The organism is Streptomyces collinus Tu 365 (assembly GCF_000444875.1).
GTDB classification, from domain to species: domain Bacteria; phylum Actinomycetota; class Actinomycetes; order Streptomycetales; family Streptomycetaceae; genus Streptomyces; species Streptomyces collinus_A.
In genome coordinates, this window is the sequence record NC_021985.1 from 6,527,849 (window position 1) to 6,643,191 (window position 115,343).

The window sequence follows — 115,343 nt, forward strand, 5'->3', positions numbered from 1 at the left end:
GCCGTACTGCGCCTCGGCCGCAACAACGGCGTCTTCGAGGTCAAGACGACCTCGCAGGAGGAGATCATCTCCGCCATCACCGGCGCCACCGACAACGCCGTGACCCGCCGTGCGGCGCGCACGACCGGGGAGGTTTCCAAGTGAGCATCGACAAGACCTCCGCGAACGTGGACGAGACCCCGGACGCGCCCGTCGTGAACCCGGAGGCCGCGTCCGCCGCGGTCACCGCCGTGGACCCGCGCCTGCTGGTCCGCGAGCAGGGCCTGCTGGGCTACTGGACCGAGTTCAAGCGGAAGATGAAGGCCGGTGAGCTGGGCTCCCTCCCGGTCGTCCTCGGCCTCGCGGCCATCTGCGTCATCTTCCAGGTGCTGAACTCCGAGTTCCTCTCGGCGCAGAACATCAGCAACATCACGGTCACGATGGTCGGCACGGGAATGATCTCCGTCGGCATCGTCTTCGTGCTGCTGCTCGGTGAGATCGACCTGTCGGTCGGCTCGGTCAGCGGCGCGGCCAGCGCCCTCGCGGCCGTCCTCACCGTGAACCAGGGCTGGCCCGAGTGGCTGGCCGTGCTCGTGGCGATCGCCGTCGGTGCCGCCATCGGCGCCCTGCACGGCTTCTTCTTCGCGGTGCTCGGCGCCCCCGCCTTCGCCGTGACCCTGGCCGGCCTGCTGTTCTGGCTCGGCTTCATGCTGAAGGTGCTGGGCGAGGACGGCACGATCAACCTCGACAGCGAGGGCCTGATCGGCAAGCTGACCACCTACACCTTCACCGACACCGGCGCCGCCTACGGCCTGGCCGTCGTCGTGGTCGCCGCGTTCTTCGCCAGCTCCTTCCTGGGCAACCGCCGCCGCGAGGCCGCGGGCGTCCCGTCCCGGCCGCTGAGCGACACGATCCTGCGCACCGCGCTGCTCGCCGTGGTCTCCTTCGCCGGCGCCTACATGTACAACCAGTACAAGGGCCTGCCGCTGGCCACGGTGATCTTCCTCGCCTTCCTGGTCGCGACCGACTTCCTGCTGCGCCGCACCCCGTACGGCCGCAAGATCTTCGCGCTCGGCGGCAGCGTCGAGGCGTCCCGCCGCGCGGGCATCAACGTCACCGCGGTGCGCATCTCCGTGTTCGCCATCTCCGGTGGCTTCGCGGCGATCGGCGGTCTGTTCCTGGCCTCGAAGATCGCCTCCGCCAACCAGAGCGCCGGTACCGGTGACCTGCTGATGAACGCGATCGCCGCGGCCGTCATCGGTGGTACCTCGCTCTTCGGCGGCCGTGGCCGCACCTGGAACGCGCTGCTCGGTGTGCTGGTCATCGTGTCGATCCAGTACGGCCTGCAGCTGGAGTCCATCGCCGAGCCGGTGAAGTACATGATCACCGCGGCGGTGCTGCTGACCACCGTGGTCATCGACTCCATCACCCGCAAGACCCAGAAGACCGCCGGTCGCGCCTAGCGATCCCGCGGCAGCGACAGTGCCCGGCGCCCGAAAGGTGCCGGGCACTGTCGTGTCCCGCAAACACGGAACATTAGACTCGACAAGCCCGGCAACAGCTCGATCAGCTCTACTGCAAGGAGGCACGGGTGCCGCTGCTGACCCGCATCAGGGGACCGCGCGATCTGGACCGGCTCAGCCTGGAGGAGCTGGACCAGCTGGCAGGGGAGATCCGGACCTTCCTCGTCGACGCCGTCTCCAAGACCGGTGGCCACCTCGGTCCCAACCTGGGCGTGGTCGAGCTCACCATCGCCCTGCACCGCGTCTTCGAGTCCCCCCGGGACAAGGTGCTCTTCGACACCGGTCACCAGTCCTACGTGCACAAGCTGCTCACCGGCCGCCAGGACTTCTCCCGGCTGAAGATGAAGGGCGGCCTGTCCGGCTACCCCTCGCAGGCCGAGTCCGAGCACGACGTCATCGAGAACAGCCACGCCTCCACGGTCCTCGGCTGGGCCGACGGCATCGCCAAGGCCAACCAGCTCAAGGAGCGGGACAGCCACGTCGTCGCCGTCATCGGTGACGGCGCGCTGACCGGCGGCATGGCCTGGGAGGCGCTGAACAACATCGCCGAGGCCAAGGACCGCCCGCTCGTCATCGTCGTCAACGACAACGAGCGCTCCTACGCCCCGACCATCGGCGGCCTGGCCAACCATCTGGCCACCCTGCGCACGACCGACGGCTACGAGCGCTTCCTGACCCGGACCAAGGAGATCCTCGACCGCACCCCGGTCGTGGGCAAGCCGCTGTACGAGACCCTGCACGGCGCCAAGAAGGGGCTCAAGGACTTCATCGCCCCGCAGGGCATGTTCGAGGACCTCGGCCTGAAGTACGTCGGCCCGATCGACGGGCACGACATCGAGGCCCTGGAGTCGGCGCTGGCCCGGGCCAAACGGTTCGGCGGCCCGGTCATCGTGCACTGCCTGACCGAGAAGGGCCGCGGCTACCAGCCCGCCCTGCAGGACGAGGCCGACCGCTTCCACGCCGTCGGCAAGATCCACCCCGACACCGGTCTGCCGATCGCCTCCTCCGGCGCCGACTGGACCTCCGTCTTCGGCGACGAGATGGTCAAGCTGGGCGAGGAGCGCGACGACGTCGTCGCCATCACCGCGGCCATGCTCCAGCCGGTCGGCCTCGACCGGTTCGCCAAGCGCTTCCCCGACCGCGTCTACGACGTCGGCATCGCCGAGCAGCACGGCGCCGTCTCCGCGGCGGGCCTCGCCCACGCCGGCGTCCACCCCGTCTTCGCCGTGTACGCCACCTTCCTCAACCGCGCCTTCGACCAGGTGCTGATGGACGTGGCCCTGCACAAGTGCGGGGTGACCTTCGTGCTGGACCGGGCCGGTGTCACCGGCACCGACGGCGCCTCCCACAACGGCATGTGGGACATGTCCATCCTCCAGGTCGTGCCCGGACTGCGGCTCGCCGCCCCGCGCGACGCCGACCAGGTGCGGGCCCAGCTGCGCGAGGCCGTCGCCGTCGAGGACGCGCCGACCGTGGTCCGGTTCTCCAAGGGCGCCGTGGGCCCCGCCGTCCCCGCCGTGGGCCGCGTCGGCGGCATGGACGTGCTGCGCGAGCCCGGCACCGGCAAGCCGGACGTGCTGCTGGTCTCGGTGGGCGCCCTCGCCCCGATGTGCCTGGAGATCGCCGGCCTGCTCGACCGCCAGGGCATCTCGACCACCGTCGTCGACCCGCGCTGGGTCAAGCCCGTCGACGAGGCGATGGCCCCGCTGGCCGAGCGGCACCGCGTCGTCGTCACGGTCGAGGACAACAGCCGCGTCGGCGGTGTCGGCTCCGCGATCGCCCAGGCCCTGCGGGACGCGGGCGTGGACGTGCCGCTGCGCGACTTCGGCATCCCGCCGCGCTTCCTCGACCACGCCTCGCGCGCCGAGGTCATGGCCGAGATCGGGCTGACCGCCCCCGACATCGCCCGCCAGGTCACCGGACTGGTCTCCAAGCTGGACGGCCGGTTCGACCGTACGGCCGACACGGTCGACTCCGTGGAGCCCGCCCGCGACTAGCCGAAACACCGACCTGCGGGCCGGTTCCGCCCCGTTCTGCGGTGGCGGAACCGGCCCGCCTGCGTGAACCTGCCATTGCCGGGGCATACGCAACCCCGGCCCTCTCGATCATGTCGAGGACGACAAGCGTGGGAGGTAGGCACGTGAGCACGCTCTTCAGGACGAAGAACGTCGAGCAGTCCATCCGGGACACCGAGGAACCCGAGCACTCGCTCAAGAAGTCCCTCTCCGCCCTCGACCTGACCGTCTTCGGCGTCGGCGTCATCATCGGCACCGGCATCTTCGTCCTCACCGGACAGGTGGCCAAGAACAACGCCGGACCGGCGGTGTCCCTGGCCTTCGTGGTGGCCGGCGTGGTCTGCGCGCTCGCCGCCCTGTGCTACGCCGAGTTCGCCTCCACGGTCCCCGTGGCCGGCTCGGCGTACACCTTCTCCTACGCCTCGCTCGGCGAGATGCCCGCCTGGATCATCGGCTGGGACCTGGTCCTGGAGTTCGCGCTGGGCACGGCGGTGGTCGCGGTCGGCTGGTCCGGCTACATCCGCTCCCTGCTCGACAACGCCGGCTGGCACCTGCCCGACTACCTCGCGGGACGGGACGGGGCGCACGGCTTCGGCTTCGACATCCTCGCCGCCGGTCTGGTGCTGGTGCTCACCGTGATCCTCGTCCTCGGCATGAAGCTGTCCGCCCGGATCACCTCGATCGTCGTCGCCATCAAGGTGGCCGTCGTCCTCATCGTGATCATCGCGGGCGCCTTCTTCGTCCACGGCGAGAACTACAAGCCGTTCATCCCGAACCCGCAGCCGGTACCGGCGGGCGGCAGCCTCAAGGCACCGCTCGTCCAGCTCATGTTCGGCTGGGCACCCGCCAACTACGGCGTCATGGGCATCTTCACCGCGGCCTCGGTGGTGTTCTTCGCGTTCATCGGCTTCGACATCGTCGCCACGGCCGCCGAGGAGACCCGCAACCCCCAGCGGGACATGCCCCGCGGCATCCTCGGCTCGCTGGTCATCTGCACCGTGCTCTACGTCGCCGTCTCGATCGTCGTCACCGGCATGGAGAAGTACACCCGGCTGTCGGTGGAGGCGCCGCTCGCCGACGCCTTCAAGGCCATCGGGCACCCCTGGTACGCGGGCGTGATCAGTTTCGGCGCCGCCGTCGGCCTCACCACGGTGTGCCTGATCCTGCTGCTGGGCCAGACCCGGGTCTTCTTCGCGATGAGCCGCGACGGACTGCTGCCGCGCTTCTTCTCCCGCGTCCACCCCCGGTTCAAGACCCCGCACCGGCCGACCATCCTGCTCGGCGTGGTCATCGCGGTCGTCGCCGGCTTCACCAGCCTGAGCGAGCTGGCCGAGCTGGTGAACATCGGCACCCTGTTCGCCTTCGTCGTGGTCGCGATCAGCGTGATCATCCTGCGCAGGACGCGCCCCGACCTGCCGCGCGCCTTCCGCACCCCCTGGGTGCCCTTCGTGCCCATCGTGTCCGTGTGCGCCACCCTGTGGCTGATGGTGAACCTGCCCGCCGAGACCTGGATCCGGTTCGCCGTCTGGATGCTGATCGGTCTCGTCGTCTACTTCTTCTACGGCCGCACGCACAGCCGCCTCGCGCGGCGGGACGAGGCCCCGGCGGGCGAGGTGCCCGGCCCGCCGCCCGGAAACACGCGCTGACCCTCCGTCCGCCGCTCCGGCCCCGTATGTCCTGCCCCGGGCGGGAACGCGGGGCCGGATAGCGTGCTGACCATGCTCGCCGTCCCGCTCGCCCCCGCACCGGCCCAGGTCACCCGGACGGCGTACTGGTCGCGGCTGCTGCCCGCCCTGGCGGCCCTGGCCTGCGTCACCCGGATCCCGTCCTTCGTCCGGCCCCTGTGGAACCCCGACGAGGGCTACCTCGCCGTCCAGGCGCGGCTGCTCGCCCAGGGCGGCCACCTGTACGAGACCGTCGTGGACCGCAAGCCCCCGCTGGTGCCCTGGCTGTACGAGGGCGTGTTCGCGCTCTGCGGCTCCGGCTCCCTCGCCCCCGTCCGGGTGCTGGCGGTGCTGGCGCAGGCCCTGACGGCCGTGCTGCTGGCCTCGCTGGCCCGGCGCCGCTGGGGCGACACCGCGGGCCGCGCCGCCGGGGTGCTGTACCTGCTGGTCTCGGTCGGGCTCAGCCCGGAGGACGCCCAGGCCGCCACGTTCGAGGTGTTCATACTGCCGTGCACGGCTGCTGCCCTGTGGTGCGCGGACCGCGGCCGCTGGGCGGCCGCGGGAGCGGCCGTCGCCTGCGCCTTCCTCGCCAAGCAGACCGGCGGCGCGGTGCTGCTGCCGGTGGCGTGGCTGCTGTACCGCGCCGGCACCCCGCGCTCCGGCGCGGTACGGCTCGCGGCCGGGTTCGCCCTGCCGGTCGGCTGCGCCGCCCTCGCCACGGACCCGGGCGGCTTCCTGTTCTGGACGGTCACCGGCTCCACCGCCTACGCCTCCTTCACCGGATCCGAACTCCACGTCCTCGGCCGCTGCCTGGGCAACACCGCCATCCTCGCCGTGGCCTGCGCGGGACTGCTCCCGCCGGTGCTGCGGACGCTGCGCACCACCCGGGCGGCGGCGGCCGACCTGTGGCTGTGGTTCGCAGCCTCGGCCGTCGCCGTCGCCGCCGGCTTCCACTTCTTCGGCCACTACTACCTGCAATTCACCCCGCCCGCCGCCCTGCTGGCCACGGCCGCGCTGCGGCACCTGCCCCGGGAGCGGCTGACGGCGGCCGTCCTCACCTCGGCCGGCTGCTGCGCCCTGTTCCTGACCTGGGGCCTGTTCGCGCCGCGCCCCGAACTCGCCCACGCCCAGCGCCTCGCCGCCGCGCTGGCCCAGCGCACCGCGCCCACCGACCGCGTCCTGGTGTGGGGCATGCACCCCGAGACGTACTGGCTGGCCGGCCGCACCCCCGCCACCCGCTACCTCACCGCGGGCCTGCTGACCAACTACAGCGGCGGCCGCGATGGCCCCCAGGTCGGCGAGGCGTTCGCGGTCCGGGGCGCCTGGCCGGTCTTCCGCGCGGAGATGGCCGCGCACGCCCCCACCCTGGTCGTCGACGACTCCCGGGGCCGCCCCTACGCCCCGCCCCACATCCCGACCCTGAACCACCTGCTCGCCTCCCGCTACGAGGAGGTGGCCAGGGTGGACGGCGCCATCCTGTACGCCCGTACGCCGCGCGGCTGAGGGGCAGCGGCCGCGCGGCTGACGGGGCGGCGAGCGTGCGGCAGGCCGAGGCCCGGCCTGTCGGGCGGCGGTGACCGTGCACGCATCTGTCGGGGCCGTCGGGGCCCCGCAGCGGGGGGCCTCTGCGCGCGCCGGCCCGCCGTGCGTCGGACGGAGTGGCGGCCGTTCGGCCGGGGGTGCGGTCCGCTCCGGTTCGGTCCGCCGTGGGGAGAGGGCGGCTGCGCGCGCTCGTTCCGGCTGCCGCCGACCGGGCGACCGGGCGCGGCGGTCCCGCACCCCGTACGGCTGACGGGGCGGCGAGCGTGCGGCCCGGCGCTGTGCCCGGTCCGTGCGCCGTGGACCCGGTTCCGGTGCGCATCCGCCCCTGTCGGTGGTCCGACGGCCCGGCAGGGTGCACGCGGCGGCCCGGGCACCCGCACCCCGCGCGGCTGCCGGGGGAGCGGCCGCTCGGGCGGGAGGCGTGTTCCGTGGCCCGGGGGCCGAGGGCCGCCTATTGGGCAGCGACTGGCGGACGCGCGCCTGTCCCGGTCGTTCGCCCTCGGGCCGGGGCGGTCCGCCGTGCCGGTCGGCCGGGGAGCGTGCGGTGCGGCGGGACCTGTTCGGCGGATGGCCGGAGGCCGGCCTCAGCCGAGGAGCGTGCGCGGGCCCGTGACCTCCGCGCCCAGGGCCGTGACGCGGCCGCGGAGTTCGCGGTCGGCCGTGACGACGAGGCGGGGGCGGGTGGGGCTGCGCGCGGTCAGGTCCACGATGTGGTCGTCTCCGCTGCCGGGCGCCTCCTCCACCCGTACCCCCGGCACGGACGCGACCCCGCGTGCCGCTCCCTCGACGACGAGCACGATCTCCACGGGTCCGGCCCGGCCCGGCAGTCCCTCGGCGGCCAGCCGGTCCCGCAGCCGCTCCGCCGCGCCCCTGCGGTCCCGCCACCAGCCGTCGGGCCGGGACCCGACCACGTTCGCGCCGTCGACGATCACGAGCAGCGGGCCGTCCGCGTCCGGGGTGCCGTAAGGGTCGTCCATGGGTCCAAGGGTCCCACGGCGGCGGCCCGCGGACGGCGGCCGAAGGACGGCGGCTTAGAGTGAACCGGTGAACGGCGACTGGCTCCTGCGCGGCCGCGACGGCCGGCTCAGTGTCTACCACCTCTCGGGCGACGCCGTCCTGTGCCGGTCGGAGCGCGGCCCGGGCGGCCCCTGGACGGACCCGCGCACGGTGGGCGGCGACCAGCGGCTCCATCCCGTGGGCGGCGTCGGCCGGGGCGCCGACGGCTACGCCCACCTGGTCGCCTGGCGGCCCACCAGGAAGGGCGAGTCGGGCCTGGTGCACTCCACCCACTTCCGCCCGCACCTCGCCGCGCTGGACTGGAACCCGATCGGCCACCCGGACAAGAGCGGCGACCGCACCGGCACCCCCGCCGTCGCCGTGGACGCGCAGGGCCGCGCCCACGTCTTCGTCCGCTCGGGCGGCGGCGGGGTGAGCCTGCTCGCGCAGAAGGAGAAGGGCGGCTGGGAGCCCTGGCGGGACCTGAAGGGCGGGGACGTCCGGGACGGTCTCGCGGCGGTGACGGGGGAGTCGGGGCGGGTCGAGCTGTACGCGGCCGCCGAGGGGACCGTCCTGCACTGGCGTCAGGAGGAGCCCGGCGCCGTGCCGGTCCTCCAGGAGGTCCTGGAGACCGGGGTCCGTCCTGGCACCCTGCACGCGCTGGCCACCTCCCCGGACGGCACCACCGTCTTCTACACCGACGGCACGGGCGACCTGTGCGCCTGGCGGCCCGGCGGCAAGCCCGCCACCCTGCTCCCGGCGGCCGGGCCGGGCCCGGTGGCGGCGGTCCGCTGCGAGCTGGACGGCCACGACTGCACGCTGCTGGCCCAGCGTTCGCGCAGCGGCCGGATCGCCTTCGCCGCCTACCCGACCGGACGGGAGTCGGCGGGCGCCTGGTGGGCGGAGTCCGGCCCGCGGCTGCCGGTGGACGCCACGGTGTGCCTGACCGCGGACGAGGACGACCGGGTGGTCGCGGCGACGATGTCACCCTCGACCGGACAACTCCTGCTCACCCGCCGCAAGTCGGAGCCGGGCCTGGCCCTGGAGGCGTGGCGGGAGGTCTGAGTGAGCGATGATGCCGCCGTGGACATCGAGACACTCATCGGCGCCTGGCGGCGCCTCCTCAGCGGATCCGGAAAGTCCTGGGTGCTCTTCGAGCACGGCACCTGTGTGGTGCTGGAGGAGGGCGAGGGCGACCTCGCGGGCCGGGCCACCGGCATCCTGCGCGCGTACGGCCCCGTGAGCGTGGGCGGCCCGGCGGGCGACTTCCGGGTGCTCGAACTCAAGGGCGACGCGGGCTGGCTGGTGACGGGCCATCACCCGGACGTGGTCACCTACGTCGCCGCCGACGAGCCAGAGGAGCCCTCGCACCTGGCCGTCGGCATCCACGGACGCTCCAAGCGCGACCGGGACGGCACCGAACTGCACGTCGTCCACGTCGAGGACGCCCACCGGGCCGCCCCCTGACACGCCGGTGCCCGGCACACCACGAGGTGTGCCGGGCACCGTACGACCGTGCGGAACGGGTTACGCCGGAACGCTCGCCACGCCCGGGGCCAGGAACTTCTTGCCGTTCACGCGCTCCGAGACGCCCTCGCGGTCCAGGTACGGCGTGATGCCGCCCAGGTGGAAGGGCCAGCCGGCGCCCGTGATCAGGCAGAGGTCGATGTCCTGCGCCTCGGCGACGACACCCTCGTCGAGCATGAGCCCGATCTCCTGGGCGACGGCGTCGAGGACACGGTCGCGGACCTGCTCCTCGGTCAGGACGGTGTCGCCCTGCTTCAGCAGCGCGGCGACCTCCGGGTCCAGCTCCGGCTTGCCGCTGTCGTAGACGTAGAAGCCGCGCTTGCCGGCCTTGACGACGGCCGCCAGGTTCGGGGAGACCGTGAAGCGGTCCGGGAAGGCCCGGTTGAGGGTCTCCGAGACGTGCAGGCCGATCGCCGGGCCGACCAGCTCCAGCAGGACCAGCGGGGACATCGGCAGGCCGAGCGGCTCGATCGCCTTCTCGGCGACCTCGACCGGGGTGCCCTCGTCGATCACGTTCTGGATCTCGCCCATGAAGCGGGTCAGGATGCGGTTCACGACGAACGCCGGGGCGTCCTTGGTGAGGACCGCGGTCTTCTTCAGCTTCTTGGCGACGGCGAAGGCCGTGGCCAGCGAGGCGTCGTCGGTCTTCTCGCCGCGGACGATCTCCAGCAGCGGCAGGATCGCGACGGGGTTGAAGAAGTGGAAGCCGACGACCCGCTCGGGGTTCTTCAGCTTCGACGCCATCTCCGTCACCGACAGCGAGGAGGTGTTGGTGGCGAAGATCGCGTGCGCCGGGGCGACCGCCTCGACCTCCGCGAACACCTGCTGCTTGACGCCGATCTCCTCGAAGACCGCCTCGATCACGAAGTCGGCGTCCGCGAAGCCCTCGGCCTTGTCCAGGACACCGGTCACCAGCGCCTTGAGGCGGTTGGCCTTGTCCTGGTTGATCCGGCCCTTGCCGAGCAGCTTGTCGATCTCGGCGTGGACGTAGCCCACACCCTTGTCGACGCGCTCCTGGTCGATGTCGGTCAGGACGACCGGCACCTCGAGGCGGCGCAGGAAGAGCAGCGCGAGCTGGGAGGCCATCAGACCGGCGCCGACGACACCGACCTTGGTGACCGGGCGGGCCAGGTTCTTGTCCGGGGCGCCCGCGGGACGCTTGCCGCGCTTCTGCACCAGGTTGAACGCGTAGATGCCGGAGCGCAGTTCGCCACCCATGATCAGGTCGGCGAGGGCCTGGTCCTCGGCGTCGTACCCCTGCTGCAGGTCGCCGTTCTTGGCGGCCGCGATGATGTCCAGGGCGCGGTAGGCGGCCGGGGCGGCGCCGTGCACCTTGGAGTCCGCGACGAAGCGGCCCTTGGCGACGGCCTGGTCCCAGCCCTCGCCGCGGTCGATGGCCGGACGCTCGACCTTGACGTCGCCGGCCAGGACCTGGGCGGTCCAGATCAGCGACTGCTCCAGGAAGTCGGCGCCCTCGAAGAGCGCGTCGGCGATGCCCAGGTCGAAGACCTGCTGCCCCTTGAGCTGCTTGTTCTGGTTCAGGCTGTTCTCGATGATGACCGAGACGGCCTTCTCGGCGCCGATCAGGTTCGGCAGGATGGTGCAGCCGCCCCAGCCCGGGACCAGACCGAGGAAGACCTCGGGCAGGGAGAACGCCGGGATCGCCTTGGAGACGGTCCGGTAGGTGCAGTGCAGGCCGACCTCGACGCCGCCGCCCATGGCCGCGCCGTTGTAGTACGCGAAGGTCGGGACCGCGAGGCCCGCGAGGCGCTTGAAGACCTCGTGGCCGCCCTTGCCGATGGCCAGCGCGTCCTCGTGCCTCTTCAGCAGCTCGACGCCCTTGAGGTCGGCGCCCACCGCGAAGATGAACGGCTTGCCGGTGACGCCGGCGCCGACGATGGCGCCCTCGGCCGCCTCCTTCTCGACCTGGTCGACGGCGGCGTTGAGGTTCGCCAGCGACTGCGGGCCGAAGGTGGTCGGCTTGGTGTGGTCCAGGCCGTTGTCCAGCGTGATCAGGGCGAACCGCCCGGCACCGAACGGCAGGTCGAGGTGGCGCACGTGCGCCTGCGTGACGACCTCGTCCGGGAACAGCTCGGCCGCGCCCTTCAGGAGTTCAGCGGTGGTGCTCACTTGTCGCCTCCGTCGAAGTGCGGGTTCTCCCAGATGACCGTCGCGCCCATGCCGAAGCCGACGCACATGGTGGTCAGGCCGTAGCGGACCTCCGGCTGCTCCTCGAACTGGCGGGCCAGCTGCGTCATGAGCCGGACGCCGGAGGAGGCCAGCGGGTGACCGTAGGCGATCGCGCCGCCGTACTGGTTGACGCGCGCGTCGTCGTCCGCGATGCCGTAGTGGTCGAGGAACGCGAGGACCTGGATGGCGAAGGCCTCGTTGATCTCGAACAGGCCGATGTCGGAGATGGACAGGCCCGCCTTGGCGAGGGCCTTCTCCGTGGCCGGGATCGGGCCGTAGCCCATGACCTCGGGCTCCACGCCGGCGAAGGCGTAGGAGACCAGGCGCATCTTGACCGGCAGGTTGTTCTCGCGGGCGAAGTCCTCGGAGGCGATGATCGAGGCGGTGGCGCCGTCGTTCAGGCCGGCCGCGTTGCCGGCGGTGACCCGGCCGTGCACGCGGAACGGGGTCTTCAGGCCCGACAGGTTCTCCAGGGTGGTGCCCGGGCGCATCGGCTCGTCGGCCGTGACCAGGCCCCAGCCGGTCTCGCCGGCCTCGGGGTTGGTGCGGCGCACCGAGATCGGCACCAGGTCCTGCTGGATCTTGCCGTTGGCGTACGCCTTGGCGGCCTTCTCCTGCGAGCGCACCGCGTACTCGTCGGCGCGCAGCTTGGTGATGTGCGGGTAGCGGTCGTGCAGGTTCTCCGCCGTCATGCCCATGAACAGGGCGGACTCGTCGACCAGCTTCTCGCTCACGAACCGCGGGTTGGGGTCCACGCCCTCGCCCATCGGGTGGCGGCCCATGTGCTCGACGCCACCGGCGATGACGGCGTCGTAGGCGCCGAAGGCGATCGAGCCGGCGGTGGTGGTCACGGCGGTCAGGGCGCCGGCGCACATGCGGTCGATCGAGTACCCGGGGACGGACTGGGGGAGGCCCGCGAGGATGCCGGCCGTGCGGCCGAGGGTCAGGCCCTGGTCACCGATCTGGGTGGTCGCGGCGATGGCGACCTCGTCGATCTTCTTCGGGTCCAGACCGGGGTTGCGGCGCAGCAGCTCCCGGATCGCCTTCACGACGAGGTCGTCGGCGCGGGTCTCGTGGTAGATGCCCTTCGGGCCCGCCTTGCCGAACGGGGTGCGGACGCCGTCGACGAAGACGACGTCCCTGACGGTACGAGGCACGATGGCTCTCCTCCAGGGTGCGGGATGGCACTGCCGCGCAACGCTGAGCGCGCGCTCAGGTCCCATGCTACTTATGAGTAACGTAGCTGCACAGTCCTGCCGGGGGGAGCGGCGAAGGTCACATCGCGCGGGGCACCCCGGGGCCCGCCGGAAGGGGCCCGGGATCTTGGCGTGATCTCGACGCCCCCGTTCCGCTTCCGCGGACCGCCCGGGGCGGTCCGCTCAGGCGCTCTTCGCGGACAGCGCCGCCGCCAGCACGGGCGTCACCAGCTCGATCTGCCACGGCCGGGCGCCGTAGCCCGCCAGGGCCGCGGCCACGTCGGTGGCCGCGGGCGGCTCCCAGCAGACCCGGCGCACGGTGTCGGGGGAGATCAGGTTCTCCTGCGGCATGCTCAGCCGCTCGGCCAGCGCCGAGACCCCGGCCCGCGCGGCCGACAGCCGGGCCGCCGCCGCGGGGTCCTTGTCCGCCCACGCGCGGGGCGGCGGCGGGCCGGTGACGGGCTGTCCGGGCATGGGCAGCGCGGTGTCGGGCAGGGCCCGCGCCCGGTCGACCGCCGCCTGCCACTGCTCCAGCTGCCGCCGCCCGGTCCGGTGCCCGAACCCGTTCAGCGCCGACAGGGCGTGCACGGTGGACGGCAGCGCGATCGCCGCCTCCACGATCGCCGCGTCGCTCAGCACCTTGCCCGGCGACACGTCGCGGCGCTGCGCGATGCGGTCCCGGGTCTCCCACAGCTCCCGTACGACGGCGAGCTGCCGGCGCCGGCGCACCTTGTGCATGCCGGACGTGCGGCGCCACGGGTCCTTGCGGGGCTCGGCGGGCGGGGCGGACGCGATCGCGTCGAACTCCTGGTGCGCCCACTCCAGCTTGCCCTGCCGGTCCAGCTCCTTCTCCAGGGCGTCCCGCAGGTCGACCAGCAGCTCGACGTCGAGGGCCGCGTAGCGCAGCCACGGCTCGGGCAGCGGCCGGGTGGACCAGTCGACGGCGGAGTGCCCCTTCTCCAGCACGAAGCCGAGGACGCTCTCGACCATGGCGCCGAGACCGACGCGCGGGAAGCCGGCGAGCCGGCCGGCCAGCTCGGTGTCGAACAGGACGTCCGGCACCATGCCTATCTCGCGCAGGCACGGCAGGTCCTGGGTCGCGGCGTGCAGGTCCCACTCGACGCCGGACAGCGCCGCGCCGAGGTCCGACAGGTCGGGGCAGGCGACCGGGTCGATCAGCGCGGTCCCGGCGCCCTCGCGGCGCAGCTGCACGAGATAGGCACGCTGGCCGTAGCGGTAGCCGGAGGCGCGCTCGGCGTCCACGGCGACGGGGCCGCTGCCGGCGGCGAAGGCGGCGACCACCTCGGCGAGGGCGGCGGCGTCGGCGATCACCGGCGGGATGCCCTCGCGGGGTTCGAGCAGGGGAGTCGGCGCCCCGGTCACAGAAGACCCGGCGTCGTCCGGAGGGGTGCCTCCGGGAGTGCGCAGGGAACTGTCTGCTGCGGTGTCTTGGGCGTCGGTCACCTGTCAAGGGTATCCGTGAGTTGACGGCGCCCGTCGACGGAACGTTCCGTCGACGGGCGCCGGGGGGTCGTAAACCAGTCAAGGCGGTGAAACCACGGGTTCACATGAGTGAACCGTTCCTTCCGTCGGCGGCCCGTCCGGTGCGGCCGCTGAGGGGTTCGGTGGGGGGTCGGTGGAGGGCAGGGATCGCGGGAGGGCAAGGATCAGGGAGCGGTCAAAAAGAAGGAAGGCGCAGGTCGGTCGGGGCGGTCAGTGGATGATTCCGGTGCGCAGGGCCACGGCGACCATGCCGGCCCGGTCGCCCGTGCCGAGCTTGCGGGCGATGCGGGCGAGGTGGCTCTTGACGGTCAGGGCCGACAGGCCCATGGAGACGCCGATCGCCTTGTTCGACTGGCCTTCCGCGACCAGCCGCAGCACCTCGACCTCGCGGCCGGACAGCTCCCGGTAGCCGCCCGGGTGGCTCGGGGCACCCGGGGGGCGGCGGTGCATCCGGGCGGCGCCGCCGAGAGGGGTGGCGCCCGGCCGGGCGGGGAGCCCGATGTTGGTCCGGGTGCCGGTGACGACGTAGCCCTTGACTCCGCCCGCGAGGGCGTTGCGCACGGCGCCGATGTCGTCGGCGGCGGAGAGGGCCAGCCCGTTGGGCCAGCCCGCGGCGCGGGTCTCGGACAGCAGGGTCAGTCCGGAACCGTCGGGCAGGTGGACGTCGGCGACGCAGATGTCACGGGGGTTGCCGATGCGGGGACGAGCCTCCGCGACGGACGAGGCCTCGATGACGTCGCGCACACCGAGCGCCCACAGATGGCGGGTGACGGTGGAGCGGACGCGCGGGTCGGCCACGACCACCATGGCGGTGGGCTTGTTCGGGCGGTAGGCGACCAGGCTTGCGGGCTGCTCGAGGAGAACGGACACCAGGCCTCCTGGGGTGGGGGGACGGGGCCGGCTTGTGGGGATGAAGCCGGGACGAACCGTGCTTTGAAGGTCACAGTCGTCTTCGGCAGCAAACCCGTCCTCCTTTAGGGAATGATCACGATCTAGTGAGTAACAATCCGTGCAATTCGGACACGCGATCGATCATCCGAAGATCGAGTCGGTTCGGGCTGATGTCATTCGGGTTCGGAAAGTGGCCGTATCGACAAAGAGATGGTCAACGGGGCATCCGGGAGGATTACCCCGGAACGATCCGGGACCGCGTCACCGGGACTGCGGACCCCTGCGCTGCGGCAGGGTGACCACCGAGGCGTCGCCGGGGCCGGCCGGCGGCAGCCCGCCGACCTGCGCCAGCAGATCGCACCAGGACGCCAGGTGGGCCGCGGTGTCGGGAACCCCGCCCAGACCCTCGCGGGGCGTCCAGGAGGCACGGATCTCGATCTGCGAGGCGGGCGGCCGCTCCGACAGACCGCCGAAGTAGTGCGAACTCGCCCGCGTGACCGTGCCGCTCGGCTCGCCGTACGTCAGCCCGCGCGACTGGAGCGCACCGGTCAGCCACGACCAGCACACCTCGGGCAGCAGCGGATCGGCGGCCATCTCCGGCTCCAGCTCCGCGCGCACCAGCGTCACCAGCCGGAAGGTCCCGTGCCAGGCGTCGTGCCCCGCCGGGTCGTGCAGCAGCACCAGCCGGCCGTCGGCCAGATCCTGGTCGCCGTCGACCACGACGGCCTCCAGGGCGTACGCGAACGGGGCCAGCCGCTGCGGGGCGGGCGTCGGCTCCACCTCGATCTGCGGCCGCAGCCGGCAGCCGCGCAGGGCCTCGACCGCGGCACGGAAGGCCGGCGGACCCGAGGTACTGGAGTGGCGGTCCTCCTCCCCGCTGTCCTTCGCGTCGTCCGATCCGTCAGCGCTGTCCGACATTCGTCCCTGAGCCGCAGCCATGCGGGAAGGGTAAGGGGAAGCGGTGCCCGGTGCTGAGCTAGACACCCCGCGCCGTTTCCCGCCCTGCCCGGGCCGGGCCGAAAGGCGCGCCCCGGCGTCGTGCGAGACTGGCCCCGTGACCGCGAACGACACCCCTACGGGCAAGCAGCCGACAGCGACGTACGACAGCGCCTTCCTCAAGGCGTGCAGGCGCGAGCCCGTGCCGCACACGCCGGTGTGGTTCATGCGCCAGGCCGGCCGTTCGCTCCCGGAGTACCGCAAGGTGCGCGAGGGCGTCCCCATGCTCGAGTCCTGCATGCGGCCCGAACTGGTCACCGAGATCACGCTGCAGCCGGTGCGGCGCCACGACGTGGACGCGGCGATCTACTTCAGCGACATCGTCGTCCCGCTCAAGGCCATCGGCCTCGACCTCGACATCACGCCCGGCGTCGGCCCGGTCGTCGAACAGCCGATCCGCACCCGCGCCGACCTGGCCCGGCTGCGCGACCTCACCCCCGAGGACGTCACCTACGTCACCGAGGCCATCGGCATGCTCACCCGCGAGCTGGGCGCCACCCCGCTGATCGGTTTCGCCGGCGCGCCCTTCACCCTCGCGAGCTACCTCGTCGAGGGCGGCCCGTCCCGCACGTACGAGAACGCCAAGGCGATGATGTACGGCGACCCGGAGCTGTGGGCCGACCTGCTGGACCGCCTCGCCGACATCACGGCCGCCTTCCTGAAGGTGCAGATCGAGGCGGGCGCCTCCGCCGTCCAGCTCTTCGACTCCTGGGTCGGCGCGCTGGCCCCGGCCGACTACCGCCGCTCCGTGATGGCCGCCTCGGCGAAGGTCTTCGACGCGGTCGCCGGCTACGGCGTGCCGCGCATCCACTTCGGCGTCGGCACCGGCGAACTGCTCGGGCTCATGGGCGAGGCCGGCGCGGACGTCGTCGGTGTCGACTGGCGCGTCCCGCTGGACGAGGCGGTGCGCCGCGTCGGTCCCGGCAAGGCGCTCCAGGGCAACCTCGACCCGACCGTCCTGTTCACCGACAAGGACACCGTCGAGGCGCGGGCCCGCGAGGTGCTGGACGCGGCCGCCGGTCTCGAGGGCCACGTGTTCAACCTCGGCCACGGCGTCATGCCGAACACCGACCCCGACGCGCTCACCCGCCTCGTGGACCACGTCCACACCTACAGCGCCCGCTGAGCGCGCCCGCTCACCACACCTGACGGGGCCGGGCCTGCCTGCCGAACAGCAGGCGGCGCGGCTCCGGCGGGGGCGGGGTGCCGGGCTTGAGCGGCCAGGCCAGCAGCATGCCCGCCACGAAGCCCACCACATGGGCCGCGTAGGCCACCGTGCCGGCACCGGAGACACCGTGCCCGGAGGAGTACACCGCCTGGAGCCCGAACCAGAAGCCCAGCACCAGCCAGGCGGGCAGCCGCAGCGGCAGGAACACCAGGAACGGGACGAGCACCCAGACCCTGGCCCTCGGGTACAGCACCAGATAGGCGCCGAGGACGCCGGCGATCGCCCCGGACGCGCCGATCAGCGGGTCGCCGGAGCCGTCGTTGAGCAGCGCGAAGCCGTAACCGGCCGCGTAGCCGCAGACGACGTAGAAGAGGAAGTAGCGGATGTGGCCCATCCGGTCCTCGACGTTGTTGCCGAAGATCAGCAGGAACAGCATGTTGCCCAGCAGGTGCAGCCAGCTCCCGTGCAGGAACATCGCCGTGAAGACGGACAGCACCGGGTTCTTGTGGTAGCCCGGCGGCGCCACCACGCAGCCCGGGCCGTGCGCCCCGACGCCGACGGCGCCGGTCGGCACCAGCCGGGGCAGCTCCTGGTGGATCAGCTCCCTGGGGACCGCCGCGTACCGGTCCACGAAGGCCTGCAGATGGCACAGTTGCGCCAGGTGGTCGCCGCCGGACGCGGACCCGGCCATGCCGGGGGTGGTGAGGAAGACGAGGACGTTGACGGCGATCAGCGCGTACGTCACATAGGGCGTGCGGCGCACCGGGTTCACGTCATGGACGGGGATGACCACACAGGAGTACTGCCCCCGATACGACGGGCGAACCGGTGAACGCGTCCGGTCAGGAGTGCGTATTTCATGTCAACCGACGTGAGGATCAGGCGATGACCGAACGAGTTACTCCTCCGATGCACGCCCTGCCCGACGGCGAGGCGGAGATCTCCCTGGTGGTACGGCTCCCCTGGGAGGACGTCGCCCGGCTCGGCCAGGAGGCGGGCCGGCTGGCCGCCCAGATGCAGCGGCCCGTGACCCTGGACGAGGCCGTGAGCCACCGGCTGCGCTCCGCCCGGCCCGGCGCGGCGTCGCACGCGAGGCCGTCCGGGGAGCAGCCCGCCGCCGTCGCCTCGAGCGCCTCCGGCCCGGGCTCCGGCACCGGCTCCGTGGCCTCCCTGCCGAGGCTCAGCGGCACCGCCTGACCGGCACCCCGCGGGCGGGAGTCCGGCCGGCCGCCCCGCCGCGGCCGGCCCGCCGACGCCCCGCTAGCGCGATCCCGCGCGCACCTTCGCCGCCGCCTTCCGCGCCGCCACCAGGACCGGGTCCCACACGGGTGAGAAGGGCGGGGCGTAGCCCAGGTCGAGCGCCGTCATCTGTTCGACCGTCATGCCCGCCGTCAGCGCCACCGCGGCGATGTCGACGCGCTTGCCCGCCCCCTCCCGGCCGACGATCTGCACGCCCAGCAGACGCCCCGTACGGCGTTCGGCGAGCATCTTGACCGTCATGGGGGACGCGCCCGGGTAGTAACCGGCGCGGCTGGTCGACTCGATGGTGACCGTCTCGTACTGAAGGCCCACCCGCTCCGCGTCCTTCTCGCGCAGCCCCGTGCGGGCGATCTCCAGGTCGCACACCTTGCTCACCGCCGTGCCGACCACCCCCGGGAAGGTGGCGTAACCGCCGCCCACGTTGGTGCCGACGACCTGCCCGTGCTTGTTGGCGTGGGTGCCCAGGGGCACGTACTGCTCCTGGCCCGAGACCAGGTTCAGCACCTCGACGCAGTCGCCGCCCGCCCACACGTTCTCCTGGCCCCGCACCCGCATCCCCAGGTCGGTGAGCAGCCCGCCGTGGGCGCCGAGGGGCAGGCCGGCCGCCCGCGCGAGCCCGGTCGCCGGGCGCACCCCGATGCCGAGGACGACGACGTCCGCGGGGTACTCGGCGTCCTCCGTGGCCACCGCGCGGACCCGGCCTCCCCCAGGCTCTCGGCTTCGCTCGAGCAGGGAGGTGCCCCCATCGCCCGTGAGCACCTTGGTGACCTCGGTGTCGTTCACCATGGTGATGCCCAGGCCCTCCATGGCCCGGTGCACCAGACGGCCCATGTCCGGGTCGAGGGTCGACATGGGCTCCCTGCCGCGGTTGACGACCGTCACCTCGAAGCCGCGTTTGATCAGCGCCTCCGCCATCTCGACGCCGATGTAGCCCGCCCCGACCACCACCGCCCGGCGGCCGCGCGTGGCGGACAGCGTGTCGAGCAGCGCCTGCCCGTCGTCCAGGGTCTGCACGCCGTGCACGCCGGGCGCCTCGACCCCCGGCATGTCGGGACGGACCGGGGCGGCGCCGGTGGCGATGACGAGCTTGTCGTACGACGTCCAGGACTCCTCGCCGGTTTCGACGTCACGCGCGCGTACCCGGCCGCCCGCCAGGTCGATCTCCGTGACCTCGGTCCGCATCCGCAGGTCGATGTCCCGCGCGCGGTGCTCCTCGGGCGTGCGGGCCACCAGGTGGTCCCGCTCGGACACGTCACCGCCGACCCAGTACGGGATCCCGCACGCCGAGTAGGAGGTGAAGTGCCCGCGCTCGAACGCCACGATCTCCAGCTCGTCCGGCCCCCGCATCCGGCGCGCCTGCGACGCCGCGGACATCCCCGCCGCGTCGCCGCCGATCACGACCAGCCGTTCCCTGCCGCCCCGCCCACCGTGGATGCTCATACGAACACGCTACGGGCCGGGCCGCGTTCAGCCCCGTCCGGGCTCGCCGGAGGGGTCCGCCACGGCAGGGCCGGACGGCAGCGGGCCCGGGGCCGCCGGCGCGGGCGCGGACACCGGGCCCCCGCGGCGGTGGCGGTGGGGTCTGAGAGAGTGGGGGGATGAGCGCGAGGGGTACGGGCAGCAGGCATGTCGTCGTGGTCGGAGCGGGGGTCGCCGGGCTGGCGGCCGCTCACCGGCTGCTCGCGCGCGGTGCGCGGGTGACCGTCCTGGAGGCCTCCGGGCGGGTCGGCGGCAAGCTGCTGCCGGGCGAGATCGCGGGCGTACGGGTCGACCTGGGCGCCGAGTCGATGCTCGCCCGCCGCCCCGAGGCCGTGGCCCTCGCCCGTGAGGTGGGTCTGGCGGACCGGCTCCAGCCGCCGGCCACCGCGAGCGCCTCGATCTGGACCCGCGGCGCCCTGCGCCCGATGCCCAAGGGCCATGTGATGGGCGTGCCCGGCACCGCCGCCGCCCTGGCCGGCGTGCTGTCCGACGAGGGCCTGGCCCGTATCGAGCGCGACGCCGACCTGCCCCGCACCGAGGTCGGCGACGACGTGGCGGTCGGCGCCTACGTGGCGGCGCGACTCGGCCGCGAGGTCGTCGACCGCCTGGTGGAACCCCTGCTCGGCGGCGTCTACGCGGGCGACGCCTACCGCATCTCGCTGCGCTCCGCCGTCCCGCAGCTCTACCAGGCGGCGCTGAGGCACGACTCGCTCACCGGGGCGGTCCGCGAGATCCAGGCACGCGCCGCCACGGCCGGCCAGACCGGCCCGGTGTTCATGGGCATCGAGGGCGGCGTCGGCAGCCTGCCGCTCGCCGTGGCCGAGTCGGTCCGGGCCCGGGGCGGCGAGATCGTCACCGGTGCGCCGGTGACGGAGCTGCGCCGCGCGGACGGCGGCACCTGGCGCGTCGTCGCCCAGGACCGCGTACTCGACGCGGACGCCGTGGTCGTCGCCGTGCCCGCCCCGGCCGCCGCCGCGCTGCTGCGCGCCGAGGCCCCCGCCGCCGCGGCCGAGCTCGCCGCCGTGGAGTACGCCTCCATGGCGCTGGTCACCCTCGCCTACCGCCGCGCGCAGACGGCCCTGCCCGAGGGCAGCGGCTTCCTCGTGCCGCCCGTCGACGGGCACACCATCAAGGCGTCGACCTTCGCCTCGCACAAGTGGGGCTGGATCGCCGACGACGACCCCGGCCTGCTCGTCCTGCGCACCTCGGTCGGCCGGTACGGCGAGACGGAGATCCTCCGGCGCGACGACGCCGACCTGGTGGACCTCTCGCGCCACGACCTGCGCGAGGCCACCGGCCTGGCCGCCGAACCCGTCGCGGCCCGCGTCACCCGCTGGACCGACGGCCTGCCCCAGTACCCCGTCGGCCACCACGCGCGCGTGGCCCGCGTCCGCGCGCACGTCGCCGCCGTGCCGGGCCTCGCCCTGTGCGGCGCGCACCTCGACGGCGTCGGCATCCCGGCCTGCGTCGCCAGCGCGTACGCGGCGGCCGACCAGATCCAGGGGGACCTCAGGGGTGTGCAGGAGCTCACCGCACACCCGGTGCAGAGCCTGCACGGCGGAGCGGGAGAATAGGGGACATGAGCGACGACGCCCCCACCACCGAGCCCGGCAGGATCCCGAACAAGGGCAAGCTGGCCAAGGACCTCAACGAGGTCATCCGCTACACGCTGTGGTCCGTCTTCAGGCTGAAGGACGTGCTGCCCGAGGACCGCGCCGGTTACGCCGACGAGGTCCAGGAGCTGTTCGACCAGCTCGCCGCCAAGGACGTGACGATCCGCGGGACTTACGACGTCTCCGGTCTGCGCGCCGACGCCGACCTCATGATCTGGTGGCACGCGGAGACCGCCGACCAGCTCCAGGAGGCGTACAACCTCTTCCGCCGCACCCGGCTCGGCCGCGCGCTGGAGCCGGTCTGGTCGAACATGGCGCTGCACCGCCCGGCCGAGTTCAACCGCTCGCACATCCCGGCGTTCCTCGCCGACGAGACGCCCCGCAACTACGTGAGCGTCTACCCCTTCGTACGCTCCTACGACTGGTACCTCCTGCCCGACGAGGATCGCCGCCGCATGCTCGCCGACCACGGCAAGATGGCCCGCGGCTACCCGGACGTGCGCGCCAACACGGTCGCCTCGTTCTCGCTCGGCGACTACGAGTGGGTCCTGGCCTTCGAGGCCGACGAGCTGTACCGCATCGTCGACCTCATGCGCCACCTGCGCGGCTCCGAGGCCCGCCGGCACGTCCGCGAGGAGGTCCCGTTCTACACCGGCCGCCGCAAGTCGGTCGCGGACCTGGTCGCCGGCCTGGCCTAGCCGCACCGGTCCCCGACGACCTCCCCGGGACCCGCCCCTCAGGACTTGCCCTTCAGGGAGTCCCGTGAGGGGTGTCCCGCGGTGTGGCGGGCCGGGGTCTCGGGCCTCGGCTCCGGGTGCGGCGCGCAGGCAGCGCGCCGGCCCGGGACCCGGCCCTCCAGCAGGTAGGCCTCCATGTGGGCGTTGACGCACGCGTTGGGGCCGCCCCCGAGCCCGTGCGCGCCCGCGTCCCGCTCGGTCACCAGCACCGAGCCGGCCAGCCGCCGGTTCATCTCCAGCGCGCCCGCGTACGGCGTGGCCGCGTCCCGCTCGGCCGCCAGGATCAGCACCGGGGGCAGCTCGCCGGGCCCGGTCCGCACGTCCAGCGGCCGCTGCCGGGGGGCGGGCCAGTAGGCGCACGGCAGGTTCATCCAGACGTTGTCCCAGGTCTCGAAGGGCGCCACGCGCGCCAGCCGGGTGTTGTCGCGGTCCCACACCTTCCAGGCCGTGGGCCAGGCCGCGTCGTTGCACTCGACGGCCGTGTAGACCGCGGTGCCGTTCTCCGCCGCCGCGGCCGTCTCCGGGCCCGGCACGGCAAGCCGGACCAGCGGCTTCGCGTCGCCCTTCAGATAGGCCGCGAGCGCCGCGGCCCGGCTCGGCCAGTAGTCGTCGTAGTACCCGGCGGTGAGGAACACGCCCTGCAGCTGGCCCGGTCCGACCTTCCCGCCCGCCGCTTGGCGGGCCAGCCGGTCGCGCGCGGTGTCGTAACTGCGCTGCACCTGGGCCGCGGTGCGGCCGAGCCGGTAGACGTCGTCGTGCCGGGCGATCCACTCCCGGAAGTCCGCCCAGCGGTCCTCGAACGCGGCCGACTGGTCGAGGTTGTCGCGGTACCAGACCTTCTCCGGGTCCGGGTCCACCGCCGAGTCCAGCACCATCCGCCGTACGTGCGAGGGGAACAGCGTCGCGTAGAGCGCGCCGAAGTAGGTGCCGTACGAGGCCCCGACGAAGGTCAGCCGGTCCTCGCCCAGCGCGGCCCGCAGGACGTCCAGGTCGCGGGCGTTGTTGAGCGAGTTGTAGAAGCGCAGCCCGGCGCCCGAGCGGCGGGCGCAGCCGCGCGCGTACGCCCGGGCCTCGGCGACGCGCTGCTTCTTGTACTCCGCGGAGGGGTGCGTCGGGGACTGGGTGGGGGCCCGGTAGAAACGCCTGGGGTCCACGCAGGACAGCGGCGCCGAGTGCTCCACCCCGCGCGGGGCGTAGCCGATCAGGTCGTAGGCGGCGGCGATCCGCTGCCACCCCGGCAGCGCGCCGATCAGCGGGAAGGCCATGCCGGAGGCGCCCGGGCCGCCCGGGTTGTAGACGAGGGCGCCCTGCCGCGGCACCTTGCGCTTGCTGTTGTGCGGGTCCCGGTGGGTGGCCGGGATCCGGCTGACGGTCAGTCTGATCTGCCGGCCGTCGGGGTGGGCGTAGTCCAGGGGCACGCTCACCGTGCCGCACTTCAGGATGTCGGGCGCGCCCAGGTCGGCGGGGCACGCGCCGAAGTCGACGCCCGCGGCGCGGGCCCGGGCGGCGGCCACGGCCGCCCCGCGCGGCTCGGCGGCGCCCGGCAGTCCGGGGCTGCCGCCCGCCGGGGCCGCGGCCAGGGTGGTCACCAGCAAGGACCCGGCGGCCGTGTACAGGGCGGCAGCTCTCATCGCGTATCCCTTCGGTGCGCGGCGGCGATGGCACTGCTGCCACGGCCCGGCGGTCACAGAAGGGATGTTTCGTTCGGCGCGCGGTGAAGGCAAGCACCGCCCGGCGGGTGTCGCCTCAATGCCCCCTGTGCGCGGGCCGCCGTGCGCCCGGGCGCGGTCTCAGGGCCGCCAGGGCTGGTCGCGGTGGGTGAAGGCGGCGCGCAGTTCCGGCTCGCCGATCGCGCGTATCCCGCGCACGGCGACGGAGGTGAGGAAGGACCGTTCGTCGCCGGAGCGGGGCGCGCGCCGGGGCAGCGCTCCGAGCAGCCGCTGACCGGCGGGCGAGGCCCAGCGCGAGTACGGGTGCGTCTCGACCCGGGCGATGGCCAGGCAGCTCAGGCTCAGGACGAGGGGCAGCGCGAACCACAGGGCGAGCAGCGGGCGCGGCATCCCGCTCTGACCGGGCATCAGCAGCGCGGTGAGGGCGAGCGCGGGCACGGCCAGGGCGGCGGCGCGGACCTGCCGGATGCCGGATGCCACGGTGGACCCCACGCCCTCGGGGACCGCGAGCCCCGCCCGCACCAGACGGTCGGCGAGCCCGCGGACGGCGTCGGCACCGGCCGCGGCGGCCCGTACCGGAGCGATCCGCGACTGGCCCTCGGGGCCGATCGCCCCTATGACCGACTGCTCCATCTCGTCGCGGCCGCGCGGGTCCACGACCGTGGCCCAGCCGGTGTGCGCGAGCAGCAGCCGCCGCTGCCGGGCCATGGACACCATGGTCACGTCGGCGACCCGCGCCGGCCCGCCGGACAGGAACGCGGTCTCGTACAGGGTGAGTTCGTGTCCGCGTTCCACGGCCGGGCCGTCCGTGTCGGCGGCCGCGGAGCGAACGGCGGCCAGGCACAGCCGGGTACACGCGACACCGGCGAACGCCCAGGCCAGTAGCAGCAGAAGGACCCAGAACATGACGTGTTTTCTATGCCAGGGGCCACGAAAACGCCATGCCCTGTTCACCATCCGGACCGAGCGTCGCTCTCCCGTGACGCTCCGCCCCGGCCGCGGCTCAGGACGGCGAGGGCTCGACCGGGACCGCGGAGCCGGGGTCGACGACCGGGGGCGTGGGCACGGCGGACGGGGGCGTGGCGAGGTCCCGGGCCAGTGCGGAGAAGTCGACGTACCCGGTCGCCTCCAGCACCTTGATGTGGTCCAGCACGGTCGCGTTGGCGTCGTCGGCCAGGTCGCGGACCAGCGAGTTCTGGGTACCGGCGCGGACCTGGGCGACGAGCGAGAACACCCGGCCGTGCGCGAGGCGCAGGATGTCCGCGAACCGCCGGTCGAACTCCTGGCCCCTGGCGGCGCGCAACGTGGCGAGCCACTGCCGCTGCTGGTCGTTGGGCTGGTTCGGCAGGGGGATGCCGAGCTGGGAGGCGACGGTGCGGTCGTGCGCGTCGAGGGTGGTGTGCCCGTTCACCAGGTGGTGGCCGGCGTCCCGCACGGCCTGGGTGCTCCCCCTGGTCTCCGCGAGCTCGCCGGCGGGCAGCTCCCACAGGCCGGCCAGCCTGACCTTGGTGACGAAGTCCCGGTCCTGCGCGGACAGCGGGCCGTACGGGGTCGTCACGGTGGGGTCGCTCAGGACGTTCGCGCCGGCCGCGTCCGGCCGGTCGGCGTACGACCAGAGGGGGAAGAGCAGCGCCGCGGCGGTCGCCGCGAGGGCCGCGATGATGAGCCCGGTTCCGTTGAAGATGCCTCGGCCCTTGACGGGGGGTCGCGGTCGCATGGTGCCTCCTGCTCCGCACGCCGGGGGTGCTGACGGGTGCGGGCTTGGCATAGTACTGGGGGCGCCGGCGGTGCCCGGAACGGCACCGGCCGGTTCACGGCCGGCGAGCGGGCGGGCGACGCCCTCCGCACTGCCCCCCGATGCCCTCCGCGCTGCCCCCAATGCCCTCCGCGCTGCCCCCGTTGCCCCCCCGCGGTGCCCCGGGGGTGCTCAGCCCCGCCGCAGCAGCACCCGTGCCCGGGCCGCCAGGCCACGGGGCCGGGGGGCGGGCCCCGAGCGGTCCAGCCACCACCGGCGCAGCTCCCGCCGGGCCCGCGCGTCCGCGGGCCTGCCGACCTTCAGCAGGTGGCCGGCGAAGTCCAGTGCGTCCCGCCGGTACCCGCCGGTCATCGGGCGGACCCGCGCGTAGGCGAGGAACGCCTCCCGGTAGCCCTCGCCGAGGATCACCGGCAGCTCGGGGGCGACCTTCGCCACCACGCCCGCCCGCTTCGCGGTGAGCGCCCGCGCCTGCACCCCGAGGCGCACCCGGTCGAACCCCTCCGGCACCGGTGTCCCGGCCACCAGGGCGGACAGCACGGCCGCCTGGCCGACCCCGAGCCGCTGCCGGGCACCCGCCGCAGCCAGTACGTCGACGGCGCCGGCTCCGGCCCCCGCCGTGACCTCGGCGGCGGTACCGTCGGCGACGGCCGCCCCCACCGCGCACGTGGTCGTGAGCGCCGCGGGAGAGGGGGGCCCGGCGCAGGGCGCGGGTGTGGTCGCCCCGGCGGGGGCCGGCGGCGCGGCCGGGAGTGGCCCGGCCAGGGAGGAGCCCCTCGACACGGCCCCCCGGATCGTCTCCAGCTCCCGCTCCAGCGCCGCCGGTGCGGGGAAGTCGTCGTCGCGCTCCAGCAGGACGCCGGGGGGCGTCACCCGGGCCGCGAGGCCGGTGAGGATGTCGAGGACCGGGCGCGGCACGGGGTGCGCGTGGCTGTCGTGCCAGACGCCGTCACGTTCGACGCCGCCCGCGACATGCACGTAGGCGAGCGCGTCCAGGGGCAGCGCGGCGAGCGCCTCGGCCGGGTCCTCGCCCCGGTTGACGTGGTTGGTGTGCAGGTTGGCCACGTCGATGAGCAGCCGTACGCCCGTCCGCTCGACCAGCTCGGCCAGGAACTGCCCCTCGGTCAGCTCCTCGCCCGGCCAGGAGAACAGGGCGGCGATGTTCTCCAGGGCCAGCGGCACCGGCAGCGCCTCCTGCGCGATCCGCACGTTCTCGCAGAGCACGTCGAGCGCGTCCCGGGTGCGGGGCACGGGCAGCAGGTGGCCCGCCTCCAGGTGCGGGGAGGCGGTGAGCGCGCCGCCCGCCCGTACGAACGCGATGTGCTCGGTGACCAGCGGGGCGCCGAGCGCCTCCGCGCGCTCGGCGAGCGCCGTCAGCCGGTCCTGGTCGGGCCGGTCGGCGCCGCCGAGGCCCAGGGAGACGCCGTGCGGGATCACGGTCACCCCCCGCTCGCGCAGCCGCAGCAGCGGCTCCGGGAGGTGTCCGGGGCAGATGTTCTCCGCGACCACCTCCACCCACTCGACGCCCGGCATGCGCTCCACGGCGTCCGCGATCTCCGGCCGCCAGCCGATCCCCGTGCCCAGTCGCCGCATGACTCCGCCCCCCTCGGTCGAATGACGGGGGTATGGCCCCGGCCGGCGGCCCCGAACCCTCACGGGGCCGCCTTCAGAGCAACATTTGAGGTTGCGGCGTCCTACCGCAGCGCGGGGTGGTCGGCGACCACGGTGCAGGAGCCGGGCGCGATCTCCGTGAAGCCCGCGTCCCGGACCACGGGCAGTCCGCCGCCCGTCAGCCCGGCCCAGTCGGCAGGGTCGGCGGTCCGTACGGCCAGCGGGAAGCCCGCCTCGCGCCAGGCGGTGCGCTGCTCGCCGGACAGCGCCCACCAGGCGAGCTGGGCGCCGTGGCCCGCCTGCGCCATCGCCTTGCCGGCGGACATGTCCAGGTCCGGGTTCAGCCACAGCACGGGCTGTGCCCGGTCGGGCCCGGCGGGCGGTTCGGGGTCGTCCAGCTCGGTGCCCGACACCTGGAGCTTCGCCAGGTCCTTGGGCCAGCCGTCCAGCGGCACCGGCGGGAAGACCCGCACCTCGGCCGACTTCCCGGTCACCGTGATCCCGGGCAGCGCCTCGGCCCGCCGCCACTCGGCGCCCCTGGCCCGCCGCACCACCTTGCGGATCCGGGCGTCCTCCCAGTCCCGCACGGCGGCGGCCCACTCGCCGTCGCCGGCGGCGCGCGCGTCGCCGAGCAGCAGGAGCACGGCCCGGGCGGCCGTCTCCAGCGCGTCGGTACGGGCCGGCGGGGCGCTCCGCTCGATCCGCACCACGAGGGGCAGCACGAACTGCGGCGCCTCGTCGCGGGAGTGGCGCTCGGTCTGGAAGGGGCTGTCGCCCGGGGACGTGGGAACTCGGCTCACAGCAGCCCACCCTAAGGGGCGCCGCGCCCACCGCCCCCGGCCGGTCCGGGAGCGGGCGGGGTCACCCCGAGCACGCGGTGCGCTGCGCCTCCTGCCACTCGCACACCGGGCACAGCGTGATCCCCTTGTACGAGTCCGGGTACTCCGTCGGCTCCCGGCACAGCACGCACGCGGCGTACGGCGGGCCGTCGGCCCTCGAGGGCCGGGTCGTCCCGGCGATCGAGCAGTAGGTCGCGTCGGCCGTCCCGTCGTCGTGGTCGCTCATGCCCCCAAGGGTAGGGCGGTGACGGTCACCGGTGGCCGTTCGTCTCGGCGATCAGCTCGGAGACCTTCACGAAGCGGTAGCCCTGCTTGCGCAGTTCCGGGACGACCGCGCGGACCACCCGCTCGGTGGTCGGGGCGGCGCTGCGGGTGCAGTGCATGACGACGACCGAGCCGGGTTTCACGCCGTCCAGCACCTGCCGCCGGACCGCGTCGGCGTCCGTGGCGAAGGCGTCGCCGCTCACCACGTCCCACTGCACGGCGGTGACGCCGACCGCGCTGAGCGCGCGCAGCGCCTGGCGGTCGTAGCAGCCGCCGGGGAAGCGGAAGTACGGCAGCGGGTGCGGCACGCCCGCCTTGCGCAGGGAGGCGTAGGCGCGTTCGACGTCCTGGCGCATGCGGCCGGCGCCGACGGTCGGCAGGCCGTAGCAGTCGCTGGTGAACGCGTAGTGGCTGTAGGAGTGGTTGGCGACCTCGAACTGCGGGTCGTGGCCGAGGGAGCGGGCCTGCGCCGGGTACTGGTCGGCCCACCGGCCGGTCATGAAGACGGTGGCCGGCACCTTCAGGGTGCGCAGGGTGCCGATGAGGTCCGGGTTGTCGAAGTGCTCGCCCGAGGCGGCCCGTGGGCCCTGGTCGGCGGTCATGTCGGCGTCGAAGGTCAGCGCGACGGTCTTGCCGCGGTCGCGCGGACCGTGCTCGAAGACCGGCGTCAGACCGCCCGGGCCCGGGGTGAGCACCGCGGGGTGCGAGGCGGACGGGGAGGCGGAGGCGGCGGGCCTGGCGTGGGCGGGCCGCGCCGGGCCGGAGGTGCCCGCGCTGCCGCAGGCGGCGAGGGCCGCGCCGAGCGCGCAGACGGCGGTGGCACGGCGTACATGGCGGAGACGGCGTACTGGTGCAATCACCGTACGAAAGTAAGACTTAATTACTGGTTATCGGGCGATATGACCTGTGGCGCGGCGTCATCGTCACTCGCGCGGCGGCTCCTCCTCCAGGTCGTGCCGCTCCAGCGGGTGCACCGCCGGACCCTGGAGCACGCCGCCGTCGACGTCGAAGCGCGACCCGTGGCAGGGGCACTCCCAGGCGCGCTCCGCCCGGTTGAAGGCGACCAGACAGCCGAGGTGGGTGCAGCGGGCCGAGACGGCGTGCAGGACGCCCTCCTCGTCGCGGTGGACGGCGAGCCGCTCGCCCCCGGCACGGACCACCGCGCCCTCACCGGGGCCCAGGTCCGCCACCTGGGCCGGCGGGCGCAGCCGGTCGCCGACGAAGTGCCGGGCCACCTCCGCCTGGGCCTTCAGCAGGGACGGCGCCTCGCGCAGCACCGACTTCACCCGGCGCGGGTCGTACAGCTCCTGCCAGGGGCTGTCCCGGCCGGTGATCAGGGCCGTCAGCAGCAGCCCCGCCATGATCCCGCCGCTCAGGCCCCAGCCGCCGAAGCCGGTGGCCACGTACGTGTGCCGGGCGCCCGGGTGGAAGGGGCCGACCATCGGCACGGTGTCGGTGGAGTCGTTGTCCTGCGTGGCCCACGCGTACGCCGGTTCCCACCCCGGGAAGTGCTCCCCGGCCCAGGCGGTGAGCCGGTCGAAGCCCGCGCCGGGGTCGCCGGTGCCCGGTGTGAAGTGCTCCCCGGTCACCACGAGCAGCCGCCCTCCGTCCTTCCCGTACGGCGCGGTGCGCACCGAGCGGGTGTTCTCCTCGGGCGTGATGTACATGCCCCCGGGTCCGGGCCGTCGCCGAGCGGTCCGGCGACCACCAGTTCCCGGCGCGGCGAGAGGCGGGAGAAGAGCAGGGCGCGGTCGAACACCGGGTAGTGGGTGGCGATCACGACGTCCCGGGCGGTCACCGTGTGCCCCGCCTCGGTGGTCAGCCGGCAGGGCTCGCCGCCCTCCGCGAGACCGACGACCCGGGTGAGCTCGTACACCTGCCCGCCGAGCGCGAGCAGGTCCTGGGTGAGGGCCCGCAGGTACTTGAGCGGGTGGAACTGCGCCTGCCCGCCCACCCGTACCGCCCCCGCCACCGGGAACGGCAGCCCGGTCTCGGTCGTGAACGCGGCCGGCAGTCCCGCGTCCCGCGCGGCCGCGGCCTCCGCCCGCACCTCGTCCACCCGCTCCGGGTCCCGCACGAAGGTGTACGCGTCCCGGGTCTCCCACTCGCAGTCGACGCCCAGCTCGTCCACCAGCGCGGCCGCGTGCTCGATCGCCTCGGACTGGGAGCGGGCGTAGAGCCGCGCGGCCTCGGGGCCGCGGGTGCGGCGCAGCCGGTCGTAGACCAGGGTGTGCAGCGCGGTCAGCTTCGCCGTCGTGTACCCGGTGACGCCGGCCGCCGCCCGTCCCGCCTCCAGCACGGCCACCCGCCGCCCCGCCCGGGCCAGCGCGTGGGCGGTGCTCAGCCCGGCCATGCCGGCGCCGACGACGGCCACGTCCACGGCGAGGTCCTCCGTCAGCACCGGGTGGTCCCGTCCCGGGGCGGTGCGCAGCCAGTACGAATCGGTGACCTGCCGGAACTCACGCATGCGCGCCGGGTACCCCGCCCGGACCGCGTCACGTCTCCCGCAGCAGCCGCTCCCGGCACGCGGCCACGCCCAAGTCGCCCTCCGGGTGCCGCGGGTCCAGCGCCTCCACCTCCATGGCGGTCTCGTACGCCTCCCGGCAGGCGGGCCACGGCGCGCGGTCGGCGATGTCGCCGGGGGCGGACGTCCCGTGCCTGTCGGGCCGGTCAAGGCGGCGCAGCGGCCGGCGGCCGTGCTCGCCGTACGACAGGTGCGGGAAGCACTTGACCGGGCTCATCCCGTCCTCGGCGAGCGACCGCTCGACGTCGGGCCAGGAGCCTGCCGCTGCGCACGCCGTCCGCGAGCGCGGCCTCCTTGCCCCCCCGGGTACGACGGGAGTGGCCCGCGCGTCGTACGCCGTCAGGTCGACGGGCGCGCCGGGCGGCAGCCGAACCCCCGTGGGCGCCGTCGCCTTCGCCGTCCCCGGTCCGGGCGACGTCACCGGTGGCCGTGCGGTCAGCGGCGTCCGTAGCGGCCGGTGAGGGTGCCGGTGGCCAGGGTGTGCCCGGACAGGGCGCGCAGCAGGTCGGCCTCGGTGGCGCCCGGGGCGAGGCGGGGAGCCCGGTTGGCGGCGTACACCGTGAGGACGTAGCGGTGCGGCCGGTCGCCGCGGGGCGGACAGGGGCCGCCGTAGCCCGTCCGCCCGAAGCCGTTGCGGCCCTGCGTCGCCCCCGGCGGCCGCTCGCCGGCGGAGAGCCGGGCGGTCCCCGGGGCGATGTCCCAGGCCAGCCAGTGCGTGAAGGTGCCGTGCGGGGCGTCCGGGTCACGCAGCACGAACGCCAGGGAAGCGGTGCGATCCGGTACGGCGCCCAGGGCGAGCGGCGGGGAGACGTCGTCGCCGTCGCAGGTGAAGCGCCGCGGGACCGTGCCGCCGTCCCGGTAGGCGGAACTCGTCACCGTGAGCCGGTGGGGCGCGGCGGGGGAGCCGGCGGGCCGGGCGGCGGGCGGGGCCGCGGCCGGGCCGCCGTCGTTCCCGCACGCCGTCACGACGGCCGTCGCGGCCAGGGTGATCACGGTGGCCGCCGCGGCCGTCAGGCTCATGCGCATGCCCGGCAGGCTAGCCGTCCGGCGCCTCTTTCCCGGTGAGCGGCGCGGGCTGCTGCGCCCCCCGCTCCAGGAAGTGCAGCAACTCCACCGGGATGGGCAGCACCAGGGTGGAGTTCTTCTCGGCGGACACCGCCATCACCGTCTGCAGCAGCCGCAGTTGCAGCGCGGCGGGCGTACCGGACATCTGCTCCGCAGCCTCGGCGAGCTTCCTGGATGCCTGCAGCTCCGCGTCGGCGTTGATGATCCGGGCCCGGCGCTCCCGGTCGGCCTCGGCCTGCCGGGCCATCGACCGCTTCATCGCGTCCGGCAGGGACACGTCCTTGATCTCCACCCGGTCGACCTGCACACCCCAGCCCACGGCCGGACTGTCGATCATCAGCTCCAGGCCCTGGTTGAGCTTCTCCCGGTTGGAGAGCAGGTCGTCCAGGTCGCTCTTGCCGATGATCGAGCGCAGCGAGGTCTGCGCCATCTGGGAGACCGCGAACTTGTAGTCCTCGACCTTCACCAGCGCGCTCGCCGCGTCGACGACCCGGAAGTAGACGACCGCGTCCACGCGCACGGTGACGTTGTCCCGGGTGATGCCCTCCTGGGCGGGGATCGGCAGCGTCACGATCTGCATGTTGATCTTGTGCAGCCGGTCCACGAACGGGATCACCAGCGTCAGGCCCGGCTGCCGTACCTCGCCCGCGACCCGTCCGAGCCGGAACAGCACGCCCTGCTCGTACTGCTTGACCACCCGCGCCGCCATCGCGAGGTACACGAGACCGACGCAGACGAACGCCACGACCGCTCCCACCACGTCCTGGAGCATGGCGACCTCCTCGCACAGAGGCCTGCTTTGTCTGTTGCTGTAACGATATGCCGGGCTCGGGGCGGAAGCCATGGCCGGGTCCCGGGCCCGCCCGCCGGGAAGACCGGCGAGGCGGGCCCGGGGCTCCGGCCGGTCAGGCGGCCGGGGTGCCCGCCGGGGCGGCGCGTGGCGCCGGAGCCGTGACCTGGACCGGGACGGTGCCCGGTGTGCTGTGGCGTGCCGCCCAGTTCTCCAGGGCCGTGCGGCAGGCGTGGTCCAGGTGGTGCAGCCCCGAGAGGTCGAGCCGGACCGGGCGGTCCTGGGGCAGCGACTCCAGGCTGTCGAGGATCCTCGGCAGCCGCAGGAAGGTCGCGTTCCCCGACAGCCGGGCCTCGATCGGGCCGGCGCCCTTGTCGACCACCTCGAGCCGCAGGTGCGAGGCCTCCCAGGCCGTCTTGACGACCGCGAGCGCCAGTCCGATCAGCACCCCCTCGAACATGCTGACCGCCACGATGGACAGGGCGGTGACCGTCAGGACGACGGCCTCGCCCCGCTGTTCGCGCCACAGCGCGGCCAGCGCCCGGGCCGGGACCAGCTTGGCGCCCGAGTGGATCAGGATGCCCGCGAGCGCCGGGACCGGGATGAGGGCGAGGACGTCCGGCAGCAGGGCGGCGAAGAGGAGCAGCCACACGCCGTGCAGCACCCGGGAGGCCTTGGTGCGGGCGCCCGCCTGGACGTTGGCCGCGCTGCGCACGATCACCGCGGTCATCGGCAGCGCGCCCAGCAGCCCGCACAGCGTGTTGCCCGCGCCCTGCGCGACCAGTTCCTGGTCGTACCGGGTGCGCGGCCCGTCGTGCAGCCGGTCCACCGCCGCCGCGCTGAACAGCGACTCGGCGGACGCGATCAGCGTGAACGCGACGATCGTGCCGAGCAGTCCGGCGCCCGCGAGGCCGCCGAAGGCGCTCAGCGGCGGCGGCTGGACCGAGTCCAGCAGCCCCCGCACCTCCACGGTGGCCACCGGCAGTCCGAGACCCGCCACGGCCGCCGTGGCGAGCCCCACGGCGGCCAGCGGACCGGGCACCGTGCGCACCCGCGCCGGTGCGAGCCGCCACAGCAGCAGCACCGCGACGGTGCCCGCGCACAGCGCGAGGGAGGCCAGGGCGGCGCCGTCGCCGAGGGCGTCGAGGAGCGCCCCCGGCAGCCCCGCCAGCTTGCCGAGACCCGAGTCGGGGGCCTTGGCGGCGAGTGCCGGGTACAGCTGGCCGGCGATCAGGACCAGCCCGATCCCGGCCAGCATGCCCTCGACGACCGAGACCGAGATCGCCCGGAAGTACCGGCCCAGCCGCAGCGCGCCCATGAGGATCTGGAGCAGTCCGCAGGACAGGACGATCACGCCGAGCGACGGCAGCCCGAACTCCTTGACCGCCTCGAAGACGAGGACCGTCAACCCGGCGGCGGGACCGGACACCTGGAGGCTGCTGCCCCGCATCAGCCCGGTGACGATGCCGCCCACGATGCCGGTGACCAGGCCGAGTTCGGCCGGCACCCCCGAGGCGACGGCCACGCCCACGCACAGCGGGAGCGCGACCAGGAAGACGACGAGGGAGGCGGCGAAGTCCCGCCGCAGATGGGGGAGCCGGGATATGAGCCCCGGGGAGGCGGGGGAGTCCGGGGAGCCGGAGGGAGTGGGGGGTGTGGGGGAAGTGGGAGGTGTGGGGGAAGTGGGAGGTGTGCTGTTCATCGGCGCGCTCACAGGGCTTCGAAGGTGTCGGTCCGCGCGCGGTGCGTCCGGACGGCGCCGGTGTGCACCTCGTAGTACCAGCCGTGCAGGCCGAGCCCGCCGCGCGCCAGCCTCCGCTCGATGCACGGGTACGAGCGCAGCCGCAGCAGCTGGGTCAGGACATGGCTCTGGACGGCTTCGGCGACCTCCGGGTCCTCGGCCGCGCCGGCCGGGCGCGGGGTGGCCTGCGCCAGCCAGTCGCGGACGGCGGGCACGGCGGTCAGGTCGTCACCGCGCACCAGCGCGCCGACGGCGCCGCAGTGCGAGTGGCCGCAGACGACGATGTCGCGGACGCCCAGCACCTCCACGGCGTACTCGATGGTGGCGGCCTCGCCGGTGGGGTGCTGCGAGGCGTACGGGGGGACGATGTTGCCCGCGGTGCGCAGCTCGAAGAGCTCGCCCGGGCGGGCGCCGGTGATCAGGGCCGGGACGACCCGGGAATCGGAGCAGGTGATGAACAGGACCTGTGGGGACTGGCCTTCTGCGAGCTCGGCGAACTCCTCAGGGCGCTGTCCGAAGGTACGGGCGTTGTCGATGAGGGGCTGCATGCGTGTGGACTCCTCCTGGCGCGCCGCACCGGCGCGTCGGGCTTGCACGACGTTCGTGGGTGTGGGGGAGGGAGCCGTCCCTCAGCAGCGGAAGACCTGAAGAGCTGCCGTGGAGTGGGCTCTGGAGGATCTCGTGGTCCGGTGATGCGGGGCACCGGCCGCGCCGGCCGGCCGCGGGGCGGCCGACCGCCGGGGTATGAGCGGGCGTTCCGGAGCCGGCCCGCAGGGGCGGCCGCGCCGCCTGTCGTGGGTGTGCGGGACGCCCGTGGGCGCGTGGCCCGGATGGCACACCTGTTCCGCGAAGGGTGCCGCCGCGGCCTTGGCCCTCGCCTCACTGAGGGTGTGAGCGGGTGCGAAGCTTCCGTCGACAGCGAACAGCGGCAGGGCGAGCAGGGTGGCGGCGAAGAGGAAAAGCAGGGCCCGAGCCGTCCTGCCTCGGAACATGCACCCTCCTCCCCGGAGTTCACACCTTTCACGCGCACCAAGCATTGGTCAATGGTTGGTCAAGAAACACGTTAACCCTGCAAAGTCCTTTGCAGGGTCAACTGGGCGCAACGCGCGGAAGAGAGCGTGGAAAAAGCCGGTCGGGTGGCGTGAACCCGTGCTTGTACTACTGGTCGACGAGGCCCTTCGCGTCGCGGGCGAGGGCGGTGAGCCGGGATATCGCGCGGAAGTACTTCTTGCGGTAGCCGCCCTTCAGCATCTCCTCGCTGAACAGCCGGTCGAACGGCTGCCCCGAGGCGAGCACCGGCACCTCGCGGTCGTAGAGCCGGTCCGCCAGCACCACGAGCCGCAGCGCCGTCGACTGGTCGGGCACCGGCCGCACGTCGGTGAGGCACACCGCCGTCAGCCCGTCCGTCAGGGCGCCGTAGCGGCTCGGGTGCACCTTGGCGAGGTGCTCCAGGAGGTGCGGGAAGTCGTCCAGCGAGGCGCCCGGGGTGGCGTACGCCGCCTTGGTCACCTCCTCGTCGGTGAACGGCGCCGGGGCCTCGGGCAGGCCGCGGTGGCGGTAGTCCTCGCCGTCGATGCGCAGCGCGCGGAAGTGCGCGGACAGGCCCTGGATCTCGCGCAGGAAGTCCGCGGCCGCGAACCGGCCCTCGCCGAGCTTGCCCGGCAGCGTGTTGGAGGTCGCGGCGAGCGCCACGCCCGACTCGACCAGCTTGCCGAGCAGCGTGGAGACGAGCACGGTGTCGCCCGGGTCGTCCAGCTCGAACTCGTCGATGCAGAGCAGGCGGTGGCCGCCGAGGGTCTGCACGGTCTTCTGGAAGCCCAGCGCGCCGACCAGGTTGGTCAGCTCCACGAAGGTGCCGAACGCCTTGAGCGCGGGCTCGGCCGGGGTGGCGTGCCACAGGGAGGCGAGCAGGTGGGTCTTGCCGACGCCGTAGCCGCCGTCCAGGTAGACGCCCCGTGGACCGGCCGGGGTCTTCGGTGCCCTGGACCGGCCGAACCCGAAGAGGCCGCGCCGGCCGCCGCCGACGGCGTGCGCCCCGCCGAGTCCGGCCGCGAAGTTCTCGAGGACCGTCACGGCCTCGGTCTGGCTGGGCTGGTTCGGGTCCGGGATGTACGTGGCGAAGCGGACCGCGTCGAAGCGCGGCGGCGGCACCATCTCGGCGACCAGCCGGTCCGCGGGCACGTGCGGCTCGCGGGCGCACAGCGACAGGGGGCCCGCGTCGGTCAGGGGGCCGGAACCGGGGGTGGTGGTGGAGGACGACACGGTTACCCATGCTAAGCGCCGTGTCAGACTGCACGACATGCGACGCCTGTTCCCTGTGACCTATGAAACAGCAGCCCAGGCCCCCGGCACGGGTCCGGAGGGCCGGGAGGGCGGGGAGGTGGGCGCGGCGGCCGGTGCGCGGGCGGCGGTGCCGCCCGGCGGTCCCGCCGGCGCGGGGGCGGGCCGCGACTGGAGCCTCGCCGAGCTGGCCGCCGCCTACGCCTACCCCGAGCCCGGCGCCGCCGTCGGCGGCCCGCGGCCGTGGCTGCGGGCCAACATGGTCTCCACCCTCGACGGCGCGGCCCAGCACGAGGGGCACTCCCAGCCCATCTCCAACGCGGCCGACATGCGGATCTTCGGCACGCTGCGGGCGCTCGCCGATGTGATCGTGGTGGGTGCGGAAACGGTACGGCAGGAGGGCTACCGCCCCGCACGCGCGCGGGCCGAGTTCGCCGCGGCCCGGACGGCCGCGGGGCAGGGCCGGGCCCCCGCGATCGCGATCGTCACCGCCGGCCTGGAGCTGGACTTCTCGCTGCCGCTGTTCACCTCGCCCCTGGTGCCCACCCTGCTGCTGACCGGCGCCGCCGCGGCCCCGGACCGGGTCGCCGCGGCCGAGAAGGCCGGGGCGCGGGTGGTCGTCGCCGGGGAGGGCATGGGGGTCGACCCCGCGCGCGCGGTGCGGGCCCTGGCGGAACTCGGCCACACCCGGCTGCTCACCGAGGGCGGCCCCCGGCTGCTCGGCCAGCTGGTGGCCGCCGACGTGCTCGACGAGCTCTGCCTGACCGTCGCGCCGATGCTGACCGCGGGGGACGCGCAGCGCATCGCCGGGGGGCCGGCCGTCGCGGTCCCGCGCCGCTTCGAACTGGTGTCCCTGCTGGAAGAGGACGGTTTTCTGTTCAGTCGCTACCGTCGGTCCTGACATGAACGGAATCAGCCGTTCCGTTTGTCGTCCGGGCGGGCACACTAGGTCCGGCACTACCCGTGCGATCACGGGGCAGGATGGTTTCCGCAGGGTCTGACCCGGACCCACGGAGGAGAGAGGCGTCTGGTGTTCACAAGCGTTCTGATGATCGAGAAGGCCCTGACGTCCGCCGACGTGGAGTTCGTCACCACCCTGCACGGTGAGGAGCCCGTCGCCTTCCACGTCCTGCTCCAGCCGCGCGGCGACCAGGCCGACCGGCTGCTGCGGGCCATCGACGACATCGCGCTCGGGGAACTGGACGAGGCCCGCCGCGAGGGCGCGACGCCCGAGGGCGAGGAGGCCAGGAGCGTGGGGCGGCAGGCGCTCGACGTGTCCCTGACGGCACTGCGGGCCGCCGGCAGCGCCGCCGAGGGCCGGCTGGTCGAGGACCATCCGCTGGACGCCCTGAAGAGCCTGGTCGCCGAGGTCGGGGCCGACGAGGTCATCGTGCTGACCGATCCGCACTACGTGGAGGAGTTCTTCCACCGCGACTGGGCCTCCCGGGCCCGGCACAAGGTCGGCGTGCCCGTGCTGAAGCTGTTCTCGCACAGCAAGGCGTAGCGGGCCGACCCGGGGCGTGGCTCCGTGCGCCCGTTGCGAGGCGCCCGGTGCCGCACCGCATAGGGTAGGGCTGCCCCCGCTCGTACCGGACCCTACGGAGAACTGCATGGCACCCGGACTTCCCACCGCCATGGACCGACCGCACTTCATCGGCATCGGCGGCGCCGGGATGTCGGGGATCGCCAAGATCCTCGCCCAGCGCGGGGCGAAGGTCGCGGGCAGCGACGCCAAGGAGTCCGCGACCGCCGAGGCGCTGCGGGCGCTGGGCGCCACCGTCCACATCGGGCACGCCGCCGGGCACCTCGCCGACGACGCGAGCTGCGTCGTCGTGTCGTCCGCCATCCGCCCGGACAACCCGGAACTGGTCCGCGCCGCCGAGCTGGGCGTCCCCGTGGTCCACCGCTCCGACGCGCTGGCCGCCCTGATGGAGGGCCTGCGGCCGATCGCCGTGGCCGGCACGCACGGCAAGACCACCACGACCTCGATGCTGGCCGTCTCCCTCACCGAGCTGGGCCTGCGCCCCTCGTACGCCATCGGCGGCGACCTCGACGCCCCCGGCTCGAACGCGCTGCACGGCGACGGCGACATCTTCGTCGCCGAGGCCGACGAGTCCGACCGCAGCTTCCACAAGTACGCGCCCCAGGTCGCCATCGTCCTCAACGTCGAGCTGGACCACCACGCCAACTACGCCTCGATCGACGAGATCTACGAGTCCTTCGAGACCTTCGCCGGGAAGATCGTGCCCGGCGGCACCCTGGTGATCTCCGCCGACCACGAGGGCGCGCGGGAACTGACCCGGCGGCTGCCGGACTCGGTGCGGACCGTGACCTACGGCGAGGCCGCCGACGCCGACGTGCGGGTCCTGGCCATCGTGCCGCAGGGGCTCAGCAGCCGGGTCACCGTGCTGCTGGACGGCCAGGAGCTGACCTTCGGGGTCTCCGTGCCCGGCCGGCACTACGCCCTCAACGCCGTCGCGGCGCTCGCCGCCGGTGCCGCCCTCGGCATCCCGGCCGCCGAGCTGGCGCCCGCGCTGGCCGCCTACACCGGTGTCAAGCGGCGCCTGCAGCTCAAGGGCGAGTCGGCCGGGGTCCAGGTCATCGACTCCTACGCCCACCACCCCACCGAGATGACCGCCGACCTGGAGGCCATGCGGTCCGCCGCGGGCGAGGCCCGGATCCTGGTCGTCTTCCAGCCGCACCTGTTCTCCCGCACCCAGGAGCTCGGCAAGGAGATGGGCCAGTCGCTCGCCCTCGCCGACGCCTCCGTGGTGCTCGACATCTACCCGGCCCGCGAGGACCCGATCCCCGGGGTGACCAGCGAGCTGATCATCGAGGCCGCGCGGGCGGCGGGGGCCGACGTCACGGCCGTGCACGACAAGGCGGAGATCCCGGCGGCGATCGCGGGAATGGCGAAGCCCGGTGATCTCGTTCTCACCATGGGCGCGGGCGACGTGACCGACCTGGGCCCGCGGATCCTGGACCGCCTGTCGCAGCAGTGAAGGGGCTGAGGCTCATGTCGTACGACGTCGAGAAGACGGACGAGGAGTGGCGCGCGGAGCTGACCCCGGCGGAGTACGCGGTACTGCGCCAGGCCGGCACCGAGCCCGCCTTCACCGGTGAGTACACCGACACCAGGACCAAGGGCGTCTACTCCTGTCGCGCCTGCGGTGCCGAACTGTTCACCTCCACCACCAAGTTCGAGTCGCACTGCGGCTGGCCGTCCTTCTACGACCCGAAGGACACCGACGCGGTCGAGCTGATCGAGGACCGCTCCCACGGCATGGTCCGCACCGAGGTCCGCTGCTCCCGCTGCGGCTCCCACCTCGGCCATGTCTTCGCGGGGGAGGGCTATCCCACCCCCACCGACCAGCGGTACTGCATCAACAGCGTCTCGCTGCGGCTCGAACCCGAAGGGGCCTGACACCCGCGGGGCCCAGGGTCCTGCGGGGCCCGGGGCTCCTGGGACCTCAGGGGCGGCCGGGAGACCCGTGGCTGGTGCCCGGCTCGCTCCTGTTTGAGATTCTGTGGACGTGAGGGGTGTCGCACGCTGGATCCAGGCCCGGGCCGGGTCCCTGCCGCCCGTGGGCCGGCACGGACCGGCCGGAGCGGGCGAGCCGCAGGACGAGGCGGCACGCCTGGAGGCGCTGCGCGCCCTCGCCGACGGCATCGGCACCACCCTCGACGAGGGCACGACCTGCGCCGAGCTGACCCGGGCCGCCGTACGGCTGGCGGGCGGCGCGGCCGCGGTGCTGCGCCGCGGCGAGCACGGCGCCACCGGGTACGAGGCGGCCGCCGGGACCACGGACGCGCTGCCCGACGCCCGGTGGGCCGCGGCCGCCGTCCGTGAGGCGCAGCCCCCCACGGCCGGCGGCCCGCCCCGGCCCTGGACCGGCCGGCCGCCCGGCAGCCCCGGCCTCACCGTCCTGTGCGTGGCGCTGACCAGCGGAGCCGACCGGTACGGCGTCCTGGTCGCCGCCCGGCGGGGCAGCCCCTTCACCCGGACCGAGGCCGAACGGCTCGCGCTCCTCGCCGAACGCGCCGCCTCCCACATCCGCCACGCCCGCTCCCACGAGCTGGTCGACCGCACCGCCGGCGACCTGCAGCGCGCGCTGCTGGCGGAGCCCGGCCGCCCGCACCCCAACCTGCACGTCGCCATCCGCTACCTGCCCTCCGGCAGCAGCCGGGTGCTGGTCGGCGGCGACTGGTGCGAGACCGTACGGCTGCACTTCGGCCGCACCCTGCTGGTCGTCGGCGACGTGATGGGCCACGGCCTCGAGGCCGCCGTCGACATGAGCGCCTACCGCTCCGCGCTGCGCTACATCGCCTCCGCCGACCTGCCTCCGCACCGCGTCCTGCGGCAGCTCGACGACATCGCCGCCGGCGAGGGCGGCCGCAGACCGGCCACCTGTCTGCTCGCGCGGGCCGACCCCGGCCGGGGCCGGCTCACGCTGTCCAGCGCGGGCCACCTGCCGCCCCTGCTCATCGACGGGGACGGACGGGCCGCCCTGCTCGGGGTCCCGGTCGGGCCCCCGCTCGGCACCGGCTTCGGCGGCTACGAGTCCGCCACCCACGAGCTGGCACCCGGCCAGACCCTGGTGCTGTTCACCGACGGCCTCGTGGAGCGCCGCGGCGAGGACATCGACAGCTCCCTCGCCCGCCTGGCCGCCCTGCGCTTCACCCCCGGCGACGGCGTCGACCACATCCTGGACACCATCCTCGCCCGCCTCGACGCCCGCCACGCGGAGGACGACGTGGCCGTCCTCGCCGCCCGGCCCCAGCCACGCCACGGGCACCTGCCGGAGGAGGCGGCCGCGGAGCCGACGGCCGGGTGAGCCACCCTTCCGTCGGCACGCGGGCGGGCGGAGAAGGGGAGGCGGCTGACCGGCTCACCGTCCCGGGCGGCTCGCACGGCGCGGTCGGTCACGCCGGGGCAACTGATCGCACAGCAAGGCGACTTGCTCTTCCCGTTTCCCAACTGACGGCCATCAGCCTTGGTTGTCGGATACGTCCGGCCGCCCTTGACTTCCCCGCCGACGTGCTGAAACACATGCCGTCTAGACTCTCCGGGCAACGGCCAAGTCTTCGCCAGAAACCGAAGGGCACGCGGCGTTTTGATACGGATAGAGTCAGTCACCAAGCGGTACCCGGACGGCACGGTGGCCGTCGACCACCTGTCCCTGGAGATACCCGACCGCGCCATCACCGTCCTCGTCGGCCCCTCCGGCTGCGGCAAGACGACCACCCTGCGGATGATCAACCGGATGGTGGAACCCAGCGAGGGCAGCATCCTCCTCGACGGCCGCGACATCCGGCAGCAGCCGGTCGACACCCTGCGCCGGTCCATGGGGTACGTGATCCAGAACGCCGGTCTCTTCCAGCACCGCACCATCGTCGACAACATCGCCACCGTGCCCCGGCTGCTCGGCTGGGGCAAGCAGAAGGCCCGGGCGCGGGCCGCCGAGCTGATGGAGCGGGTCGGCCTCGACAGCGCCCTCGCCAAGCGGTACCCCTACCAGCTCTCCGGCGGCCAGCAGCAGCGCGTCGGCGTGGCCCGGGCGCTCGCCGCCGACCCGCCGGTGCTGCTGATGGACGAGCCGTTCTCCGCCGTCGACCCGGTCGTCCGCAAGGGTCTGCAGGACGAACTGCTGCGGCTGCAGGACGAACTGGGCAAGACGATCGTCTTCGTCACCCACGACATCGACGAGGCCATCAAGCTCGGCACGATGGTCGCCGTGCTGCGCACCGGCGGCAGGCTCGCCCAGTTCGCGCCACCCGCCGAACTGCTCAGCGCGCCCGCCGACCCCTTCGTGGAGGACTTCCTCGGCGCCGACCGTGGCATCCGGCGGCTGTCCTTCTTCCCGTCCGGCGACCTGGAGCTGCAGACCGCCCCCCTCGTCGCCGTCGACGCGGACGCGAAGCGGCTCGCCGCACCCGGCCCGGCCCCCTACCTCCTCGTCACCGACCACGACGGCAAGCCGCTCGGCTGGGGCGCGCCGGACGACCTCACCGCCGGGCGGATCGACCCCGCCCTGCTGCTGCCGTACGGGCGGCCGTTCGTGCCCGGCAAGGACTCCCTGCGCACCGCGCTCGACGGGGCCGTGCTGTCGCCGACCGGCTGGGCCGTGGCCGTCGACGGCGAGGGCCGTGCCGTCGGCGTCGTGTCCCAGCAGGTCATCGGCGAGGCGATCCGGGACGCCCACGGCCGGGTGGCGGACCGCGCCGGCGTCGAGGCCGCGCGATGAGCGGCTTCTTCGACATCCCGAGCGACCTCCAGCACAGCTACGCCGGACTGATCGGACTGCACCTGCGCGAGGCGCTGCTGCCGGTGCTGGCCGGGCTGCTGGTCTCGCTGCCGCTGGCCCAGCTCTGCGTGCGGTTCCGCTGGCTCTACCCGCCCGTGCTCGGCGTGACGACCGTGCTGTACGCCGTCCCGTCGCTGGCCTTCTTCGTCGTGCTCATCGACTACACCGGCCAGACCGAGACCACGGTGATGATCCCGCTCGCCGTGTACAGCCTGGTGGTGCTGGTCCCGGCGATCGTGGACGGCGTCCGCTCGGTCCCGCAGGAGACGCTCGCCGCGGCCACCGCCATGGGCCTGGGGCCGCTGCGCCGTTACCTGCAGGTCCAGTTGCCCATCGCCGTGCCCGCGATCATCGCGGGCCTGCGGGTGGCCACCGTCTCCAGCATCTCGCTGGTCAGCGTCGGCATGCTCATCGGCAATCAGGGCGCCCTCGGCAACCTGCTCAACGACGCCAACATCTACCACCGGCCCGAACTGGCCGTGAACTCCGTGCTGACCACCGCCGTCCTGGCCATCCTCGCCGACGCCGTGCTCATCCTCGTCCGCTTCCTGCTCACCCCCTGGATGCCCAGGAAGGGAGCCACCCGGTGAACGTGCTCCACTTCGTCCAGGCGTTCTTCAGCGACGGCGCCCACTGGCACGGCTACGACGGCATCCCCACCCGGGTCGCCGAGCACATCGGCTACACCCTCGAGGCACTGGCCGTCGCCGCCGCCGTCGGGCTGCCCGTCGGCCTGGTCACCGGCCACACCGGGCGCGGCGGCAACGTGCTCGCGCTGATCGCCACCGCGGGCCGGGCCCTGCCCAGCTTCGGTCTGCTGGTGCTGATGTTCATCTGGATCGGGTTCGGCATGACGGCGGTGATGATCCCGCTGGTGGTGCTCGCCGTACCGCCGATCCTGGTCACCACCTACGAGGCGGTCCGCTCGGTCGACCCGTCTCCGGTGGACGCGGCGCGCGGCATGGGGATGTCGGAGACCCGGGTCCTGTTCCAGGTGGAGCTGCCGGTCGCGCTCCCGCTCATCCTGGGGGGCCTGCTCACCGCCACCGTCCAGATCGTCTCCACCGCCACCATCGCCGCCTACGTGAGCCTCGGCGGCCTCGGCCGGTTCATCATCGACGGCCTCTACCAGCGGAACTACGAGAAGGTCGTCGGCGGCGCCACCCTGGTGGCCGCCATGGCCCTGGCGAGCCTCGCCGTGTTCTGGGCGGTGTCCCGGATCGCGGTCTCGCCGGGGGTCCGCCGCAACGGCTGAGGCGGCGGACGGCTGAGGCGGCCACGGCCGAGGCGGGAAGGGCCGGGGCCGTGACGGCCGGTGGCTCAGCCTTCGGTGCGGGCCAGCGCCTGTTCGAGCACGACGAGCAGCGCGTCCCGCACCGAGCCGCGCTCCCGTGCGTCGAAGACCAGCACGGGGACGCCCTCGGAGACGTCCAGGGCCCAGCGGACGTCCTCCAGGGAGTGCTCCACCTTCCCGTCGAAGGCGTTGACCGCCACCGCGAACGGGATGCCCTTGTGCTCGAAGTAGTCGACGGCCGCGTAGCAGTCGTCCAGGCGACGGGTATCGACGACGACGAGGCCGCCGACCGCGCCCTCCACGATGTCGTCCCACATGAACCCGAACCGCTCCTGCCCGGGCGTGCCGAACAGGTAGAGCTTGAGCGTCGGGTCGATGGTGACGCACCCGAAGTCCATCGCCACCGTGGTGGTGGTCTTGGCGGGGGTGTGCGTGAGGTCGTCCACGCCCGCCGCGACCTCGGTGATGGCCGCCTCGGTGGTCAGCGGCTCGATCTCCGAGATGGAGCCGACGGTGGTGGTCTTGCCCACGCCGAACCCGCCCGCGATCACCATCTTCACCGGCAGCGGCGGCCGTACGGCGGTGGGTGCGGCGGCGGTGGGTGCGGCCGTGACCGGGGTGAGCGGTTCAGTCATGGTCACTCGGTACCCCTCGGGAGTCGGGGACGGCCCGCAGGCCGTCGATAACCCTGCGCAGGACGGAGGCGTCGTGGGCGGCCGCCACGTCGGGCAGGTGCACGGCGAGCTGCCCCGCCTCCTGCAGGTCCTCGGCCAGGACCCGGACCACGTTCAGGTGCAGCCGCAGCCGGGCCGCGACCTCGGCGACCGACTGCGGCAGCCGGCAGGCCGCGACGATGTCGTGCCGCTCGAAGGAGAGCCGGCCGAGCGCCGCGAGACCGGCGGCGGTGGCCACCACCTGGGTCTCCAGCGGCAGCGCCCGGCCGGAGGCGGGGTTCGCCACCCGGCCGGCGGTGACCAGGAACGGCCGTACGGCGGACGCCGGCCCGACCGGTTCGTGGCCCGGGGGCCGGCTGCCGTCCGCCATGGCGACGCGTCCCTCCTCAGCGGGCCGAAGCGGCGCCGACGCTGTTCTTCAGCTCCAGTACCAGCTGCGGACTGAGCGCGGCCCCGGCGCGGTTGGCGAACACCGTCATCTCGTACGCGATGTTGCCGAGCTTGGCGTCCTTGTCGGCGACCACCCCGAGGACGGCGCCGCTGCCGATCGCGGAGACGATGACATGGCCGCCCTCCAGATCGATGATGACCTTGTTGAGGCCGCCCAGGCCGTAGTTGCCGGAGGCCCCGGCGGCCAGGCTGGTGATGCCCGAGACGATCGCGGCGAGCCGCTCGGAGTGGGCGCGCTCGCGCAGCTCCGACACCGCGATCAGCAGGCCGTCGGAGGAGACGGCGATGGCGTCGACGACGCCGGCGGTCTCCGTCGCGAAACGATTCAGCAGCCAGGTGAAGTCGGCCGCGGCGGCCTGCAGGTCGGTGGGCGCGGGGCCGTCCGTCGGGGTGTCACCTGTCGACGTGCTCACTGCTCGGCTCCTTCCGGAAGGTGGATCTGGTCGTGCGCGGGGGGCGTGGGGTGCGCGGCGGGCGGCCGCGCGTGGGTGCCGGTGTCGCTGTCCCGGTGGGCGCGGGCCACCGCCGCCTCGAACTCCTCCAGTTCGCTGCGCTCCGCCTCCGCGTCCCGGGTGGGGGCGGCCTGCGGAACGACCTGCGCCGCCCCGGCGGTGGTACGCAGCGTGGCCCCGCGCACCCTGCGGCGCAGGGTACGGGCGCCGCCGCCGGGCGCGGGCAGCTCGGCCCCGGACCGCGCGGTGCCGGCGGCTGCCGGGCGGGCGGCCCCGGGGGTGGTGGCCTCGGGGGCGGCGGCGGGGGCTTCGGTGCCGACGGCTTCGGTGCCGACGGCTCCGGGGGCGGGGGTCTCCCCCTCGGCGGACCCGGAACCGGCGGTCCCGGAACCGGTGGTCCCGGAACCGGTGGCCCCGTAGCCCGTCGTCCCGGAGCCGGCGGTCGTGCCGGACGCCACGGCGTCAGCTGTGCCGGCGTCAGCGGTCTCGACGCCGGTGACGTCCGCGTCCGCGGTCCCCGCCCCGGCGGTCCCCGCGTCCCGGCGCGGGCGGCGGCGGGGCAGTTCACCGGCCGGTTCGTGCCGTTCGTCTTCCGCGCCGGACGGAATCGGCCCGGAGGCGGCGTCGGCCGGCGCGGGCGCCACGGCGACCGGGGACGGCGGCGCGGCCGTCACCGGAGTGAGCGTGAGCAGCAGCGACGCCGGCAGCGTCACCTCCGCCGTCACACCACCGCCCGGGGTCCGGGTCAGCTCGACCCCGATCTCCCAGCGGCGGGCCAGCGCACCCACCACGAACAGGCCCAGCACCTTCGTCGGCACCAGGTCCAGCCGCTCGCGGCGGATCAGCCGGGCGTTCTCCTCGGCGAGTCGCGCGGAGCTCATACCGAGGCCGTGGTCGGTGACGACGATGTGGGCGCCCTCGGGGCCGGACCTGACGGTCACCTCCACCGGGCTGCCCTCGGGCGAGAACGAGACCGCGTTCTCCAGCAGTTCGGCCGTCATCAGCGTGAGGTCGCCGATGACGTCCGGCTCGACCATCGCGTCCGACGCCGCGTACAGCCGGACCCGCGGGTAGCCCTCGATCTGCCCGAGCGCGGCCCGCACCACGGTGGACAGCGGCAGTGGCTCGCCGTCCAGCGCCGTCTCCCGGATGCCGGCCAGCAGCATCAGACTGTCCGCGTTGCGGCGCAGGCGTACGGCGATGTGGTCGATGGAGTACAGCCGCTCCAGCAGCACCGGATCGGTCTCACCCCGCTCCACGGAGTCCAGCAGCGCGAGCTGGCGCGTGGTCAGGTTGCTCACCCGGCGGCCGACGTTGCCGAACATCTCCGCGGTGTTGCGGCGGCTGACCACCTGACGGGCCAGCAGCGCCGCCGCGGTCGTCTGCACCCGGTTGAACGCCTCCGCCAAGTCGCCGATCTCGTCGCGCGCGGTGACCGGCATGTCCCGCAGCCGGGGCGGCCCGTCGTCCTCGGCGTCGTCGTCGGCGACCCGGGCCAGCTCGCGGCCCGCCACCTCCTCGACCTCGCGCGCGGCCTCGGTGAGCGCCTGCACGGGCCGCACCACCGAGCGGCGCACCAGCACCGAGAAGGCGATCCACAGCGCGAGTCCGAGCAGCGCGCCGTACAGCAGCAGCCCGGCCCGCCACTCGGCGGAGTCCGCGTCGGCGTCGGCGCGGTCGGCGATCTGGCCGATCAGCGAGGTGGTGATCTCCAGCCGGGCGGCGGCCTGGCGGGAGTAGTCCGGGTAGTCGGTCAGCGCGCGCCGCACCCCCTGCCGGATCTCCTCGCGCGACCCGGCCTCCAGCCGGGTGGGGTCGATCTGCAGGTCCGCGTAGGCCTGCGCGATCTTCTGCTGGGCCGCCGAGCGGTCCATGCCGGCCAGTTGCCGCGCCTGCCGCTCGGTGGCGAACCGGCCGAAGCGCTCGCTCTGGTGGCGGTACAGGTCGTTGGAGCCGACCGCGTGCGTGAACTCGAGCAGCGCGTTGGTGTCCCCGGTCGTCGCGGAGAACACGCTGGTCTCGAAGGCGCCGTGGGCGGCGTCCGCGCGCAGCAGGGAGTCGAGCAGGTTGCCGGTGAAGGTCGAGGCGAGGTCGCTGTCGCGGTCCAGCCCGAGACCGTCGATGAGGCCGCCGGCCGCGTCCGTGTAGGCGGGGTCGATGTTGTCGGCGGGCAGATAGCCGCGTTCGACGCTCTGGCGCAGGCTGGACAGGCCGTCGACGTCCTTCAAGGCCTGTGAGCCGGTGCTGGTGAGCCGGTCGCCGAAGGTGGCGCGCACCCGCTTCGCCTGGGCGTCCACCGAGGTCTGCGCACCGCGGTAGGCGGACAGCGAGGGCGTGGCGTAGCCGGACTCGTAGCGCGCCGAGAGCAGGATCGCCTGCTGGTGCTCGGCCTCCAGACGGTCCACCAGCCGGGCGACCTGGGCGCTGTCCCGTACCGTCCGGGCCGCCGACTCGGCGCTGTCCGACTGCCGCATCAGGTCGGTGACGAGGTACCAGAGCAGGACGGCGACGACGGCGAGCGGGATGCCGACGAGCAGGTTGAGCTTGCGACGGAAGGGCCAGCGGTCGGCGAAGCCCCCCATACCGCTGCGCACCGGGCTACGCCGGGCGGGCGCGTCCACCTCGTTCGTGGACACCGGGCCTCCTTCGTGGGACGCCTTACGGCGGAAGCGGGCCCCGTGCACCGCTGTGACCGATATCAACTTCGGTGAGACTACCTGCTCCTTGAAGCCTCAATATGCTCGGTCTTTATCAAGAATCCGTTACAACAAGCTCCCAACTGATCGCAGATTGAAGCCAATCAGTGATCTGAAGGCACTTGACTGACGAAGAAGCGGCTGGATTGGATCAGTAGGTGACTCACACCAACCGCATCAGCAGGACCATCCGGAGGAACCGAGGCGCGGCGGTGGTCGCCCTCGCGGCGGCTACGGCTCTGCTGGCGGGCTGCGGCTCCTCCGACGACAAGGGCAGCGATCCCCTTTCGGACAAGAAGACGAGCGGCGACGGCGTGGTCGTCGGCTCCAACAACTTCGCCGAGAGCATCCTGCTCGCGGACATCTACGGCGAGGCCCTCAAGGCCAAGGGCGTCAAGGTCACCTACAAGCCGAACATCGGCAGCCGCGAGACCACTTACGGCCTGCTCAAGAACGGCTCCATCTCGGTGCTGCCCGAGTACAACGGCGCGCTGCTGGCCTACCTCGACCCGAAGGCGGCGCCGACGACGGCCGAGGAGACCACGTCGGCGATCCTGAAGAAGCTGGACCCGAAACTGACGGTGCCCGCGTACTCGCCTGCGCAGGACAAGGACTCGGTGACCGTCAACGCGAGCACCGCGAAGAAGTACCACCTCACCGAGAAGTCCTCCATCGCCGACCTGAAGCCCGTCGCGAAGGACCTGACCATCGGTGCCTCGCCGGAGTTCCAGACCCGACGGCAGGGCCTGGTCGGCCTGAAGGACGTGTACGGGCTCGAGTTCAAGTCCTTCAAGGCGCTGGACGCGGGCGGCCCGCTCACCCAGACGGCGCTGACCAAGAACGCCGTGCAGGTGGGGGACATCTTCACCACGGACCCGACCATCGCCAAGGAGAAGTTCGTCGTCCTCCAGGACCCGAAGAACCTCTTCGGCTTCGAGAACGTGCAGCCGCTCATCCGCAAGGACGCCCTCGACAAGAAGGGCGTCGCGGCGCTCGACGCGGTCTCCCACAAGCTGGACACGGCGACCCTGCAGGACCTGGCCGGCCAGGTGCAGTCGCAGCACAAGGACCCGCTGGACGTCGCCAGGACCTGGCTGAAGTCCGCCGGTCTCGACTGACCGTCAGCGACGCGGTCACGGCCGCCGCTTCCGCCGGACCGAACCACGCGGGTGCCCCCGGATCTCCGGGGGCACCCGCGTCGTCGTGGGCGTCACGGCACCCTCGCACCGGGGCCCCGGCACGCGCCGGCGACCTAGACTGGACCCCGGACACATTCACACAGGGCGCACGCGCAGCTCACGTACGGCTCACGTACGGCTCACACCCGACGCGTGTACAGCGAGGAGCGGCAGGAGGACGGCGACCATGGGGACGCCCCGCACGGGCCGGCAGGACCCCTCGGCCGAGGTGCTCACCGAGGCGGCCGCGGCCTTCGGACTGCTCGCCTCGCCCGCGCGGCTGCACATGGTGTGGGCGCTGGCCCACGGCGAGAGCGACGTCACCGGACTGGCCGAACGGGTCGGCGGCGCGCTGCCCGCGATCAGCCAGCACCTGACCAAGCTCAAGCTCGCCGGGCTCGTCCGCTCCCGCCGCGAGGGCCGCCGCCAGGTGTACTTCGTGGACCCCCGCGAGCAGGCCCACGTCGTGGACGTCGTACGCCTCCTCGTCGGCCGGCTCGCCGAGCGGGAGACGGCCGATGCCGTCCCGGCCCCGCGCACCGCCCCAGCGGGCGCCCGGCCACGCGATACAGCGGGCGTATGGAGCCACCCGGGAGCATCGGAGCCCTAGGCCGGACACGGCCTGGCCCGTCGGGAAGAACCTGAGAACTGGGAGGGTGCGGTCATGCTCCGCAACGGACTCGAGCCCTGGCACCTGCTGATCCTCGCCGTCGTGCTCGTGGTGCTCTTCGGCTCCAGGAAGCTGCCGGACACCGCCCGTTCCCTCGGCAAGTCCCTGCGCGTCCTCAAGAGCGAGGCGAAGGCGATGAAGGAGGAGACCGGAAAGGACTCTCCTGCCGCCACCGCTCCTGACGCGTAGCCTCCGGCGGCCGCCGCCGGCCGACGGCGGGGCGGATGCCCGGTCCGGGCGGCCGCGCTCGACCGTCCCGGCGGTGGGCTCAGTCCTCGCCGCCCCCGTCCCCTTCCTCCCCTCCGTCCTCGTCGTCGCCTTCGAAGAAGTCCCCGATCTCGTCGACGACCTCGGCGGCCACCAGACCGCCCGCCACGCCGACGGCGAGGCCCGCCGCCCCCGCCGCCACGGCGGTGCCCAGGCCGGGGCCGGAGCGGTGGTGGCCGTGATCGACGACGGACCCGTGGTGGGCAGGGGCGTGGCCGTACGCCGCGTGGGTGTCGTAGGCCTCGCGGTGCTCGGTCAGCCGCCGGATCCAGCCGTCCACTTCGCTGTTCCAGTCCAGGACGGCGGCGTCCTCGTGGCGCACGGTGAAACGGGTCAGCGCGTCATGGCCCGAGGAGAACGGCCCACCGCGCTTGTCCGCCTCCAGGACCACCTCGACGCCGGCGGGGGAGGCGAGGAAGGTCAGCTCGATCTCGTTCACCGCGTGGGCGTACCGCGGGGCCGGCGTCAGCTCGATCTCCTGGTAGAACGGCAGCCGCTGGCCCGTGCCCCCGATGCGGCCGAGTTCCAGGTCGGCGGAGCGGAAGCCGAAGCCCAGCGCGCCCAGCGCCTCCAGGACCGCTTCCTGCACGGGCAGCGGACGGACCGCCAGCGGGTCCAGGTCGCCCTTGTCCCGGGCGCCGGCCACCGCGACCTCGGTGCGCACGCCCAGCACGATGCCGAGGGGCCGGCCGTACAGCTCGGTGACCGGGGTCTCCCACGGCAGCGGCACGCCGAAGCGCAGCTCGCGCTCCTCCTGCTCACCGAGCCGGAAGCCGCCGCCGACGGTGAACCGCTCGAAGACGGCGGTGCCCTCGCTCTCGCCCTCCTCGTGCTCCGCCTCCACACGGGCGATCAGCTCCAGGCCGACGTGCTCGATCTCCACGGCGCTCCCGCCGCCCCGCAGCAGGACCCGGCCCGACAGCGGGGCGCCCGGCCGGACCGCACCGCCGTCCAGCACCGTGTCCACGGAGGGGCCGCCGACCCCGATCGCCCCCAGCAGCCTTTTGAACACCATGACGCCGTAGCTCCTTCGTCCATCGCCTCATTCGCACGGCGGTACACCGCCGTCCGTCCGCACGATGAACTCGCCGCGACGGCAAAGAAGTTCCCAAGTCACCTGTTCGGGGGACGTTCGGGTGGTGGCCGGGCGATGGTCGGGACCGGCCCGGAGCGCCGGTGCGACGCGCCGCCTCAGGGCCGCCGCTTCGTACGCGCCGCTTCGTACGCGCCGCCTCAGGACGGTTCCCCGGCTCCCGCGCCCGCGCCCGCTCCGGTTCCGGCCGCGGCACCAGTACCCGCGTCCACGCCCTGGCCCACGCCCCCGGCCGGGCCCGCGGCAGCACCTTGCGCCGCGGCCCGCGCCTGGGCGCGGCGCTCGCGGCGGTCCACCCGGGGCTCCTGGTCGGGGAGCCAGCCGAAGGCGAGGCAGCTGCCGACGGCGCCGAGCAGGAGGCCGATGAAGAAGCCGCCCAGGTTCGAGGTGAGCCAGGTGCCCAGCGTCACCAGGATGCCGGTGATCGAGTAGAAGAGGCGCTGGCCGGGATTGAAGAGGATGAGCAGGCCCAGCAGCACCATCAGCGTCGGCAGCAGATAGCCGGCCAGGCCCTGCATGCCGATGTGCATCACGACCTTCAGTGAGGCCTTCTCGGTGAGCAGGATCTCACCGCCGCCGAGGGCGAGCAGCAGCCCTCCCCAGAACGGGCGGCGGGCCCGCCATCCCCGGAAGGCGGGCCTCAGTGCCTGACGTGGACGGTCGGGCACGGGATCAGCAACCCGAGTCGCTGAAGCGGAGCTTGAGCCCGGGCAGCTTGAAGACGCCTGCGGTGGTCGCGTAGTTGGTCTGCCGCAGGTTGCCGATGTGGACGGTGTCGGCCTGCTGGCTGAAGACGCCGATCGGGCCCTTCGCGTTCGCCTTGTCCAGCGTGCTGGCGTCGTTGCCGATCTCGATGTTGTCGAACGCCGCGTCACCCGACAGCTCGGTCGAGTCGGTGGTGAGGTCGGTCGCCTTCACCTTCTGCCGGCCGCCGCCCGCGGTGATCAGCAGGTTGGTGCCGCCGAGGTCGACGCTCTGGCACAGCTTGGTCAGCGTGGCGTTCTTGATCGCCGACGTGACGACGAGCACCTGGCCGCCGGTGTCCCCGGCGTTGGGGCTGCCGTCCGCCATGTTGTCGAGCCCGCCGAACTGCTCGAACCCGGTGCCGTTGAGTTCGGTCGCGGTGACCGTGAACGGCATGCCCGAGATGGCGAACTGCACACCGAGCGCCCCCTCCGCGGTCAGGACCGCGAGGCCGGCGGCGACCAGGGTGGCGGGCACCGCCATGACCGCGGCCCGGCGCAGACGCACCCGGCCCCGTCTCCCGCCGGTGGCGGCAGCCCCCGTGGCGGGGGACGCTGTCGCTGGGCAATCGCTTTCGGAGTGCTCGGGTGTGTTGTCGGCGGACGAGAGGTCCGGGGACGAGGCCATGTCTGCTCCCATGGGCATAGATCAATGCGGGTTGGGCTTCAGTGGCGCGGTGTCCTGGCGCGGACAGCGGCTGCCGCGCACGCCTCCTCGCACTCCCGGCGGATGCAAGGGCTTTCTCGTTACGCGGCAGTAGCCTTCGAGGAAGTTACTGCCGGTTACATTGAAGGGTCAAGGGAGTTGTGGAAAAAGGGTGTCGGATGTGCGGGGGCGCCCTCACGCCTGGTCGGGAGGCGGTATCCGGACCGTCCCGGTGAACGTCAACTCGACCTCGCGGCCTTGACGTTGACGGACCATCAGGTCTACAACTCTCCCTGGTCTCACCGGATCCGTGGCGCCGGATCCGTCAAGCGGCTCGAACCGCTCTCCCGGCCTTACTCAGGCAACCCGCACCGCCCCTCACGCGGCACCGGCACGGTCGTTCTTCCTCACGGCCCGTGCCCCGCCGCGCCCTGACCGGCCCGGCCGGAGGCCTACCCCCGAGGCCTTCGGCCGGCGCCCGGCCGGCCGCCGTCGCCGGTCCGCCACGTACGGAGAAGGCGTGACGGACCGGCGACGGCGGCACACACCCCGCGCACCTCGACACCCCCGCACCGCGTACCTCCACCACGCCACGCGCTCCCGCGTCCTGGGCCCTTGGGCGGCGTGCTCCACCCCCACGTCCCACTCCCCCTCGTCCCCCCACCCCGCGTCCCACCCCCCTCAAGCCCACCCCCCACGTCACCCCACAACGCCCCCCACCTCGAAGGAGAGGCATCCGCATGCGTACGCGATCCCTGCTCGCCCTCGCCGGAACCGTCACCGCGCTCACCCTGGCCGCGGCCGTCCCCGCCTCCGCGGACGGAGCCGCCGTGCTGACCACCGGTGCCGTCGGCGGCACCGCGGCCGCCGTCGGCGACACCCTGACCGCGCCGCTGGCCACCGGCACCTCCGCCACGCTGTACTCGAGCCCGACCGGCACCAGCGGGGTCACCTGCACGTCGTCGCAGTTCACCGCCACGGTCGCGGGCAACCCGGCCGCCCCCGGCACGGCCACCGAGACGGTCACCGGGCACTCCTTCAACGCGAGCAGCTGCACCAGCAACGTCACGGGAGTGCTCGGCGTCAGCGCGATCACGGTCGACAACCTGCCCTACACCGCGACGGTCGCGTCCGACGGCACCCTCACCGTGTCGCCGGCCGGCGGCTCCACCGTCCAGACCACGGTCAAGCTGCGCACCCTGCTCGGCACCGTGACCTGCGTCTACCGGGCGCCGGCCCTGACCGGCAAGGCCGACAACGGCGACAGCAGCATCTCCTTCACCAACCAGCAGTTCACCAAGTTCTCCGGCTCGTCGCTGTGTTTCGCCAACGGCTACTTCACCGCCAAGTACGCGCCCGTGACCGACGCGGGTGCCCGGGTCTACGTGAACTGACGCCGGTCCAAAGGTAGTTCAGCGCCGACGCAGGCGCAGGAACAGGGCGGCGCCCCCGGTGAGCACCAGCACCGCGGCGGCGCCGCCCGCCAGCACGGGGGCCGAGGGACCCGTGTCCGCGCGGGTGGCCTCGGCCACCGGCGTGCCGTCGGCGCTCGCGGTCCCCGCGGCCGCCCCCGACGCGCGCTCCTTCGTCCCGGTGGCGACCGGAGTCCCCGTCGACGGGTGCGCGGCCGGACGCGTGCCGGCCGCCCGGGTCGGTCGGGGGCTCGCCGGCGTGTGCGGGGCGGCCGCCGTCCTCGTGGGCCCCGCGGCCCCGCCCGCCCGCGCGAAGTCCACGTCGGAGCAGGAGTAGTACGTGTCCGGCGTACTGCTGTTCTGCCAGATCGTGTACAGCATCTGACGGCCCGTCCGGTCCTTCGGCAGGGTCGCCCGGAGGTGGTAGGCGCCGTTCGTCAGGGGCGGGTCCTTGACCTCGGCCAAGGGCCGCGTGGGCAGGTCGGACCACTTCAGCGGCTTCGCCGGGTCGTACCCGGGCCGGGTCAGGTACAGCCGGAACGTGCCGGCGTGCGCGATCGTCGAGGCGTACGTCATCGTCAGCCGTCCGCCCGGGGTCAGCCGGGTCGCCGGCCAGTCCCGCCGGGCCAGGTCCAGCCCCCGGTAGGCGGGCAGGTTCCCGCTGCACAGCCTGCCGTCCGGGATCACCTGCCGGTCCCGGCCCGCCACCCCCGCCACGCGCAGGTCGTCCCAGGCGGTGAAGGGGGCGCCGTTCGCCGCGACCGCCGCCCGGCAGGCGGCCGACCGGTTCGCGTCGCCACCCTCGGGCGAGCAGGCGTACACCCGGCTCACCGGATCGGTGGGGGCGCCGTGCGCCTGGGCGGGCCCGGCCGTCCAGGGCAGGAGCAGCAGCGGGACCGCCGCGGCGGCCGCCGTGACGCCCAGGCGGGCGGTCGTCCGGGTCGTCCGGGTCGTCCGGGTCATCAGGGACGTCTCCTCGGGAGGCGCGGGAACGGGGTCTGCCGCATCCAGTACGGGTCACGCGCCCCCCGTGTTCACCCGCTCGCCGCCCCGGAACGGGCTGGCGCCGAGCACCCAACCGGTCGGGCGGTTTCTGGCGGCGCTCTCAGGGAAAGCCACATGGACACTCAGGGCGCCCCGAGCGAGATCGATCAAAGCGTCGACGGCCACCGGCACTTGGCGATCGGAAACGGTCATGAGGCGCTTCAACTGGGGTTATTTCCGCAAGTGGTTTGCGAATCCGCAGGTCCTGCACCGCCCCGGCCCGCGCCTCACGTGACCTGCCGACTTCCGGTTCCGACCACTCGACTCCCATCCGCCGTGGGTGAGTTATCGTATGGGTGGGCCAAAACAAACCGCGTGTCCCGTTCGGAAGTGCCGCGAGGAGGGGGTCAGACGATGGCGAGGCAGTTACGAGCTGAGCAGACCCGGGCGACGATCATCACGGCCGCGGCCGACCTGTTCGACCGGCAGGGCTACGAGTCCACCAGCCTGAGCGACATCGTCGGCCACGCACAGGTCACCAAGGGGGCGTTGTACTTCCACTTCGCCGCCAAGGAGGACCTGGCGCACGCCATCCTGGAGCTCCAGTCCAGAGCCGCCCAGCAGGTGGTGGCCGACGTCGAGGGGCGGGGCTACTCGTCCCTGGAGGCCCTGATGCGGGCCACGTTCGCCGTCGCCCGGCTGGCCGTGGACGACCCGGTGCCGCGCGCCGGACTGCGGCTCGCCACCGCCGACGTCGTCGTACGGGCGCCGCTGCGGCACCCGTTCAACGAGTGGCTGGACTTCGCGACCCGCAAGATCAACGGCGCGGTCAAGGAGGCCGACGTACACCCCGAGACCGACGCCGGGATCGTCGCCCACTCCTTGGTCTGCTTCTTCATCGGCACCCGTGTCACCGGCCGCTCCCTCGAACCGGTCGGACGGCTGCCCCGCAGGGTCGCCGAGATGTGGCACCTGGTGATCCGCGGACTGGTGCCGGTCCACCGCCGCCCCCGCTACCTGACACTCGCCACGCAGCTGGAACGGGAGATCAGAACCTGCTGAACAGCGCGGTACGGTGACGGCCATGCCCGACATCCGCACCGCGCCCGTGATCCTCGGCGACGAACCCGGCTCGTTCCCGCACCGTGTGCTGGCCGAGCGGCACCCCGCGATCATCGAGCAGGTCCGGGAGGCCTTCCCGTACGGTCCCGGGCAGCACCGCGCGCTGGACGAGCTGCTGAGCTCCTGCACCGAAGGCGTGATCGAACCGCTGCCCGGGGACGCGGCCGACCTGGAACTCTGGCGCGCCTGGGGCCTGGACGAGTACGCCGGGCGCTCCTGGTTCGACGTGCCGTGGCTGTGGTCGGAGAGCTACTTCTACCGCCGGCTGCTCGAAGCCGTCGGCTACTTCGGACCGGGCGCCTGGCAGGGTGTCGACCCCTTCCGCCCGTTCAAGCGCGCCGAGCTCGACGCCCCCGAGACCGACGAGGAACTGGCCGCGCTCGACGCGCTCCAGGACCGGCCGGAGCGGGAGCGGGCCGACGCCCTGCTGCACGGCTCCCTCTGGGGCAACCGCGCCGACCTCGGCTTCCGCCTGTCCGCCGAGGGCGCCGAGGCAGCGGCACCGGTCCCCGCCCTGGTCGCCGACGACAGCGAGACCCTGTGGTCGCTGCTGCCGCCCTCCGGTACCGGCACGCTCGTCCTGGTCGCGGACAACGCGGGCCGCGAACTCGTCCCCGACCTGCTCCTGATCGCCCACCTCCTGACCGAGGGCCGGATCGGGCGGGCGGTGCTGCACGTCAAGCCGTACCCCCACTACGTCTCCGACGCCACCACCGCCGACGTCGTCGACGCCCTGCGGCGCCTCGTCGCGGCGCCGGGCGCGGCCGCCGGGTACGGGCGCGCCCTGTGGACCGCCATGGCCGACGGCCGCCTCACCACCGCCGCCCACCCCTTCTCCCGTGCCCCGCTGCCGTACGCCGACGCCCCGGACGACCTGCGCGCCGAGTTCGCCGCGGCCACCCTGACCGTCTTCAAGGGCGACCTCAACTACCGCCGCCTGGTCGGCGACCGGCTGTGGCCGCCCACCACCCCGTTCGACGAGGTCACCGCGTACTTCCCCGGCCCGGTCGCCGCCCTGCGCACCCTGAAGTCCGACGTGGTCACGGGACTCACCGCCGCCACCGAGAAAGCCCTGGACGCGGCGGAGGGCCGGCACTGGCGCACCGGAGGCACGCACGCCCTGATCCAGGCCGGCGCCTCACACCACGGACAGCGGCAGTGACTTGAGCCCGTTGATGAAGTTGGAGACCAGCCGCCCGGCGGGCCCGGCGAGCCGCAGGCCGGGCACCGCCCGCAGCACCTCCTCGTACAGCAGCCGCAGCTGGAGCCGGGCGAAGTGGGCGCCCAGGCACACGTGCGGACCGTCCCCGAAGGACACGTGGGGATTGGGAGTGCGGGCGAGGTCGAGCCGGCCCGGCCCGGCGAACACCCGCTCGTCACGGTTGGCCGAGGCGTGGAACACCACGACCTTGTCACCCGCCCGGATCGCGCGTCCCGCCAGCTCGGTGTCCACCGCCGCCGTCCGGCGGAAGCTCAGCACGGGCGGGTGCCAGCGCAGCAGCTCCTCCAGCGCCGGCGCCGGAGCGGCCTTCCCGGCGCGCAGCAGGGCGTACGCCCCGGGGTGCTCGGCGAGGGCCAGCAGACCGCCGGGTGCGGCGCTGCGCACGGTGTCGTTGCCCGCCACGGTGAGCAGGAAGAAGAACATCTCCAGCTCGGCGCCCTCGAGTTCGGGATCGTGGGCGAGAGTCGTCAGGATGTCGTCGGCCGGACACCGTCTTTTGTGTACGGCCAGCTGCCGCGCGTACGCGAACATGTCCCGCAGCATCGCCGGTGACCGGGGGTCGACCGGCCTGCCCGCCCCGTCCAGCACCGGCGCACCGGCCTCGCCCGGGTCCTGGTAGCCGATGACCCGCTGCGTCCAGTGCAGCAGCAGCCCCCGGTCGCTCTCCGGCACCCCCAGCAGGTCGGCCAGGTTGAGCAGGGCGTACTCGTCGGTGACGGCGGCCACCACGTCGACCGTGCCGTCGCCCGACCGCGCCTCCTCCAGTGCCCGCGCGAGCAGCCCCCGGGCCCGCTCGCGCACGGCCGCCGCGAACCGGTCCACCCGCCCCGGCGTGAACGCCCGGCTCACCAGCCGCCGCAGCCGGCCGTGGACCGGCGGGTCCTGATTGAGCATCATCCGCCGGATGAACGGCAGGTCGTCCGGGTCCGGATCACGGATCTGGGTCGCGCCGACGTACGAGGAGAACGTCGCGGAGTCCTTGAGCACACGGACCACGTCGGCGTGCCGGGTCACCGCCCAGAACCCGGGCCCGGCCGGCCAGCCCAGCACCTCCGGCTCGTCCTGCCAGGCCACCGGATGGTGGTCGCGCAGCAGGCGGTAGTCCGCGTACGGCACCCCGGCCGCGTACCGGCGCGGGTCGAAGACGTCCGGCACCGGCGGGGCCTCGCGCAGGCTCACGCCGGCCCGTCCGCGGTGTCCGGCCGCAGGAAGTCCTCCACCGCACGGACCAGCTCCAGCGGCGTCTCGTCCATGGCGTAGTGCCCGGCGCACGGCAGGGAGACCAGGCGGGCGCGCGGGTACCAGGACATCCAGGTCTCGCGCATCAGGGCGGGCGACAGCGCCGGATCGAGCTCACCGGCCACCGCGAGCGCGGGCACCTCCGAGCCCACGACGTCCGCCCGGAAGTCCTCGCCCGCCCAGGAGTCCAGCCAGGCCCGGAACGCCTTCGCGTCGCTGCGCGCCAGCGAGCGGTCCACCATCCGGTCCAGCCAGGCCGCCGGCCGGCGGCCACCGGTGGTGAAGTCGATGATCGCGCGCCGGTTCTCCGGCCGGTGCGCCGCGTCCGCGAAGAGCACGCCCTGCTCGCCGGGCAGCGGCAGCCCCGAGGCCGGCACGGGGGAGACGCCCACGATCCGGCGCAGCCGGTGCGGGGCCACCGACAGCAGCCGCTGCGCCACAGCGCCGCCCATGGAGTGCCCGACCACCGAGAACCGCTCCCAGCCCAGCCGGTCGGCCAGCTCCACCAGGTCCGCGGCCGCCTCGGTCGTGGTGTACGAGCCCACGGCGTCCCGTGCCTCGCCGTAGCCGCGCAGGTCGACCAGCGCGTAGGTGAAGGAGGAGCGGTCGAGGTCGGGCAGGACGGGCGCGTAGGCGGACCGGTCGGCGAACCAGCCGTGCACGGCGAACACCCGGTGGGCGCCGTCGCCGTGCACCTCATGGGGCAGCGCGAAGGAGGTCATGCGCCTACGGTGGCCCGCGCGCGGGAGCTCGGCAAGAGCGCGGACGGGGCGGACGGACCGCACCGGGGACGGCCCGGTGCGATACCGGCGCCCGGTCAACGCCACAGCGGGCGGCGGGAGTTCCCCGTTTCGGGACGGGTTCACGCGATGGTGTGATCACGCGGCGCCCGGTGGATGGCCCGTACGACCCCAGGGTAGGGCCCCGCCATGACGCAGCCGTTCGAACTCCCGCACTTCTACATGCCGTATCCCGCGCGGCTCAACCCCCACGTCGACGAGGCGCGTGCCCACTCGACCGCCTGGGCGCGCGAGATGGGCATGCTGGAGGGCTCCGGGATCTGGGACCAGGACGACCTGGAGGCGCACGACTACGGGCTCCTGTGCGCCTACACCCACCCCGACTGCGACGGACCGGCCCTCTCGCTGATCACCGACTGGTACGTCTGGGTGTTCTTCTTCGACGACCACTTCCTCGACATGTTCAAGCGCACCCCGGACCGGGCCGCCGGCAAGGCCCATCTGGACCGGCTGCCGCTGTTCATGCCGCTGGATCCCGCGACCCCGGTGCCCGAGCCGGAGAACCCGGTCGAGGCCGGCCTCGCCGACCTGTGGGCGCGCACCGTGCCGTCGATGTCCGTCGACTGGCGCCGCCGCTTCTCCGTGGCCACCGAGCACCTGCTCAACGAGTCCATGTGGGAGCTGTCCAACATCAACGAGGGGCGCATCGCCAACCCGGTCGAGTACATCGAGATGCGCCGCAAGGTGGGCGGCGCCCCCTGGTCCGCGGGGCTCGTGGAGTACGCGACCGCCGAGGTGCCCGCCCGCGTGGCGGGGACCCGGCCGCTCAGGGTGCTCATGGAGACGTTCTCCGACGCCGTCCACCTGCGCAACGACCTCTTCTCCTACCAGCGCGAGGTCGAGGACGAGGGGGAGAACAGCAACGGCGTGCTCGTCCTGGAGACCTTCTTCGGCTGCACCACCCAGGAGGCCGCCGACACGGTCAACGACATCCTCACCTCGCGCCTGCACCAGTTCGAGCACACCGCGCTCACCGAAGTGCCCGCCGTCGCCCTGGACCGGGGGCTGCGGCCGGACGAGGTGGCCGCCGTGGCCGCCTACACCAAGGGACTCCAGGACTGGCAGTCCGGTGGCCACGAGTGGCACCTGCGCTCCAGCCGCTACATGAACCAGGGCGCGCGCCCCACCGCGCCCTGGCAGGCGCCGAGCGGGCCCGGCACCTCCGCCGCCGACGTCGGCGCCCTGCTCGCCGCGGCCGCGGCCGAGCGCCTGCGCGCCTACTCCCACCGGCCGTTCCAGAAGGTCGGTCCCTCCCTGCTGCCCGACTTCCACATGCCGTTCGCCCTCTCCCTGAGCCCGCACCTCGACACCGCCCGGCGGAACCTGGTCACCTGGTCGCAGCGCACGGGCCTGCTCCAGGAGGGCGTCTGGGACGAGGACAAGCTGGCCGCCTGCGACCTCGCCCTGTGCGCAGCCGGCCTCGACCCGGACGCCACCGCCGAGGCCCTCGACCTCAGCGCCCAGTGGCTCGCCTGGGGCACCTACGGCGACGACTACTACCCCCTCGTCCACGGCCACCGCCGGGACCTGGCCGCCGCCCGGCTCACCACCGCCCGGCTCTCCGCCTGCATGCCCGTCGAGGGCGACCCGGCCGTCGTCCCCGTCAACGCCATGGAACGCGGACTGCTCGACCTGTGGGCGCGCACGACCGCGGGGATGACGGCCGAGCAGCGGGGCACCCTGAAGAAGGCCGTGGACGACATGACCGAGAGCTGGGTGTGGGAGCTGTCCAACCAGCTCCAGAACCGCGTCCCCGACCCGGTCGACTACCTGGAGATGCGGCGCGCCACCTTCGGCTCCGACCTCACCCTCGGCCTGTGCCGCATGGGCCACGGGCCCGCGATCCCGCCCGAGGTCTACCGCAGCGGCCCGGTGCGCTCCCTGGAGAACGCGGCCGTCGACTACGCCTGCCTGGTCAACGACGTCTTCTCGTACCAGAAGGAGATCGAGTACGAGGGCGAGATCCACAACGCCGTCCTCGTCGTGCAGAACTTCTTCGGCGTGGACTACCCGGCCGCCCTCGGTGTCGTCCACGACCTCATGACGCGGCGCATGCAGCAGTTCGAGCACGTCACCGCCCACGAACTGCCGGTGCTGTACGAGGACTTCCAGCTCTCCGCCGAGGCGCGCGCGGCCATGGAGGGCTATGTCCAGGACCTGCGCAACTGGCTGGCGGGCATCCTGAACTGGCACCGGGAGGCCGACCGCTACAAGGCCGCCCACCTGGCCCGCCGCGCGCACGGCTTCCTGCCCGACCGGGCGCCCGCCGTACCTGCCCTGACCCTGGGCTGACCGGCCCCGCGCACCCCCGGTGTCCCGGGTGCCCCGCGGGCGGCCGGGCCCCGGGGCCCCTCCGGGATGACTACCCGCCGCCCGCCGCCCGGCAGTCTCACTCGTTCGTGTCTCGTCGCGGCCCCGCGCCCCGGGTAGAGCACCAGCCGGAGGCGAGCGAACCATGGAACAGACTGCGTTGCGGCCCAGGCCGATGCCGGGCCGGGAACGAACCGACGGCGGCACCCCCGACGTCCCCAGGCACCCGCCCGCCGCGCCCCGGCGCGGCGGGCGGACGAGGACCCTGCTGCCGGCACTCGTCACCGGCACCGCCCTGCTCCTCACCGGCGTCGGCCTCGGCACGGTCGGCGCCACGGTGATCGGCGCGAGCAGGCTGGCGGAACTCCGGCGCGACGCCCCGCACCCGGCCGCCCCGGCCGGGCCCGCCCGCCCCGCGGCGGACAGCGCGGCCCGGGGCCCCGGGGAGGCCCGTACCGGCGCGACCCTGGGCGTGGAGGCCGTGGACGACGGGACCCCCGGCGCCCTGGTGGTCGGCGTCCACGTGCCCGGACCCGGCTACACGGCCGGTCTGGTCCGCGGCGACGTCCTGCTCCGGTTCGGCGCCGCCCCCGTCGCCACGGCCGCCGACCTCGCCCGGGCCGTCGCCCACGCCCGCCCCGGGACACCGGTCACGCTCACCGTGCGCCACCGCGACGGCGGCAACCAGCAGCTGACGGTCGTACCCGGCGTACTCACCTGACCGGCCGCCCTGTCCGGCCGCCCTGTCCGGCCGCCCTGACCGGCCGCCCTGACCGGCTGTCCCGGCCCGCCGGCCCGGTCTGCCGATGCGGCCCGCCGTCCCGGCCCGCCGGCGTGACCCGCCGGCCAGGCCCGCCAATGCGGCCCGCCGGTACGCCCCGCCGTCCCGGCCCGCCGGCCAGGCCTGCCAATGCGGCCCGCCGGCCCGGCCGCCGTCCCTGCCCCGGACACCCCGGGAAACGTGTCGGTCGTCCGCCGTCCCAGCGGCCACGACGAGTCCGCGCCGGGCAGCGGCCGTGCGGACCGTGCCCGCGAGATCCCGCGACCGGCTCGCGCAGCCCTGTCCGGCCGGGCAGGATGCTGCCCGGGACCGATTCGCCCCGCCACCTCGACCGCGCTCGGAGGCCCGGATGACCGGTAGCACGCCCGCGCCCTTCACCGCCGACGACTACAGGGCCCGCATGGAACGCGCCGCGCGCGACGCCGCCGACGCCGGCCTCGCGGGACTCCTGGTGGCCCCGGGGCCGGACATGGTGTGGCTGACCGGCTACACGCCCACGGCCGTCACCGAACGGCTCACCGTGCTCGTCCTCGCCCCCGGCCGCGACCCGGTGCTCGTCGTGCCCACCCTGGAGGCCCCGGACGCCGAGCACGCCACCGGTGCGGCCGCGCTCACCCTGCGCGACTGGACCGACGGCAAGGACCCCTACGCCGTCGCCGCCGCCCTCCTGGACGACCGCGGCCGCTTCGGCATCAGCGACAACACCTGGGCCATGCACCTGCTGGGCCTCCAGCGCACCCTGCCCGACAGCTCCTACGCCTCCCTCACCGACGCCCTGCCCATGCTGCGCGCCGTCAAGGACGCGGCCGAACTGGAACTCCTGGCGGCCGCCGGAGCCGCCGCCGACGCCACGTTCGAGGAGATCCGCAAGGTCACCTTCGCCGGCCGCCGCGAGTCCGACGTCGGCCACGACCTGGCCGACCTGCTGCGCCGCTTCGGGCACTCCCAGGTCGACTTCACCATCGTCGGCTCCGGCCCCAACGGCGCCAACCCGCACCACGAGGTCGGCGACCGCGTCATCCGGCGCGGTGACATGGTCGTCCTCGACTTCGGCGGCCTCAAGGACGGGTACGGCTCCGACACCACCCGGACCGTCCACGTGGGCGAGCCGACCGAGGAGGAGCGCACCGTCCACGACATCGTGCGCGCCGCCCAGGAAGCGGGCTTCCGGGCCGTCCGCCCCGGCGTCGCCTGCCAGGAGGTCGACCGCGCCGCCCGCGCGGTGATCACCGACGCCGGGTACGGCGAGTACTTCATCCACCGCACCGGGCACGGCATCGGCGTCACCACGCACGAACCGCCGTACATGATCGAGGGCGAGGAACAGCCCCTCGTGCCGGGCATGTGCTTCTCCGTCGAGCCCGGCATCTACCTGCCCGGCCGCTTCGGCGTCCGCATCGAGGACATCGTCACGGTGACCGCCGACGGCGGCCGCCGCCTCAACGACACCACGCGTGAGATGGTCATAGTGGACTGAAGCGGCCAGGAGACACCCTCGACGACACCCCCCGGAACGGCTACGGCGCGACCCATGACCCAGGCTCCGACACCCACCGCGGACATCGTCCGCAGACTGGTCCGTTCACTGCTCGACGAGAGCGGGGACAGCGGAGAGGACACCGACGGCCCGGCCGGCGGGCGCGGCGAGGACGGCACGGACGGACCCGACGTCCGGCCCGTCGCCGAGGGCCACGCCTACACCTGGTGGGTCGGCGCCCGCCACGTGCTGCGCCTCGCCCCCGACCGCGACGCCTCGGCCCGCCGCCGCAGGGAACTGCGCGTACGCGACCTGGTCCGCCCGCACGTGCCCGTCGCCGTCCCCACCAGCGTCGCCCGCGGCGACTGGGCGCCCGGCCTCGCCTACACCCTGGACACCAAGGTGGCCGGCGCCACCGCCGGACGGCACGACGTCTCCGCCGTCGGCGAGGCCGACCTGGCCGGGCTGCTCGGCGGACTGCGCGCGGTGCCCGCCCGGCCGGCCGAGGCGCTCGGCGTACCGCGCACCGCGCCACGCTCCCTGGAGGCGCTGCGCCGCATGGCCGTGCACGCGGCCGAACGACTCGCCGCCGCCGACGAGTTCGACGCCGCCCTGCTGCTCCAGCTCACCCCGCCCGGCGCCGCTCAGCTCGCGGCGCAGACCGGCACCGCCGTGCTCACCCACCACGGCCTGACCGGCGAGCACGTGGTGGTCAGCGCCGACGGGCGGGTCCGCGGCGTCCTCGACTGGACCGAGGCGGCCCTCGGCGACCCGGCCGAGGACATCGCCGGACTCGCCACGGCCGTCGGCTCGCCGGCCGCCGTGCGCGCCGCCACCCTCGCCGGCTACGGCGCCCGCCCCTGCCTGCGCGGTCTCTGGCTCGCCCGCTGCGACACCGTCATCCGCCTCGCCGACCACCTGCAGGGCCGCGCTCCCGGTCCGCTCCCGGCGCTGCGCACCCGGCTGGGGCGCGTCTGGGAGCCGATCATGCTGGAGCGCGTCACCGAGTTCAAGGACGAGGACACCGAGGCGTGACGGCCGCCCCGGCTCAGGGCTGGACCAGCACCACGCAGGACTCGCCGGGCACCTGCAGCAACCCGTCCCGGCCCGGCGCCCGAACCGGCTCCCACGCGGCGAGCACCTGCGCCGGGCGGGTCCCCAGCGGGATCGCCGCCGCCTCCTTGCCCAGGTTCACCGCCACCCGCACGTCCCCGCGCCGGAAGGCCAGCCAGCGCCCCCGCTCGTCGAAGGCCACCTTGGTGTCGGCCAGATCCGGGTCGGTGAGGTCCGGCTGCTCCCGGCGCAGCGCGATCAGCCGCCGGTACCAGTCCAGCACGCGCGCGTGCGGCTCGCGGTCCGGCTCCGCCCAGTCCAGGCAGGACCGCTCCCTGGTCGCCGGGTCCTGCGGGTCGGGTACGTCCTCCTCGGCCCAGCCGTGCTCCACGAACTCCCGCCGCCTGCCCCGCCGTACCGCCTCCGCCAGCTCCGGGTCCGTGTGGTCGGTGAAGAACTGCCAGGGCGTGCCCGCGGCCCACTCCTCGCCCATGAACAGCATCGGCGTGAACGGCGCGGTCAGCGTGAGGGTGGCCGCGCACGCCAGCAGGCCGGGGGAGAGCAGGGCCGAGAGCCGGTCGCCCTGCGCCCGGTTGCCGACTTGGTCGTGGGTCTGGCTGTAACCCAGCAGCCGGTGCCCGCCCACCCGGGCCCGGTCCAGCGGCCGGCCGTGCGCACGGCCGCGGAAGCTCGACGGGGTGCCGTCGTGGAAGTAGCCGCCCGTGAGCGTCTTGGCCAGCGCGGCGAGCGGGGCGCGCGCGAAGTCGGCGTAGTAGCCCTGGGACTCACCGGTCAGTGCGCTGTGCACACAGTGGTGGAAGTCGTCGTTCCACTGCGCGTGCACCCCGAGGCCGTTCTCCGCGCGCGGGGTGATGATCCGCGGGTCGTTCAGGTCGGACTCGGCGATCAGGAACAGCGGGCGGCCGAGTTCGCCCGCGAGGCCGTCGACGGCCGCCGACAGCTCCTCCAGGAAGTGGCACGCGCGCGTGTCGTGCAGCGCGTGCACCGCGTCCAGGCGCAGCCCGTCGATCCGGTAGTCCCGCAGCCAGGCCAGCGCGCTGCCCACCAGGAACGCGCGCACCTCGTCCGAGCCCGGCGCGTCCAGGTTCACCGCGGCGCCCCACGGCGTGTGGTGCGTGTCCGTGAAGTACGGTCCGAACGACGGCAGGTAGTTACCGGACGGGCCCAAGTGGTTGTGCACGACGTCCAGTACGACACCGAGCCCGAGTTCGTGCGCCCGGTCCACGAACCGCTTGAGCGCCTCGGGGCCGCCGTACGGCTCGTGCACGGCCCACAGCGACACCCCCTCGTACCCCCACCCGTGCCGGCCGGGGAACGGGCACAGCGGCATCAACTCCACGTGGGTGATCCCGAGTTCCACCAGATGCGCGAGGCGTGCGGCGGCCGCGTCCAGGGTGCCCTCCCGGGTGAACGTGCCCACGTGCAGCTCGTAGAGCACCGCCCCGGGCAGTTCCCGGCCCGGCCACGAGGCACGCCACGCGTACCGGCCGTGGTCGACGACCGCGCTCAAGCCGTCCGGGCCGTCCGGCTGACGGCGCGAACGCGGGTCCGGCAGCACCGGACCGCCGTCCAGCGCGAACCCGTACCGCGAGCCGTCCCGTGCCTCGGCCTCGCCCGTCCACCAGCCGTCCCGCTCCGCATCGCGCTCCAACGCGACGGTGGCGCCGTCGCAATGGAGCGTCACCCGGTCTGCCTGTGGTGCCCACACCTCGAACTGCACGGACGGTTCCCCTTCGTCTGCTCACCGTGACGTAGCCCGTCCATCGTGCCCCGAAAAGCGATCAGTCCGCTTTCGAATCCGTCCATTGCCGGTGGATGTCGTGCGGCACGCGCGCGCGGGCGCCGTTTTCCCCGATTCTGGACACCGGGGGTTCACAGAGCCGACAATCACGGATGTGACGTCGTCCTTCGAGTTCCCCACGTACCCCGCGCGGCTGTCCGACGCGGAGCGCGACAAGGCGCTTCAGGTGCTGCGAGACGGTGTCGCCATGGGCCGGCTGTCGCACGACACGTTCGTGCGCCGCATGGAACTGGCCCTCGCCGCGCGGGGCGCCGACGAACTCGCCGTGCTCACCGCGGACCTGCCCCGCGAGAACCGCCTCTCCCGTGCCGTCCTCGGCACCGTCGAGGCCGTCTCGGGCTTCACCGTGCGGCTGCGCCGGGCCTGGCAGGCCGAGCGGCTGCCCAAGCTGCTGCTGCCGCACGCGGCGGGCGGCCACCCGCTGCGCATAGGGCGCGACCCGGCGAGCGGGCTGCGGCTGAACCACGAGACCGTCTCCCGCGTGCACGCCGAACTGCGCCGCCAGGGCGGGCTGTGGGTGCTGCGCGACCTCGGCTCCACCAACGGCACCACGGTCAACGGTCGCCGGGTGGTCGGCGCCGTCGTCGTGCGCGAGGGCGACCAGGTCGGCTTCGGGCGGATCTCCTTCCGGCTGGCGGCGCACCGCGACCAGTGACCGGTGCCCCGGCACCGGCGGGCCGTGCACCGCCGGTCCGCACACCCGCGTGATCACCCGTTCGGGTGAGTGAAGTGGGGAAGAGCGGCCACCGTGCCGATGCACCGGGCATGAAGCACCTCACCCGAGTGAAAGCGGCCGCCGCGGCCCTGCTGACCCTCACCGGACTCCTCGTCACGGGCCCGGCCCAGGCGGCGCCCCGTGACGCGTCGCGCGGCACCTGGCTCCACCTGACCGTCAGCCGCGGCGACGGCGCCGACGGCCCCGCCCGGGGCGCCCTGCTGCTGTGCGACCCGCCGCTCGGCCACCCGCACGCGGCCCGGGCCTGTGCCCAACTCGCCGCGGCGGGCGGCGACATCGCCCGCATCCCGTACGCCCACGGCGTGTTCTGCCCGATGATCTACGCCCCGGTGACCGCCCGCGCGCGCGGCCGGTGGCACGGCCGGCCGGTCGCGTTCCGGGAGACGTACTCCAGCGCGTGCGTCCTGCGGGCCCGCACCGGAGCCGTCTTCGCCCTGGACCGCTGAACGCGGCTCCCGCACACGCGGCTCCCGCACACGCGGGGCGCGCGGCGCGCGGAGGTGTCACACCCCCCGCTCGCGCGCCTGCCGGGCCGCCACCAGGACCGTCCGCGACTGGTGCTCCACCTGGTGCTCCAGCGGCACCCAGCGCGCCCGGAAGCGCTGCGCGAAGGCCTCGCACCAGAGGGCCACGAGCTGTTCGAGCCGGGGGGCGGCCCGGTCGTCGGTCTGGCGCAGCACCCGCAGCAGCATCGCCGCCGCCCGCAGCGGCAGCCGCCGCCCGAAGGCGTCCACGCTGCCGACGTACGCCATCGTCGTCCCGGCCGGCTGCGTCTGGATCCAGTCCTGCGCCAGGCCGGGGATCAGCTCCAGCGCCCACCGGGCGGCCCGCAGCAGCGGGCCCTCCGCGCCCGCAAGCCGGGGCAGCGCGTCGGCGAGCACGCCCTCCACCAGCAGCGAGTCCCGCAGCAGCCGCTCGGCCAGCCGCCGCATCGCCGCCGCGGGCGCCGGGTGCGGCGCCGGGTCGTCCACCAGGTCGCTGGCCCACATCGGCACCTCGACCACCGCCGTCAGACCGCCGTAGCGGTGCGCGTGGTACCAGGTGCTGTGCCGTGCGTCGTCCGGCAGGCTCGGGTAGGCCACCCCCGTCTCCGGGCCCGGCATCACATGCACTCCCGGCCCCGACGCGGGCCAGCCGGCGGCGTCCGAGGCACCCGTCTCGACCGGGATGTGCAGCTCGGCCGCCGACTTGGCGAACGGCTCGGCGAGCCCGGGCACGTCCTTGGTCAACTGCACCCAGCTGCCGCCCAGATCGGTGCCGTGCAGCGTCACCTGGAGGTACGGGCGCAGCTCGTCGATCACCCCGGTCAGCGCCCGCGTCTCGGGCGGCAGCCGGTCCGGCGGCAGCACCGCCGGAGACCACTCGGGCTGTTCGGCGCCGGTCGGCCGGTAGAAGCCGAGGTGGTAGTCGAGCAGGCTGCGCGGCGCCGGGGTCACGTGCAGGCTCGCGCCGTCCGGGTCCGCGCACAGCAGGAAGTGCCAGGAGGTGCCGGTGCGCAACTCGCGCTCCGCGAGCACCCGTTCGGCCAGCACCCGGAGGGTGGAGCCGCCCGCGGGTTCGTTGGCGTGGGCGCCCGCCACCACCAGCACGGCCCGCCCGGCGTGCCCCACCGACAGCAGGTGCAGCGGCCGCCCGGCCCGCGAGACCCCCACCTGTCTGAGCGAGCACAGACCGGGCTCCTGGGCCGCCAGCGCCCGCGCGGTGGCGACCAGTTCGGGAACGCTGGGGTAGCGCAGCTCCGGCAGAAGACTCACCCCCGTCTTGTCCACCCGGATTCGCCCTCCCAGTGCCGCACGGCGTGGGTGAACTGTCAAGCATCCGGCGGGGAGGCTCCCGGGGGCGCCCGGACGCACGACAGGGCGACCGCCGCGCGGCCGCCCTGTCGGCTACGAGGTCATTCCGCCGGGGACACGGTCTGCTCCCCGGTCCGCTCCAGCAGCACCACCGGCAGGCGGTCGAAGAGGGCGGCCACGCGTGCGTGGCCCGTGAACTCGCGGCCCGGGGACAGGACGTCCGCCCAGCGCCCCGGCGGCAGCTCCAGCCGGGTGTCCCGCCAGCCGCCCGCCTCCGTCAGGCGCAGCGACAGCCGGGTCACCGCGGTGACCACCTGGCCCGAGCGGGAGAACGCCAGACAGTGCTCGGCCGCCGGCCCGTCCGCGGTGAGCGGTTCGTACGCCGCCGCCGCGCCGAAGGCGCCGGGCCGTCGCGCGCGCAGCCGCAGCGCGGCCGACGTCAGAGCGTCCTTCTCGCCGGGCGCCGCCGCCGGGAACGACACCGGCCGCCGGTTGTCCGGGTCCACCAGCGCCCGGTACTCGCTCTCCGTGCCCTGGTAGACGTCCGGCACCCCCGGCATCGTCAGCTGCACCAGCGCGGTCCCCAGCACGTTCGCCCGGACGTGCGGCTCCAGCGCCTTGCGGAAGGCGGCCACGCGCTCGCCGGCCGGCCCGCACGGACCGGCCGCGACGAACGCCGCCACCGCCTCCTCGTACGGCGGCTCCTGCTCCGTCCAGCTCGTGTACATGCCCGCCTCGCGCACGTGCTTCAGCAGCGCCCCCTGGATGCGCTCCTCCTCCGCCGGCCCCAGCCCGAACACCGTCTGCCAGGCCGCCCAGGCGAGCTGTCCGTCCGGCACGCCCTCCTCGGCCGTCGTCACCTCGGCGAGCAGCCGGGCCCAGTGCGCCGGGCACTCGGTGAGCACGGCCAGGGCCGCGCGCACGTCCGCGCTGCGCTTGGTGTCGTGGGTGGTGACGACCGTGCCGGTGAGCGGCCAGTCGCGCTGCACGCGCGCGCAGTACGCGTGGAACTCCTCCGGCGGCACGCCGGGCGCACCGGGGTCGCCGCCCACCTCGGCCGTCGACAGCAGCGGCACGAAGCGGTAGAACGCCGTGTCCTCGACCGCCTTGGCGCGCAGCGCGGACGCGGTCTGCGCGAACCGGGTCCGGAACTCCACGCGGCCGGCGTGGCCGGGTGCCGACGCGTCGCCGGGCGGCTCGACCAGCAGCCGGCGGACGATGCCGACGGCGTCGGCCTCCTCCCGCACCACGAAGGCCAGCCGTGCCTCCTCGGCGGCCGCCTCGGTGACGACGGCGGACGCGTCCGTGGAGGCGTACGGCCGGTACACCGGAAGCCGGACCAGCAGCTCCTCCAGGGCGGTGCGCAGCGCCCAGGGCGCCCGGTCGCGCAGCGCGAGGTCGGGGGAGGCGGCGCACAGCCGGGCGGCCACCCGGGTGAGCCGGTCGGTCTCGGTGGCCAGCTCGTGCGTGAGCACCTTGTACGCGGCCCGCCGCGCCGTCGCCTCCCAGTTGCCGCCCCGGTCGGTCTGCGGCGCGGCGAACGCCCGGTAGTGGCCGAGGAGTTCGTAGGCGCCCGTGCGGTCCGTGAACACGCCGTCGATCTGCCGCAGGGCGTCGTAGCCCGTGGTGCCGGCGACGGGCCAGGAGGGCGGCAGGTGCTCACCGTCGGCGAGGATCTTCTCCACGACCGTCCAGCGCCCGCCGGTCGCCTCGTTCAGCCGTCCGAGGTAGCCGTCGGGGTCCGCGAGCCCGTCGGGGTGGTCGATGCGCAGGCCGTCGACCACGCCCTCGCGCAGCAGTTCCAGGATCTTGGCGTGGGTGGCGTCGAACACCTCCGGGTCCTCCACCCGCAGGCCGATCAGCTCGGAGATGCTGAAGAACCGCCGGTAGTTCAGCTCGGTGCGGGCCAGCCGCCACCACACCGGGCGGTACCACTGGGCGTCCAGCAGCCGGGGCAGCGGCAGCTCCTCGGTGCCCGCGCGGAGCGGGAAGGCGTGGTCGTGGTAGCGCAGGACGTCGCCGTCGACCCTGAGGTGGTCCAGTTCCGCGCCGACCGGGCCGCCGAGCACGGGCAGCAGCACGCGGCCGTCCTGCGCGTCCCAGTCGATGTCGAACCAGCGCGCGTACGCAGATCCCGGGCCCTCCCGCAGCACCTCCCACAGGGCGTGGTTGTGCCGGGGCGCCATGGCCATGTGGTTCGGCACGATGTCCACCACCAGGCCCAGGCCGTGCTCCCGCGCCGTCCGCGCCAGCGCCCGCAGGCCGTCCTCGCCGCCGAGTTCCTCGCGCACGCGCGCGTGGTCGACGACGTCGTAGCCGTGCGTGGAGCCGGGAACGGCCTCGAGGACGGGGGACAGGTGCAGGTGCGAGACGCCGAGCGAGGCCAGGTACGGTACGGCCGCGGCGGCTGCGGCGAACGGGAACGCGGGCTGGAGTTGCAGCCGGTAGGTGGCCGTGGGCACCTCCGGTGCGGGGCGCGCAGAAGTCATAGAAGGCTACGTACCCAGCCCGCCGTGTTTCGTGTCACCGACCTGTGCACCGCCCCACGCACGCGTGCCTCGCGTGAGGCGATGGGACCAAGGGGAACCAGGGGGCCGCCGTCGGGCGGGCCCGGAGCGGCGCGCCCCGGGCCCGCCCGGCAGCCCGCGCCGGACGGAACCCGGGACCCACCGCACGCTCTCACCGCACGCGCCCGCGTCCCCCGCACGCGCCCGCGCGGTACCCGCTCAGGCGGGCCGCTGGAGCACCGTCAGACTGCGGTCCGGCAGGGTGATGCGGTCGCCGGCCGCCACCTTCGGGCCCGTGCCCGGCGGGACCCCGTCCGGGCGGGCCGTGTCGACGACCACCTGCCACTGCCGGCCGTGGTCGACGGGCACCAGGAAGTCCAGCGGCTCGGGCGAGGCGTTGAACATCAACAGGAAGGAGTCGTCGGCGATCCGCTCCCCGCGCGGGCCGGGCTCGGAGATCGCGTTGCCGTTCAGGAACACGGTCAGCGCGGACGCCTGGGTGGAGTCCCAGTCCCGCTGCTCCATCTCACCGCCCTCGGGGGTGAACCAGGCGATGTCCGACAGCTCGTCGTGGGTGCCCTCCACCGGCCGCCCGTGGAAGAAGCGGCGGCGGCGGAAGACCGGGTGGTCCCGGCGCAGCCACACCATCGCGCGGACGAACTCCAGCAGGTCGCTGCCGTCCTCCGGCCAGTCCAGCCAGGCCAGCTCGTTGTCCTGGCAGTAGGCGTTGTTGTTGCCGCGCTGGGTGCGGGCGAACTCGTCGCCGTGGCTGATCATCGGCACGCCCTGGGACAGCATCAGCGTGGCGAAGAAGTTCCGCATCTGGCGGGCGCGCAGCGCGAGGACGTCCGGGTCGTCGCTCTCGCCCTCCGCACCGCAGTTCCAGGACCGGTTGTGGCTCTCCCCGTCGCGGTTCTCCTCCCCGTTGGCCTGGTTGTGCTTGTCGTTGTACGCGACGAGGTCGTGCAGCGTGAAACCGTCGTGGCAGGTCACGAAGTTGATGGAGGCCAGCGGGCGGCGGCCGTCGTCCTGGTACAGGTCGGAGGAGCCGGTCAGCCGCGAGGCGAACTCCGCGAGCGCCCGCGGCTCGCCCCGCCACAGGTCCCGGACCGTGTCGCGGTACTTGCCGTTCCACTCCGTCCACAGCGGCGGGAAGTTGCCCACCTGGTAGCCGCCCTCGCCCACGTCCCACGGCTCGGCGATCAGCTTCACCTGGGACACCACCGGGTCCTGCTGCACCAGGTCGAAGAACGACGACAGCCGGTCCACCTCGTGGAACTGCCGGGCCAGGGTGGCGGCCAGGTCGAAGCGGAAGCCGTCGACGTGCATGTCGGTGACCCAGTAGCGCAGCGAGTCCATGATCAGCTGGAGGACGTGCGGGGACCGCATGAGCAGCGAGTTCCCGGTGCCGGTGGTGTCCATGTAGTAGCGGGGGTCGTCCGTCAGCCGGTAGTACGACGCGTTGTCGATGCCCTTGAAGGACAGTGTCGGGCCCAGGTGGTTGCCCTCGGCGGTGTGGTTGTAGACGACGTCCAGGATCACCTCTATCCCGGCCTCGTGCAGCGCCCGGACGGCCGACTTGAACTCCAGCACCTGCTGGCCGCGGTCGCCCCAGGAGGCGTACGCGTTGTGCGGGGCGAAGAAGCCGATGGTGTTGTAGCCCCAGTAGTTGTTCAGGCCCATGTCGACCAGGCGGTGGTCGTTCACGAACTGGTGTACCGGCATCAGCTCCAGCGCCGTGACGCCCAGCTTGGTCAGGTGCTCGATGATCGCGGGGTGCGCCAGCGCCGCGTACGTGCCGCGCAGCTCCTCCGGCAGTCCGGGGTGCCGCATGGTCAGGCCCTTCACATGGGCCTCGTAGATCACCGTGTGGTGGTAGTCCGTGCGCGGGGGGCGGTCGTCGCCCCAGTCGAAGTACGGGTTGATCACCACCGAGGTCATGGTGTGCGGCGCCGAGTCCAGGTCGTTGCGCCGCTCCGGGTCGCCGAAGTGGTAGCCGTACACCTCCTCGCCCCACCGTACGGAGCCGCTGACCGCCTTCGCGTACGGGTCGAGCAGCAGCTTCGCCGAGTTGCAGCGCTGCCCGCGCCCGGGGTCGTACGGGCCGTGCACCCGGAACCCGTACCGCTGCCCGGGCATCACGCCCGGCAGGTACGCGTGCCGCACGAACGCGTCGCTCTCGCGGAGTTCCACCGCCGTCTCCGAGCCGTCGTCGTGCAGCAGACACAGCTCTACTCGGTTCGCGGCCTCCGTGAAGACCGCGAAGTTGGTTCCGGCGCCGTCATAGGTGGCGCCGAGCGGATACGCCTCTCCAGGCCAGACCTGCATGGACACGACTCTTTCAGGTGTACCGCCCCGTGGGGGCGAGGTTGGCTTCGAGTCTCCCCGGAAGTGAGGGAACCTCCTGTGACTTACGCCCCTCTTACCGACCGACCAGTGCATACGGCGATAGGTGTACCCGCCGTGTGCCGAACCAGTGGGGCTACACGTACTCCCGGGGACTTTTGGGGGAGTAGGGGGAAGATGTGCGCGAGACAGTGCACCGCCATCTGGGCAAGGTGGTGGCCGGGACGGCCCTGGCGGTGGCCGGGACCGCCGTCATGGTCGCGATCACCCTGCCGGGCACGGCAGGGGCGAACGAGACGGGAGGCACGAACGGCGACGGCACCAGGGCCGCGCAGCAGACGGGACAGGGCCCGGACGCGGTCCGGCCCGGCGTGGTCGAGCAGGCGCCCGCGGCCGTCAAGAAGGGCACGGGCCGCGACCCGCTGACCGACGACGAGATGCAGCGGGTCGAGAAGATCGCGCTGAACAAGCAGCTGCTCACCTCCGGTGAGAACGTCGACGGCGACCACGGCCCGCAGCGGCTGAGCGTCGACCTCGCCGACCCCGAGGCGGACGAGCTGGACGACCCGGCCGCGCCGCGCCGTGCGGACGTGACCTTCTACGACTACCGGACCGACACCCTCGTCACCAAGACGGTCGACGTGGAGTCCGGCAAGGTCGTGCGGACCGGCACCCAGCACGGCGTCCAGCCGCCGCTGAGCCGGGCGGAGAACGCCGAGGCGGCCGAGCTGCTGATCGCCGACCCGCTGGGCGCGGGTCTCAAGGCGGACTACAAGGACGCCACCGGCCGGGAGCTGACCTCGGCGGACCAGCTCCTGCTCAACGGCGCCGTCTACCGCGCCACCCCGGGCGGGCAGCCCGCCGTGCTCGACAAGTGCGGCGAACACCGCTGCGTGCGGCTGTTCCCGAAGGTCAAGAACGGCCCGTGGATCGACGCCCGGTGGCTGGTCGTCGACCTGAGCGCCCGCAAGGTGGCCCGGCTCGCCCACTGAGCGCCGGCCCGCCCGACCTCACCCAGCTCCTTCCCACTCTCCTTCCTGCAAGGGAGCCCACTCCGTCATGCCCGCGAACACCCTCAACCGCGCCCGGACCCGCGCGGCCGTCGGCCTCGGCGTGGCCGCGCTCGCCGCCGGCGTCACGACCGGCGCCGGACCGGCCGCCGCCCAGCCCAAGGCGGCCCCCGCGGCCGCGGCCGCCGCCGACTGCAGCGCTGCCTACAAGATCGAGCAGAAGCTCGCCGGTGGCACCACCTGGCGCATGTGCTGGCGCTACGACAGCAAGGCCGGTCTGGTCCTGGAGAACGTCTCCTACCAGCCCAAGGGCGAACCCGAGCCGATCAAGGTGCTCAACAGCGCCCGGCTCGCCCAGATCGACGTCCCCTACGACGACGGCAGCGTCGAGTACGACGACCTGACCGGCTTCGGCTTCGCCCAGGGCCTGGTGAACCTGGCGCCCGGCGAGTGTCCCGGCGGCACCATCAAGACCATCCACGTCCCCGACGCCTGGGACCCGCAGCACCCCGACGTCAAGGGCCTGTGCACGACCACGCGTTCGCGCGGCCACGCCTACCGCATGCAGGGCGACAGCGCGAACAAGGTCTTCCAGGCCCAGGGCAAGGACCTGCTCGTCTACACGGTCAACCAGGTCGGCTGGTACGAGTACATGACCGAGTGGCGCTTCCAGGACGACGGCACCGTCAACATGAACGTCGGTGCCACCGGCAGCCTGTCCTACGACGACTACGACGCCGGCGACGGCCGCGGCTGGCCCATCGGCAAGGGTGCCAAGGCGTACGCCACCAGCCACAGCCACAACGTCTTCTGGCGGCTGGACTTCGGCCTCGACGGCTCCTCGAAGGGCAGGGTCGAGCAGTACGACTCGGCCGTCACCGCCCCCGCACCCGGCCGCCAGGCGCCCTCCGCCAAGACCACCCGCACCAAGGTCACCAAGGAACTCGCGGGCGACTACAAGACCTACCGCTGGTGGCGGATGGTCAGCGCGACCGGCAAGAACAAGGACGGGCACGCCCGTTCGTACGAGATCGTCCCCGGTCCCACCACGAAGTACCCGGGCCGCAGCTTCACCAAGCACGACGTGTACTTCACCGAGTACAACAAGTGCGAGCAGTTCGCCAGCAACAACCCCGGCGCCTGCCCCGCCGGTTCGGGCAAGTCGGTGGACAAGTGGGTCAACGGGCAGACGCTCACTCACCCGGTCGTCTGGATGAACGTCGGCTTCCACCACATAGCCCGGGACGAGGACCAGCAGCCCATGCCGATCCACTGGCAGGGCTTCGCCATCGCACCCAGGGACGTCACGGCTATGAATCCGCTCACTCCCGACGAGCTGGCATGGCAGAACGGCCACTGGCGACCCCGTAGTTGAGAAAAACCTACCTGTCCATCCGGCTGCACCGCCGACCGCTCCCGGAGTACCCTTCCTTGATCGTTGAGACGGGGAAGTCCCGGGGTGGCGGAAGGCGGTGCACGGGTGGGCTCGGGAGGGCTGGAGCTGCCCCCTGGTGACGAGGGTCACGAGGGAAACTCCACAGACGTCCCGCCCGGCGCGGTGTCCCTGGCCCGTCCGATGGACGCCACGGGGTCCATCGGGCCGGAACTGGACTGGGACGCCGACGCCTGGCTCGAGGTGCGCACCCGCGCCCAGCGGGCGGGCCGCGCCTACATCTGGCTGAACCTCGTCGAACAGCGGCTGCGCGCGGTGGTCGCCGCCGTGCTGCGCCCCATCTACGAGCCCGTCCACGGCGACGACTGGGTGGTGGCCGCGGCCGGCCCCGCCGGACAGGAGTGGGTGCAGCGGGCGGCCGCCGTCCGCGAGGTCAGCCGCCGCAAGGGCTATCTGCTCGACCCGGCCGACGACAACGTGCTCAGCTTCCTCACGCTGCCGCAGCTGCGCGAGCTGGTCGTCCAGCACTGGCCCTGCTTCGAGCCCTACTTCGACGAGCGCCGCGACCTCGAACTCGCCCTGGACGAGCTGGAGGTGACCCGCAACGTCGTCTCCCGCAACCGCGCGCTGTCGGAGGCGGTCCTGAACCAGGCCGAGCGGGCCTCGGCCCGGCTGCTGGAGATGCTCGGCGCAGGCGGCGACGTGCCCTCCGCGCGCCGGCTGCCCGTCGACGCGGTCGAGGACCTGGTGGGGGACCGGTACGCGGACGTGGTGGCCGTCCACGCCGACCGGGTCCGGCTCATGCGCCAGTTCCCGGCCGAGGACCTCTTCGGGGGCGCCCGCCGGCTCGACGCCATCGGCATCGGCCTCAACCTGCTGGTGCAGAACTTCTCCGGCCGCCGGCTGGTCCGGCTGGCGGAGTCCGGCTGCCGGGTGCGCCTGCTCTTCCTCAACCCGGCCTCCAGCGCGGTGAAGCGCCGCGAGCGGGAACTGGGGATGAAACGGGGCGAACTGAGTCGCTCCGTCGAGATGAACATCCTGCACATGCGCCGGGTGCGGTCCCGGCTCCGCGACCCCGGCGCCTTCGAGATCCAGGTCTACGACGAGACGCCCCGCTGCACCGCCTACCTGGTCGACGGGGACGGCGCCGACGGGATCGCCGTGGTGCAGTCCTATCTGCGCGGGGCGCGCGGCATGGAGTCTCCCGTGCTGGTGCTGCGCAACGGCAGCAGGCTGGTCAAGTCGGACGACCTCGGGGAGGTCGGACTCTTCCCGACCTACCGTGAGGAGTTCGAGCAGGCTTGGGCCGATTCGCGCCCGGTGTCCTGAACTGTCCACCCCGGTAAGCGGAACGCGGTCACCGGATTGTCAGTGCCGCGTGCGAGGGTGGAGGCCACTGGGGGAAAGCACCACCGAGAAGGGGGGCCGCCGATGGGCTGGCACCGGGAGCTGCTGATCGGCTTCGACCTGGAGACGACCGGGACCGATCCGTACGAGGCGCGCATCGTCACCGGCGCGGTCATCGAGGTCAGGGCGGGCGAGCCCGTGGGCCGCCGGGAGTGGCTGGCCGATCCGGGCGTGGAGATCCCGGCCGACGCCGTCGCCGTGCACGGCATCACCAACGAACGCGCGGCCGCCGAGGGCCGCCCGGCCGACCAGGTCGCCGACGCCCTGGCCGAGGTGCTGACCGGGTACTGGAAGACGGGAGTGCCGGTCGTCGCCTACAACGCGGCCTTCGACCTCACCCTGCTCTCCGCCGAACTGCGCCGGCACGGCCTGCCGTCGCTCGCCGACCGGCTCGGCGGCCGCGCCCCGGCACCGGTCATCGACCCCTACACGATCGACCGCCGGGTCGACCGCTACCGCCGCGGCAAGCGGAACCTGGAGGCGGTCTGCGCCGAGTACGGCGTCGTCCTGGGCGCCGCCCACAACGCCTCGGCCGACGCCCTCGCGGCGGCCCGGCTCGCCTCCGCCATAGCCGGCCGCCACCCGAAGGTCGCGTCCCTCGGGCCGGCGGAGCTGCACGACCGTCAGATCGAGTGGTACGCCGAATGGGCGGCGGACTTCCAGGCGTTCCTGCGCCGCAAGGGGGAGGCGGACGCGGTGGTGGACGGCGTGTGGCCGGTGCGCGAACCGGCGGACAGCCGGACGGCGTAGCCGCCCGCCGTCAGAACGGGTACCAGCGCACCGTCTCGTCGCCGTCCCGCAGGGACGCCACCCGGCGCCCGAACTCGGCCAGCGCCGCGGGGTTGCTCGGGGCGTGCTGGGCCACCCACGCGCAGCTCGCCGTCTCGCGGGCGCCGCGCAGCACGGCGCAGCCCTCCCACTCCCGCACGTCCCAGCCGTAGGCGTCGGTGAAGGAGTCGTACGCCTCGGCGGGCAGACCGTAACGGTCGCGGGAGAGGGCCATGACCACCAGGTCGTGCTCGCGCAGATCGGCGGAGAAGGTCTCCAGGTCGACGAGGACGGGGCCGTCGGGTCCGATGTGCACGTTGCGGGGCAGCGCGTCGCCGTGGATCGGCCCCGGCGTCAGGCGGGGCGTCAGCGCGGCCGCCGCGGCGGCGAACCCGTCCCGGCGCTCGCGCAGGTAGGCCGCGTCCTCCGGGGCGATCGCCCGGCCCGCGAGCCGCAGCCAGCGCTCCACCCCGCCCAGCAGATCGCGGGGCGGCAGGGGGACCGGGGGCGCGGGCAGCGCGTGCACGATCCGCAGCAGCCGGGCCAGGTCCCGGGGTTCGGCCGGCCGTACCGGATCGGGCAGCCGGTGCCACACCGTCACCGGGTGACCGTCCACCAGCAGCGGCTCCGGCTCCGCCGCCCGCACCGCGGGCACGTCCGCCCCGGCCAGCCAGCCGGCGATGTCCAGTTCGCGGCGGGCCCGGTCGAGCAGTGTGGCGTCCCGGCCGACCTTGACCACCAGGTCGCCCGCGGCGAACACCGCGTTCTCGCCGAGGGCGAGGAGCCGCGCCTCCCGCGCCGGGCCCGGCAGCACCTTCGCCGCGGCCAGTACGTCCCGCGCCCGTGCCTCGTCCATCGTCCGCCTCCGCGCCGTCTTCCCGTGCCGTGTCCTGCCGGTGCCCGGCCAGTCTTTCATTCGCGCAGCTCGGACCGGGTGGGAGGGCGGCGGGATGCGCGCGGTGACGGCCACCGGTGGACGCGGGTGTAAATCATTTGAACGAGACGTCTCGTCTCGCCTAGCCTCGGGGCATGACCGCACCCGTCCGGCCCGCCCACATCGCCATGTTCTCCATCGCCGCCCACGGCCATGTGAACCCCAGCCTGGAGGTGATCCGCGAACTCGTCGCCCGGGGCCACCGGGTCACCTACGCCATCCCGCCCGCCTTCGTCGAGAAGGTGGCCGCCACCGGCGCCCGGCCCGTGCCCTACACCTCCACCCTGCCCGGACCCGACGCCGACCCGGAGGCGTGGGGGAGCACCCTGCTGGACAACGTGGAGCCCTTCCTCGACGACGCGATCCAGGCGCTGCCGCAGCTCGTCCGGGCCTACGAGGGTGACGAACCCGACCTCGTGCTGCACGACATCGCCTCCTACCCGGCCCGCGTCCTCGCCCACCGCTGGGGCGTCAGGGCCGTCTCCCTCTCCCCGAGCCTGGTCGCCTGGGACGGCTACGAGGAGGAGGTCGCCGAGCCGATGTGGGCTGAGCCGAGGAAGACCGAGCGGGGCCGTGCCTACTACGCCCGTTTCGCGGCCTGGCTCGCGCGGAACGGGATCACCGAGCACCCCGACGCGTTCGCCGGCCGCCCCGCCCGCTCCCTGGTCCTCATCCCCAAGGCCCTCCAGCCGCACGCCGACCGGGTGGACGAGCGCGTGTACACCTTCGTCGGCGCCTGCCAGGGCGACCGCGCCGACCAGGGCGGCTGGCAGCGCCCCGACGGCGCCCGGAAGGTGGTCCTGGTCTCCCTCGGCTCCGCCTTCACCCGGCAGCCCGCCTTCTACCGCGCGTGCGTGCGCGCCTTCGCCGACCTGCCCGGCTGGCACCTCGTCCTCCAGATCGGCCGGCACGTCGACCCGGCCGAACTGGGCGACGTGCCCGAGGGCGTGGAGGTGCGCGACTGGGTGCCGCAACTGGCGGTGCTGCGGCAGGCCGACCTGTTCGTCACGCACGCCGGCGCGGGCGGCAGCCAGGAGGGACTGGCCACCGCCACGCCGATGATCGCCGTGCCCCAGGCCGCCGACCAGTTCGGCAACGCCGCCGTCCTGGAGTCCCTGGGGGTCGCCCGCCGCCTGGACACCGGGGAGGCCACCGCCGACCGCCTGCGCGAGGCCGCGCTCGCCCTGGCCGACGACCCGGAGGTGGCCCGGCGCCTGAAGGAGATACAGGCCGGCATGGCGCACGAGGGCGGCACCCACCGGGCGGCGGACCTGATCGAGGCCGAACTGGCCGCGGGCCGCCCCATGTGACGGCCCCCTCCCGCGGCGAGCGGGGGGACGGCAGGGGCCCGCCGGTTCCCGGGGAACCGGCGGGCCCTCGTCGACGGCGGGGTCAGACGGTCAGCCTCTCGTCCGTCGCGCGCGCCGGGGCGGCCGGGCCCGGCTCCGGCGACTCGTCGTGGGTCAGGTCGGGCAGCCGGTGCAGCCACTTCGGCAGGTACCAGTTGCGCTCCCCGAGCAGGGCCATCACCGCGGGCAGCAGCACCCCGCGGATGACCGTCGCGTCGATGAGGACCGCGGCGGCCAGGCCCACGCCCATCTGCTTCATGGACTGCATGGACAGGGTGCCGAAGATCGCGAACACGGCGACCATGATGACGGCGGCGCTGGTGACGACCCCGGCCGTGGTGACCACACCGTGCTGGATCGCGTCCTTGGTGCTCCTGCCGCGCATCCGCGCCTCGCGGATCCGGGAGACCACGAACACGTGGTAGTCCATGGACAGGCCGAACAGGATCACGAACAGGAACAGCGGCAGCCAGGTGACGACCGCGCCGACGCCCTCGGCACCCACCAGCGAGGCCCCCCAGCCGTGCTGGAAGACGGCCACGAGGATGCCGTAGGCGGCGCCCACCGACAGCAGGTTGAGCACGATCGACGTGATCGCGACGGTCAGCGAGCGGAACGACAGCAGCATCAGCAGGAAGGCGAAGACGACCACGAACGCGAAGACCGGTACCACCGAGCCGAGGAGCTGGTCGTTGAAGTCCCTGTTGCCCGCCACCTGCCCGGTGATCGGCGCCTGGAGGCCCTCGACCCGGCCGAGGGTGGCGGGCCTGACCTCGTCGCGCAGCTTGTCGAGGCTCTTGACGGCCCGGTCCATGTCGGAGCCGCCGACCAGCGGTACGGACACCAGGGCGACGTCGCGCCCCTTCTCCAGCCTGATGTCGACGGGACCGCGCGAGGCGCCCGAGGAGATCGCCCGCTCCTTGAAGTCGGCCAGCGCCCGCCGGACCTCGGGCGCGTCGATGTCCTTCGCCCGGACGACCACCTGGGCGGGCTCGGAGCCGCCCGGGAACGCGTCGTTGACCCGGTTGTACGTCTGCACGATCGGCAGCGAACCGCCGAACTCCTGGTCCAGGGTGAGCTGCTGGGTCTTCATGCCGAGCGCGGGCGCGGCCACGGCGAGCAGCGCGCCGGCCGCCACCACGACGGAGACCAGCGGCTTGGCCAGCACACCCCGCAGCACGGCGGTCCAGAAGCGGCTCTCGGCCGGCGCGCCCCGCCTGGGGCGGCGGCGCAGGAACGGGATCCGGCCCTTCTCGACCCGCTCGCCCAGCAGCGACAGCAGCGCGGGCAGCACCGTCACCGAGCCGACCATGGCGACGGCGACCACCATCAGGGAGGCCAGGCCCATCGCCTCGAAGGTGGCGAGACCGGTGAACAGCATGCCCGCCATGGCCACGCACACCGTGACACCGGAGACGATGACCGCCCGGCCGCTGGTGGCGGCGGCGATCCTGAGCGCGGTGCCCGCGTCCCGGCCCGCGTCCCGCTCCTCACGCTCCCGGCGCAGGTAGAACAGGCAGTAGTCGACGCCGACGGCCATACCGACCAGCAGCATCACGGAGTTGGCGGTGTCGCTCATCGGCTGGAGGTGGCTGACGAGCCCCATGAGGCCCATCGTCGCCATGATCGCGGTGACCGCGAGCGCCACCGGCAGCAGCGCCGCCACCAGCGCGCCGAAGGCGATCAGCAGGATGCCGAGCGCCACCGGCACCGCGGAGAGCTCGGCCTGCTTGAAGTCGTCGCCGAAGGCGTCGTCGTACTGCTTCTTCATGCTGGCGCCGCCGATCTCCTCGATCCGCAGCGAGCCGTGCTTCGCCTGCACCCCGGCGACGGCGTCCAGCACCGGTGCGACGCGCTCGGCGGCGGTGTCCGCGTCGCCGCGCATGTCGAACTGCACCAGCGCGCTGCGGCCGTCCCGGGAGATGGTGCGGGTGTCGTAGGGCGAGGTCACGGCGGTGACCTTGCCGGTGGCGCCGACGGCCGCGACGACGTCGGTCACGGCGGCCCGGAACTCGCCGCTCGTGGCCCGTACGTTCCCGCCCTTGGCCTGGATCAGGACGGTCTCGCCGGCCGGCTGCTCGATGCCCGCGTCGGCGATGATCCGCGCGGCCGTGTGCGTCTCGCCCTTGAGCTGGTCGTTCTCGTCGACGTCGACCCGGCCGGCCGCCGAGCCGAGCCCCATGGCCAGGACGACGAACAGCACCCATATGCCGACGGCGGCCCAGCGGTGCCGGGCGCTCCATCCGCCGGCGCGGGCGGCCAGCCCCCGCACCCGCACGTCCGTGTTCCCCATGACGGGTTGTCCCCCTCGTGTGCGGTGCCGGCCCCCTGCCGCCACCTCCTCGCTTGCTCTCGACGGTAGGCGCCGCGCGCGGCGGTCTCGTCGTGCTGTCCGGTGAGCTCCGGGGGACGCGGCTCACCGCTGGGGAGGACGGCGGCCCCTTACATCTATCGCCGGCTCTCGGGGCCGTGCCTCGGGGTGTCCGATCCGCCGACAGAGATCCACTTTGTGATTACGAAAGGTTGTTGAACAAATCACAGCTGCGTGTAGGAGTTGATCCGCACCCTCCGCATCGGCCAGAGTTTCGCGGAGTCCGGCGCATGTCCGGGCCCCGGCCGTCGTGCCCGCCCCCACGGGGCACGGCGGCCGCTCTAAGGTGTCCGGATGACGACCTATGCGGCACTGCTGCGCGGAATCAACGTCGGTGGCAGCAGGAAGGTCCCGATGGCCGACCTGCGCACGCTCATGACCGGTCTCGGGTACGACGGGGTACGGACCCATCTGCAGAGCGGTCAGGCCGTGTTCACCGCCGACGGTGGTGACGAGGAGTCGCTGGCGGCCGAGTTGGCCGGGGCGGTCGGGGAACGGTTCGGCTTCCCGGTCGACGTGATCGTGCGCGACCACGCCTACCTGCGCGCGGTGGTCGCGGGCTGTCCCTTCCCGGCCGACGCACTGGAGCCCAGGCAGCTGCACGTCACCTACTTCTCCGCCCCGGTCACCGCCGAGCGGTTCGCGGAGATCGACCCCGGGGCGTACCTGCCCGAGGAGTTCCGGCTCGGCGACCGCTGCCTGTACCTGTACGCCCCCGACGGCGTCGGCCGCTCCAAGCTCGCCGAGGCGCTGTCCCGGCCGCGGACCGGCAAGGGCCTGATCGCCACCAGCCGCAACTGGAACACCGTCACCAAGCTGGTCGAGCTGACCACGCCCTGAGCCGCCCGCGCCGGGCACGGACCGCACCCTGATTGGACCACTGAGAACGTCCTGGATTGGGCCGGGATCTTGAGCCAACGGCGCACTAGCGTCAGCGTCATGACCGCATCCGAGCACGGCCGTACGACCACCGCCCCCGACCCGGCCCGGGTCGACTTCTTCTTCGACCCCGCCTGCCCCTTCGCCTGGATCACCTCCCGCTGGCTGCTGGAGGTCGAACAGGCCCGCCCGCTCGACCTGCGCTTCCGCGTCATGAGCCTGTACCTGCACAACACGGGCAACGAACTGCCCGACTGGTACCGGGACCTGGTCGACCGGTCGATCGGCCCGGTGCGGGTCGCCGCGGCCGCCGCCGAACGGCAGGGCCCGCAGGTGCTGCGCGACCTGTACACCGCCTTCGGCACCCGCATCCACGAACGCGGGCAGAAGGACTTCGACGCGGTGGTCGCCGAGTCGCTGACCGAACTCGGGCTCCCGGCCGACCTCGCGGCCGCCGCCCACGACCCGTCGTACGACGACGCGGTGCGCCGCAGTCACGAGGCGGGCGCGGAACCGGACTCCGGCGGCTACGTCGGCACGCCCACGCTGCACGTCGACGGCACGGTGTGGTTCGGACCCGTACTGCGGGCCGTCCCGCGCGGCGCCGAGGCGGCCGAACTCTTCGACAGCTTCCGCACGCTGGCCCGCCACCCCGACTTCTTCGAACTCAAGCGCACCCGCACCGGCGGCCTGCGCTTCGACTGAACCGGTGCCCGGGCGGCGCGAGTTGGCCGATAACCGCCCCTCGGGAGCCGTGCCGGCAGCACACCCGTGACACATCCGCCGGAACAGACGCAGAGACAAGAGCCGTCCGTGGTCCGACGTCACAGGGGAACGCCGGACCACGGACGGCCGACGCCCCGGCGTCTCCCGGCGCGGCCCCGCGCCTCCCGCCGTGTCCCGGCTCTGGGAACCCCGGGACAAACGCTCCCCGTTGTCCCTAGGGTGAGGCGCGCGGAGAACGGCCGAGGGGGACGGATGACTGTGACGGGGCGACCATTACCGAAGCTGCCGCAGTACCGCAGGGACTCGGTGACCCGCCGCCTGTGCGCCTCCGCGCACCTCGACGACGCCTTCGCCCGCTACGTCGACCGGGCGCTCACCGGGGACCGCCTCGACGCCCTCGGGCTCAGCCTCGGCATCAACTTCGTCGCCCTCGCCCGCCACGCCCGGGTCGCCGCCCGCCGCCGCGAGGCCCTCGACAGCCGGCTGGCCCGGCTCGCGGTGATCGCGATCCTCTCCTTCCTGACCGGGGTGACGGGGGCGGTCAACGGACACTGGTCCCTCGTATGGGTGGCGATTTTCGGCCCTCTCGGCACGTACGCGGTGGCCTGGACCCTGGTCCACCGCAAGGAGTCCGTGGGCCGGGACACCGCACGCGAGGTGTTCCAGGCCACCGAGAAGCCCGAGCGGACGGCGCCGCCCGTCGAGCCCGAGGCCGAGGCCTGGCTCGGCGAGCTGAAACGCGCCAACGTCCTGCCGTACGCGGACGCGGCCGCCCGGACCAACCCCTTCGTCGGCAGCGGCGCCAAGCTCAAGGAGGTGGTGTGGCAGCCCATCGACGTCAGCAGGCCGGCCGACGCCCCCGGCGGCGGCAAACTCCCGCTGCTCCCCTTCGACGCCGTCGACCTGCACACCTATGTGGCCCGGCACCTGGAATCCATCGCCGGCCTGCCCGGCCTGCGGGCGCAGAACCGGCTCTACGTCCTCGGCAGCAACGCCTGCTTCCTGCCCGAGCTGGTGCCCGACCGCACCCGCAGACCGCACGCCCGGATACCCAGCGAACTGGTGCGCGCCGGCCTGGAGAACCCCGGCGCCGGCATGCGCACCCACCTCTGCCTGGAACGCATCGGCGAGGGCGGCCGCATGATCGTCTCCATGTACCTGCGGGCCATCCTGCAGCCGCCCAGCCTCACCTGGGAGGTTGCCGCGTACGTGATACCCCCGCTGGACGGCCGCTTCCTCCGTGTCGACCGGCTGCCGGTGGCCCCCCGCGAACGCTGGTGGAGCCTCGTCCGGTACGCCACCGCCCACACCGGCCCGTACCTGCGCGGCTCCCTCGGCCGGGTGCGCGACCGCCGCGCCTGGCGGCGCGACCACGCCCGCGTGCTGGCCCGTGAACGCAAGGCGATCGACAAGCAGCACCTCCTGTACGACTACGGCGCCAAGGGCAGCCTGCGCGAGGACCTCGGCGCCTGGGACGCGGCGGGCTACGCCGAGCGGACCGACGCGCAGGACTTCCTCTTCCGGCTCCAGCAGGGCGTGCTGGTCGCCACGGAACGGTTCCTGGAGGACCACCACGTCGACACCAGCTCCTACGACAAGGCCCTTCAGGTCATCAGCACGCAGACCTACAACATCGGTAACGTCAGCGGCCCCAGCATCTTCGGCAACGACGGCACGATCGCCGTGGGCGGTCAGCAGGGCCCCGGACCCCACGGCGGCCCGGGACCCCACGGCGCCCCGGCGGCCGGCCCGGCCGCACCGTGACCCACGGCCCCAGCACCGGCGGCACCCCCCGACCAGGAGTCAGGACAGGACAGTGAGCACGTACAACTTCCACGGGAACATCAACGGCCCCGCCCACATGGGCGACCACGGCCGGATCGAGGTCAACGTCCACGAACCGGCCACCGAGCCGCTCGTCCGGCTCGCCGAAGGGCTCATCGAGGCGCTGCGCGCCGAGTACCCGGTGCTCGTGCCCCACGGCGAGGCCGTCCACGGCGCGCTGATGGAGTCCGTCGGGGACGGCGGCCCGCCCAACCGGGGCCGGATCCGCTCGGCCCTGGAGACCATCAGCATCGGCGCCGCGGCCGGCACCGCCAGCCTCGCCTTCACCCAGCAGTTCATGCAGGTGCTGGGCCTGTGAGCCATCCGGGTCCGTGAGCCGCGGGGGCCCCGTGCGAGCGGGGCCCCGCGGGCGCTCACCCGGCCCGCACCACCGCCCGCACCCCGCCGCCCAGGTCCAGTTCCAGACCCGACCTGAGCGGCACCGTCTGCCCGGGCTCGACCTTCTGCGCGGTGCCGTCCGAGCGGGTGCCCGTCCAGGTCAGCGCCGACCGGTTGGCGAGACCGAACCGCCCCGGCTGCTTGGGGTGTTCGACCAGCTCCGCCACCAGCGCGGCGTCCGAGCAGTCGTGCCGGGCCGGCTCGGGCGGCAGATGGTGCTCCTGCACCCGGGCGCCCCGGCGCAGCCGGATGTGGTGCTCGGTGCGCGGCGGGGGAGTGGTCACCGTCAGCCGCGGCGGCAGCACCAGCGCCGCCCCGCAGCCCCAACAGGCACGCGGCGGCGGGTTCTCGCCAGGCTCGGTCATGTTCTGCCGCCCGCAGGACGCGCACTCCACCACCGAGTCCAGCACCGCCCGCAGCGCGTCGCGCCACTCCGACTCCCGCACCCGGGCCGCCGGATCGCGCAGCCCGACGGTGAACGAGCGCCGGAACAGCTCCTGCAGCCGGCCCGCCGCCGCGTCCCAGGTGGCCAGCACGGTCGCGTGTTCCATCGGGTCCGGCGCGTTGGAGTCGTCCACGGGGTCGAAGACGAACAGCGGGTCGCGGCCGTACAGCTTGCGCTCCGCCGCCTCGTCCAGGCAGTGGATGCCCAGTTCCCGCCTGCCCTTGAGCGGGTGGTGGTTCATCAGCAGCATGAACAGCAGCACGGCCAGGGAGTGCAGGTCGGACTGGACGCCGGGCGACGCGCCCGGATCGCCGCGCACCAGCTCCGGCGCCATGAACTCCATGGTGCCCGAGATCCCGGTCGCGTCCCCCTCCACCACCGCGTTGTCGTTGTCGCAGACCAGCACGTCACCGGTGGCCGGGTCGAAGAAGATGTTGCCCCAGGAGATGTCCCGGTAGGCGATGCCCCGCGAGTGCAGCGCCTGGTACGCCTCCACCGTGTACAGGCAGGCCGTCAGCAGCGCACGCTGACTCGTGCGCAGCTGCCGCCGGAACAGGGCCGGAAGCCCCTTGAAGCGGTCCGGGCGCACCCCCATCAGATAGCCGAACGACCCGCGGTGCTCGGGCACGTACGCCTCGGGCCACAGGAACCGGTCGTCCGCGAAGTCACGCGCCACCAGCTCCCTGACGATCGCCTGCTGCGCACCGGTCGCACAGGTCGGGTAGTACCACTTCAGCGCGCGCTCCCCGTCCGGGGTGCGCACCCGGTACACCTCGCCCTGCCCACCGGCGCCGAGCAGGCCGACGACCTCGACCCCGTCACCGTTCTCCGCCGGCAGGCGCGTCCCGCCGTCGAGCATGCCGCTCATCTACGTCTCCGTCTCCGTCTCCGTCTTGGGTTCGTCCGGCTCCGCGGCACCGGCCGCCACCGCGGTGGACTCCCCGTTCCCGCCGGCCTCGGCCTCGGCCTCGGCCCCGGCCGGTTCCGGGGCGTCCCGCGCGAAACGCAGGGCCGCCGCCAGCGTCGTGTCGTCGCCCGAATGGCGCGCCGCCTCGGCCAGCCACCGGGGCAGCACCTCGCGGACGCCCGCGCCGCCCTCCCCGGCCAGCCGCCCCGCCAGGCCCTCGACGAACGACCGGTAGCCGTCGGCCGAGGCGAAGCTCTTGGACAGCCCGTCCGTGGAGAGCACCACCAGGCGCGGGGTGCGCGCCTCCTCGAACACCGGCGCCCAGTGCATCCGCACCGACCGCCAGGCGTCCCGCCCGCACAGCGACTCCGTCTCGTCGCCCAGGTCCTCCTCGGCGGGCGCCAGCGGCCGGCTCAGCGTGCCGTCGTGCTCCACCACCGCGAGGTCGCCGTCACCGATCTGCCAGGCCACGAACAGCCAGGGCATGAGCACGGCACCGATCAGCGTCGTGCCGTACAGCACCACCTTCTCCTCGGTCCCCGGCTCCCGGGACGCCTCCTCGACGACCGGGCGGTTGCGGTCCCAGTGCCCGAGCGCGGCCTGCCGCCACTCGTGCACCAGAGCGCGCGGGAAGTCGTCCCGGGCGTACGTCATCAGCCGGGACAGCCGACCCGGCCCCTGGCAGTCGGCGGCCGCCCGGCCGAAGTGCTCGGCCAGCCCCATGAACCGGTCCACGGCGAACCGCGCGCCCAGCTCGCTGCGCGCGTGCGCCGCCGAGCCGTGCCCGTCCGCCACCGCGAGGAGCAGCGGGCTCTCACCGGTGCCCGCGCCCCGGCACTCGTACCAGTCCTGGTTGCGCCGCTTGTTGACGCCCTGGACGCTGTCGGCCAGCGTCTCCCACCGTCGCACCCCGAGCGTCACCACACGTCGTCGTCATCGTCGTCGTCCAGCACCGGCGGCGCGTACGGCTGCTTCACCATCGTCGCGGCCGTACCGGAGGCGTCACCCGCGACCGGCTGGGAGGCCGCCTTCACGGCCGCCGTGGAGGCCCACCGGATGGCGGCGGCCAGCTGTTTGGGGCTGTTGGCGTCCAGCGGCTGGAGTTCGGGGTTGCCGAGGAACTCCTGCAGCACTCCGCGGTCCGCGTCCGAGCCGATCGCGATGGCGACCCGCACCGCCTTGCGGCCCCACGGGGTGGCGTCGACGGCCTTCAGGCCCTCCCGCCAGTCGTCGGTGGGCCCCCCGTCGGAGACCAGGGCGAGCACCGGCTTCAGCGCCCGCTGCGGCATCGGCGGGGACTGCAGCTCACGCGCCACCAGGTGCAGCGCCTCACCGAGGTTGGTCATGCCGTCGACCTGCACGTCCTGCCAGGTGAAGTCGTCCACCGGGACCGGTGTCCGGTGGTGCCACTGCGCGGTGGTGGAGAACGTGACGGTGCGCAGCAGCAGTTGTGCGGCCGGGTTGTCGTGGGCCACCGCCCGCATCTCCGGAACGGCCTCCCTGATCGCGTAGTTCAGCCTCGCGATCTTGTCGCCCTGCATCGAGTACGAGCAGTCGAGCAGCCAGATGAAGTGGACCGGCCGGTTGGCCATGGGCCCGCCGGGAATGTCGCTCACGCCGTGGTTCCTTTCCGTGGACAGGTGTCGTGCGGGTGGGGTGCGCGGGTGCGCGCACCCGCGGGGGAGAGCCGGGGGTCAGCGCAGCAGCAGCCACGCGGTGCCGCCGAGGGCCGCCGCCGCCAGGACCATCGCGGTGACGAAGAGGCCCGCCAGCACCCGCCGGGCCCGTGCGACCGATGGGGTCACCTGGTTCATGCCGGGCTGTACCTCCCCTCGTGGCCCTGGTTCGCCCCGTCGGGCCGCCGCCGCGGCCGGCCCGGCCGGCGCCCGCCACCGGCCGGGCCGCTCAGCGGGCCGGTGCGCAGCCCCGAGGCCGCCAGCAGCCACAGCACCGGCTCGGCGGCCCGCCGCTGTTCGCTCTCCAGCGGCCCGGTGCCGGTGGCCGCGTGCGCGCTGACGGCCCAGTAGCGGGCCGCCCGGAAGTCGTGGCCGAGCGCCCGGACCAGGGGGCCGAGGCCCACGTCGGCCAGCCAGTCCTCGATCCGCGCACCCGGCACCGGCAGCGAGGTGAGCCGGTCGAGCACGTCCCGTTTGGTGACCACGGTGGCCACCGGCAGCCGGGACCGCCGGCCGGTGAGCGCCGCCAGCTCTCCGGTGAGCCGCTGGTACGTCTCCCAGGGGCCCTGCGCCGAGGGCCGGGCCCGATCCGCCCGCTCGGTGTCCGCCGGGCCCAGCCGGCCGCGCACCCGTGGATCGGCCAGGGCGTCGGCCACCAGGATCACCCCGTCCGTGTGCGCCAGGTACCCCTGGGCGCGCACCCGTCCGGCGTCGCTCACCGACTCGCCCATCGGGTCGTACAGGTACAGCAGCCGGCGCCTGCGGCCCCGGGCCACGGTCAGCATCAGGGCGCGCGGCTGGCCGCCGGTCGTGGCGTGCGCCCAACCGGTGCGGTTCAGCTCCTGGTGGAGGCCGGTGCGGACGCGCTGGTCGTCCACGGTGGCGTACTCCACCCGCAGTTCGCCCTGTCGCGCCCACGAGTGCAGCCCCTCGACCATGGCCGCCATCAGCATCGTCTTGCCCGAGGAGGTGCCGCCGACCAGCGGGGTGTGCACCACCGGCATGGTCCCCGCCGCCCGGGGCAGGAACCGCTCGCAGCGCGGGCACAGCGCCGTGAGCCGCCCGCGGCCCAGCGGCCGGGAGGCGGGCAGCCGGTGCCCGCACCGGCACACGTGCCACAGCACGCCGTACCGCCCGGGCCGCAACTCGGCATGGTTCTCACCGCAGTTCGGGCAGCGGTGCAGGGCCAGCGGGACCGGCGCGTAGCAGCCGGGGTGCGGGCACCTGACCCGGACACCCCGCAGCAGCAGCCAGCCACGCTCCAGGGCGCGCAGCACCGGTACGGCGGCGGCCCACCCCAGCCACACCACGGCCAGCAGCAGCCCGAACAGCGCCAGCACCACGCCGAGGAGCAGCGCCGCCAGCACGGCCCCGGCCGGCGCGCCCACGGCGGTGCCGGGCGCGACGAACACCATCAGCAGCAGCCGGTAGAGCGGTGCGGTGGGACGCCGGCCGGAGGGCCGGCACCCGTGGAACAGGTTCCTGACGGCTCCCCGCAGCCACCGGTCGCGCAGCGTGGACCACACCGTCCGCGGCACCGCGGCCGCGGCGGACCCGGCGTCCGCCCACGCCTGTCGCCACCAGTAGGCCGGGTGCGCGGGCTCACCGCCGCCGACCTTGGCCAGCCGCCAGTCGGGGAGGCCGGGCTGCCAGGGCCCGGTCCGCCGCCAGGCGGCCGCAAGGCCCCGCCCGAGGAACTCCCCCAGTGTGCGCAGCCCGCACACCGCGGCGGCCACCACCGCGGTCCAGCCGAGCAGGAGGACCAGCGCGAGCTGCGCGCCGCCCTCGGCCGCGTCCGCCTTCACTCGCGGCCTCCCCCGGCGGGCGGCTCCACGTCGCCGGTCCAGGGCGCCTGCCGGTCCTCGCGCCGGCCCCGCCCGGTCAGCCGGCCCGCGAGCCGGCCCAGCGCACCGGGCCGGTTCCAGGCGCGGTAGGCGTCCAGCCGGCCCCGGCCGACGCGGTGCAGCGCCTCCTCGACCGCACGCTGGTCCTCGGCCGGCAGCGCCCGTACGACCGGGCGCAGCACCTTGGCCAGCAGGGTCGTCCGGGTCGTCTCCCAGCCGCCGTACGGCCGCGGATAGGCGCTCCAGTCGCAGAAGCAGGCGGCGACGTACCCCGGCACGGTGCGCAGCCGCTCGGCCACCCGGTCCCCGCGCGCCACGCGCTCGTAGGCCGCCAGCAGCCCGGGGTCGCCCGCGCGGGCCAGCGTGTACAGCTCGCTCTCGGGCGCCGGCGGACGGGGCGGCGCGTACGGGTCGGTCCCGGGCGCCGCCACCGCCAGCAGCCGTCGCGCGAGGGCGTCGTGGACGCGCCGGGTCGCCGGTTCGGGCACCGGCTCGGGCGCGCCGTCCCGCAGGCCGCACACGTGGTCCACCCAGTTCTCCACGTCGTGGTCGCCGTCCAGCAGCCCGGCGTACTCCAGCAGGAGCAGCGGCGCCCGGTGCGCGGGCCGCAGCTCCGTGGTGAAGCAGCGCAACAGGTCGGCGGCGAGGACCGGCACCGCCGGGTCGTCGGCGGGGGCCGCGAGCGCCGCCTCCACCAGCGCGTCCCGGGTGCCCGCCTGCCGGTGCGCGTCCGAGCCCAGCTCGCTCAGCAGCAGCGCCGCCTCCTCCGCGCCGGGCGGACCGTCCGGCCAGACCAGCTGGAACGCGGTGCACAGCACGTCCGGCGCGGCGTGCGGGGAGACCCCGGCGGTGCGCAGCAGGCCGTGGAAGCGCGCCAGCCGGTCGCCGGTCCGCCCCGCCCCCGCCGTCTGCAGGCACATCCGCAGATGCGGGAACCCGGGGGAGGGCGGCACCGGCAGCCCACAGCCGGCCAGCCGCCCGGCCACCCAGGCCGGACTCGCGGCGGCGAGCGCGTCCAGCGCGCCGAACAGGGCGGTGCGCAGGGCGGGATGACCGTGCACGGCGTCGAGCACGGCGGGCGGACAGACCATCCGCCCGCCGTCGAGCTGCCGGCCGGTCCCGGGGGGTGGTGTCTGCCCGGAGCTGGAGCCGTGGGCGTGGCCGCGGCCGTGACCGGAGCCTCGGCTGGAGGGGGAGCTCGGGTCGGCCCCGGAGCCGTGGCCGGGCCCGGAGCCGAAACCGGGCCAGTGGCCGAGGGCGGCGCCGGACCCGGAACCCGGCCCGGAGCCTCGACTGGAGGGGGAGCTCTGGTCGGTCCCGGAGCCGTGGCCTGGGCCTGAGCCGGAGTCGGGCCAGTGGCCGGAGTCGGTGCCGGAGTCGGGTCCGTGGCCGGAGCCGGACCCGGGCCCCGGGGTGTGGCCCGGGCCGGTCGGACCGGACGGTTCGCGTTCCGGCTCCCGCGCGGCGGCCGGGTCGGCCGGCCGGCCGCCGACCAGGTCGCGCGCGAGCCGCCCGGCCAGTGCGGGCAGCGCGTCCACGCAGTCCACGTCGAGCAGGTCGGCGACGCGGAGCAGGGCCAGGGGCCGTCCGGCGGCCGGCTCGGTGGGGTCGCCGACGCCCTGGCGCAGCACGGGGGCGAGGTCCCGGGCCAGTTCCGCGCGGAGCGCGGGGGTGAGCGAGCCCGCGCCCAGCGCGGGCAGGGCGCCCCGGCCACGGACCGCCGCGGCGAGGACATGGGCGGCGAGCGGCGCGGAGACGGCGGTGGGCACCTGCCCGTCCAGCCGTTCCGACAGAGCGGCCAGCGCGGCCGGTTCGCCGTCCGGAGGGGTCCCGGCGGTGCCGTACTGCTGACCCGCGCCCGTCGCGCTCTGTTCCGTCAGCGCGGCGATCAGCGCGGTCAGGGTCTCCTCGGGGACCGTGGGCGCGTGGGCCGCGGTCCAGTGGGCCGCCGCCGCGCGGGCGTCGGCGCGCAGCGGGACGCCGGTGACGAGCGCCGCCACCGCCAGCGGGCCGAGGTCGCCGGAGGTGCCCCGGAACAGGTCGGGCCGGCCCGCCGTCCAGATCCGCGCGCACACGTCGGCCCAGGCGTCGGCGACGGGACCGGCGTCCGGGCCGGGGCGGGCGGTGCAGTCGTGCACCCGGAACCGGGGGTCGTGGCCGACCGGCTCGGAGGACGGCAGGACCCCGACGATCTGCTGCCGCGCCTGCTGCGGGCGCCGCGTGTAGGTGGTGAAGGTCAGCAGGTGCGCCCGCTCGCGGGGCAGCACCGCGCAGGCGAGCGCGATCCACTGGGCCACGTCGGCGCTGTCCCGCTCCACCACCACGATCTGCCTGCCGTCCGCATCCCCGGCCAGGGCCGCGAGGTCGGCGAAGAACGCGGCGAGCCGGTCCGCCCGGGAGCGCGCGAACGCCACCAGGCCGTCCCGGCGCAGCAGACCCGACGGCTCGAACCGGTCGACCGGCTCGGGCCGCCCGTCCGGCGGGGTGGCGTCGGCCCAGCGCGGCGACTCCCAGGCCGTGATGGGCAGCGCCCCGTCGGGCAGCCGGGTCCCGGCGGGAAGGTGCAGGGCGTGCGTGTGGAAGTTGCCCCAGCGTCCGCTGTAGTCGGCGCCCGTGTACACCGACCGGCTCAGCAGCCGTCCGCCGTCGGACAGTTCGGTGCAGCTGAACGCCTTGGGGAACGCCTTCAGCTCCTCGGCGTCCGGCCGCGCGGGCAGGTCGCGCGGGGGTTCGTACCCGATGAGCTGCTCGGCCTCCCGCAGCACCGTCTGCGGCACGCCGGGGCTGACCGCGGTGAACCGGAAGCCGGAGCCGTCCGGGCCGGGCGGCGCCGAGGTGTAGTGCAACTGGGCGAGGCTCACCGGGCACGCCCCTTCTCCGCCGCGCGCACGGGCAGCAGCCCGCGCCGGGACAGCAGCCACAGCAGCGGGTCCTCGACCCGCACCGGCTGCGGGCCCGACTTCGGGGCGTCCGCCGGGGCGTCCCGGGGCGGTGGCGCGCCCAGCGCGGACAGCCCGAAGAACGACAACTCGGCGAAGTCCAGGTCCAGTTGGCGCAGCAGCGACCCGGCGTCCCAGTCGGTCAGCAGCGACCGCAGTTCCTCGTGGACGGCGAGCCGGTCGGCGTCGTCGTAGGCGCCGGCGCTGTGCGGGGCGTTGCGCAGCAGCGGGGAGTGCGGGTCGAGCAGCGGCCGAAGCATGTCCGTCTTGGTGACGGCGACGGCCATCGGGGTGGACACCCGGCCCCGGGTGCGCCCCCGGCCGTGGGCCCGGAGCTGGGCCGCGAGGTCGGCGGCGATCTGCTGCGGCGCGGTCTCCACGACGGGCAGCGGGGGCCCCTCGTGCACCGGGAGCCGGTCGCGGACGGAGCCGAGCTGGAGCGGGTCCACGAGCAGGATGATCCCGTCGGCGGCGCTCAGGTAGCGGGTGTAGCGGTGCATCGCCTCGGCACCGGCCAGGTCCTCACCGGCCGCGTCGAAGAAGACCAGCGTGGTGTGCCGGGTGCCGGAACCGCCCAGCAGGCCCTTGCGGGGCAGGCTCAGCCGGTACAGCAGCGGGTCGTTGAAGCCGAGCGCGGCCGGCCGGGTGGCGTCCGGCAGCCGGAGCCGCTCGTACAGGTCCTCGGCCATCTCCTTGTCCCGCTGCTGGGTGCTCTGCCCCATCGCCGCGAGCGAGGCGTGGTACGCCTGCCCGACCCGGTGGTTCAGCTCGTTGACCAGAACGGCCGCGTAGGTGCTCTTGCCGGAGGCCTTCGCGCCGACCAGGGCGATGATCCGGCTGTCCTGGTCGCAGTAGTCGCTGGGCAGGTCGCTGTGGCAGGAGTCGCACACCCGTACCGGTGTCGGCACCCCGCAGTCCGGGCAGGGCACGCTGCTGCCCCCGCCGGCCGGGCCGCCGAGCCCGCCGAGCCTGCGCGCCGCGGGGAACACCGGCCCCCGCATCCGGGCCGAAGGGGGCACCCCGGGCCCCATGAAACCGGCCCACAGGTCGTCCCGTTCGGGCCCGCACGGCGCGCCGCCGCGCACCCCGCTCGGGGTCATCAGACAGCGGTACGGCAGCCTGGCCGCCGACGCGCGGGTGAAGCAGTACGGGCATATCACGGTCGTCATCGCTCAGCGCACCACCAGGCTCGCGGGGGAGGGTTCTTCAAGTCGCACCGAGACCGCGTGCTCCCCGAGCAGGAAGCCGCGCAGCCGGTACGGGGCCGGGCAGGCCGAGGCCGGAAGCTCCCGCTCGACCGTGCCGTGCCGAGCCAGGTCGGTCCCGGACACGCGCAGCACGGTCGTGCCGTCGGCGGGGCTGTTCGGGCGCAGGTCGCCGCTGCGGGCCACGCACACGAACTCGGGCAGTTCGCCGGACGCGCCCGGGGCGGCCAGGCTGACCCGCAGCAGCGCCGGGACCCGGCGCAGCAACCGCCGCTGCGGGCGCACCAGTTCGTACCGTATGGCGGTGTCGGCCGGCAGCAGCGTCTCGGCCGTCTCGGGCACCACGACGACCGCCCCGGGCGTACGGGGCACGGTCGCCGCCCGGATCCGCACCGCCCGCGGGCCGACCGGCAGCCGCAGCCCGCCTCGGCGGTAGGCGTGCGCGGTCAGCGTGTGCTCGCCGCCGCCGTCCGTGCCGTCCGGGGCCGTCCAGGTGACCGCGAGCTGCCCGGCGCCGTCGGGCCAGTCCAGCGTGACGCGTGCCTGACCGTCGGGGAGCCGTTCGGCGGTGAGCCCGGGGACGGCGTGCACGGCCTCCACGGCGACGGCGGGACCGGCCAGGGCCCGGGCGCCGAGCACGGCGACGGCGGCGACCTCGGCGCAGGTCCCGGGCGGCGGGCACGGGGCGCCGCTCCGCCCGGGCCAGTCCAGCGGGGGCGGCAGGTCGCGGGTGCGCAGTTCGGTGCCCGGTGCGGGCGCCCGACCCGGCCACACCACCAGCCGTACCTCGGCGTCCTGGGCACCGGTCCAGGCGAACCGTACGGCCGCGCCGTCGGGCCGCGCGGTGAGGGTGCGCACGGGGTCGGGCCAGGGGTGGACCGTGCCGGTCACCCGCAGCCCCGGGGAGGGGACCGGGGCGCCGTCGGGCCCCCGGTAGTGGCAGACGACGCGGAAGGCGTGCCGTCCGGCCGGCAGGCCCGTGGCGGTGAAGCCGTCCGGGCGGAGCGTCAACCGGGCGCCGGATGGGCCCGGTTCGGTGTGCTCGACGGTGACGTCGGCGGCCTTCCGCGGACGCCGCCAGGTGCAGTGGATCCGGCCCGGGCCGTCCGTCAGCACCGGCTGTCCCACCTCCGGGGCGACCAGTAACTGCCGTGAGACCAGCGGCGGTCCCGCCACCCGCCCGTCCCGCAGCGGCAGCGCCACGTAGCGCACCTTCGCACCGAGCGGCGCGTCCTCGTCGGCGGCCGTGCCGGCCGTCGTGGGGTCGGCGCCCGGCACGCCGCGCACCACGGGCCTGCCGCGGTCCGTGCGGCACAGCCGCAGCAGCCGCCAGCCGCCCGGTACGTCGGGCCGGTCCTGCCACGACAACTCCACGTGGTCGGGGCGTAGTTCGGCGCGCAGCAGCGGGCGGCAGCCGGATTCGGGGCGGTGCACGCGGACCAGGCCGCGCAGGGCGCGGTGGTCGTCGGCGGCCTCGCGCAGCGCCTTCAGGTACGCGTCGCCCGCGCTCTCCCGCTCGCCCTCGTCCTCGGCCCGGCGGCCGGTGCGCAGGTGGCCGTCGACCGCGTCGAGCCGTTCGGCGAGCCAGGCACGCAGGGCGGCGACCTCCCGGTCGCCGGAGTCGGGGGGCAGCCGGTCGAGCAGTGCCCGCAGCCGGTGCAGCCGGCGCAGCTCCCCGGCGTCGGCGAGCGACTCGGCGGCGTCGCGTGCGCGCCGGTCGAGGAACGGCCGCAGCGCGGCGGCGGCCACGAGGCCCGCCGTCTCGTCCGGGTGCACGCCCAACTCGGCCGCCGTGCGCGGGCGCCGGGAGGCGGGCTGGTCCTGCAACAGGCCGATGAGCTGGTAGAGGACGACGCGGCGCGGTGCGCGCGGATCGCGCCGGTGCAGCGCGGCCAGCTTCGCCGCGAGCGGGGCGCACGGCCCCGGGCCCTGCGCGAGCCGGTCGAGGAACGGCCCGTCCACCCGGCGCCCGCCCCGCGGCCCGTCGGGCACGTACAGGCCGTCCAGGACCCGTAACCCGGCCGGCGCGGCGCCCAGCACCTCGCCGAGGTGGCGTAACCCCGCCGCGTGCTGGTCGGCGGCGAGACGGCCGTAGCCCGGCACGAGGGGACTCAGCGGCAGGCCCGACAGGGCCCTGGGCAGCCCCAGGTGACACCCGAACTCCTGACCGGCCACGCGCACGTTCTCCCCCGATAGTGCTCCGAGGCACCATCCCAGCAGATCCGGCCGGGACCAGGAAGCACTTTCGAGGAAACCGGGCACCCCGGGACGGACCACGCCCGCGGGTGCCCGCGCGACCCGCCGGGCCAGGGCGCCGCCGACCTGGTCGGCCACCCGCCGGCCGACGGTCCCGGGCTGGTCAGCGGGGCTCCGGCACCATGGGCAGCCGCCCGGCGGTCAGGCTCATCTCGGCGCGGGGCGAGATCGTCGTCCCCGGCACCGGCCGCAGCCGCCAGCGGGAGGCGAGCGCCGCCAGCGCCAGCGTCGCCTCCGTCATCCCGAAGACGTCACCGATGCACTTGCGGCTGCCCCCGCCGAACGGCAGGTACGACCCGCGCGTGACGTCCTGAACCCGCTCGGGAAGCCACCGGTCCGGGTCGAAGACGTCCGGGCGCGCGAAGAACTCCGGGATGCGGTGGATGACGTACGGGCTGATCAGCACGTCCGTCCCGGCGGGCAGCCGGTGGCCGGCCAGTTCGGTGGGCTCGGTGGTCATCCTGGTGAACATCCAGGCCGGCGGGTAGAGCCGCAGGGTCTCGGTGAAGATCCGCTGCGTGTGGACCAGCCGGGGGACGTCGGCGTACTCCGGGGCGCGGCCGCCCAGTACCTCGTCGACCTCGGCGTGCAGCCGCGCCTCGGCCTCGGGGTGCGCCGCCAGCAGGTGCCAGGCCCAGGTGAGGGCGCTCGCCGTGGTCTCGACACCGGCCAGCAGCAGCGTCATGACCTGGTCGTGGACCTCCTGGTCGGTCATCGCGCCGCCGTCCTCCTCGTCCCGCGCGGCCAGCAGGGCCGACAGAAGGTCGCCGCGGTCCCCACCCGAGCGCCGGTAGTCCCCGACGATGCCGTCGATGAGGCCGTGCAGCCGGGCGAGTGCCGCGTCGAACTCCCGGTTGGCGGCGAGCGGCAGCCTGGCCACCAGTCCGGTGGGGTCCATCGCCCGGCGGAAGGCGCCGCGGACCATCACGGGCAGACTGCGCTGGATCTCGGCGACCGAGTGCGGCGCCATCTCCGTCGAGAACAGCGCGCGGGCCGTCACTCGCGCGGTCAGCGCCTGCATCGCGTCCGCCACGTCCAGGGGCAGGCCCGCCCGCCAGGTCTCCGCCTGCGCTGCGCACTCCTCCCGCATCACCACGGCGTACGCCGCGATGCGCGCGGAGTGGAAGGCCGGCTGGACCATGCGGCGCTGGCGGCGGTGGTCGGCCCAGTCGGAGGTGATCAGCCCGTTGCCCAGGATGGGGCGGGCCTTGTCCTTCACCGGCCCTCCCGTGTCGTAGACACGCGCGTTGCGCAGCACCTGCTGCACCAGTTCCGGATGACAGGGCAGGTACGCCGGCCTGCCGCCGAGGCGCAGTTCGACCAGGTCACCTGCGGCGGGCAGCGAGCCCAGGAACTCCAGCGGGCGGCGCGCAAGTTGGACGGCGTGGCCCACCAGCGGAAGCCCGCCTGGTGCCCTGGCGATCCGCCAGCTGCGCGTGGCCGGGTCGGAATCGGTCTTCATGCCGGGTGTGCCCTCCGGGAGTGACGGGAGCGAGTGAGTGAACGGGTGGGCTCGGGGCGAGGGGACGGCGGCGGGCCGGGCGGCCCGGGGCGAGGGGGTGGCAGCGGGCCGGCCTGCGGCCGGTCAGCGGCGTGCCAGCACCATGGGCAGCGGCCCCGGCTCCAGGGTGGCCTTCGGTTCCGGCCGCAGCGCGGAGCCGGGCACCGGGCGCAGCCGCCAGCGTGCGGCGACGGTCGCGACGATGAGCGCGGTCTCGGTGAGCGCGAGGACGTCGCCGATGCACTTGTGGCTGCCCGCGCCGAAGGGCAGCAGCGCGCCGCGCGGCACCTGCGCGGCGCGTTCGCCCTCCCAGCGGTCGGCGTCGAAGGTCTCCGGATCGGGGAACAGCCCGGGGTTGTGGTGCAGGGCGTAGGCGCTGTAGAGGATCATCGTCCCCGCGGGGACCGTCCGCCCGCCGAGTTCGACGTCCTCGGCGGCGACCCGCATCGCCATCCAGGACGGCGGATACAGCCGCAGCGTCTCGGTGATGACGTTGCGGACGTAGGGCAGCGCGGGCAGGTCCTCGTGCACGGGGGTGCGGCCGCCGAGCGCCGCGTCCACCTCGGCGTGCACCCGTTTCTCGACCTCGGGCAGCCTGCCCATGAGATGGAAGACGAAGGCCAGGGTGGAGGCGGTGGTCTCGCTGCCGGCGACCAGGAAGGTGACGACCTGGTCCAGGACCTGGCCGTCGTCGAGCGTCTGCCCCGTCTCCGGGTGCTCCGCCCGCAGCAGGGTGGAGAGCAGGTCGCCGTGGTCCTCGTCGGACCTCCGCCGTGCGGCGATCATGTCGGCCACGATCTGCCGCAGCCGCGCGTTGGCGTGGTCATAGGCGCGGTTCGCCGGTGTGGGCAGCTTCTCCATGACGCCCATCGGTGCGACCGTGCGCTTGTAGATGCCGTGCGAGACGGTCCGCAGGCACTGCCGGGCCTCCTCGACGGTGGCCTCGTCGAGACCGGAGGAGAAGAGGGTGCGCGCGGCGACCCGCATCAGCAGGGAGTGCATGGCGTCGCCGATGTCCCGGGTCTCCCCGTCCCGCCAGGCGTCGGTGACGGTACGGGTGTCCGCGGCGACCGCCGTCGTGTAGGCGGCGATCCTCGCCGGGTGGAAGGCGGGCTGGATCAGCCGCCGCTGGAAGCGGTGCTCCTCGCCGCGGGACACCGACAGGCTGTTGCCGAGGAGCTGGCGCGCCTTGTCGAAGACGCCGCCCTTGTCGAACAGCCGGGGGTTGAGCAGCACGTGCCGGACCAGCTCCGGATGCGCGGCGAGATAGGCCCGGGCGGGTCCCAGCCGGACCTCGACCAGGTCGCCGTGCGCGGGGAGCGAGGCGAGGAACTCGAGGGGACGCCGCCACAGCGCGGGCACGTGTCCCAGCAGGGGCAGGGCACCGGGTGCGGTACCGGTCCGCCAGGACCGGTCCGTCACGGATGTCTTCGAGGGGGGCATGCCGAGGTCCCTACCGGATGAGCGAGTTGACGTCGTTCACCGGCGCCTGGTAGCGCCGGTCGCGGGTGGTCCACACGAAGTTGCCCTGGATGAGGTCCAGCAGGACGTCCCGGGTCACGTCGTCGAACGCCCGGATGCACTCCATGTCCTCGGCCATGTCGTCGAGGCGGTCCTGGAAGAAGCGCCGGAAGTCGGCCTCGTCGCTCATGTCGCACAGCCGGAAGCAGTTGGTGGTCTGGCCCTGGGCCTGCTCACGGTCGTAGGAGTAGAAGTCGTTGACGATGGCCAGCCCGCGCGTGGTCATGCGGGCGGCGAGGCCCGTCCTCGAGTGCTCGGTCAACTCGCGGTGGCGGTAGATCGGGTACGACATCCGCATCCAGAAGTCCACCCCGACGTCGGTGACGCGGAAGCGGAAGTACTGCTCGGGCGAGGTGCCGCAGAGCACCTCCTTGAGCCGGGTGTCGCGGAACATGTGGTCACTGGTGACGAAGGCGCGGGCGCCCTCGTAGGCGAAGCCGGCGTCCTCGGGGGAGTAGTACCGCTCACACACCGCGCGCAGCTGCGGCAGGAAGAGGCCGAAGTCGTGCAGGGCGGCGTCCATGTCGTCCCACACGAAGGTCACGCAGTTGAGCACGCAGACGGCCTTGAAAGCCTCCCTGTCCTTGATGTGACGGGCGCTCTGGGACCAGCGCACGACATCCATGTAGGAGATCCAGCGCTTGTCCGAGACGGTCTTGCCCAGCGGGGCGACCGCGCGGTTGCAGGCGTCGATGACCTCGCGCAGCTCCGCCTCCGTCATCGCCACCTTCTGGGCCTCGTACCCGACGTGGCGGTCGAGGAGGGCGGCGAACCGGTCGGTGCTCTCCTGCCAGTAGCGGGCGGCGCCCGCGGGCGCCGTGGCGGTGGGGACGGTCAGGTCCGCGGTCATGAGTTCCTCCTGGTGGCCGTGACGGCGAGGTGCTTGAGGGCGGTCACCGCGTCGGCGGCGAAAGGAGCGGTCTCCAGGACCTCGACGGCTCGCCGGTAACGGTCGTCGATCATGTGTTCAACGGTGTCCCGGGCGCCGGTGGCCGCGAACAGCGCGCGGACCTCCTCGGCGCCCGTCTCGTCCAGGGCGGGATCGCCGATGAGCGTGCGCAGCCGGGCGCGTTGGGCCGCGTCGGCCGTGCGCAGGGCGAGCGCGACCAGCGTCGTGTTCTTGCCGGCCCGCAGGTCGTCCAGACGGGACTTGCCGGTGTCGCGGACGTCGCCGTACACCCCCAGCAGGTCGTCGCGGAGCTGGAAGGCCTCGCCGAGGGGCAGGGCGAACGCCGTGCACGCGGCGAGGGCCGCGGCGTCGGCTCCCGCGAGGGCGGCGCCGATGTGCAGGGGGCGCTCGACGGTGTACTTGGCGGTCTTGTACCGGTTGACGGTCAGGGTGGCCTCGACGTCGTCGGTCGGCTCGCCGGTGGCGTGGAGGTCCAGGTACTGGCCGAGCATCACCTCGGTGCGCATCTCGGAGACGAGCGGCAGCACCGCGGCCGACTGCGCGGGGGTCAGGCCGGCCGTGTGCAGCAGCTGGTCCGACCAGGTGAAGGCGAGGTCCCCCAGCAGCACCGCGGCGCCCAGCCCGAACCGCTCCGTACGGCCGTCGCCGGCCTTTCCGGCCAGTACCCGGTGGATGGTGGGACGGCCGCGCCGGGTGTCACTGTCATCCATGATGTCGTCGTGGATGAGGGCGAACGCGTGAAACATCTCCAGGGAGGCGGCCACGCGCAGGACCGCCTCCGGAACGGTTTCCCCGCCGACCGCCCGCCAGCCCAGGACGGTCAGTATCGGGCGAATCCTCTTGCCGCCCACCATGAATTCTTCGAGTAGTTTCACGAGCCGGGTCATCCGGGGATCGCCGGAGAATTCCATCCGGTTCTCCAGGAAATCCATGAGAACACTGTCGACGGAGTTCTTCGTGAAACTTTGGTCGAGTATCCCGGGAGATATGATCTGGGTGCTCATATTTCTGTGCTTCATCTCCACAAGTCGAAGCAGTGGAACCGGCACAGCCGTGCGGACGTACGGAAAAGACGTACGGATACGCGGACGCGTCGTACGTGCGCGCTTACGGGCGCGTACGGACGGACAAGTGTGGACACGGCCGGGCACTGCGGAATTCCGCCGGGCTGTGCGGCGCGGCGGACGGGAGGCCGGGCCGGCGTCAGGAGAGGGGATCGATGCGGAGTTCGCCGAGCCCGTGGATGTCGGCCTGCGGACGCCGCACGACGTCCTCGCCACTCGGTCTGATGCCGCGGCGACGTGGCAGTTCGGTGAAGACCAGCTGGTCCTGCGCCTTCGCCGGCAGGGCGCCGACGCGGTCACGGGAGCCGCCGCCGAAGGACAGCGGGCGCGCGTCAGGACGGCGCGGGGCGCGGCGGTCGGGGGCTTCGCGCAGGGCGCACAGCAGCTCGGGATCGGCGAATGTCGTTCTGCGGATCCGTGCGCCGCTTCTCCAGATGTCCGGCGAGGTGGGCGCCGAACTGCCCGGTCGCGTCATCCACGATCCGGTGACACCGTCTAATCCGTGATGGCGCAATGATTTGCCGCCCGTTGGTTCCATGCCTGTCTCCCCCATGAAAATCGGCAGGCGGGGCCGCAGGCCACACTCACGGCCTTGGACCCGCTGGTCGAATACTAGGCACAGTGCGGCGGCACATGACAAGGCCTGCCGGCCTGGACAAGGCCCTCAACTCGCTCTCGGTGTCGAGTGGTTGGCTCAGACACCGATCAGGCCTACGGGGGGAGGACACGGTGCGGCGCACTGTTTTCCAGGATGAGGGAGGCGGCCGCGTGACTTTTGTCTCAGGCTGCCGGAAGAGAGCATCCTCGGTTTCCAGGCGTCACGCCCCGAGGGCCGCCCGTGCCGGCAGGGCCGCCGTGTCGTAGCGCTCCAGCAGGACGCGTGCCACCTCGGGCGCCGGGCCGAGCACGTCGGCCAGGACGTCCGCCTCCTGTGCGCCGCGGGCGATGCGGTCCGGGAGGAAACCGGGGGCCAGGACGTACGGGGCGACCGCGACGCGCTCGCAGCCGAGGCCGCGCAGTTCCCGCACCGCGTCCTCGGTGCGGGGAAGGGATGCGGAGGCGAACGCGGGCCGCACGGCGCACCAACCGGTGTGCCGCCACTCCCGCGCGATGTCTGCGATCACCGCGATCGCCTCCGGGTCGGAGGACCCCGCCGAGGCCAGCACGACCCCGGTCGAGGACTTGTCGGCGGGCGTCAGGCCCGCCTCGTACAGCCGGCGCTCCAGCGCCGACAGCAGCAGCGGCGACGGGCCGAGCACCTCGGCCTGGCGGATCCGCAGCCGCGCCGGGGCGTCCCGCAGCACCGCCGGGATGTCCGCCTTGGCGTGGAAGGCGCGGGTCAGCAGCAGGGGCAGCGCCACGACGTCCCGTACGCCCTCCGCCGCCAGCGACTCCAGCACGCCCTGCACGGAGGGGACGTTGAAGTCGAGGAAGCCGGTCTCCACACGCAGCCCGGGCCGCAGCGCCCGTACCCGCCGCACCAGGGCGTGCACCGTCGCGGCGTGCCGCGGGTCGCGGCTGCCGTGGGCGATGACGAGGAGGACCGGCCGGTGGCGCATGCGGGATCAGCCCTTCACCAGCAGGCCGCGGCTGCGCAGCACCCACCGCTCCAGCGGGCTGAAGATGAGCAGGTCGATGGCGATGCCGACGAACAGGATCAGGAAGATCGCCTCGAACACCATGGCCATCGAGCTGGCGTTGCGGCCGTTCTCCAGCAGCGCGCCGAGGCCGATGCCCAGGTCGGGGGAGGAGGCGATGATCTCCGCCGCCATCAGGGACCGCCAGGAGAACGCCCAGCCCTGCTTGAGTCCCGCGAGATAGCCGGGCAGCGCGGCGGGCAGCACGATGTGCCAGGCACCCCGCACACCGGTCGCGCCCATGGTGCGGCCGGCCCGCAGGAACAGCGGCGGCACCTGGTCGATGCCGGAGACCAGCCCGTTGGCGATGGACGGGACGGCGCCGAGCAGGATCACCGCGTACATCATCGAGTTGTCCAGGCCCAGCCAGATCACCGCGGGCGGCACCCACGCCACCGACGGCAGCGACTGCAGACCGGACAGCACCGGGCCGATGGCCGCCCGCACGAACTTCACCCGCGCCACGAGCAGCCCCAGCGGGGTGCCGATGGCCAGGGCGAACAGGAAGCCGAGCAGACCGCGCGAGACGCTGGTCCAGATGTAGCCGAGCAGCTTGCCTTCCAGCCAGGCTTGCTTGAACTCACCGCCCACGTCGGCGGGGGAGGGCAGCGTGGTCGGGTCGTCGACGACCTTGAACGTGATCAGCGCCTGCCACACCACCAGCACCACGGCGGTGGCGACGAGCGGCGGCAGGATCTTGCCGGTGAAGGTCTGCCGGAACGGGGTGCGGCCCGGCGCGGCGCTCTCCAGGGCGTCGAGACCGGCCTCGACGCTCCCCGCGTCCGTTGCGGTCTTCGTCTCAGTGCTGGCCATGACGGCGGATCTCCCCACGCAGGACTTCGGTGATCTCCAGGGACAGTTCGGCGACCGGGGCGTCCTCGATGCGCCGCGGCTGGGGGATGTCCACCCGCCACTCGCGGGCTATCCGGCCCGGGCGGGACGACAGCAGCACGACCCGCTGCGCGAGCCGCACCGCCTCGCGCACGTTGTGCGTGACGAAGAGGACGGACAGGCCCGTCTCCTCCCAGATCCGGGTCAGTTCGTCGTGCAGCAGGTCGCGGGTGATCGCGTCCAGCGCCGCGAACGGCTCGTCCATCAGCAGCAGCCTGCTGTCCTGGGCGAGCGCGCGGGCCATCGCCACGCGCTGGCGCATCCCGCCGGACAGTTCGTGCACCCGCTTGCCGTACGAGCCCTTCAGCCGCACGAGTTCGAGCAGCTCCTCGGCGCGGCCGCGCCGCTCCTGCTTGGGAACGCCGCCCAGCCTGAGGGCGAGTTCGATGTTCTTGCCCGCGGTCAGCCACGGGAAGAGCGCGTGCTCCTGGAACATCAGGGCGGGCCGCCCGTGGGTGGTGATGCCGCCCGCGGAGGGCTGGTCGAGCCCCGCCACCAGGTTCAGCAGGGTCGACTTGCCGCAGCCCGAGGCCCCCAGCAGGGTGACGAACTCGCCCGGTGCGACATCCAGGGTGATGTCGTCGAGGACGAGCTGCTGCCCTGCGGGCCCGGGGAAGGACTTCGAGACGTGCTCGATGCGTGCGGCGTGGTCGACCGCGTCGACGTCATCGGCCTTGGCGAGCGCGGTTGCCATGATCGTCACCTCCTGGGAACTGTCGGATCCGGGACTACTTGACGCCGAGGCCGGCGTCGCTGACGGGGGGCTGACCCGCGGCCGCGAGGACCTTGTTCAGCGGGGTGAGGTCGTAGATGCCGGTGAGCTTCGGGTGGTCCAGCAGCCCCGCCTCGACCGCGTGCCGGGCCTCCGTGCGGAGCGTGGCGGCGAGCGGGTCGTCGGTGACCCGGATGGACTTCCACGCCGGGTCGAGGACGTCGGCCGGCAGTTCCTTGCCGGAGTCGATGCCGAGCCGCTTGTTCGCCGCGGCCTTCGCGGCCTCCGGGTGCGCGTCGATCCACCGGTTCGTCTCGACGGAGGCCCTCAGGACCGCCTCGACGGCCCTGGGGTGCTGCCGGAGGAACTTCTGCGACACGACGATGTTCGTGATCACGAACTTCTTGTCCGGCCACAGCGCCGACTCGTCCAGCAGCACCTTGCCGCCCTCGGCGACCAGCTTGGACGCGGTCGGCTCGGGCACCCAGGCGCCGTCCACGGAGCCCGACCTGAAGGCGTCCGGGGTCACCTTGTTGTCGGTCCTGACCACCGACACGTCGCCCTTGCCGCTCTCCGCGTCGACCTTCCAGCCCTGTCCGGCCGCCCAGTTGAGGAAGGCCACGTCCTGGGTGTTGCCGAGCTGGGGAGTGGCGATCCGCTTGCCCTTGACGTCCTTCAGCGACCTGATCTTCTTCGGGTCCACCACCAGCTTCACCCCGCCGGACGCCGAACCGCCGATGATGCGCAGGTTCTTGCCGCCGGACTTGGTGTAGCCGTTGATCGCCGGGGAGGGGCCGATCCAGCCGATGTCGACGGAGCCGGAGTTGAGGGCCTCGATCTCGGAGGGGCCGGCGTTGAAGACCTGGTAGGCGGCCCGCGTCGCGCCCAGCTCCTTCTGGAAGAAGCCCTTCTGGTTGCCGACCAGCGCCGTCGCGTGGGTGAGGTTGCCGAAGTAGCCGATCTTCACGGAGTCGAGTCCGTCGATCTTCTCGGCGCCGGCGGCGATCCGGGTGTTCGCCGAGTCGTCCGCGGCCTTCGAGCCGTAGCCGCAGGCGGCCAGGGTCAGCAGGGGGAGCGCGGCCATCAGGGCCGCGCCGCGGCGCAGGAGCGTCGAGGTGGTGGCAGGCACGGGAGGTGTTCCTCTCGGAGGCCCGGCGGTCACGGACCCTCAGGTCGTGGCCGGGAGGTCGGCAGGTCTTCGCTTGTGGTGCGGAGGGAGGGCGCGCCGGCAGTGCGCGTACGTCACCGCGCACATCGCGCCACCCCGCCCTGCCCGCTGCCGAGGGCGCCGCTGCCGACGCGGCCGCCCTCCTTCGCGAACAGCGAGTAGAAATCGCCGGTGTCCATGGGTCAGAAGTCCCAGCCGTCGTCTTCGGCGGCGTCCTTGACCGGCTCGGGTGACGCGAACGACTCCCCGACCATGCCCGCCGTGAGCGTGGTGCCGTCGCTGGGGTCGATCAGGATGAAGGAGCCCGTGCGGCGCGAGTCGGCGTAGGCGTCGACGGGCAGCGGCTCGGCGGTGCGGATCTTCACCCGGCCGATGTCGTTGGCGGCGAGCCGGCCCGGGTGCGGGTGCAGCGACAGGTCGTCGAGCGTGAGCCGGGACGGGATGTCCTTGACGATCGCCTTGACCGTGCGGGTGCCGTGCTTGAGCAGCACCCGGTGGCCGACGGTCAGCGGCTGGTCGGCGACGTGGCAGACGGTCGCCTCCACGTCCTGGGTGGTGGGCGGCGCGTCCTTGGTCGGCACGATCAGGTCGCCGCGCGAGACGTCGATGTCGTCCTCCAGCAGGACCGTCACCGACTGCGTCGTCCACGCCGTGTCGACCGGCTCGCCGAGCAGGTCGATGCCGGAGATCCGGGTGGTACGCCCGGACGGCAGTACCGTCACCGCCTCGCCGACGCGGAAGGTGCCGGCCGCGATCTGGCCCGCGTAGCCCCGGTAGTCGGGGTGGTCGGCGGTCTGCGGCCGGATCACGAACTGCACGGGCAGCCGGGCGTGGCAGTGCGCCAGGTCGTGGCTGACCGGGACGGTCTCCAGGTGCTCCAGCACGGTCGGGCCGCCGTACCAGTCCATGTTCGCGGACGGCTCCACCACGTTGTCGCCCGCGAGCGCCGAGATCGGGATCGCGGTGACCTCGGGGACGCCCAGTTCGGTCGCGTACGCCGTGAACTCCTCGGCGATCGCGGCGAACACCGGCTCCTCGTACGCGACCAGGTCCATCTTGTTGACGGCGAGGACCACGTGCGGCACCCGCAGCAGCGCGGCGATGGCCGCGTGCCGCCGGGTCTGCTCGACCACGCCGTTGCGGGCGTCGACGAGGATCACGGTCAGCTCGGCCGTGGAGGCACCGGTCACCATGTTGCGGGTGTACTGCACATGGCCGGGCGTGTCGGCGAGGATGAACCGGCGCCGCGGCGTGGCGAAGTAGCGGTAGGCCACGTCGATGGTGATGCCCTGCTCCCGCTCGGCGCGCAGGCCGTCGGTGAGCAGCGCGAGGTCGGGGCCCTCCTGGCCCCGGCTCGCCGACGCCCGCTCCACGGCCTCCAGTTGGTCGGTGAGGACCGACTTGGAGTCGTGCAGCAGCCGTCCGACGAGCGTGGACTTGCCGTCGTCGACGGAGCCGGCGGTGGCGAACCGCAGCAGCGTGGTGGCCGGGAGCGCCTCGGTCGTGGTCGTGCTCATGCTTAGAAGTACCCCTCGCGCTTGCGGTCTTCCATCGCGGCCTCGGAGAGCTTGTCGTCGGCACGCGTGGCGCCGCGCTCGGTGAGCCGGGAGGCGGCGATCTCGGCGATGACGGCGTCCAGCGTGGTCGCGTCGGAGTCGACGGCGCCGGTGCAGGACATGTCACCGACCGTCCGGTAGCGGACCAGGCGCCGTTCGACGGTCTCGCCGTCCTTCGGGCCGCCCCACTCGCCGGCCGTCAGCCACATGCCGCCGCGCGCGAACACGTCGCGCTCGTGCGCGAAGTAGATCTGCGGCAGCTCGATGCCCTCGCGGGCGATGTACTGCCAGACGTCCAGCTCGGTCCAGTTGGACAGCGGGAAGACCCGGACGTGCTCGCCGGGGGCGTGCCGGCCGTTGTACAGGTTCCACAGCTCGGGCCGCTGGCGGCGCGGGTCCCACTGGGAGAACTCGTCCCGCAGCGAGAACACCCGCTCCTTGGCCCGGGCCTTCTCCTCGTCGCGCCGTCCGCCGCCGAACACGGCGTCGAACTTCCCGCTCTGGATCTTCTCGGTCAGCGGCAGCGTCTGCAGCGGGTTACGGGTCCCGTCGGGCCGCTCCTTGAGCACACCCCGGTCGATGTAGTCCTGTACGGAGGCCACATGGAGGCGCAGCCCATGGGCGTCGACCACACGGTCCCGGTACTCCAGCACCTCGGGGAAGTTGTGTCCGGTGTCCACGTGGAGCAGCGAGAAGGGGATCGCCGCGGGGGCGAACGCCTTCAGCGCGAGGTGCAGCATGAGGATGGAGTCCTTGCCGCCGGAGAACAGGATCACCGGGTTCTCGAACTCGCCCGCCACCTCGCGGAAGATGTGCACCGCCTCGGACTCCAGCGCGTCCAGGTGGGAGAGGGCGTACGGGCCGGCCGTCCCCTCGCCGGTCGCGGTCTTGGCGACGGTCGTCATGCCAGTCCCCTCTCGCTCAGCAGGGCGTACACCGCGGCCGCGGACTCCTGCACGCTCTGGTGCTGCGACTCGATCCGCAGCTCGGGTGTCTCGGGCTCCTCGTACGGGTCGTCGACCCCGGTCAGGCCCGACAGCTCGCCCGCCGCCTGCTTGGCGTACAGCCCCTTCACGTCCCGCACCGAGCACACCTCGACCGGGGTGGCGACGTGGACCTCCAGGTACGGCGTCCCGTTCCCCTCGTGCCGCTTGCGCACGGCGTCCCGGCTGTCCGCGTACGGCGCGATCACCGGGACCAGCGCCGTGACGCCGTTGCGGGCGAGGAGCTCGGCGACGAAGCCGATGCGCTGCACGTTGGTGTGCCGGTCCTCGCGGGAGAAGCCGAGGCCCGCCGAGAGGAACTCGCGGATCTCGTCTCCGTCGAGCACCTCGGTCCGCCGGCCCTCCTCGCGCAGCCGGGCCGCCAGTTCGTGGGCGATGGTGGTCTTGCCGGCGCTCGGCAGACCCGTGAGCCAGACGGTGGCTCCGGTGGTCACGTGGTTCTCCTGTGTCTGGTCGGTCCTCATCCGTGCAGCCCGCACTCGGTCTTGGCGCGGCCCGCCCAGCGGCCGGCGCGCGCGTCCTCGCCCTCCAGGACCCGGCGGGTGCAGGGCGCGCAGCCGATGGAGGGGTAGCCGTCCGTCAGCAACGGGTTGGTCAGGACGCCGTGTTCGGCGACGTAGGCGTCCACGTCGTCCTGGGTCCAGCGGGCGATCGGGGAGATCTTGACCTTCCGCCGCTTCTCGTCCCAGCCGACCACCGGGGTGTTCGCCCGGGTCGGGGACTCGTCGCGGCGCAGGCCGGTCGCCCAGGCCAGGTAGCCCTTCAGGCCCTCTTCCAGCGGCTGCACCTTGCGCAGCCGGCAGCACAGGTCGGGGTCGCGGTCGTGCAGCTTCGGGCCGTACTGCGCGTCCTGCTCGGCGACGGTCTGCCGCGGGGTGAGGGTGATGACGTTGACGTCCATCACGGCCTCGACGGCGTCCCGGGTGCCGATGGTCTCCGGGAAGTGGTAGCCGGTGTCGAGGAAGACGACGTCCACGGGGGCGTCCTCCCGGCGCACGCGCGAGGCCAGGTGGGCGACCACGGCGTCCTCCATGGAGGAGGTGACGCAGAACCGCGCCCCGAAGGTGTCGACCGCCCAGCGCAGGATCTCCAGGGCGGGGGCGTCCTCCAGGTCCCGGCCGGCCTGCTCCGCGAGGGCCTTCAACTCCTCGTCCGTGCGCTCTGACTGAGCCGTCGTCATATCGAGTCGTCCCCTCCGTTGTCGGCTCGCCTCAGGCCCCGGGCGAGCAGCCCGAGGAACTTCAGCTGGAAGGCGCGGTTGCACGCCCCGCACTCCCACGCGCCGTGGCCCTGCTCGCCCGGGCGCAGGTCCTCGTCGCCGCAGTAGGGGCAGTGGAACGGCGCGGCCCGCTCGCTCATGACAGCGCCTCCTCGGAGGCGCGGGCCGCCCAGGTCGCGAACCGTTCGCCGTCCTCGCGTTCGGCCTGGTAGCGCTTGAGGACCCGCTCGATGTAGTCGGGCAGTTCCTTCGAGGTGACCTTCAGGCCGCGCACCTTGCGGCCGAAGCCGGCCTCGAGGCCCAGCGCCCCGCCCAGGTGCACCTGGTAGCCCTCGACCTGCTCGCCGTCGTCGCCGAGGACGAGCTGGCCCTTGAGACCGATGTCCGCGACCTGGATGCGGGCGCAGGCGTTCGGGCAGCCGTTGAGGTTGATGGTGATCGGCTGGTCGAAGTCCGGCAGGCGGCGCTCGAGTTCGTCGATGAGCTGGGAGCCGCGCTCCTTGGTCTCGACGATGGCGAGCTTGCAGAACTCGATGCCGGTGCACGCCATGGTGCCGCGCCGGAAGGAGGACGGCCGGGCGGTGAGGTCCAGCGCCTCCAGGCCCTCGACCAGCGAGTCGACCTGCTCCTCCGCGACGTCGAGGATGATCATCTTCTGCTCGACGGTGGTCCGGACGCGGCCCGAGCCGTGCGCCTCGGCCAGCTCGGCGACCTTGGTGAGGGTGGTGCCGTCGACCCGGCCGACGCGCGGGGCGAAACCGACGTAGTAGCGGCCGTCCAGCTGCCGGTGCACGCCGACGTGGTCGCGCCACTGCTGGACCGGCTGCTCGGGGGCGGGCCCGTCGATCAGCCTGCGGCCGCCGAGGTACTCGTCCTCCAGCACCCGGCGGAACTTCTCCGCGCCCCAGTCGGCGACGAGGAACTTCAGCCGGGCCCGGTTGCGCAGCCGGCGGTAGCCGTAGTCCCGGAAGATCGAGATCACGCCCTCGTAGACGTCCGGGACCTCGTCCAGCGGGACCCACGCGCCGAGACGGACGCCCAGCTTGGGGTTGGTGGACAGACCGCCGCCCACCCACACGTCGAAGCCCGGGCCGTGCTCGGGGTGCCGTACGCCGACGAACGCCACGTCGTTGATCTCGTGCACCACGTCCAGCACGGGCGAGCCGGAGATGGCCGTCTTGAACTTGCGCGGCAGGTTCGAGTACGCCTTGTTGTTCAGGACCCGGCGCTTCATCTCCTCCAGCGCCGGGGTGGCGTCGATGATCTCGTCCTCGGCGATGCCGGCGACCGGCGAGCCGATCATCACGCGCGGGGTGTCGCCGCAGGCGGTGACCGTCGACAGGCCCACGCCCTCCAGCCGCTCCCAGATCGCCGGCACGTCCTCGATCCGGATCCAGTGGTACTGGACGTTCTGCCGGTCGGTGATGTCCGCGGTGCCGCGCGCGAACTCCTGGGAGATCTCGCCGATCACCCGCAGCTGCCGCGTCGTGAGCGCGCCGCCGTCGATCCGGACGCGCAGCATGAAGTACTCGTCGTCCAGTTCCTCCGGCTCCAGGACCGCGGTCTTGCCGCCGTCGATCCCGGGCTTGCGCTGGGTGTAGAGGCCCCACCAGCGCATCCGGCCGCGCAGGTCGCTGGGGTCGATCGAGTCGAATCCGCGCTTGGAGTAGATCGTCTCAATGCGTGTCCGCACATTGAGACCGTCGTCGTCCTTCTTGACCTGCTCGTTCCCGTTCAGCGGGGTGAAGTGGCCCGCGGCCCACTGGCCCTCGCCGCGGTGACGGCTCACCTTGCGGCGGGGCGCTGAGGCGGCTGGGTTCTGCGGGGTGGCGGCCATGGTTCTACGTCCTTCGGACAGGCTGCGGACAGGCGGAAAGCGGCACTGACCTGCGCATACGCGAGCATGTGGGCATGCGTGCGCGTCCTTGCGCAGCAGGCAGGCGGGGAAAGGGGGGTGCGGCGGTGCCGGTGCGGTCAGCTCGCCGGACAGATGGCGCTGGACATGCGGCCGAGGTCGACGTGCCGCCGACTCACCAAGGCAATTCCAGTTCCAGGCATGGCGGAAGCCTGGCACGGCGATCTGGACACAGTCCAGCTTTATCCAAAATGCGGACACCCTTGTCCCGAAGTGTGGGACAAGGGTGTCGTCGGTCACATGCCGCCCGGGACGGCTCGGCCAGACGGCTCGCCGGGGCAGGTCAGGCGGGGTACGCGCCGGGCCAGGGGCCGGGGGTGGCCACCACGGCCTCCACCTCCACCTTGGTGTCGAACAGGGTGAAGCCCCGGCGCAGGTAGTTGTCCATCGCGAACTCGCCGTCCTTGCTGCACGTGTGCAGCCACACCCGCTTCGTCGGCGTCAGCTCCGCCCACCGCTCGGCCAGGTCCCAGGCACGGGCCGCGCCGTACGACAGCAGGTGCCCGCCGATGCGGCGGCCGCGGAAGGCCGGGATCAGTCCGAAGTAGACGATCTCCACCGCGCCGTCGTCCTGCGGCTCCAGCTCGACGTACCCGGCGGGCGTGCCCCGGTCGTAGGCGACCCACGTCTCCACGCCCGGCCGGTCCAGCTGGCGCTGCCACCGCGCGTAGTCCCAGCCGAGCCGGTCCGTCCAGCGGATGTCACCGCCGACGGAGGCGTACAGGAAGCGGCTGAACTCCGGGGAGGGGACCTCCGCGCGGACGATCCGCACGTCGCCGTCGGGGGCGGCGGCCGGCAGGAGGTCGGCCGGCGAGGTCTGTTCCAGGGACCAGGTCGTGACAGGGGCGCTGCTCATGCGGGCCAGGGAATCATCCCGTCCGCCCGTCTGTCGATCCGCGGCCCGCCCGGCGGGCCACCCCCCGGTTCGGTCCGGTCAGTCCAGCGTCCGGTCCAGCGCGGCCAGCGGCAGCGCGAACAGCATCCGCCGGGACAGGGACCAGACCTCGCCCGTCTCCTGCCAGTAA

The 115,343-nt window shown here is 73.7% G+C and carries 102 protein-coding genes and 1 pseudogene (2 of these 103 running past the window's edge); 40 read left to right on the plus strand and 63 right to left on the minus strand.

Annotation, left to right across the window (positions count from 1 at the left end):
* The 5 genes from B446_RS28320 to B446_RS28340 all read left to right on the plus strand — a co-directional run.
* On the plus strand, positions 1-144 hold the final stretch of the coding sequence (locus tag B446_RS28320) for an ATP-binding cassette domain-containing protein (protein ID WP_043476574.1). Its footprint begins 648 nt before the window's first position; 144 of the gene's 792 nt are visible here — the last part of the coding sequence; its start codon lies off the left edge, out of view; its stop codon occupies positions 142-144.
* Entirely contained in the window at positions 141-1,442 is a 1,302-nt protein-coding gene (locus tag B446_RS28325; RefSeq protein ID WP_020942862.1) for a sugar ABC transporter permease, read from the plus strand. The genes B446_RS28320 and B446_RS28325 overlap by 4 nt, the downstream gene beginning before the upstream one ends.
* A gap of 128 nt (positions 1,443-1,570) precedes the next feature.
* Positions 1,571-3,499, plus strand: coding sequence for a 1-deoxy-D-xylulose-5-phosphate synthase (gene dxs, locus B446_RS28330; RefSeq protein WP_020942863.1), 1,929 nt, complete (start codon positions 1,571-1,573; stop codon positions 3,497-3,499).
* Positions 3,500-3,642: 143 nt separating this feature from the next.
* A complete protein-coding gene (locus B446_RS28335) occupies positions 3,643-5,163 on the plus strand; it encodes an amino acid permease (RefSeq protein ID WP_020942864.1) in 1,521 nt (506 codons plus the stop codon).
* A 72-nt stretch (positions 5,164-5,235) separates the two neighbouring features.
* On the plus strand, positions 5,236-6,684 hold the full coding sequence (locus B446_RS28340) for an ArnT family glycosyltransferase (protein ID WP_043479273.1): 1,449 nt from the start codon (positions 5,236-5,238) through the stop codon (positions 6,682-6,684).
* A gap of 623 nt (positions 6,685-7,307) precedes the next feature.
* Here the strand turns inward: B446_RS28340 and B446_RS28345 are convergent.
* Positions 7,308-7,700 carry a hypothetical protein gene (locus B446_RS28345; RefSeq protein WP_020942866.1) on the minus strand — a complete coding sequence of 131 codons (393 nt, stop codon included), beginning with the start codon at positions 7,698-7,700 and terminating at the stop codon, positions 7,308-7,310.
* Between the two features lie 67 nt (positions 7,701-7,767).
* On the opposite strand from B446_RS28345, the gene B446_RS28350 reads away from it, so the two are divergent.
* Both B446_RS28350 and B446_RS28355 read left to right on the plus strand, forming a co-directional pair.
* Positions 7,768-8,784: a hypothetical protein gene (locus tag B446_RS28350; RefSeq protein WP_020942867.1), complete on the plus strand. Its 1,017-nt coding sequence runs from the start codon at positions 7,768-7,770 to the stop codon at positions 8,782-8,784.
* Between the two features lie 18 nt (positions 8,785-8,802).
* On the plus strand, positions 8,803-9,186 hold the full coding sequence (locus tag B446_RS28355) for a hypothetical protein (protein WP_020942868.1): 384 nt from the start codon (positions 8,803-8,805) through the stop codon (positions 9,184-9,186).
* A 60-nt stretch (positions 9,187-9,246) separates the two neighbouring features.
* Here the strand turns inward: B446_RS28355 and B446_RS28360 are convergent, their stop codons facing one another.
* The 5 genes from B446_RS28360 to B446_RS28380 all read right to left on the minus strand — a co-directional run bounded on the left by B446_RS28360 (position 9,247) and on the right by B446_RS28380 (position 15,965).
* Positions 9,247-11,376, minus strand: a complete 2,130-nt coding sequence (locus B446_RS28360; RefSeq protein ID WP_020942869.1) for a 3-hydroxyacyl-CoA dehydrogenase NAD-binding domain-containing protein — start codon at positions 11,374-11,376, stop codon at positions 9,247-9,249.
* On the minus strand, positions 11,373-12,593 hold the full coding sequence (locus B446_RS28365) for a thiolase family protein (protein ID WP_020942870.1): 1,221 nt from the start codon (positions 12,591-12,593) through the stop codon (positions 11,373-11,375). The genes B446_RS28360 and B446_RS28365 overlap by 4 nt, the downstream gene beginning before the upstream one ends.
* A 222-nt stretch (positions 12,594-12,815) precedes the next feature.
* Positions 12,816-14,096, minus strand: coding sequence for a ribonuclease D (locus B446_RS28370; RefSeq protein WP_078614826.1), 1,281 nt, complete (start codon positions 14,094-14,096; stop codon positions 12,816-12,818).
* 249 nt (positions 14,097-14,345) lie between these two features.
* On the minus strand, positions 14,346-15,005 hold the full coding sequence (locus B446_RS28375) for a response regulator transcription factor (RefSeq protein WP_020942872.1): 660 nt from the start codon (positions 15,003-15,005) through the stop codon (positions 14,346-14,348).
* Positions 15,006-15,287: 282 nt separating this feature from the next.
* Entirely contained in the window at positions 15,288-15,965 is a 678-nt protein-coding gene (locus tag B446_RS28380) for a DUF3000 domain-containing protein (RefSeq protein ID WP_043476578.1), read from the minus strand.
* A 115-nt stretch (positions 15,966-16,080) separates the two neighbouring features.
* Here B446_RS28380 and hemE point away from each other — a divergent pair, with 115 nt between their 5' ends.
* A complete protein-coding gene (hemE, locus tag B446_RS28385) occupies positions 16,081-17,148 on the plus strand; it encodes a uroporphyrinogen decarboxylase (RefSeq protein WP_020942874.1) in 1,068 nt (355 codons plus the stop codon).
* A gap of 10 nt (positions 17,149-17,158) precedes the next feature.
* On the opposite strand, the gene B446_RS28390 is transcribed toward hemE, so the two are convergent.
* Complete coding sequence (locus B446_RS28390; RefSeq protein WP_020942875.1) at positions 17,159-17,983, minus strand: rhomboid family intramembrane serine protease; 825 nt, start codon at positions 17,981-17,983, stop codon at positions 17,159-17,161.
* Between the two features lie 92 nt (positions 17,984-18,075).
* Here B446_RS28390 and B446_RS28395 point away from each other — a divergent pair, with 92 nt between their 5' ends.
* Positions 18,076-18,387 (plus strand): hypothetical protein, encoded by a 312-nt coding sequence (locus B446_RS28395; protein ID WP_043476581.1) that lies wholly within the window; start codon positions 18,076-18,078, stop codon positions 18,385-18,387.
* A 63-nt stretch (positions 18,388-18,450) separates the two neighbouring features.
* On the opposite strand, the gene B446_RS28400 is transcribed toward B446_RS28395, so the two are convergent.
* Complete coding sequence (locus tag B446_RS28400) at positions 18,451-19,890, minus strand: FAD-dependent oxidoreductase (RefSeq protein WP_020942877.1); 1,440 nt, start codon at positions 19,888-19,890, stop codon at positions 18,451-18,453.
* A gap of 158 nt (positions 19,891-20,048) precedes the next feature.
* Here B446_RS28400 and hemG point away from each other — a divergent pair, with 158 nt between their 5' ends.
* On the plus strand, positions 20,049-21,503 hold the full coding sequence (gene hemG, locus B446_RS28405; RefSeq protein ID WP_043476584.1) for a protoporphyrinogen oxidase: 1,455 nt from the start codon (positions 20,049-20,051) through the stop codon (positions 21,501-21,503).
* Positions 21,504-21,508: 5 nt separating this feature from the next.
* The gene (gene hemQ / locus B446_RS28410) at positions 21,509-22,240 is read left to right on the plus strand and encodes a hydrogen peroxide-dependent heme synthase (RefSeq protein ID WP_020942879.1); all 732 of its coding nucleotides are present in this window, start codon (positions 21,509-21,511) and stop codon (positions 22,238-22,240) included.
* A gap of 38 nt (positions 22,241-22,278) precedes the next feature.
* On the opposite strand, the gene B446_RS28415 is transcribed toward hemQ, so the two are convergent.
* The 14 genes and pseudogenes from B446_RS28415 to zapE form a co-directional block, all read right to left on the minus strand.
* Complete coding sequence (locus B446_RS28415) at positions 22,279-23,910, minus strand: alpha/beta hydrolase (RefSeq protein WP_020942880.1); 1,632 nt, start codon at positions 23,908-23,910, stop codon at positions 22,279-22,281.
* A gap of 159 nt (positions 23,911-24,069) precedes the next feature.
* Positions 24,070-24,855 (minus strand): TIGR04222 domain-containing membrane protein, encoded by a 786-nt coding sequence (locus B446_RS28420; protein ID WP_020942881.1) that lies wholly within the window; start codon positions 24,853-24,855, stop codon positions 24,070-24,072.
* A gap of 97 nt (positions 24,856-24,952) precedes the next feature.
* Entirely contained in the window at positions 24,953-25,666 is a 714-nt protein-coding gene (locus tag B446_RS28425; RefSeq protein WP_020942882.1) for a DUF4142 domain-containing protein, read from the minus strand.
* A 210-nt stretch (positions 25,667-25,876) separates the two neighbouring features.
* Entirely contained in the window at positions 25,877-27,295 is a 1,419-nt protein-coding gene (locus B446_RS28430) for a DUF692 domain-containing protein (protein ID WP_020942883.1), read from the minus strand.
* A gap of 101 nt (positions 27,296-27,396) precedes the next feature.
* A complete protein-coding gene (locus B446_RS28435) occupies positions 27,397-28,113 on the minus strand; it encodes an aminoacyl-tRNA hydrolase (RefSeq protein ID WP_020942884.1) in 717 nt (238 codons plus the stop codon).
* Between the two features lie 61 nt (positions 28,114-28,174).
* Positions 28,175-28,378, minus strand: coding sequence for a hypothetical protein (locus tag B446_RS28440; RefSeq protein ID WP_020942885.1), 204 nt, complete (start codon positions 28,376-28,378; stop codon positions 28,175-28,177).
* Between the two features lie 25 nt (positions 28,379-28,403).
* Complete coding sequence (locus B446_RS28445) at positions 28,404-29,276, minus strand: polysaccharide deacetylase family protein (protein ID WP_020942886.1); 873 nt, start codon at positions 29,274-29,276, stop codon at positions 28,404-28,406.
* 63 nt (positions 29,277-29,339) lie between these two features.
* Positions 29,340-30,883 (minus strand): annotated as a pseudogene (locus B446_RS40820) (FAD-dependent oxidoreductase).
* 28 nt (positions 30,884-30,911) lie between these two features.
* Positions 30,912-31,361, minus strand: a complete 450-nt coding sequence (locus tag B446_RS40825) for a hypothetical protein (protein WP_268825413.1) — start codon at positions 31,359-31,361, stop codon at positions 30,912-30,914.
* 14 nt (positions 31,362-31,375) lie between these two features.
* The gene (locus B446_RS28460; RefSeq protein WP_020942888.1) at positions 31,376-31,966 is read right to left on the minus strand and encodes a YbhB/YbcL family Raf kinase inhibitor-like protein; all 591 of its coding nucleotides are present in this window, start codon (positions 31,964-31,966) and stop codon (positions 31,376-31,378) included.
* A 10-nt stretch (positions 31,967-31,976) separates the two neighbouring features.
* A complete protein-coding gene (locus B446_RS28465; RefSeq protein ID WP_020942889.1) occupies positions 31,977-32,777 on the minus strand; it encodes a slipin family protein in 801 nt (266 codons plus the stop codon).
* Between the two features lie 133 nt (positions 32,778-32,910).
* A complete protein-coding gene (locus B446_RS28470) occupies positions 32,911-34,497 on the minus strand; it encodes a SulP family inorganic anion transporter (RefSeq protein ID WP_078614827.1) in 1,587 nt (528 codons plus the stop codon).
* An 8-nt stretch (positions 34,498-34,505) separates the two neighbouring features.
* The gene (locus B446_RS28475) at positions 34,506-35,084 is read right to left on the minus strand and encodes a carbonic anhydrase (protein ID WP_020942891.1); all 579 of its coding nucleotides are present in this window, start codon (positions 35,082-35,084) and stop codon (positions 34,506-34,508) included.
* 610 nt (positions 35,085-35,694) lie between these two features.
* Entirely contained in the window at positions 35,695-36,837 is a 1,143-nt protein-coding gene (gene zapE / locus B446_RS28480) for a cell division protein ZapE (protein WP_388066204.1), read from the minus strand.
* Between zapE and B446_RS28485 the strand changes: the two genes are divergently transcribed.
* The 8 genes from B446_RS28485 to B446_RS28520 all read left to right on the plus strand — a co-directional run bounded on the left by B446_RS28485 (position 36,836) and on the right by B446_RS28520 (position 44,376).
* Entirely contained in the window at positions 36,836-37,717 is an 882-nt protein-coding gene (locus B446_RS28485; RefSeq protein ID WP_078614828.1) for a pyrimidine reductase family protein, read from the plus strand. The genes zapE and B446_RS28485 overlap by 2 nt on opposite strands.
* Positions 37,718-37,846: 129 nt before the next feature.
* Complete coding sequence (locus B446_RS28490) at positions 37,847-38,320, plus strand: hypothetical protein (protein WP_020942895.1); 474 nt, start codon at positions 37,847-37,849, stop codon at positions 38,318-38,320.
* Between the two features lie 106 nt (positions 38,321-38,426).
* Positions 38,427-39,818: a UDP-N-acetylmuramate--L-alanine ligase gene (gene murC / locus B446_RS28495; protein WP_020942896.1), complete on the plus strand. Its 1,392-nt coding sequence runs from the start codon at positions 38,427-38,429 to the stop codon at positions 39,816-39,818.
* Positions 39,819-39,832: 14 nt separating this feature from the next.
* On the plus strand, positions 39,833-40,240 hold the full coding sequence (msrB, locus tag B446_RS28500; protein ID WP_020942897.1) for a peptide-methionine (R)-S-oxide reductase MsrB: 408 nt from the start codon (positions 39,833-39,835) through the stop codon (positions 40,238-40,240).
* Between the two features lie 109 nt (positions 40,241-40,349).
* Positions 40,350-41,651 (plus strand): PP2C family protein-serine/threonine phosphatase, encoded by a 1,302-nt coding sequence (locus tag B446_RS28505; RefSeq protein ID WP_193384507.1) that lies wholly within the window; start codon positions 40,350-40,352, stop codon positions 41,649-41,651.
* A 279-nt stretch (positions 41,652-41,930) separates the two neighbouring features.
* On the plus strand, positions 41,931-43,061 hold the full coding sequence (locus B446_RS28510; RefSeq protein WP_020942899.1) for an ABC transporter ATP-binding protein: 1,131 nt from the start codon (positions 41,931-41,933) through the stop codon (positions 43,059-43,061).
* Complete coding sequence (locus tag B446_RS28515; RefSeq protein WP_020942900.1) at positions 43,058-43,711, plus strand: ABC transporter permease; 654 nt, start codon at positions 43,058-43,060, stop codon at positions 43,709-43,711. The genes B446_RS28510 and B446_RS28515 overlap by 4 nt, the downstream gene beginning before the upstream one ends.
* Positions 43,708-44,376 (plus strand): ABC transporter permease, encoded by a 669-nt coding sequence (locus B446_RS28520; RefSeq protein WP_020942901.1) that lies wholly within the window; start codon positions 43,708-43,710, stop codon positions 44,374-44,376. Before B446_RS28515 ends, B446_RS28520 begins: the two co-directional genes overlap by 4 nt.
* A 65-nt stretch (positions 44,377-44,441) precedes the next feature.
* Here B446_RS28520 and B446_RS28525 read toward each other — a convergent pair whose 3' ends face one another.
* Genes B446_RS28525 through B446_RS28540 form a run of 4 tightly spaced genes read right to left on the minus strand, consistent with a single transcriptional unit; the run spans position 44,442 to position 48,627 of the window.
* Positions 44,442-45,056: a GTP-binding protein gene (locus B446_RS28525; RefSeq protein WP_043476591.1), complete on the minus strand. Its 615-nt coding sequence runs from the start codon at positions 45,054-45,056 to the stop codon at positions 44,442-44,444.
* Positions 45,043-45,459, minus strand: a complete 417-nt coding sequence (locus B446_RS28530; protein WP_020942903.1) for a DUF742 domain-containing protein — start codon at positions 45,457-45,459, stop codon at positions 45,043-45,045. The genes B446_RS28525 and B446_RS28530 overlap by 14 nt, the downstream gene beginning before the upstream one ends.
* Before the next feature lie 16 nt (positions 45,460-45,475).
* Positions 45,476-45,952, minus strand: coding sequence for a roadblock/LC7 domain-containing protein (locus tag B446_RS28535; protein WP_020942904.1), 477 nt, complete (start codon positions 45,950-45,952; stop codon positions 45,476-45,478).
* Positions 45,949-48,627, minus strand: coding sequence for a sensor histidine kinase (locus B446_RS28540; RefSeq protein WP_020942905.1), 2,679 nt, complete (start codon positions 48,625-48,627; stop codon positions 45,949-45,951). The genes B446_RS28535 and B446_RS28540 overlap by 4 nt, the downstream gene beginning before the upstream one ends.
* Positions 48,628-48,845: 218 nt before the next feature.
* On the opposite strand from B446_RS28540, the gene B446_RS28545 reads away from it, so the two are divergent.
* The 3 genes from B446_RS28545 to tatA all read left to right on the plus strand — a co-directional run bounded on the left by B446_RS28545 (position 48,846) and on the right by tatA (position 50,724).
* Positions 48,846-49,805 (plus strand): ABC transporter substrate-binding protein, encoded by a 960-nt coding sequence (locus tag B446_RS28545; protein WP_043476594.1) that lies wholly within the window; start codon positions 48,846-48,848, stop codon positions 49,803-49,805.
* A gap of 247 nt (positions 49,806-50,052) precedes the next feature.
* A complete protein-coding gene (locus B446_RS28550; RefSeq protein WP_020942907.1) occupies positions 50,053-50,475 on the plus strand; it encodes an ArsR/SmtB family transcription factor in 423 nt (140 codons plus the stop codon).
* Positions 50,476-50,529: 54 nt separating this feature from the next.
* Positions 50,530-50,724, plus strand: a complete 195-nt coding sequence (tatA, locus tag B446_RS28555; RefSeq protein WP_020942908.1) for a Sec-independent protein translocase subunit TatA — start codon at positions 50,530-50,532, stop codon at positions 50,722-50,724.
* 79 nt (positions 50,725-50,803) lie between these two features.
* Here tatA and B446_RS28560 read toward each other — a convergent pair whose 3' ends face one another.
* From B446_RS28560 to B446_RS28570, 3 genes are all read right to left on the minus strand, one after another.
* On the minus strand, positions 50,804-51,817 hold the full coding sequence (locus B446_RS28560) for a sporulation protein (RefSeq protein WP_020942909.1): 1,014 nt from the start codon (positions 51,815-51,817) through the stop codon (positions 50,804-50,806).
* 218 nt (positions 51,818-52,035) lie between these two features.
* Positions 52,036-52,563, minus strand: a complete 528-nt coding sequence (locus B446_RS28565; protein ID WP_020942910.1) for a DUF6114 domain-containing protein — start codon at positions 52,561-52,563, stop codon at positions 52,036-52,038.
* Between the two features lie 4 nt (positions 52,564-52,567).
* Positions 52,568-53,266, minus strand: a complete 699-nt coding sequence (locus B446_RS28570; protein ID WP_043476598.1) for a DUF6230 family protein — start codon at positions 53,264-53,266, stop codon at positions 52,568-52,570.
* Positions 53,267-54,024: 758 nt separating this feature from the next.
* On the opposite strand from B446_RS28570, the gene B446_RS28575 reads away from it, so the two are divergent.
* Entirely contained in the window at positions 54,025-54,678 is a 654-nt protein-coding gene (locus B446_RS28575) for a hypothetical protein (RefSeq protein WP_020942912.1), read from the plus strand.
* An 18-nt stretch (positions 54,679-54,696) separates the two neighbouring features.
* On the opposite strand, the gene B446_RS28580 is transcribed toward B446_RS28575, so the two are convergent.
* Positions 54,697-55,659: a lytic polysaccharide monooxygenase auxiliary activity family 9 protein gene (locus tag B446_RS28580; protein ID WP_020942913.1), complete on the minus strand. Its 963-nt coding sequence runs from the start codon at positions 55,657-55,659 to the stop codon at positions 54,697-54,699.
* Between the two features lie 435 nt (positions 55,660-56,094).
* Between B446_RS28580 and B446_RS28590 the strand changes: the two genes are divergently transcribed.
* Together B446_RS28590 and B446_RS28595 are read left to right on the plus strand one after the other, a co-directional pair.
* The gene (locus B446_RS28590) at positions 56,095-56,742 is read left to right on the plus strand and encodes a ScbR family autoregulator-binding transcription factor (RefSeq protein WP_020942914.1); all 648 of its coding nucleotides are present in this window, start codon (positions 56,095-56,097) and stop codon (positions 56,740-56,742) included.
* 22 nt (positions 56,743-56,764) lie between these two features.
* Complete coding sequence (locus tag B446_RS28595) at positions 56,765-57,964, plus strand: damage-control phosphatase ARMT1 family protein (RefSeq protein WP_020942915.1); 1,200 nt, start codon at positions 56,765-56,767, stop codon at positions 57,962-57,964.
* Here B446_RS28595 and B446_RS28600 read toward each other — a convergent pair.
* Both B446_RS28600 and B446_RS28605 read right to left on the minus strand, forming a co-directional pair.
* Positions 57,941-59,203 carry a cytochrome P450 gene (locus B446_RS28600; protein ID WP_020942916.1) on the minus strand — a complete coding sequence of 421 codons (1,263 nt, stop codon included), beginning with the start codon at positions 59,201-59,203 and terminating at the stop codon, positions 57,941-57,943. The genes B446_RS28595 and B446_RS28600 overlap by 24 nt on opposite strands.
* The gene (locus B446_RS28605) at positions 59,200-59,985 is read right to left on the minus strand and encodes an alpha/beta fold hydrolase (protein ID WP_020942917.1); all 786 of its coding nucleotides are present in this window, start codon (positions 59,983-59,985) and stop codon (positions 59,200-59,202) included. The genes B446_RS28600 and B446_RS28605 overlap by 4 nt, the downstream gene beginning before the upstream one ends.
* A 207-nt stretch (positions 59,986-60,192) precedes the next feature.
* Here B446_RS28605 and cyc2 point away from each other — a divergent pair, with 207 nt between their 5' ends.
* The 4 genes from cyc2 (at position 60,193) to B446_RS28625 (ending at position 65,666) form a co-directional block, all read left to right on the plus strand.
* Positions 60,193-62,355 carry a germacradienol/geosmin synthase Cyc2 gene (cyc2, locus tag B446_RS28610; RefSeq protein WP_020942918.1) on the plus strand — a complete coding sequence of 721 codons (2,163 nt, stop codon included), beginning with the start codon at positions 60,193-60,195 and terminating at the stop codon, positions 62,353-62,355.
* A 163-nt stretch (positions 62,356-62,518) separates the two neighbouring features.
* Entirely contained in the window at positions 62,519-63,094 is a 576-nt protein-coding gene (locus B446_RS28615) for a PDZ domain-containing protein (protein WP_043476605.1), read from the plus strand.
* A gap of 409 nt (positions 63,095-63,503) precedes the next feature.
* Positions 63,504-64,631 (plus strand): aminopeptidase P family protein, encoded by a 1,128-nt coding sequence (locus tag B446_RS28620; RefSeq protein ID WP_020942920.1) that lies wholly within the window; start codon positions 63,504-63,506, stop codon positions 64,629-64,631.
* A 54-nt stretch (positions 64,632-64,685) separates the two neighbouring features.
* Complete coding sequence (locus B446_RS28625) at positions 64,686-65,666, plus strand: aminoglycoside phosphotransferase family protein (protein WP_020942921.1); 981 nt, start codon at positions 64,686-64,688, stop codon at positions 65,664-65,666.
* A gap of 13 nt (positions 65,667-65,679) precedes the next feature.
* Here the strand turns inward: B446_RS28625 and treZ are convergent, their stop codons facing one another.
* Entirely contained in the window at positions 65,680-67,425 is a 1,746-nt protein-coding gene (gene treZ / locus B446_RS28630; protein ID WP_020942922.1) for a malto-oligosyltrehalose trehalohydrolase, read from the minus strand.
* A 175-nt stretch (positions 67,426-67,600) separates the two neighbouring features.
* Here treZ and B446_RS28635 point away from each other — a divergent pair, with 175 nt between their 5' ends.
* Together B446_RS28635 and B446_RS28640 are read left to right on the plus strand one after the other, a co-directional pair.
* Positions 67,601-68,161, plus strand: coding sequence for a DUF1707 and FHA domain-containing protein (locus B446_RS28635; RefSeq protein ID WP_020942923.1), 561 nt, complete (start codon positions 67,601-67,603; stop codon positions 68,159-68,161).
* 110 nt (positions 68,162-68,271) lie between these two features.
* Positions 68,272-68,688, plus strand: coding sequence for an SSI family serine proteinase inhibitor (locus B446_RS28640; RefSeq protein WP_043476608.1), 417 nt, complete (start codon positions 68,272-68,274; stop codon positions 68,686-68,688).
* Between the two features lie 57 nt (positions 68,689-68,745).
* On the opposite strand, the gene B446_RS28645 is transcribed toward B446_RS28640, so the two are convergent.
* From B446_RS28645 to glgX, 3 genes are all read right to left on the minus strand, one after another.
* Positions 68,746-69,996, minus strand: a complete 1,251-nt coding sequence (locus B446_RS28645; protein ID WP_043479288.1) for a M14 family zinc carboxypeptidase — start codon at positions 69,994-69,996, stop codon at positions 68,746-68,748.
* 140 nt (positions 69,997-70,136) lie between these two features.
* Entirely contained in the window at positions 70,137-72,524 is a 2,388-nt protein-coding gene (treY, locus tag B446_RS28650) for a malto-oligosyltrehalose synthase (RefSeq protein WP_193384508.1), read from the minus strand.
* Between the two features lie 237 nt (positions 72,525-72,761).
* Positions 72,762-74,870, minus strand: a complete 2,109-nt coding sequence (gene glgX / locus B446_RS28655) for a glycogen debranching protein GlgX (RefSeq protein ID WP_020942927.1) — start codon at positions 74,868-74,870, stop codon at positions 72,762-72,764.
* A 197-nt stretch (positions 74,871-75,067) separates the two neighbouring features.
* Here glgX and B446_RS28660 point away from each other — a divergent pair, with 197 nt between their 5' ends.
* The 4 genes from B446_RS28660 (at position 75,068) to B446_RS28675 (ending at position 79,448) form a co-directional block, all read left to right on the plus strand.
* A complete protein-coding gene (locus B446_RS28660) occupies positions 75,068-75,880 on the plus strand; it encodes a Tat pathway signal sequence domain protein (RefSeq protein WP_043476611.1) in 813 nt (270 codons plus the stop codon).
* 67 nt (positions 75,881-75,947) lie between these two features.
* Entirely contained in the window at positions 75,948-77,273 is a 1,326-nt protein-coding gene (locus tag B446_RS28665) for a copper amine oxidase (protein WP_020942929.1), read from the plus strand.
* Positions 77,274-77,378: 105 nt separating this feature from the next.
* Complete coding sequence (locus B446_RS28670) at positions 77,379-78,620, plus strand: SAV2148 family HEPN domain-containing protein (protein ID WP_020942930.1); 1,242 nt, start codon at positions 77,379-77,381, stop codon at positions 78,618-78,620.
* 102 nt (positions 78,621-78,722) lie between these two features.
* Complete coding sequence (locus B446_RS28675) at positions 78,723-79,448, plus strand: 3'-5' exonuclease (protein ID WP_020942931.1); 726 nt, start codon at positions 78,723-78,725, stop codon at positions 79,446-79,448.
* Positions 79,449-79,458: 10 nt separating this feature from the next.
* Here B446_RS28675 and B446_RS28680 read toward each other — a convergent pair whose 3' ends face one another.
* Positions 79,459-80,322, minus strand: coding sequence for a phosphotransferase enzyme family protein (locus B446_RS28680; protein ID WP_020942932.1), 864 nt, complete (start codon positions 80,320-80,322; stop codon positions 79,459-79,461).
* A gap of 173 nt (positions 80,323-80,495) precedes the next feature.
* On the opposite strand from B446_RS28680, the gene mgt reads away from it, so the two are divergent.
* Positions 80,496-81,710: a macrolide-inactivating glycosyltransferase gene (mgt, locus tag B446_RS28685; protein ID WP_020942933.1), complete on the plus strand. Its 1,215-nt coding sequence runs from the start codon at positions 80,496-80,498 to the stop codon at positions 81,708-81,710.
* Between the two features lie 82 nt (positions 81,711-81,792).
* Here the strand turns inward: mgt and B446_RS28690 are convergent, their stop codons facing one another.
* Entirely contained in the window at positions 81,793-84,042 is a 2,250-nt protein-coding gene (locus B446_RS28690; RefSeq protein ID WP_020942934.1) for an MMPL family transporter, read from the minus strand.
* A 372-nt stretch (positions 84,043-84,414) separates the two neighbouring features.
* Here B446_RS28690 and B446_RS28695 point away from each other — a divergent pair, with 372 nt between their 5' ends.
* The 4 genes from B446_RS28695 to B446_RS28710 all read left to right on the plus strand — a co-directional run bounded on the left by B446_RS28695 (position 84,415) and on the right by B446_RS28710 (position 87,868).
* Positions 84,415-84,960 (plus strand): DUF1697 domain-containing protein, encoded by a 546-nt coding sequence (locus tag B446_RS28695; RefSeq protein ID WP_020942935.1) that lies wholly within the window; start codon positions 84,415-84,417, stop codon positions 84,958-84,960.
* A 99-nt stretch (positions 84,961-85,059) separates the two neighbouring features.
* Positions 85,060-85,704: a DsbA family protein gene (locus B446_RS28700; RefSeq protein WP_020942936.1), complete on the plus strand. Its 645-nt coding sequence runs from the start codon at positions 85,060-85,062 to the stop codon at positions 85,702-85,704.
* A gap of 273 nt (positions 85,705-85,977) precedes the next feature.
* On the plus strand, positions 85,978-87,489 hold the full coding sequence (locus tag B446_RS28705) for a hypothetical protein (RefSeq protein WP_052352195.1): 1,512 nt from the start codon (positions 85,978-85,980) through the stop codon (positions 87,487-87,489).
* A gap of 52 nt (positions 87,490-87,541) precedes the next feature.
* Entirely contained in the window at positions 87,542-87,868 is a 327-nt protein-coding gene (locus B446_RS28710) for a hypothetical protein (RefSeq protein ID WP_020942938.1), read from the plus strand.
* A 55-nt stretch (positions 87,869-87,923) separates the two neighbouring features.
* Here the strand turns inward: B446_RS28710 and B446_RS28715 are convergent, their stop codons facing one another.
* From B446_RS28715 to B446_RS28835, 25 genes are all read right to left on the minus strand, one after another.
* Positions 87,924-89,261: a protein kinase domain-containing protein gene (locus B446_RS28715; RefSeq protein ID WP_020942939.1), complete on the minus strand. Its 1,338-nt coding sequence runs from the start codon at positions 89,259-89,261 to the stop codon at positions 87,924-87,926.
* Positions 89,262-90,224: a protein phosphatase 2C domain-containing protein gene (locus tag B446_RS28720; RefSeq protein WP_020942940.1), complete on the minus strand. Its 963-nt coding sequence runs from the start codon at positions 90,222-90,224 to the stop codon at positions 89,262-89,264.
* Complete coding sequence (locus B446_RS28725; protein ID WP_043476615.1) at positions 90,218-90,892, minus strand: vWA domain-containing protein; 675 nt, start codon at positions 90,890-90,892, stop codon at positions 90,218-90,220. The genes B446_RS28720 and B446_RS28725 overlap by 7 nt, the downstream gene beginning before the upstream one ends.
* 218 nt (positions 90,893-91,110) lie before the next feature.
* A complete protein-coding gene (locus tag B446_RS28730) occupies positions 91,111-92,781 on the minus strand; it encodes a TRAFAC clade GTPase domain-containing protein (protein ID WP_020942942.1) in 1,671 nt (556 codons plus the stop codon).
* The gene (locus B446_RS39900) at positions 92,778-95,681 is read right to left on the minus strand and encodes a GTPase-associated protein 1-related protein (protein ID WP_020942943.1); all 2,904 of its coding nucleotides are present in this window, start codon (positions 95,679-95,681) and stop codon (positions 92,778-92,780) included. Before B446_RS39900 ends, B446_RS28730 begins: the two co-directional genes overlap by 4 nt.
* On the minus strand, positions 95,678-96,928 hold the full coding sequence (locus B446_RS28740; RefSeq protein ID WP_020942944.1) for a TRAFAC clade GTPase domain-containing protein: 1,251 nt from the start codon (positions 96,926-96,928) through the stop codon (positions 95,678-95,680). Before B446_RS28740 ends, B446_RS39900 begins: the two co-directional genes overlap by 4 nt.
* Positions 96,929-96,931: 3 nt before the next feature.
* Positions 96,932-99,139: a hypothetical protein gene (locus B446_RS28745; protein ID WP_020942945.1), complete on the minus strand. Its 2,208-nt coding sequence runs from the start codon at positions 99,137-99,139 to the stop codon at positions 96,932-96,934.
* Positions 99,140-99,323: 184 nt separating this feature from the next.
* Positions 99,324-100,682, minus strand: coding sequence for a cytochrome P450 (locus tag B446_RS28750; RefSeq protein WP_020942946.1), 1,359 nt, complete (start codon positions 100,680-100,682; stop codon positions 99,324-99,326).
* A 123-nt stretch (positions 100,683-100,805) separates the two neighbouring features.
* A complete protein-coding gene (locus B446_RS28755) occupies positions 100,806-102,164 on the minus strand; it encodes a cytochrome P450 (protein WP_043476618.1) in 1,359 nt (452 codons plus the stop codon).
* A gap of 10 nt (positions 102,165-102,174) precedes the next feature.
* On the minus strand, positions 102,175-103,092 hold the full coding sequence (locus B446_RS28760) for a terpene synthase family protein (protein WP_020942948.1): 918 nt from the start codon (positions 103,090-103,092) through the stop codon (positions 102,175-102,177).
* Positions 103,089-104,156 carry a polyprenyl synthetase family protein gene (locus B446_RS28765; RefSeq protein ID WP_043476621.1) on the minus strand — a complete coding sequence of 356 codons (1,068 nt, stop codon included), beginning with the start codon at positions 104,154-104,156 and terminating at the stop codon, positions 103,089-103,091. Before B446_RS28765 ends, B446_RS28760 begins: the two co-directional genes overlap by 4 nt.
* A gap of 199 nt (positions 104,157-104,355) precedes the next feature.
* Positions 104,356-104,691, minus strand: a complete 336-nt coding sequence (locus tag B446_RS28770; protein WP_020942950.1) for a hypothetical protein — start codon at positions 104,689-104,691, stop codon at positions 104,356-104,358.
* A gap of 343 nt (positions 104,692-105,034) precedes the next feature.
* Positions 105,035-105,775 carry a sirohydrochlorin chelatase gene (locus B446_RS28775; RefSeq protein WP_020942951.1) on the minus strand — a complete coding sequence of 247 codons (741 nt, stop codon included), beginning with the start codon at positions 105,773-105,775 and terminating at the stop codon, positions 105,035-105,037.
* A gap of 6 nt (positions 105,776-105,781) precedes the next feature.
* Complete coding sequence (locus B446_RS28780; RefSeq protein WP_020942952.1) at positions 105,782-106,666, minus strand: ABC transporter permease; 885 nt, start codon at positions 106,664-106,666, stop codon at positions 105,782-105,784.
* Positions 106,653-107,438 carry an ABC transporter ATP-binding protein gene (locus B446_RS28785; RefSeq protein WP_020942953.1) on the minus strand — a complete coding sequence of 262 codons (786 nt, stop codon included), beginning with the start codon at positions 107,436-107,438 and terminating at the stop codon, positions 106,653-106,655. Before B446_RS28785 ends, B446_RS28780 begins: the two co-directional genes overlap by 14 nt.
* A 34-nt stretch (positions 107,439-107,472) precedes the next feature.
* Complete coding sequence (locus B446_RS28790; RefSeq protein WP_020942954.1) at positions 107,473-108,585, minus strand: aliphatic sulfonate ABC transporter substrate-binding protein; 1,113 nt, start codon at positions 108,583-108,585, stop codon at positions 107,473-107,475.
* A gap of 221 nt (positions 108,586-108,806) precedes the next feature.
* Positions 108,807-110,141 carry a sulfate adenylyltransferase subunit 1 gene (locus B446_RS28800; RefSeq protein ID WP_020942956.1) on the minus strand — a complete coding sequence of 445 codons (1,335 nt, stop codon included), beginning with the start codon at positions 110,139-110,141 and terminating at the stop codon, positions 108,807-108,809.
* Between the two features lie 2 nt (positions 110,142-110,143).
* Complete coding sequence (gene cysD, locus B446_RS28805) at positions 110,144-111,085, minus strand: sulfate adenylyltransferase subunit CysD (protein ID WP_020942957.1); 942 nt, start codon at positions 111,083-111,085, stop codon at positions 110,144-110,146.
* Positions 111,082-111,618 carry an adenylyl-sulfate kinase gene (cysC, locus tag B446_RS28810; RefSeq protein ID WP_043479299.1) on the minus strand — a complete coding sequence of 179 codons (537 nt, stop codon included), beginning with the start codon at positions 111,616-111,618 and terminating at the stop codon, positions 111,082-111,084. The genes cysD and cysC overlap by 4 nt, the downstream gene beginning before the upstream one ends.
* 26 nt (positions 111,619-111,644) lie before the next feature.
* Positions 111,645-112,364 carry a phosphoadenylyl-sulfate reductase gene (locus B446_RS28815; RefSeq protein WP_020942959.1) on the minus strand — a complete coding sequence of 240 codons (720 nt, stop codon included), beginning with the start codon at positions 112,362-112,364 and terminating at the stop codon, positions 111,645-111,647.
* Complete coding sequence (locus B446_RS28820; RefSeq protein ID WP_020942960.1) at positions 112,361-112,543, minus strand: hypothetical protein; 183 nt, start codon at positions 112,541-112,543, stop codon at positions 112,361-112,363. The genes B446_RS28815 and B446_RS28820 overlap by 4 nt, the downstream gene beginning before the upstream one ends.
* Positions 112,540-114,240, minus strand: a complete 1,701-nt coding sequence (locus B446_RS28825; protein WP_020942961.1) for a nitrite/sulfite reductase — start codon at positions 114,238-114,240, stop codon at positions 112,540-112,542. The genes B446_RS28820 and B446_RS28825 overlap by 4 nt, the downstream gene beginning before the upstream one ends.
* A gap of 137 nt (positions 114,241-114,377) precedes the next feature.
* Positions 114,378-114,461, minus strand: a complete 84-nt coding sequence (locus B446_RS40995) for a putative leader peptide (RefSeq protein WP_310739661.1) — start codon at positions 114,459-114,461, stop codon at positions 114,378-114,380.
* A 140-nt stretch (positions 114,462-114,601) separates the two neighbouring features.
* The gene (locus tag B446_RS28830) at positions 114,602-115,174 is read right to left on the minus strand and encodes a GNAT family N-acetyltransferase (RefSeq protein ID WP_020942962.1); all 573 of its coding nucleotides are present in this window, start codon (positions 115,172-115,174) and stop codon (positions 114,602-114,604) included.
* Between the two features lie 78 nt (positions 115,175-115,252).
* Positions 115,253-115,343: the 3' end of a hypothetical protein gene (locus tag B446_RS28835; protein WP_020942963.1), read on the minus strand. The gene runs 1,253 nt beyond the window's last position; 91 of the gene's 1,344 nt are visible here — the last part of the coding sequence; its start codon lies beyond the right edge, outside the window; the stop codon is at positions 115,253-115,255.

Coding starts and splice junctions, on each gene's coding strand:
- B446_RS28775 (WP_020942951.1), bottom strand. CDS start 105,775: ATGCGCCACCGGCCGGTCCTCCTCGTCATCGCCCACGGCAGCCGCGAC.
- B446_RS28345 (WP_020942866.1), bottom strand. CDS start 7,700: ATGGACGACCCTTACGGCACCCCGGACGCGGACGGCCCGCTGCTCGTG.
- B446_RS28725 (WP_043476615.1), bottom strand. CDS start 90,892: ATGGCCAACCGGCCGGTCCACTTCATCTGGCTGCTCGACTGCTCGTAC.
- B446_RS28620 (WP_020942920.1), top strand. CDS start 63,504: ATGACCGGTAGCACGCCCGCGCCCTTCACCGCCGACGACTACAGGGCC.
- B446_RS28740 (WP_020942944.1), bottom strand. CDS start 96,928: ATGACGACCGTGATATGCCCGTACTGCTTCACCCGCGCGTCGGCGGCC.
- tatA (WP_020942908.1), top strand. CDS start 50,530: ATGCTCCGCAACGGACTCGAGCCCTGGCACCTGCTGATCCTCGCCGTC.
- B446_RS28755 (WP_043476618.1), bottom strand. CDS start 102,164: ATGCCCCCCTCGAAGACATCCGTGACGGACCGGTCCTGGCGGACCGGT.
- B446_RS28415 (WP_020942880.1), bottom strand. CDS start 23,910: ATGAGAGCTGCCGCCCTGTACACGGCCGCCGGGTCCTTGCTGGTGACC.
- B446_RS28715 (WP_020942939.1), bottom strand. CDS start 89,261: ATGAGCGGCATGCTCGACGGCGGGACGCGCCTGCCGGCGGAGAACGGT.
- mgt (WP_020942933.1), top strand. CDS start 80,496: ATGACCGCACCCGTCCGGCCCGCCCACATCGCCATGTTCTCCATCGCC.
- B446_RS28420 (WP_020942881.1), bottom strand. CDS start 24,855: ATGTTCTGGGTCCTTCTGCTGCTACTGGCCTGGGCGTTCGCCGGTGTC.
- treY (WP_193384508.1), bottom strand. CDS start 72,524: ATGACTTCTGCGCGCCCCGCACCGGAGGTGCCCACGGCCACCTACCGG.
- B446_RS28570 (WP_043476598.1), bottom strand. CDS start 53,266: ATGGCCTCGTCCCCGGACCTCTCGTCCGCCGACAACACACCCGAGCAC.
- hemQ (WP_020942879.1), top strand. CDS start 21,509: ATGAGCGACGACGCCCCCACCACCGAGCCCGGCAGGATCCCGAACAAG.
- glgX (WP_020942927.1), bottom strand. CDS start 74,870: ATGCAGGTCTGGCCTGGAGAGGCGTATCCGCTCGGCGCCACCTATGAC.
- B446_RS28675 (WP_020942931.1), top strand. CDS start 78,723: ATGGGCTGGCACCGGGAGCTGCTGATCGGCTTCGACCTGGAGACGACC.
- B446_RS28595 (WP_020942915.1), top strand. CDS start 56,765: ATGCCCGACATCCGCACCGCGCCCGTGATCCTCGGCGACGAACCCGGC.
- B446_RS28640 (WP_043476608.1), top strand. CDS start 68,272: ATGAAGCACCTCACCCGAGTGAAAGCGGCCGCCGCGGCCCTGCTGACC.
- murC (WP_020942896.1), top strand. CDS start 38,427: ATGGCACCCGGACTTCCCACCGCCATGGACCGACCGCACTTCATCGGC.
- B446_RS28590 (WP_020942914.1), top strand. CDS start 56,095: ATGGCGAGGCAGTTACGAGCTGAGCAGACCCGGGCGACGATCATCACG.
- hemG (WP_043476584.1), top strand. CDS start 20,049: ATGAGCGCGAGGGGTACGGGCAGCAGGCATGTCGTCGTGGTCGGAGCG.
- B446_RS28695 (WP_020942935.1), top strand. CDS start 84,415: ATGACGACCTATGCGGCACTGCTGCGCGGAATCAACGTCGGTGGCAGC.
- B446_RS28465 (WP_020942889.1), bottom strand. CDS start 32,777: ATGCTCCAGGACGTGGTGGGAGCGGTCGTGGCGTTCGTCTGCGTCGGT.
- B446_RS28515 (WP_020942900.1), top strand. CDS start 43,058: ATGAGCGGCTTCTTCGACATCCCGAGCGACCTCCAGCACAGCTACGCC.
- B446_RS28625 (WP_020942921.1), top strand. CDS start 64,686: ATGACCCAGGCTCCGACACCCACCGCGGACATCGTCCGCAGACTGGTC.
- B446_RS28470 (WP_078614827.1), bottom strand. CDS start 34,497: ATGAACAGCACACCTCCCACTTCCCCCACACCTCCCACTTCCCCCACA.
- B446_RS28800 (WP_020942956.1), bottom strand. CDS start 110,141: ATGAGCACGACCACGACCGAGGCGCTCCCGGCCACCACGCTGCTGCGG.
- B446_RS28705 (WP_052352195.1), top strand. CDS start 85,978: ATGACTGTGACGGGGCGACCATTACCGAAGCTGCCGCAGTACCGCAGG.
- B446_RS28560 (WP_020942909.1), bottom strand. CDS start 51,817: ATGGTGTTCAAAAGGCTGCTGGGGGCGATCGGGGTCGGCGGCCCCTCC.
- B446_RS28690 (WP_020942934.1), bottom strand. CDS start 84,042: ATGGGGAACACGGACGTGCGGGTGCGGGGGCTGGCCGCCCGCGCCGGC.
- zapE (WP_388066204.1), bottom strand. CDS start 36,837: ATGTCGTGCAGTCTGACACGGCGCTTAGCATGGGTAACCGTGTCGTCC.
- B446_RS28380 (WP_043476578.1), bottom strand. CDS start 15,965: ATGGCTGCGGCTCAGGGACGAATGTCGGACAGCGCTGACGGATCGGAC.
- B446_RS28605 (WP_020942917.1), bottom strand. CDS start 59,985: ATGACCTCCTTCGCGCTGCCCCATGAGGTGCACGGCGACGGCGCCCAC.
- B446_RS28485 (WP_078614828.1), top strand. CDS start 36,836: ATGCGACGCCTGTTCCCTGTGACCTATGAAACAGCAGCCCAGGCCCCC.
- B446_RS28475 (WP_020942891.1), bottom strand. CDS start 35,084: ATGCAGCCCCTCATCGACAACGCCCGTACCTTCGGACAGCGCCCTGAG.
- B446_RS28460 (WP_020942888.1), bottom strand. CDS start 31,966: ATGCGCATGAGCCTGACGGCCGCGGCGGCCACCGTGATCACCCTGGCC.
- B446_RS28580 (WP_020942913.1), bottom strand. CDS start 55,659: ATGACCCGGACGACCCGGACGACCCGGACGACCGCCCGCCTGGGCGTC.
- B446_RS28750 (WP_020942946.1), bottom strand. CDS start 100,682: ATGAAGACCGATTCCGACCCGGCCACGCGCAGCTGGCGGATCGCCAGG.
- B446_RS28785 (WP_020942953.1), bottom strand. CDS start 107,438: ATGGCAACCGCGCTCGCCAAGGCCGATGACGTCGACGCGGTCGACCAC.
- B446_RS28760 (WP_020942948.1), bottom strand. CDS start 103,092: ATGACCGCGGACCTGACCGTCCCCACCGCCACGGCGCCCGCGGGCGCC.
- B446_RS28400 (WP_020942877.1), bottom strand. CDS start 19,890: ATGAGCATCCACGGTGGGCGGGGCGGCAGGGAACGGCTGGTCGTGATC.
- B446_RS40995 (WP_310739661.1), bottom strand. CDS start 114,461: ATGCCTGGAACTGGAATTGCCTTGGTGAGTCGGCGGCACGTCGACCTC.
- cyc2 (WP_020942918.1), top strand. CDS start 60,193: ATGACGCAGCCGTTCGAACTCCCGCACTTCTACATGCCGTATCCCGCG.
- msrB (WP_020942897.1), top strand. CDS start 39,833: ATGTCGTACGACGTCGAGAAGACGGACGAGGAGTGGCGCGCGGAGCTG.
- B446_RS28440 (WP_020942885.1), bottom strand. CDS start 28,378: ATGAGCGACCACGACGACGGGACGGCCGACGCGACCTACTGCTCGATC.
- B446_RS28665 (WP_020942929.1), top strand. CDS start 75,948: ATGCCCGCGAACACCCTCAACCGCGCCCGGACCCGCGCGGCCGTCGGC.
- B446_RS28765 (WP_043476621.1), bottom strand. CDS start 104,156: ATGAGCACCCAGATCATATCTCCCGGGATACTCGACCAAAGTTTCACG.
- B446_RS28430 (WP_020942883.1), bottom strand. CDS start 27,295: ATGCGGCGACTGGGCACGGGGATCGGCTGGCGGCCGGAGATCGCGGAC.
- B446_RS28830 (WP_020942962.1), bottom strand. CDS start 115,174: ATGAGCAGCGCCCCTGTCACGACCTGGTCCCTGGAACAGACCTCGCCG.
- B446_RS28425 (WP_020942882.1), bottom strand. CDS start 25,666: ATGCGACCGCGACCCCCCGTCAAGGGCCGAGGCATCTTCAACGGAACC.
- B446_RS28780 (WP_020942952.1), bottom strand. CDS start 106,666: ATGGCCAGCACTGAGACGAAGACCGCAACGGACGCGGGGAGCGTCGAG.
- B446_RS28615 (WP_043476605.1), top strand. CDS start 62,519: ATGGAACAGACTGCGTTGCGGCCCAGGCCGATGCCGGGCCGGGAACGA.
- cysD (WP_020942957.1), bottom strand. CDS start 111,085: ATGACGACCGTCGCCAAGACCGCGACCGGCGAGGGGACGGCCGGCCCG.
- B446_RS28700 (WP_020942936.1), top strand. CDS start 85,060: ATGACCGCATCCGAGCACGGCCGTACGACCACCGCCCCCGACCCGGCC.
- B446_RS28820 (WP_020942960.1), bottom strand. CDS start 112,543: ATGAGCGAGCGGGCCGCGCCGTTCCACTGCCCCTACTGCGGCGACGAG.
- B446_RS28530 (WP_020942903.1), bottom strand. CDS start 45,459: ATGGCGGACGGCAGCCGGCCCCCGGGCCACGAACCGGTCGGGCCGGCG.
- B446_RS28550 (WP_020942907.1), top strand. CDS start 50,053: ATGGGGACGCCCCGCACGGGCCGGCAGGACCCCTCGGCCGAGGTGCTC.
- B446_RS28395 (WP_043476581.1), top strand. CDS start 18,076: ATGACCGAACGAGTTACTCCTCCGATGCACGCCCTGCCCGACGGCGAG.
- B446_RS28680 (WP_020942932.1), bottom strand. CDS start 80,322: ATGGACGAGGCACGGGCGCGGGACGTACTGGCCGCGGCGAAGGTGCTG.
- B446_RS28815 (WP_020942959.1), bottom strand. CDS start 112,364: ATGACGACGGCTCAGTCAGAGCGCACGGACGAGGAGTTGAAGGCCCTC.
- B446_RS28340 (WP_043479273.1), top strand. CDS start 5,236: ATGCTCGCCGTCCCGCTCGCCCCCGCACCGGCCCAGGTCACCCGGACG.
- B446_RS28825 (WP_020942961.1), bottom strand. CDS start 114,240: ATGGCCGCCACCCCGCAGAACCCAGCCGCCTCAGCGCCCCGCCGCAAG.
- B446_RS28770 (WP_020942950.1), bottom strand. CDS start 104,691: ATGACGCGACCGGGCAGTTCGGCGCCCACCTCGCCGGACATCTGGAGA.
- B446_RS28575 (WP_020942912.1), top strand. CDS start 54,025: ATGCGTACGCGATCCCTGCTCGCCCTCGCCGGAACCGTCACCGCGCTC.